Source organism: Brevibacillus sp. AF8 (assembly GCF_021270385.1).
Taxonomy (GTDB): domain Bacteria; phylum Bacillota; class Bacilli; order Brevibacillales; family Brevibacillaceae; genus Brevibacillus.
Genome location: NZ_JAGQDN010000005.1, coordinates 115,344 through 230,686, shown reverse-complemented (window position 1 = coordinate 230,686; position 115,343 = coordinate 115,344). Strand labels below are relative to the sequence as shown.

Sequence of the window (115,343 nt, the reverse complement as noted above, 5' to 3'; positions counted from 1 at the left end):
ATGTTAACTGCTCCGGATTCGCACGCACCCACGCGGAAAATTCAGCGAAATCTTTCCAAGGCGCGTCGGCTTTCACAGCAAAAGCAAGCGTCCCTTTGCCAATCCTGGCTGTATAGACTTGATCCTCGTTTGTAATCGGCGGTGTTTTCATCCCGGCAGCGAGCATCGTCGTATTGGATACATTGACAGCAAGAGCTGTGTAGCCATCGCTTTTGGCTTGCTTTAAAGCATACTCCGCTCCTATCGCCCCACCACCTCCCGCCTTGTTGACGACGACGATGGGCTGCCCCCATTCCTTGCTCAAATAATCTGCTGCCGCTCTTGCCACAAGATCGACTCCGCCCCCGGCAGAATACGGCACGATATACTCCACCTGCTTCGATGGATAGGCCGACTCGGCTGTACCTTGATTTCCACATGCGCTAACGGTTGCCGCCAAAAGCAACGACATCATGACAGCCGCCCATTGTTTATATCCTTTCAAATGACTCTTCCTCCCTACGCAACATCTACTCCCCGGTCTCGCTCTTCTTTTAGCCGTTGCTGTGTCCGGCGGTTCAGCATCATGGAGATGATCAAGAGTGCTCCAGCTACCAGTAAGATGGTCAACGATAGGGGCCGAAACAAAACAATACTGAGATCACCCGCGCCCATCGCCATCGTTTGAATGAAGGATTCTTCCAGAAGAGGTCCCAGAATGAAGCATAAAACCAGCGGAACAACTGGCCATTTATACTTGGAAAAAACATACCCAAGTCCGCCAAACAGAAACGCTACCCACACATCAAACATGCTGTTCCGCACACTGTATGCCCCAATCGTGCAGAACATCAGGATGATTGGAGCCATGATGCCATATGGTACCCTCGTCAATTTGACCCACACCCATACCATCGGGAGGTTCAGCACGAGAAGCATCGCATTCCCCACGAACATCGAGGCGATGACCGTCCAGACAAAGCTCGCATTTTGTTCAAACAAAACAGGGCCTGGCGTCAATCCGTAGATCATCAAGCCTGCCAACAAAATCGCCAGTGGCGGTGAGGATGGAATTCCGAGCGAAAACAGAGGAATGAAGCCAGCACTGCTGGTCGCATTATTCGCTGCTTCTGGTGCCGCTACCCCTTCGATCGTTCCCTGACCGAACTTCTCGGGATGCTTCGATAGCTTTTTTTCCATATCATACGCCAAAAACGACGTGATCGCAGCAGAACAGCCCGGCAGCAATCCAAGAAAAAAACCGACAATTCCGCCCCTCAGCATAGGCCCGGCACTTACCCTCAGGTCTTCCTTTTTCGGGTAGACACTGCCTGGCTTGCCAATCAGAGTAGCTGCGCGTTTTTCATCAATTCCTTTGAGGACTTCTGTAATCGCAAACAACCCGATAATGATGCTAATCATGTCAAAACCGCCTACCAATGCGGGGACGCCGTAATCAAAGCGCGGCATTCCTGAGGATGGTCCCAGCCCAACTAAAGCGAGCGTATAGCCGAGTGCCCCCATCAAAAACGATTTGACCAATGATCCTCCTGATAGACTGACCATCAGCGTGAGAGCCAAAATCATCAGCGCAAAATATTCAGGCGGTCCGAATTTTAATGCTTGATCTGCCAGAATCGGAGCGAAAAAGACGAGACCGATTACCCCCAGTACCCCTGCACCAAACGAAGCCAGTGCAGATATCCCCAATGCCGGTCCACCTCTCCCTTTTTTCGCGAGCGGATAGCCGTCCAGACACGTCGGGACTGACGATAGCTCCCCCGGGATATTGAGCAGAATCGCTGTCGTCGAACCACCGTACATGGCACCGTAATAAATCCCTGCCAGCATGATCATCCCTTGTGTCGGCTCCAGTACGGCTGTCACGGGAAGCAGAATCGCGATGGCAGAAGTGGGACCGAGACCGGGCAATACGCCTACAAAGGTGCCAATAAGAGCGCCGAGTGCTGCCATGAGCAGATGCTCCGGCGTGAGGGCTGAAGCAAAACCAGCCAGTAGTAATTGGAACGTCTCGATGATCAGCACCTCCTTATCATGCTTGCTCTAAAACCAATCGCCTCCAGGCAATGTGATATGCAGCGAGTAGATGAACACCACATACAGTCCCCCTGTCAAAAGGACGGAGTACACGATGGACGTACGCCACCGATAGCTGCCGATCAGTATAAAAAAGGCAAAGGAGACAAAGAGCGTCGCCATTGTGTAGCCGATCGCGCCGAGCAGCCAGACATACAGCAACAGGAATAAAAAGCAAAGCAACAGGCGCAGCCTTTTTCCAGGAAAAAGCGGTCCGGGGTTTGGCGAAGAGGCTTCCTCCGTCACACGGAATGATTGGACCAACAACACACCTCCCAGCAAGAAAAACAATAGGCCGAGAATTGCAGGCAGCGTGTGATCCCCTACGTACCAAGACGTCGAAAATGCCTCCAGACGATAGGCCTCGAATGATAGGACGACTCCAAGAAACATACTTAGGAGGGCACCGATAAAATCTGGCTGATTATCCGGGCGTCTCATGTGTATCACCTCAGCAAAAAAGCTACCACCAGCCTATGGCACATGCGCCCATTGTGTGCGAAAGCATAAAAAAACTACCATAGCCAGTCCGCACGGGACACAGCATATGGTAGACGTTAGATTTCGATTTGGCTGCTTAGACGAATTATGGCATGGGCGACTTTCGCTTCATACGTCTCATTGCTTTCGAACTCGCTCCAGAGCTCTTTGTTATCGTCGTTCGAAACATCGTGGATCATGAGCATTTTCAAAAGCTTCTCCATATTGGCTTGATTGCGGATCAAATGAGGCTCCATCCGCTTAACTACCATCCATAATTTTTGCGAATTGACCATCGTCGTCGTTCCCATCTGCATCCGCTACCTCCACACCAATTATAACTATATATAACTAGTTATAATTAATTATAACGAATTACTCAAGTAAAAATGTTGTCTTCCGACTGTTGTGGCAAGCGGAAGCCCTGTCACAGGGCTTCTGTACAGCTTTGGATTTCATTTTGTACGGATAAGAAATGCCCTCCAATTGGAGGGCATTGATTGTATGGTTCAGTATGTTGCTTATGTTTCTACTATCAGAGAAAAAAGATAATTACCAAGGCTCCGGCCAGCCATATTGTATAATCAGATTAGACTGCTTGGCTGGTTGTTCTACTAAAACTGGCATTGTAATGAAGGCGGTTAACATACACAAAGACAATATCCATTTCTTCATGACCTATACCTCCTGTTTGGATCTATGATTACTTCCATTATACACGTTTACCAATTTATGGAGTATACCAAAAGGAAGATTTTTTTTCTGTGACACATAGAATTCAAAAAGAACACTCAGACTCTTATCCGCCTGTTTTATCTCATTGATTGCGCGATAGTAATTCACGCTCTCCACAAGACTATCGATTCCTAAGTCTGCTTCGTTTTTTTGAATGTAAAAGATGCCCTTCGTTCGGAAATACTGTCCCATTTGATTGTATTGATTCGGAGTAGTTAAATTTTCTGGCAAGATCGATGCTTCTGCCAAAAATAGTTCACGGATTTTCTCGTCTTCTCCTACCTGGATATAAATCTCCAGCAAATCATTCGCGATCACAATTTTGTCATCCTGTGCTTGTTGCGCCAGACACTCTTGTAATACCGGAATGGCTTTATCAAATTTCCCCGTCTTTCCGTATAGTTTCCCCCGAATATGTCTGGCATGTTTATGCACCTCGGGATAATCGAACATTTCGTATCTCTCCAGATAAAAATGTCCCAATGTATAGTCTTCCAGTTCAAAATAGGAAATGATGATCGCAAGGATCGCTGCTGCTTTTTGCTCACTCTGACTATGATCGATCTCAAGTCCTTGTTTACACAGATGAATACAATCTGAATAGAATCCAAGACGCAATGCATGGAAGGAAAATTTATAGTAGGCCAAAATCCGCTCATTGATATGCAGATAGGATGTATAGTGTAATAGCTCCTTGCCTTCTACATAGGTTTGATCTAGCTGACTTAGATTTTCACGTCGAATCATGTATCGTTGGAAAAGCGATCTTGCCAGATACAAAGGAATTCCATTCTCACGCGAGTAGTCACAGATCACGTCATAAAGAGCCAAGCGCAGTTCTTCATTCGCTTCCGTTCCAGCGGTTTGATACAGATAGTCTAAAGAAAGAAATGTATTGCTTTTGGGGCAATTTAACAATTGCAAAGCGACTTTGTTGGTAAGTACCACATTCTTCTCTTGCATCACTGCCTCTAATAGAGTCCGAAGTGTCGCTTCGCGCTTAATTTTATGTAAATAGGGTACGATCGCTGTATATAGTGGAATATCTAGTTCTTTTGCCAGTTTCATAACATGCTGCATGTTTGGTAAAGTAAAGGCATCGGATTCTATCTTACTAATGGTTCCAGAAGCTACACCTGTTCTTTCTGATAACTCAGTCAGTGTTAAGTTTGCTCTATTTCGATATACTCGTAATATGCCCCCAAAGGTCTTTCCCTCTGAAATCACAGCAAATACACCCTCCTGATGATTCCTTTTTATGGATATGATAGCACAATAAACCACGATTGATATAATCGATTTGAATCATTTTTTAAATAGATTACACTTTTTACTGATTCAGTGTTACTACCATTATGCAGACAGCTTTTCTTGGCATTCAAGGGATTGCTTAATCATATCAGGATTTTTGTGTCTATTGGATTTAAAAGTGAAGAAGCGGGAACGGGTAATTGCTTTAATAGTTCTATCAGTAGACTCCCAGGTTCACTTGCAAAAATAAACAAAAGCTACGTAGGAAGAAGTGAATTTCCAGTCCAAGCGCCTCTGGAGCCCGCCCCAGCTCCGGAATAAATGGCGGGGAATTTCAGCTTCACCTATGGATTACCTCATCGAAATATCTACGTTTGAAGCGCTCCCGCCATTTATTTCGGAGCGGACAGTCTTAGCCCCCTAGCAGGGCGTAGGCCGAAGCGTAGACTGGAAATTCGCTTCTTCCCCACACTGCAGCTTCTTTTATAAAAAGAAAGCTGTCGCCCAGCCCATGCTTACGAAAAGCATAACCCGACAACAGCTTCATCTATCCTTCCATTACTCCATCGTCAAAACAACCCGACCGTTGATTTGACCTTTTTCCAAACGCTCTAATACATCGTTGATCTGATCAAGCGGCTGCGTCTCGATGATCGCCCGAACCTTGCCGCGTGCTGCAAAATCAAGCGCTTCTTGCATATCCTTGCGTGTCCCCACGATGGAGCCTTTCACCGTCACACCATTCAACACCGTGTCAAAAATCGGAATCGGCAACTCTGCATTCGGTAAGCCAACAACGACGAGAGAGCCGCCGCGTCGAACGGATTTGTAGGCTTGTTCAAACGCCTTCTTGGTAACTGCCACGCTGATCGCACCGTGGACACCGCCCACCTGCTCTTGAATGGCTTGTACCGGATCAACCTCACTGCCGTTTACTGTCACATCTGCCCCTAGTTCTTTTGCCAAATCCAGCTTTTCGTTGTGAATATCGACCGCTACGACATTGTACCCCATCGCCTTGGCATATTGGAGAGCCACATGACCCAAGCCGCCGATGCCGTAGATCGCCACCCATTCACCCGGCTTCACGTTTGCTACCTTCAATGCTTTGTACGTGGTTACCCCAGCGCACAGGATTGGCGCTGCTTCCACATCGCCCAGCTCGTCAGGAATGCGTGCCACGTAAGCAGCAGGCGCTACGCAATATTCGGCATAAGCACCGTCGGCGGAATAGCCCCCATTTAACTGCTGCAAGCACAGTGTCTCCCACCCTGTCAGGCAGTAGTCGCATTCGCCGCAAGCGGAGAAGAGCCACGGAATGCCTACCCGATCACCAATTTTTAGCGAGGTAACGCCTTCCCCGAGCTTTTCGACAACACCTACGCCCTCATGTCCAGGAATCAAAGGCAGCTTTGGCTTCACAGGCCAATCCCCATGTGCCGCATGCAGGTCCGTATGGCAGACACCACACGTCTTGATTTTTACCAGAACTTCACCGTGTCCGACCTCTGGAATGGCAACTTCCTTTACTTCCAGCTTTTGATGGAACTCGTTGACTACTGCTGCTTTCATCTTGACCTTCCTCCTCTTTTTTCCCCTTCAGGCATGTGCGCAAAGGGCAGGTATTCTTCCCGCCTCCTACTACCTGCAAGCAGTATGCCAAAATGAAAGCGCTTCAAAAATGAGTCATTACGCGGATTCTTTTCTTTCAAGCAGCCGATATTGCGGCACATGAGCCGAAAAAACGGCCCACCTGCCAACCTTTTGGCCGAAAAAGGGTATTCCTCCCTGCCTGCTGTATTACTACGTAGTGGAAAAAGGAGGCGAACGCATGCAAATATCCAAGTTCATGACACCGGAAATTATTTTTGGGAATCACTCTCTCGGACAGGTAGGGGAAAGCTTGCGCCGATTAGGAGCTTCTCGGGTCTTTCTTGTCAGTGATCCTGGTGTCGCAAACGCAGGCTGGGTCGAGCGGATCATCTCTTACTTACAGCAGCAAAAGCTCGATTACCATCTATGGACAAACGTGACAGCCAATCCGAAAGATTACGAGATTCATGCCGGGATTGCTGAATATCGCGCCAAGGAGTGCAATGCCATTCTCGGTGTTGGCGGGGGCAGTGCCATCGATGCAGCCAAGGCAATTGCACTGTTGGCTACCAACGAGGGCAGCATCGTCCAATATGAAGGCGTCGATAATATCCAGCATCCTCTTCCTCCCATGGTAATGGTACCGACGACAGCCGGCTCCGGTTCGGAGGTTTCGCAATTTTCCATTATTGTGGATAGTGCACGCAAAGTGAAAATGACGATTATCTCCAAATCGCTCATACCCGATATCGCTATCATCGACCCGCAAACCTTGATGACCAAGGACAAGCTGCTCACTGCCAATACAGGCATAGATGTGCTGACACATGCTATTGAATCGTATATTTCGCTTGCCGCAACGCCGCTGACCGAAGTGCATTCGCTGCAAGCCATGCGTCTCATCGCCCAGCATTTGCGCCCATCTGTCGCCAGTCAATACAATACAGAGGCCAAGCAAGCGATGGCCATGGCGAGTCTTCAAGCCGGAATCGCTTTTTCCAACGCCATACTCGGTGCTGTGCATGCCATGTCCCATCAGCTCGGGGGATTCCTCGACGCTCCGCATGGCGAGGTGAATGCCATTCTGCTCCCCCACGTACTTGAGTACAACTACATCGCGGCCCCGGAAAAATACAGGCAAATCGCAGAATGTCTCGGTGAAAACACGGTGGGCTTGAGCACACATGCCGCCTCTCGACTCACATTAAAAGCCGTCAAGGAGCTGGTAAGCGATCTGGAGGTGCCCCAATCCTTGTCGGCCATTGGGCTACATCCAGAGCAAATCGACCTGCTCAGTTCTCTCGCTGTACGGGACGTGTGCATGACGACCAATCCCCGCGACATGACCGTCCACGATGTCGCGACGCTGTTTCGCCAAGCCTTGTAGGAGGTCCGTCATGCATACCAAACAAGAGATTTTAGAAAAATTGACCGGGATTCAATCCTCGCGAAAAAGCTATTACAGCGAGCTCGTCTATCTGATCGAGGAGATGAAAAAGAAAAACAAGCAGCTCGCCGTCATTAACCAGCTGACACAAATCCAGATCAACGCCACCTGGCAACAAACGACGAGTTATATCGCTGCACAGCTCTCGCAAATTCTCATATTCGAGCACTTTGCCCTGACCATCGTGAAGGGAGGCATGCTTTCCTCCTATCTCGCCACGTGGAATGACGGGGATTGGCAATGCCATACGCTGACACAGACCGTTGCAGTGGAAGCCCCTGTGCTCACCGGGCAGGTTCATCTTACCCTTGCCGAAGTGCTGCCGGAGCATCATGCCACCTCTGTTCCACTGCGCAGCCAGTTGAATCAGACCTTTGGTTTTCTGACACTCTTACGCCAAACAAAGCAGCCAGTCGATCGGGACGAACCCGAATTAATCCAGCTCATCGCCAGCCATGTCGGTGTCGTCGTAGAAAACAGCCTGCTTTTTCAAGACGTGAATGAAAAGATCAAAATCGAAGCCCAACTGATTCAATCCGCAAAAATGGCGGCGATTGGCGAGATGGCTGCTGGCATTGCCCATGAGCTGAACAGTCCGCTCACAGCCATCCTCGGAAACTCTCAATTACTCATGCGCGAGATGACAGATGCAGATGCACCAGAGGCTCCTTTGATGAAAGACATCTTTCAATGCGGGGTGCGCTGCAAAAAGATCATTCAAAACCTGCTCACCTTCTCGCGGCAGGAAGAGTACTTGTTTTCCACTACCTCTATTGACGAGGTCGTAGAGGATGTACTGGGGCTGATTGGCTACCAGCTGTCTGTTTCCGGATTGACCATAACCCGGGAAATGTCTGTGCCACCCCTGCTGTTTCATGGAAGTCGTCATCAGATCGAGCAAATTGTGATCAATCTCCTGTTAAATGCACGGGACGCTGTGGCAGACAGGGAATCTCCACACATCGCCATTCGTTCCTTCCTCACACAAGAGAACAACAGCTCTTACGTTGGCTTATCCGTTTACGATAACGGCACAGGGATTTGTGCAGAACAGCTTTCGCAGATTTTTCAGCCCTTCTTCTCGACGAAGGAACGGACAAAAGGGACTGGTCTCGGGCTTTCCGTCAGTCTTGGAATTGCAGAAGCACACGGCGGGAAGCTGTTTGCCGAAAGCGTAGAGGGAGAGTACAGCAAGTTTACGATGCTTTTGCCACTGTTAGCTGACGAGGAGGACAACGATGGAGAAAAAACGGATTTTGATCGTGGATGATGAAACAGAAGTGACTACCTTTTTCACCTATTTCCTCAAGAAAAAAGACTGCGATATCGTCGTCGCCAATTCTGGCAAGGACGTGGAACGGCTGCTTCATTCGGATTCTACCGGATTTCACGCTGCACTCGTGGATCTGAAGCTGCCAGATGCCGACGGATTGACGCTACTCAAACAGATCAAGTCCGTATTTCCCGCCTGCGAAGTCTTGATTATGACGGGCTTTAGTACGATTAAATCGGCTGTGACAGCCATGCAATGGGGCGCGCGCGATTACTTGGAGAAGCCGTTCGACGATCTGAACAGTCTGGAGCAGGTCATCGACGCGGTGCTCTCCTCTTCCAGCAAACACAGCGATCACCTATCCCAAGAAGCCGCCCAATATGGTATCGTGTATTCATCTGACAGTCCGATGGCCAATGTGACCGCAATTGCCAAAAAATTAGCAAAAAAGGCGATCCACGTGCTTATAGAGGGCGAAACGGGTACAGGCAAGGAGCTGATGGCCCGTTTTCTCCACGGAGCAAGCAATCGCGCCCAACAGCCTTTTGTCGCTTTTAACTGCGGGGCCGTGCCGGAATCCTTGCTGGAAAGTGAGCTGTTTGGCTATGAAAAGGGCGCTTTTACCGGAGCGCTCAAATCCCGCAAAGGCTTGTTCGAGCAGGCTCATAACGGAACACTGTTTCTTGACGAGATCGGGGAGGCTCCCCCTTCCATCCAAGTGAAGCTCTTGCGGACATTAGAGACGGGAGAGTTCATGCGCGTCGGTGGCGAGCAGATCGGTCAGAGCAATATTCGCTTTATTTCTGCTACGAACCGTGATTTGGAGCATGAAGTCGAAATGAATCGTTTCCGAAGTGACCTGTTGTATCGTCTGGAAGGGATCAAGCTGTCGATTCCACCTCTTCGCGAACGGATTCAGGATATCCCTACAATCGCGCACTACTACTTGCAAAAGCGCAGCGGAGGGCCATGTGAAATCGACCAGGATGCCATTGAGCTCTTGCAGCGCTACGATTGGCCCGGCAATGTCCGCCAACTGATCAACGTACTGAATCAAACCATCGCGTTGCACGAATGCGAACGACTGCGTGCCGAGCATTTGCCAGCGAATTTGCGGAGCCGTACGGTACAAGCGCATCCACCCACTGTCCCCAAACGGATCGAGCAGGTCATCGATCATGAATGCGAGCGCTTTGTCGATACGATCAGTCGCCTTGTCACCTCTGTAGACGGGATCGACTTCGACTATTTGATCAAGCGGGTTAAACAGCTCGAAGGCGAGATCGGGCGAACGATTATCGAACAGGGCTTGACCGAAACAAATGGAAACAGACAGCTTTTAAGCAAAAAATTAAACATCACCAAACGGACGATTCGCTACATTTTGAACGAAAAAGCATAACGTCTGCATTGGCGCATCTAGGAGGCATTTACGTCGTGGTACCCGAAAAACCTTTCTCGACCCTGAAAAAAATCCCTGCTGACTTCTCTCTATCTGCCGTTATTGTTGGACTCATCGCCACGATGGTTTCCTATGCGGGACCATTGCTAATCGTCTTTCAAGCAGCCAAGGGTGCAGGACTCAGTGATGCTGTCCTCGCTTCTTGGATTTGGGCCATCTCGATTGGGAGCGGCTTGACGTGCATTGTGCTAAGCATCTGGTTTCGCACCCCGGTCATCACGGCTTGGTCGACGCCGGGGGCAGTCCTTTTGGTCACCAGTTTGACCGTATACTCCTTCCCCGACGCGATTGGCGCATATATTTTTTCAGCCGTAGTCATTACGCTTGTCGGCGTTTCCGGTTTGTTTTCCGTCTTGATGAAATACGTCCCGCAGTCGATTACGACCGCCATGCTCGCGGGGATTCTCCTGTCTTTTGGCGTAGAAGTCTTTGTTTCCATGCAGCACCTGCCTGCCTTGGCTCTGCCGATGATCTTTTGCTATTTATTCGCAAAACGCTGGTCTCCGCGGTATGCTGTCGTGCTTACACTTTTGGTCGGCTTGGGTGTCGCCTTTCTTTTGGGGCGTTTGCAAATGGACAATGTTCAGATGTCCCTTGTCCAGCCTGTCTTTACGATGCCGACGTTTTCTCTCGATGCGATCATCGGCTTGGGAATTCCATTGTGCATCGTTGCGCTCGCCTCTCAGAACGCCCCAGGAATTAGCGTTTTAAAAGCAGACGGGTACGATACACCTGCTGGACCGCTCGTAACGACTACTGGCATCGCGTCGCTGTTGCTCGCTCCTTTTGGTTCACCGGGAATCAATCTGGCAGCGATTACGGCGGCCATTTGCACAGGAAAAGAAGCTCATCCGGATCATACCAAGCGCTACATTGCCGGGATTGCCTGCGGAGGTTTTTACTTAATCTTCGGGATGTTTGGGGCTACGATGGCTTCGGTATTCGCTGCCTTGCCCAAAGAATTGATCGCCGTCATTGCGGGCTTGGCGCTATTTGCCTCACTCAGTTCCAGCCTCGCACAGGCGATGGCAGAAGCGAAGGAACGGGAATGCGCCTTGGTTACGTTTCTCGTCACGATTTCCGGCATCTCCATTGGCGGAATCGGCGCTGCCTTCTGGGGCTTGATTGCAGGGGTGATCACCCATCTGATTTTGAATGGCAACGTGAAAAGCTGGTTGGGGAAAAAGAATAATAAGCAGCCGTTGGCATAGCTGCCTGAACGTGAGGATAGAGTCCCGTGAGAAGATGGTTGGGTATCATCACTCTTTCAGCTTTCCTTTTAACGATCGGCTCTGCTTGCACGACGAAGGAGTCTACACACTCCTCAATGGCGGGAGATACGATCAAGCTGTACCGCATCGTAGGTTTCAACCTGATAAAGATAAAGAGATCGCTCTGATTGCGGACCATAAGTAGACTGAAATTCCAGAAGGCGAGTATCTTCTGTTTCTCAACGGTGGTTATGATGAAGAAGTTGGTCACGTGAGATGGTTTCCAAATACCCCCAACCAGTTATTTAAGGCGACAGGTGGGGACAGCGACACCGCGTATAAGAACGTGTTTGTGTCAGACAAGATTCCCTCTATTACGGAAGAGGATGTACTGGATGCAATTTAAGAAACGGCTCCTCGAATGAATCTGAGGAGCCGTTTGGTATGTTCCCTGAAACTAGCGGTAAAACCCTTGTTCCTCGGCGTAATTTCCCCAATGCGGGCGACTGCCGTCTCGATCCGTGAAGGGGTACTCGTCCGACAAGCCCCATGTACTGAGCGTTTTCCCTGTTTTTTCTGCGACAGCCGGGTCCGATGCCAGCGCAACCACCGCTCGACCGATATACGCGGGTGTTTCCGACATGAGGAAGTGCTTATCTTGCTTCGCTGCCTCTCTCCACGTCTCTTCTGTCACGCCAAAATGATCGAGCATCGCTTCTGAGCGCAGGAAGCCTGGTGTTAAAGCCAACGCGGTAACCCCGTGTGGGCGCAGGTCCTCTGCCATCGACACCGCTAAATGAATTGCCGAGATTTTTGCCAAGCTGTAGTACAGATTGCCGCGGTACCGATAGTTGATTCCGTCGGTTATCTCGACGATCAACCCTTTTTTCTGCGCCACCATGAGTGGAACCGCATAGTGACTGGTGATCATATGCGTACGAATGGCGCGCTCTTGCATCAATAGGCCGTCTGCCAATGGCTGCTCCCAAAACGGCGTCCCCCAGTGAGTCAACGGATCTCCGCCCCAGATGTCATTGACCAAAAGATCGAGTTGACCATTTTGCTCCGCTTTTACACGCTCAAAGAACGCTTTTACCTCATCTTCCTGCGTATGATCGACTCGAACAGCGATCCCGTTTCCGCCGCTTGCCGTCACGAGTTCTGCTGTCTCTTCAATCGTCTCCTGTCGTGCCATATCAGAGTGTTGACCACGCACCGTGCGTCCCGTCACATATACCGTCGCCCCTGCTTCTCCCAGACTGACCGCAATCACCCGTCCTGCTCCTCTTGTGCCGCCTGCTACCACCGCAACTTTGCCTTGTAATGGTTTCATTCGTCATGCCTCCTCATCGATTCATGCATCAAGGATAACGGAGTAAATATGACAACCGCTGTCATATTCGTTACGATACAATCAAAGTAATGTTGTTCTTACTCTAGGAGGGCTTTTTATGCGGGCAGATCGACTCCTTACGATCCTGTTACTCTTGCAAAACCACGGTCGCATGACATCCAAGCAATTAGCAGCAAGGCTGGAGGTGTCCGAGCGAACTGTTCACCGTGATATGGAAGCTTTGAGTGCGTCAGGTGTTCCCGTCTATGCGCTTCGCGGTGCAGATGGGGGCTGGGCTTTGGCAGAAGGGTATCGCAGTAATTTGACCGGAATGAAAATAGATGAGCTGCAATCACTGCTTGTAGCGTCCCCCGCTGCTTTGTTGAATGATCTCGGGCTGCATGAAAACTATGAAGCTGCATTTCTCAAGCTGCTGTCCGCACTGCCAAAACCTATTCAGCAGGATGCCATCCACGTACGCCAGCTCCTGCATATCGATGGGGCTGGCTGGCACGAATCGACAGAGACGTTTCCTTTCTTGTCAGTGGTTCAAGATGCCGTATGGTTTTCCCGCAAGCTGTTCATTCGTTACATGCGCGAGGATGTGGTCGTAGAGCGAATTGTCTGCCCGCTCGGACTCGTCGCCAAGCGCAGCATTTGGTATTTGGTCGCACAAGTGGACGAGGACATGCGGACGTACCGGATTTCACGACTGTTGGATGCACATCTGTTAGACGATGGCTTCATCCGCCCAAGTGAGTTCGACCTCGCTTCCTATTGGGAACAATCCACCTTGGACTTCAAATCCAGCCTCCCGCGTTATCCTGCGCGGTTACTCGTCAAAAAAGGGACGTTGCCTGCCGTAAAACAGGAGCGTTATATAAAAATAGCTTCCACCCAAGCCGCAACAGACGACTGGATGGAAGCAGAGGTTGAATTTCACACACTTGCGTCAGCATGCTCGCTAGTGCTCAGCTTCGGCCCGCACATTCAAGTGCTGGAGCCGCAAGAGCTGAAACATGAGGTCATAGCGCAGGCGCATGCTATACTTGGCCAGTACGAGGACCAGAATTAGCAAGGACTTTTGTTTCTCGTCCGTACATGAGCAGTACGATTGCTCCCACGATCAGCACCGCGGTAAATACACTAAAAATGAACGTGTAGCTGTAATGATGTGACGAGTAGTAACCGACGAGATACGGCGCGATAATACTGCCGATTCTTCCGACACCGGATGCCATACCAGAACCCGTAGCGCGCAGCGGTGTTGGATAATTTTCCGGCGTGTATGCGTACAAAGCACCCCAAGCCCCCAGATTAAAGAAGGACAAGAAGGCTCCTGTCACCAACAGCTCCATGGTGCCACTGCTTTGTCCAAAAGCGAAGGCCATCACCCCGGTCATGAACAAGAAGGTCGCCAGCGTCCATTTCCGTCCCCATTTTTCCACGAGATAGGCTGCCGCGAAATAGCCTGGCAGTTGGGCCAACGTCATGATCAGTACGTACTGGAAGCTTTTGATCATCGTAAAGCCTTTGTCGACCAAAACAGATGGCATCCATAAAAACATGCCGTAGTACGAGAAAGCAATCGCAAACCAGACGACCCACAGCGTAATCGTCTCTGTGCGATGGGACGTTAACAGCTTTCCAACCGGAATCTTTTCCTCCTGCTTTTGAAACTGCGGAGATTCAGGAATGCTCCTCCGCGCGAACCAGGCGTACACGACGGGCAACGCCCCGATCATGACAGCCACGCGCCAGCCGTAGTCCGGAATGATGAAATACGATATGACGGCTGCCGCGATCCAACCGACCGCCCAAAAGCTCTCCAGCAGCACAACCGTACTTCCTCGCTTCTCCGGTGGCGCAAATTCGTTTACCAGCGTCGAGGCTACCGGCAGCTCGGCACCCAAACCGAGTCCCATCAGGAAGCGGAACAGCAGCATGGTCGCAAAACCAGTTGCGAAAGCGCTCGCAAAGCTCGCCAAGCCAAACAAGATCAAAGTCAGCAAAAACACTGGTTTGCGGCCAATCCGGTCAGCCAAATAACCACCTGCAATCGCCCCAATCGCCATGCCGACGAGATTGCCCGTCCCGAGCAACCCGGCCTCTTCCCCCGTCAAACCCCATTCTTGTCGTAATGCCACCATAATAAAAGATAAAAGTGCAACATCCATGGCATCGAACATCCAGCCAAAACCGGCTGCCCAAAAAACTTTTTTGTAAGGCTTTGACATTCTCGTTCCCTGCTTTCCTTTCTTTTGCGCATGGTATTCACGCCTAGTTATCATTTCGCTTTTCCGTCCAATATCCTGCTCGCGGAAAAAAGTTCGACTATTGTGATAGTAGGCTTTCCCAAGAAGCTCTATTCTAACCAAACCACACTGAAAAGGCAGTCCAAGGGATTCTTGTTCTTATTGAGGAAGCCGCTGAATGAATCTGTTCATGAGCAAAGAAAGAGAGATCAAGATGGGAGGGTCGTCCGGATGAGGCACATGAAGAGTAACTTGCTGATGAGGGACGATCATAGTTGGTGTGACAATGATCGGTTTCTTGGAACGTGTACGCAAGGTCTCGTACGGCAAGAGAAAATCCATCGCCTGCATGCCCCAGGCAACAGACGTCGCCATCAAGTAATACGTGCCTGGCCTGACATTGGTAAAACAAAAATTGCCTAGCGAGGGCAGCAATGTTCCGTATAAAGGAAGACCTTCCGGAATCGGCTTGGCAAACAATCCAATCAAAATGACGCCTTGAAAAGGCTCTGTGGACTCGATTGTCCCTGCAATGGTCATCGGTCGCTCGGGGGCAGGATGTAACCGAGTCCACTCTGTCAACTGCTGCAAGGAACGTAGGCGGTCTTCCGCTAACTGGGCCGTTTCCCGAAATTCGCTAGGCGAAACTCCGACACGCTCCGTAAAACGGGTAGAGAACGTACCTAGACTCTGCTGGCCAATTTCCAGACCAATGTCGCGGACACTCATGTTCGTGCGCAGCAGTAAATCTTTTGCCCGTTGGAGTCGCATGGTCGATACGTAATAAAGAGGTGGGAGACCGATTCTTTCTTTAAAAATCCGCGCAAAATGATACTGACTATACGCAACATGATTCGCCAACCGGGAAAGTGGCAACGGCTCGTCTAAATGCCGATGTATATAAGCGATCACTTCGTCAATTTCAGTATACCTGTCCATCAATCGAACTGCTCCCTCCCTCTTCTGCACAGCAAAATACAGAACATCTGTTCTGAAATAAAATTTACCATATTTTTCTGACCGATGGAAGAAGTAAATTGCAGGAGTTACGCTTTCGTTTTCTGCAAACGGATTTCGTTTAGAAACGCTTGCATCGTGTTCGTTACAAAGGAATCTTTTCGACGAATAAAAACGGTTGTCACCTCATGATAAGGCTCCGGGATGCGATGAATATGAACCGTTCCACTCTCGACCAAGTGATGTACGGCCGACTTCGGCAAAATGGTAATGCCGATCCCCGCTGCTACGCCCCCGATAATGGTCTCAAACGTACCGAACTCCATCACTTTTTTGGGAATCAAGCCCTCAACCTTCATCCAGGTCTCTAACCGCTCTCGATACCCGCACCCCTTTTTGTAGAGCAAAAGAGCTTTTCCTGTGATATCACTGGCAGTGAAGGAACTGTTTTTCGTTACTAACACCAGCTCCTCTTGAAACACTTGCTCCTGCTCGATCAAAGGATGGTTGATCGGCCCACTCACGAACGCTCCATCCAGCGCGAGATCCAATACCTTCTGCAGCAATTGCTCTGTCACGCCTGCCTTCAAGGAAATATCCACATGCGGATACTGGCTGCAATACGAGGATAGCAACCTCGGAAGGGCATTGATCGTCTCGACCATCCCCACCTCCAGCACTCCAGACGGCTCGGAAGCTCGATGGAAGTACTTTTGCATTTCTTCGAATTTGGCAATGATCTCCCGCGAATATTCGAGCAGGCGCTTCCCTTCTGTATTTAAGGTCATGCCTCGCTTGTTGCGATAAAACAAAGGTGTCCCCAGCTCTTTTTCGAGCAGCTTGATCCGTGCTGTCACATTCGACTGAACGTAGCTCAGCTCGGCTGCGGTCTTGCTCACGCTGCCCAATGTGGCGACCATCTGGAATATTTTCAAATCATTGATCTCCACGTTTCTCTCCCTCTTTTCATCTATCACTGAAAATGATACATAAAGTTATTATCAATCATTATACTAACATATTTCCATCCAGTATGATGTGGTAAGTCAACATCTAAGAGGAAGTTCAAAAAAAGGGAGAAATCGCATAATGAACAAGCAACTACTTTTGGGGTCTATTTTCTGCATGGTCGCCAGTATGTCATGGGGGGCGATGTTTCCGGTTGCGCACATCGCACTGCAAGAGATCGATCCATTTTACTTCTCATTTCTTCGCTATTTTTTCGTAACAGTCATTTTGTGCGGTTTGCTCTGGGCAAAAGAAGGCTTGTCTGCTTTTCGTTTTGAGGGCCGCGGGAAGTCTCTGCTGTTTTTTGGAACAATGGCGTTTACCGTCTACAATATGGGAGTATTTCTCGGGCAGGATTTGATGGGAGAGCCGGGCACGATTGCCGCATCCATTATGGAAGTGCTCATGCCGATGATCTCGATTGTACTTTTGTCCATTACCACTAGAAAGCTGCCGCCGTACTATACCTTGGCGACGATTCTGGTTGCTTTGGTCGGCGCTGTCCTTGTAATTACCAATGGCAATCTTACCTTCTTTACTACAGCAAGTGAGCATTTGATCCCGTTGTTCTTCATTTTCATCGGCGTTGTGGGTTGGGTTGTCTACTCGATCGGCGGCGGGCGTTTTAACACGTGGTCTACACTTCGCTACTCCACGTTGACGTGTCTCTTGGGAACAGGAGTGAATTTCGTGATTGTCACGACTTCCTCCCTCTTTCAATGGCTTCCGGTTCCTACTGTCGAAACGGTGATGTCCATCAAATATGAAATGGCGTTCATGGTTCTTTTACCCGGCTTTGTCGCTCTTTTGAGCTGGAATGCAGGCATTAAGCTGCTCTCTCCGCTCAACGGCATTTTGTTTATCAACCTGGTTCCGATCACGACCTTTGCCATGATGGCGTTTCAAGGATACGAGATCAGCCGTTACGAATTGTGCGGCACCTTGCTCGTGATCCTGGCCCTGATCGGGAACAACCACTTCCAAAGAAAGCAACTGCCATACCGTTCAATCGCCAAGCAACAGCCAAGTGGAAGAAAAGTTCCGTCCATGTAGTCTAAAAAAGTAAGGATAGAAATTCAGGAAGCCCTGAATCTCTATCCTTTTTTATATCGATAGTCGCCGCTCCCCTTGCGTGACAAGCATACAATTTTAACAGAAGTGATCCGAATATTGTCCGACTAGTACCTTCGTCGTTTCAATCCAGAGCTTCCGTTGCAAAATCGTCGGACCCAGCCTTCTTTCCATAAACCGCAGCATAGGCTCGTTGTCATGCTCGACAAAACACATGCCAAAGGGAAACGTCGGCTGCGCGTGTTCAATGGTTTTCATCAAAAGCGTAATTCCTCTTGCCTGCTTCTGATACTTCTCCTGGACAAACATCGTTTTGTACAAAAGCAGATTACCGGCCATTCGCTGTACGATCACCCAGCCAATGACTTTCCCTTGATAGCGCAAGCCTGTACTGTATTCGGGATCGAATTTTCCTTCTTCAAAAAACGGAGACAACAGTGACGGGTACCATTGGCCTTCCCCTTGCTCAATTTCCAGTCGCTCTGCTGGCGTCAGGTCTTTCCAGGGAAAAAGGGTAAAACCTTCGGGGAGAGCCAGCCTCTGCACCCACTGGCATTCACCCAACCGCATCGAGCCGAGTGTGTACAAATAGGTTTTCACCTTCGGCAACTGCCAGTCTTCCCTGATCGCAATTTTGGAGAGCCATGGAAAATCTTGCGCTTTGATGAAGCCTGCAAACTGTCCATCGCTGATGCCTTGTTCTCTCATTTTTTGCTCAGCATGCCACAACAACTTCATGCCTATTCCCCGCCGTTGATGCCCCTCTGCTACCACAAGCTCGATGATCTTGGCCTGTCCTTCGTTTACAGCGGATCGCCCCAACACGATGCCCGCAGGCTGATTGTTGTTAGAAGCCCCAAATCCCCAAACAGATGAGCCGTTGATCTGGTCCAGCCACTCCATGTGCTTGGGGTGCACCAACGATTTATACGCCCGTGCAGTGCTAGCAGTCAGTTCCTCTAGTTGCAATGTTCGTACCTCCTCGATGGACTTTGGCTTTCTCATTGCTTGGGTTTTACTGGTGCTGTTGCTGTACCTTGTATGAGGTTCCCGGCCTTATCCCTTATAAAGCCTGGTTCAAAGGAAACCTTGCTCTGTTCCGTGATGAGGGGCCCGAACGTGTTGTAGAACGTATCATTGAACGTTACGCGAATGGTGTTTCCTGACACCTGGAATTTGGCATACCCCGTCACTTCTCTCTTGTCGTCAAAATTCCCGGAAGGTGAGAATAACAACCGCAAATTGGGATTTGGGTCATTGCGAAGTGGCTCTGACGCCGACAATGTATAGGTTGCTCCCTCTTCAGTAACGTCTGGGGACAATTGTGGGTTTGTAGCATCAAACCCGACACCGATCTCTTCTGTATCCAGCAAATCTTGGCCGCGATACAGTTTGAACAATGCATAAGAGTTGTCATCTTCTGTAACCGCTGGTTTGGCCTTAAACGTCACTCCATAGTCTCCATGGGTCATTTCCAGTAAAGACTCGTCGACTTCGACGGTGATGTACTCCTTTTCGTTGATTACAAAACGATCCAACTGCTTGTCATAGTTGTACGAGAGAGGCTGGTTTTTGACAGATACCTCCAGATATTCGCTCAATGCCCTTTTGTCCATTGCCGGCTCCCATTTGTCGCCAATCGTAACTTGACGGTTCTGGGTCGGAGCAATTGGCAGCTCGATCTTTGCATCTGGCAAACGATCTACGCGTGGATTGTTGAACAACATTTGTGCTTTTTCTACATACGACATCCAGTGTGTTTTTTCTGGACCTTCACGCAGAAGCTCGACCTTGGAATAGGCTGCATCAATCATTTCCTGCGTGACCTTAGGCCTTAGTTCGATCATATCATTCGTTGTAAAAAGTCCCTCAACTGCTCGCTTCACTTCCTCCGGGAGATTATTCCCTAGATCAAATAGCTCCTGTGCTTTTTGGATGTCTGCCAACAGCAATACCTTTGCCTCCGAACCATCCTTTAGCTTATCAACTTTTGCCTTCGCTGCATCGATTGTGCTTTGTGTCACTTCCGGTTTTAGCGCATTATGGTTTTCATCGGTGAACAGGTCGCGAACGGCTTTTTTGGCTTCAACTAGCAGCAAGTCGTCATATTGGTCCTGTGCCTTCTCGATATCGGCAAGCAGACCAGGCTTTTCCTGCACGCTATTATCCAGACCTTCGACCAGCTTCTTGGCATCATCGATCTGTTTCTGGGTCGTTCCTTCCCGCAGCTCCTCTTTCTTCCCATCCGTAAACAGCTCTTCGACAGCTCTCTTCGCTTTTAGCAGAGCCGGGATCGGTGGAGGATCGCTTGGGGATGGAATCACAATGACGGGGTCTCTGAAATGGATGGAAAAACTGTCACTTGTGACATCTTTCTGTGCGCGCTTGATGTTTCGCTTGTCGATCGTGAAGCTGACCTCTTTCACAGTGTCCGCGACTGTATGCTTTCTGGCTTGTCCCGTAAACCAAATCGTGAGCTCGTCGTCGCTCTCTTGTTTGACCTCAATATCCAGTCCGTCAGGCAGATTATGTATTTCGATATCATCGGCAGAAAGTTCACCAAGGAACTTGCCATTAGACAGCTTGAGCGTTTGTTTTGCCGTGATGCTGCCATCATTTGCTCCTGCCTCTTCTATCACCGTCTCGCTGACGGAAAGCGCGGGCAAATCAGGCAACTCGGCTCCATCTACGGCGATCTCAAAGACGGCTTCTGCATCGTCCATTTTTGCCGTAATTTCTACCAATCCTTCGTTTTTGGCTGTTACCTTGCCCTCGATGTTGACGAAGGCAATTCGTCTATTGCTAGAGCTCCACAGCAGCTCCCGTCCAGTAACGATGCGATCATTTTCATCGAATGCAACGGCGATTAGCATCAACGATTTATCTGTATGATCTTTGGTAGATAGCTGGGCATCCTCTGCGACCGTTACCAGCTCGATCCGCTCTGCTTTTGTCCCTCTTTCGGCAATGACGAATGGCTCAAATTCCGCTTCTTCACCGTCATACTGCAAGCGCAGGGAAACCGTCTGTTCTTTTTTCGCGGCACGAATCGGTGAAAAACTGAGCAATACAAGCTGCTCTTTCTCTAGCCAAATAAAGTTTTTGATTTTGATCCGTGTAGGATTTCGATCATCTATGGCGGCCGTCAAACGGAAATTCTTTGCAGCAGGTGCCTTGTCTGGAGCATTCTCCAATCGATAGGCAATAAATCCATTCGTCGCTGTGTGCCCCTCTGACTCTAGCAAGGACTCCTTTGACTGGTTATCTTCTTCTACTGCTTCCTCTGAAGCCTCTCGGACTTCCTCATCCATTTGCTCTTCTGTTACTGATGCGCTGGCTGTCCCGATTGTCTGGATTTCTTTAATCGGATAGGAAACTGCTGCATAGGCATTGCCGACAAAAGAAAGCAAAAAACCCGTGGATACAACCGCTGTTAGGATTGTTTTAGCTTTTGGCTGCTGTTTGCCCATATGTAAATACCCCCTCTTTTTCTTTTGTATGACAAAATCATGCAAACTAATGCTATCAGAGGAGGAAATGAAAAAAACCTAACAAAAGTTAGGTTTTTTGACGTTCTTTTTTAGACGAGTAACAGATCGACAAAAGATGCTTGATCCAGCTTTCCGAAAAACTCCTGAAGATTGATGTCGGCGAGTCGCTCACTGATGGACGAGCGATCGTACGGCGTATCTCGCAACACCGCTTCAAGCTCCGCTACATCACGTACACCGAAGAAATCTCCGTATATCTTTACTTCTTTCATTTTGCCTTTTTCAATATCAAGCTGGATCTCCACGGTGCCGATATCGAAACGTTTCGATTGACGGTAATTGCTTTTCGGTGACTTGCCGTAGTTCCACTCCCAAGTCTGGTAACGGGAACGGGAAAGCTCGTGAATGTTCTCCCAATCCTTTTCACTCAGCTTGTATTCTTCGATCTCCCCTTCTCCAAAAATCGAACGGAGAATCGCCAGACGGAACTCTTCAATAGTCATCTTCGTCTCCAAAAACTCCGAGATGTTGGCGACACGGCTGCGAATCGATTTGATCCCTTTGGACTGGATCTTCTCTGCGTTTACCTTCAGCGCAGATACGACATTTTCCATCTCCGAATCAAAAAGGAGCGTGCCGTGGCTGAACATGCGTCCTTTGGTCGAATACTGCGCGTTGCCAGAAATTTTCCGTTCCCCGACCTGTATGTCATTTCGTCCTGTCAGCTCTGCTTCTACCCCTAATGTTTTCAAGGCTTGTACCACAGGCGCCGTGAATTTGCGGAAATTGTGGAAGGACTCACCGTCATCATTCGTAATAAAGCTGAAGTTGAGATTGCCCAGATCGTGATAAACAGCGCCGCCTCCAGACAGTCTCCGAACGACATGAATATGATTTTCCTCTACATAAGTTGCATTAATCTCCTCAATAGTGTTTTGGTTTTTTCCGATAATAATAGAAGGTTCATTGATATAAAACAGCAAGTAGTCGTCACTATTGGGCAAATGCTTCAGGGCGTACTCCTCAATCGCCAAATTGATGCGGGGATCTGTAATCCCTTGATTATCGATGAATTTCATGAGATAGCCTCCATCCGTAAACGTTCTATCTTCCTAATCATACCATTTCCTGCTTGTCTGTACTGTTTTCGAATCTGCTCATGTTAAGAAGCATTGTTTCCTAATCTAATATTTTTTGTTGATTTACTGAAAATCCTCTATAAATACGTTTCCATATTGTCGATAATTGACGTAATCTAGGGGCAATCATCTTGGTGTTTTCTTTTTTAGATAAAATACTATGGATCAACGAGGTGTTCTTTATGAAAACAGCCAAGTTCTCCCGTTCAAGATCTCTTCGAACCAAGCTCGTCCTGCTATGTCTCCTGCTATTGGCGCTTCCTTGCCTTAACATCGGAATTCAGGGCTATTATTCTGCGAGCTACAGCTTGGACGACTTGGGCAGCCGCATCTTAAAAAACAACGTGAACTTGACGATTGAAATGATTGATGTTCTCCAGAAACAGGTCGAAGCTGGAAAAATCAGCAAAGAAGATGCACAAGAGCAAGTAAAACTTCACATCCTCGGCCCCAAGCAGTCGGATGGAACCCGCTCGATTAACAAAAATGTCGATTCCGGTGCCAGTGGATACATGTTCGTTCTGGATGAGAAAGGTGTCATGCTCGCCTCTCCTACCATTGAGGGGAAGAATCAGTGGGATGCAAAAGATCCTGACGGTATCTTTTTTACCCAAGAAATGATTAAGCGCGGTCAGGAAGGTGGCGGCTTTACATACTATCAGTGGTCGAAGCCAGCGGAGCCAGATGTTCTCTATCCGAAAATCGCCTATTCCAAGCTAGACCCTCACTGGGGATGGATCGTTAGCGCAAGCAGCTACATGGAAGACTTCAATGCCGCTGCTGAAAGTGTACTGTCTGATTTAATGATCGTGCTGGGAATCTCCTTGATCGTCGGATTCGTCGTCTCGTGGTATGCCTCCGGGTTCATTTCCAGACCTATTGCCCTGGTTGCCGAGCGCGTGAAAGAAATTGCCGGTGGTGATCTGTCCGGGAAAGACATCGTCGTAAAAAACCGTGATGAAATCGGACAATTGGTCCATGACGTGACCCATATGACAGAGAATTTGCGCGAGCTCATCTCTCGTGTCCGCACCAGCTCTCTGCATGTCGCTTCTACCTCTGAGGAGTTGACGGCGAGTGCAGAACAGACGAGTAAGGCAACCGAGCAAATTGCCGTCACGATGCAAGAGATCGCCGTTGGAGCAGAAGATCAGTCCAAAACGATCGATGGAACGGTCAAGACGATCAACGACATGTCCTCGAGTTTGCAACAAATTGCGTCCAGTTCCGAACAAGTCTCTTTGACAGTCGATACAACGAACATGCTGGTCTCAAACGGCAATGAAGCAATTGTCGGTGCCATCGCTCAAATGAATTCCATCAACACAACTGTCCAAGAGCTGGCAGAATCAATCAAAATGCTTGGTCACCGCTCTTCGGAGATCAGCAATATTGTCGAGGTCATCACCTCGATTGCCGAACAAACGAACCTGTTGGCGCTAAATGCTGCAATCGAAGCGGCCCGTGCTGGAGAGCATGGACGTGGATTTGCTGTCGTCGCCAATGAAGTACGTATCTTGGCTGAGCAATCAGCAAAATCTACCCAGCAGATTAAAGACCTCATTAGCGCGATTCAGGTCGATACAAACAAAGCCGTATACGTAATGCAGACGACGACTTCTGAGGTTTCGGCTGGAATCGAAGTCGTACATGAAGCCAGCAAGGCCTTCCAGGAAATTTTGTCTGGAACGACAGAAGTAGCACGTCAGATTCAGCAAGTTACCACTGCTACTCATCACATGACAACCGGAGCAGAACAAGCCGTCCATTCCATTGAAGCGATTGCCACGACTGCGGAGACAACGGCTTTCGGAACACAGAACATTTCCGCTGCCGCTGAACAGCAATTAGCCTCTATGGAGGAAATTTCGTCCTCTGCTGCTTCCTTGTCAAAAATGGCGGACGAGCTGCATGAATCGATTCAACAGTTTAAGGTGTAACCATAAACACTCAAACGAAAAAAGGCTGCGTTTGCTAGTCACCTTTGACCTCGCAAACGCAGCCTTTTCCTCTCCCTATCAGCCTATTTAAACTCGAGGCGGTTGCTCTGCTTCCCACGTAATCGAAATCGTCGTCCCCTGCCCGACAGCTGTTTTCACTTCGATTGAACCACCAAACGCTTCCACCAATGCTTTTGTAATGACCATCCCAAGTCCAGAGCCTTCCGTCCGAGACTCGGTGTCTGTGCCACGATAATACCTCTCGAAAAGCCGATCTGCTGTTTCTTCATCCATCCCGCTACCATTGTCGCTAAAAATGAGCAAAGCTGTAGCTGGCTCGAGTGCCTGTACGCTGATGGACACAATCGTACCGCTCTCGTTATGAATCAAGGCATTGGCAACCAGATTATCCACGATACGCTGAAACCAAGGCTTGTAGACGAGCATGTAAACAGGTTCGACAGAGGGGGTAAACCGGATGCAGCCTTCCGGGTACAATGGATGTTTTGCTGCTTCCGTAATGGCATTAGCTGTGCAAACATTCAAGTCAACGAGCTCGACTGTAGGGGCACCTTGTCCGTTCCGCAATCGATACGTCAGCGCCAAATCGTTAATCAAGTCTTCCATATACGCTGACTTGTCCAAAATAATGTTGGCGAAAGCATGTACTTCTTCTGTCGTCCACGTATACTCGGCATTTCCTAACAGATGCGCGTACCCTTTGACAGAGGAAAGCGGCGTTTTCAGATCATGGGAAACGCCTGCGATCCACTCATTTCTCAATTGCTCCGTTTCTTGGCGAAGCTTTTCGTTGCGGTAAAGCGTTTGCGACAAGGAGTCCATCGAATCGATTACATCTTGGTAGATACGGTATTTTCGCTTTCTCTTCCCTCGCTTGTCTTGGCTGAGCGGAACACCTTCCGCATTGGCAGGCTCCTCGTACTTTCCTCCACGCAAAAAGGTCAGCCACCTTAATACGTGAACAATCGGTGCACCAAATCGCTGTCCGAACAAGTAGGACACAATCCCGAAGACGAGCATCGCCGACAAGAGCAACATGCCCATCCCGATAAAAAGGGCCTTACTTTCCGGTGTCAAAAGCGGCTCTTCCCCAGGAGTCGTTCCTGGCAACGGATAACTGAGTACCCATGTTTGGCCGCTTTTTTGATCATAATGCGATACGATTGTTGCTCCGTAGCGATCCGGGTATACCGAGCGCAGCGCCAGTTCTTCCACGGTGAAATCCTTGATCGCTTTTGCAGGCTTATTAAAGGAAGCCAGCTCTGCTCCTTTCGGGTCCAGGAGCTGCACCCAACCCGCTTTACTCTTCAATTGATTTTGGATACTTGGCGGAAGCATGATCTCGCTATTTTTATGATCAGCCTCCTTAATCACCTGTTGCAAGAAATCGTGATCGCGGTTCGTCATGCCATACAACAAGGTGTGTACCACGCCATCTTTTTCCTGTATCCATAACGATAGCTGATAGGGAAACGGGCTTTTACGGAGCCAATAAGCCGTTAATTGGCCAGGACCGTAGTAGCTGGGTACGTCAGGCGGGGTAAAGAAAGAGTCGGTGACATAGCCCTTTTCATCAATCCGCTGAAGCCACCCACCGCTATCTCGCACCTCCTCCAGCAGCTCCGGGTCAAAGCGGACATCCTCTCCCTCTACTTCTATGGTCTGGATCAGCCGCTGCAAGCCGACACTCTCAAATTGACGTGAGGACTGCACTTTTGACATTTCTTCAAGTGTCCAATATAACGTAAACCCGGCTAGCACAAAGAGAATGAGGCCAACCAGCACCAACCACATAACCAGATGGAGGGCGATTCTGCTCTTAATATTCATAAGGAAGGCCCTTTTTCACCAATTTGTACCCGAGTCCCCTGACGTTCACCAAGAACTCTGGCTGCGCTGGATCAGGCTCGATGCGCTCCCGAATCCGGTGGATATGTACCATGATAGTGTTGTCGTCACGTAAGCTATTCACACCCCATACTCGTTCGTACAGCTCGCTTTTCGAAAATATTCGATTCGGATTTTTGCACAAAAATAGCAAGAGTTGAAAAACAAGGGACGGACAAGGAACGGCTTTTCCCTCCACATAGAGCTCCCCTGCAGCTTCATAGACTTGAAAACGTCCAAAATCATAGACCCCTTGAACGGGTGCAATCGGGACAACCGAGTCCGGTTTACGCGTACGACGGAGCAACGCCTTGATGCGCGCGACGATTTCCATCGGGTTAAACGGCTTCGTCACGTAATCATCCCCGCCAACGGCAAATCCGGTTAGCTTGTCAAAATCGGTATCTCTCGCACTCAAGAATAAAATCGGCGCATCCGTCAGACGGCGGATGAATGGACAAGCTTCTGTGCCGCTCATGTTCGGAAGCGTTACGTCCAGGACGATCAGGTCATAGCTTTTGCGTTCGCATGCACAGAGCGCCTCCTCCGATGTTTTCACCTTGTCGATCGAGTGGAATCCTTCTTTGTGCAGTACGGTCTCAAGCAATTGGAGAATAGCTTGCTCATCGTCCACGAGAAGGATAGTTGCATCTTTCACGATCACTTCGCTCCTTTTGCGCTTTTGCGTTATCCTCCATTTTATCATGCGTAGTGTCGGCACGCGTCCGCAACAACCTTAACGGAATCATAATTTTGCCGCGACAGATTTAAGTATCCTGTAAGCCAGCGTTTCATATCTGATAAGAGTGGCTTTCTATAATGAAACTAGCGCGAAGAACAGGATAGGAGTGGCGACATGAAAAAAGTTTGGATTTCACTCGGTGTAGGAGCGATTCTTTTGACAGGATGTGCTGCGCAATCAGAAGCAACCGCAATCCCCTCTACTACTGAATCCCCTACAAAGAAAGAAGAAGGTGGAAAGACGATGACGGTTCAAGCGGAATCTATTGTGCAAGCTCTCCTTCACGGAAAAATAGAGGAGGTCTATGAGCAAACAAGCCCGTCATTCAAACAGCAGGTTTCAAAAGCGCAGTTTGTAGAAGGGTATACTGCTTTTAGCGCGGGGTTGAAGTCGTGGAATCACCATTCCCACACGTCCGTAAACGGCAGCTATTATGGCACCTGGGTGGATCAGGACGCCAAACGGGGCCTTGTCCTTACGATGGATGAAAAAGGGATCATCACAGGCGTTTTATTAAAGCCGCTGCAAAGCTACCCCGACACCGACAATGCTTTGACAAAGCTGGCGTACAGTGCACCGTTTACAGGTGAGTGGTATGTGTTCTGGGGAGGTCAGAATGTCCTTTCGAATTATCACTACGAGGTAGAGAGCCAACGCTATGCATACGATCTGATTCAGGTCAAAGACGGACTATCCTACAAGGGCGATCCTGTGAAAAACGAAAGCTACTTCGCATTCGGGCAAGAAATACACGCCCCCCAGGCTGGAACCGTCGTGCATGTCGTCCATGATATCAAGGATAATGTCCCTGTCGGAGCAATGAACGCACAGCAGCCCGCTGGCAACGTCGTCATTCTCGATCATGGTAACGGAGAATACAGCTACTTCGCCCATCTGAAGGAAGGCTCCGCCAAGGTAAAGGTTGGCGATCGTTTGGAGAAAGGGGATTTGCTTGGGCTATGCGGCAACTCTGGCAATTCCAGCGAGCCTCATCTGCATTATCAGGTCTCTGACGGCAAGGATTTGTTCCATAGCAAATCCATTCGCGTGCAGTGGGAGAACGGATTGAATCCGCGTCAAGGTGACAGCATTCCTGCGAAATAAATAGTGTAGCTGTTAAACAGCGGTAGTCCATCCTTTTGTCTTGTATCCAAAGAGATGGACTGCCGCTTCCTTTTAGAGGACAATATCATATTCCATTATCTTGGCAGTTTGTTCTGCTACTTCCGCACCTACAAATCTTTTGATGATGTGAAAGGACATATTGATACCCGCTGAGATTCCAGCAGATGTCACGATATTTCCTTCATCCACGAATTTTACTCCTTTTTGCACAACGACTTCTGGAAATTCCTTTTCCATTCGCTCGAGACTGGTCTAATGAGTCGTTGCCCTTTTGCCTGTTAATAAGCCTGCTTTTGCAAGTAAAAAGACTCCTGTGCAGACAGAGGCCATCAGCTCCACCTGCTGCATTTGCTCACGAATCCATTGGATCACCTGCTCATTATGGACTTCTCGTTCCCTCGCACCTATCCCACCTGGAATGATGAGAATATCAAAAGCAGGCATATTGGTCATTTTCCATAGATGTTACCGAGAATACTTCAAACGGACCTGCAAAATCCAACACCTCCACATCGTCAAACAAAAAAATTCCTACTCGCCATTGCTTGGTTTCCATATGGATCTCCCCCATTTCATGTTTGGATATATTTTACAACGCGTTATTGGGAACATCTTTAGTTTTTTTAGCTGTAAGATTCTGCTAGAGTCATTAATAGAAGGTACAAAATGCTGGAGGAGGTCCGCTATCTGATGAGTACCAGCCCGAATATTATAGAGGTCGCGTCCCTCATAGGAGAGCCATCCCGCGTCTCCATCCTGATCAGCCTGATGAACGGCAAGGCACTCCCCGCCAGTGAACTCGCACGAAACGCAAAAGTCACCCCCCAAACGGCAAGCACGCATTTGGCAAAGCTGGTGGAAGGAGGTCTGTTGATCAGCGAGTCACACGGCCGACATCGTTACTATCGCCTAGCCAGCCCTGATGTCGCCCATGCCCTGGAATCATTAATGACGATCGCTGCACCTAAGCCAGTTCGTTCCTTGCGCGAGTCTGACCAATTGCGAGCTATCCGCTATGCTCGTACCTGCTACGACCATCTCGCAGGAGAAGTGGGCGTTGCCCTGACACAGAAAATGCTAGAAATGCAGTTGATTGAGGCATCCGATCAAGACTACGTGCTCAGTGAAGCGGGAAAAACCAAGCTGCAATCACTCGGCGTAGACCTTGTGGCCAAACCAAAGAGCAGACGTCGCTTTGCCCGTCCCTGTTTGGACTGGAGCGAGCGTCGCCATCACTTGGCAGGTAGCCTAGGAGCCTCACTCACCAACCGATTTTTTGAGCTTGGCTGGATCGAGCGAGTGCCAGGGGGGAGGGCAGTCCGGGTGACGCCGTTAGGCAGCTCTGGTTTTATGACCGAGTTCGGATTGCATGTAGATGAATGCAAAAAGCACAGCTAGCTACTCTGCCAGCTGTGCTTTTTCACTGACTTGCCTGCGTGGGGCAAACGTCCAGTTCACCAGGAAAATCCCTGCGAAAATCAACAATCCTCCCACATACACATGCCATTGCACTACCTCCCCCAGCAACACCCAACCCGACAAAACACCGAAGAACGGAGCGAGGAACAAAAAAGCACTCGTCCTGCCCGGATCGCCGTGATTCAGCAAGTAAAACCACGTCGCAAACTGCACAATGGAAGCCATGATCGCGAGCCAGAGGACGACGAACACAGCGGTCGGTGTCACAATGAGCTTCGGCGTTTCCAACGTGAACCCCATCACGAGGAGAAGAATTCCTCCGAACAGCATCTGATAGGCTGTCATCACCCACACATTGAAGCGGACTCCCCACTTTTTAACGAGAATCGTAGCCATTGACCACGCAAATGCGGACCCGATACCAAACAGCGTTCCCGTCTCCCATTGCAGATGGAAGCCAAGTGTGATGAACACCCCAGCCAGTCCAATCAGAACCCCCATCCATTGCGTCAGCCGATAGGATATTCCTAGAAACACCGTTCCCCATATGACCACGAGCAGTGGGTTCATAAACGTCAGGATCGAGGATTCACCCGCTGTGATCGTACGCAGACTCAAAAAGATACACCCCATGACAGCAGCCGTCTGCAAAAATCCGATCAAACACAGCTTCCCCCAGTCACCCGCCGACTTCGGGAGCGGCTTTTTCCATACCCACGCTCCCATGATCAGTCCTGCCAGCGTAAAACGCAGTCCTACCAGCAGCAATGGTGAAAAATAGGCCAATCCAATCTTTCCTACCGCAAAAGACGAGCCCATCAATGATGTCGTCAAGACGACAAGTATCCCGAACAAAATTTGATTCATCGCATTGTTCCCCCCGTTTCAGGCAAGCTACTTGTTTCTTCTTACATGTAGTGTACCTGACGGTTAGTTCGATGAGGGTCGAAGTGTGCATATGGTTTACAGCCGGTACTTTTCCACCATCTTAATCCCGATTTGATTCAGCAAGGCGGCGAGCACCTTCCAGACCGCCTGACGATAAAACGGCAAATGTTTGACATACACCGCTGTAAATTCTGGTTCTCCCTCCGCTCCCCTGTCCGCTTTGAATGCGCCTACGCCCGCACTTTGATGGAGCAGGATGCCTTTGCTCTGTGCTTCTAGCACCAAGAGGCACGACAGCATCCGATACAGCCCGGTCTCTTTGGGAAGCGTCGTATCATAGCCGAATAGCGGTGTCGTCATCACACCATTTCGTTCAAAATAGCCAAGAATGCCGTCCAGCCGTCCGTCTTTTTCCAAGCCGATGAGGGTCAATGTCCTCTTTTGCATCGCCAGTCGGACGAACTCCATCGAAAACTGCGGATTATGCTGGGAGTATTTATCCAGATACAGCGCGTTATATAAAGCAACGATTCTCTCGACATGCTGTTCTCCCAGTTCCTCATGACGCAGGATGCGATAGCCGGATTTGGCAAGCATTTTTCGATCACGATTGAGTGTATTGCGGACCCGCCACTTTCCCTGTGCTGGCCAATCGGGGTGAAAAAGGTAGACGTACCGACTGGGAACCATGAGATAGCCCTTCTCGATGAGCCCCTTGTGGAAATCCGGATACAGCCTGCGACAAACAGATCGAAACGCGATGATATGACCAGGGAACTTTTGAATGCAGCTTTCCGTGATGTCCTTTACTTCATCTGCACGCACATCATGGTACAGATTCGTTGATAGCATCCAGTTGTTGACGATGACCATTTGGTTGCATTGGCTTTTTTTCATCCAGCGTCCAAGGCCTGTGAGTACGGTCGACAATGCCCGCCTCAACACCGCAGAATCGAGCATGCCTAGCTCTTCCTTCGCATACGTCACGTAATGGGTAAACACCGAACTGACATACGAATTGTCGTACTCGGTATCGTTCACCGTTACGGGCATGATCCGATCGCCTACACGGAGTGCATGCATCTGTGTCTGGACATTTTGCACATAGCGGGATGGCTGTTCCGTCATCATGGGCAGCAAGTAGCTTTTGACGTAGTCTGCATCCTGCGCCTGTTCCCAAGGGATTTGCCCCGCTGAGTTCCCTTCATACCATTCAATCAATGGCCTACTCACCTGGAACAAACATCCTCTCTACCCGCCGCAATTTTTTCGTACCCAGATTCAACCCGTACGGCACAAACACAATCGCAGGCACTTTTCCTTGTTGATCGGCAATGGCTCGCTCAAGACTTTGGCGTACTCGTTCCTGCTCTTGCGTCGACGGTCCTTCCCCATCCTTCATGAGCAGTGCTACCTCAACTTGCTCGTAGCTTAGCTGCCGTACTGTATACTCTTCTATCGCATCAGACGAGGTAATGACAGCCCGACGGATGAAATCAGGAAAGACCGATATCCTTCGCGCTTCGTGTTCATGGCGAAAAACAAACAGATCATCTGCCCTGCCCTCAATCGATTCCAGTGCCATAAACACCGATCCGCATGGACAAGGCGTACGCTTTTCCGTCAAAATGTCGTTCAATCGATAACGGATAATCGGCTGTGTCGTCCGGGAAAAGTCTGTGATGATCGGAAAGAATCGCTCCTTTTGCTCATCGAGATATTCCTTTTCCACCACCACGAGGTCTTCATTGACATGCAACGTCCCGTGTGAGCAGCTGACCGCAAGCAGCCCTTCTGTGCATTGATAAATTTGATGCACGATCTGCCCGAACACTTCTGCGATGTACGCTTGATCCAACGGGTCCAGCACTTCAGCCACCGAGATCACCTTGATCGGAGATATCCGCAGCTTCCCTTGACGCTGGGCGGTCGCGAGCATTCTCAACATCGAGGCTGGCGCAACCAACACCGTCGGCTGATACTGATTCAGGTGATCAAGATGCTGATCGAGCGGTATTTGCAGATCAAAGAACGAAAACTGAATGCGACGCCTGTTGACCGCCGTATACAGATTGCTATTCGCTCGCAAGAAAAAAGCAATCCGATGTGTCGACCATAGCTGGCCAGGCAATGCTTTCGCCAAAATCACACCTGCCCATTTCGCCTGCTCCTGCGGTCCCACGAGAAAAAGCCCGCGATTGCCAGATGTCCCAGAAGATAAGCCCACGGTCACGCCGTTTAATTGGGGAGTGAAATCGCGTGTCGTTTCTGCTTTCAGTGCAATCGCAAATGCTTCTTCTTTCTTGACCCCGCACGTATTCAGCTCGTCAAAATGGTCCATCATGCGCTTTTTATCAATCGGCTCCATCTGTCTCCATTGTTCTGGCATTCCCAATCTCTTTCGGTAAAAAGGAGAGGTTGGCAAAATGCGTGACAGCATCGCTCTGACCTGCGCGTCTTGCCATTTCACCAGCTGCTCGCGCGAGGAAAACCGACGGGCAAGCAGCTTCGTTTTTACATACTGCTTCAAGAGCGTCATGATCTCCATGTGAATGCTCCTCTGCTGGCCTGCCAGACTTCCCCGCAGTGAGTCGGCATGATTTTTATGTCGGGACATTGGCGGGATAGTACATGCAGCTTGTGCAAATGCTCGCGATACGCCTGTCGATCCGCCATGATAAACATAGCCAACAGATGAGGCAAAAGGTTGCCGCGGTAGGCTTCACTCGACCAAGCCGCATCCGCGCACAAAAATACATCCCCATGATCCCAATCGCGCAGGAACACACCAAACTGCCCGATTGCATGTCCGTTCAGATCGACGATGTACAGACTCTGATCGGCGAACAAATCGTAGCCTTCGGTGTAAGGCGCGTAAGCTTCAGGCAATGCCACCAGCGCTCCTCGATCAATGAAAGTCACCCGTTCTTCAAAATCGTCCGGCATCAAATCAGGCAAATACGCCTCCCGCAGCGCAGCCCAACCCGTCTTTCCCTTTACGTGGTTGTAGGCACTCTCGAAGCAGTATAGTCGCGCATGCGGAAAATCACGCAAACCGCCGATATGGTCGGCATGAAAATGGGAAATGAGAATACCCGCAATGTCTGTCGTTTTGATTCCGCGTGCCGCGAGCTGCTCAGCAATACTCTCATGTGCTTCTGAGAATACGGGCGTTATTTTGCCGTACAGCGAATAAGGAAGCTTGCTCGTGGCTTCAAAAAAGCGCTGTGAATAGCCCGTATCAAAGAGGAGCAAGCCGTGGACGGGATGCTCGATAAGCCCTGCGATGGCGTGAAACGGAATATTTTTCATCCGACCGCCCTTTCGTGAAAACATCTCGAGCTGCTGGCAGTAGCCTGTGTCCATCAGCGTCAGTTTAACGTCCTTCATGCGTTCTCCACCAATCTGTAAACGTCTCGATGCCCTCGGCAATGCTCACCCGGGGTTCATAGCCCAGATCGCGCTTCGCCTTTGAGATATCCAAGGTTTGTGATTTGGCGAGCACACCGACCGAGTAACGCGTCAAAATCGGCTCGCGATAGCCCAAAACGGTCTTGGAGAGTGCCTCAAGCACCCATGCTGCCGCATACGCCTTCCAATATGGCAACTCGCGCGTTTTCAGAGTAACTCCCAAGCGACGAAACACATCTGACAACACCTCGATCATCGTCACTGGCTCCCCATTTGTAATGTTGTAAGCCTGCCCCAATGTGTGCGCTTGAGAATCCATGCACAAGATCAGCGCATCCACGACATTTTCCACATACGTCAAATCAATGATCGCCTTGCCTCCATTGATCAGCGGAACGAACTTCTTTTCATTGGCGCGGATCAATCTGGGAAGGATTGCATTGTCCCCAGGACCAAACAAGGCACGAGGACGAATCGTAATCGTCGGAAGCCCTGCAAGATACGCCTTGTCGACCTCCAGCTCCGCCTGGTATTTGGTCTGTGCGTATGTATTGGCAAACCGTACGGGCATCGGCTCATCTTCGCGGATTCCCAGCTTGTCTTCAAAAGCAAAATAAATACTCGGCGTCGATACATGGATCAGACGCCGGATACCGTGCTGCTTGCAACCCTCGATGACATGAATGGTTCCTGTCACATTCGTCTCGTACATGTCATGGTACGTCCCCCACGGGGATGAAAAAGCAGCCGCGTGATGCACGATATCCTGATGGCGGCAAGCCTTCACCATGGCTTCTCTGTCTCTTAGGTCTGCCCGAAGGAATCGAATGCCTCGATCCTGCAATTGTCGGCCGACTCGCTCATCTCGTCCTTGCGCTGTTACGTCACAGCCCATTTCATGCAGTCGTGTAGCCAGCTTCTGTCCGAGAAACCCCGTCGCCCCTGTTACTAGAACCCGCTTGTTCATTTCTTCCTCACTTCCTTACGCCTCTTCTCCGTTCCATTCGATATCGCTCGTACTGCAAGCGATCATGCTCTTTCCCGTTCGAAAACTCTGCCAAGCCAAATCAGCCAGCATGGAAAACTGATCAAAAAAAGGCCGTGGATCCTCCCATCTAAACAGAACATCCCTTGCAGAAAGCAAGTCGCTCACCCAACGCTTTGCCTTCATTCCATTCTTCATGCCAAGAAGGCCGTATGTCAGCATCGCCATCCCTAGCATGCTCGCTTGTTTTCCAGCAGGAACAATGGTTTTTCCCCGATCAGACAAATAGGCAGTAGCAGCTTCCTCCTGTCCTGCAAACAAATGCACACCGCTTGTCAGGCGTGGATTGCACTCGAGCACGTACAGCTCTCCCTGCTCATTCTCAATGAAATCAAATGCGATTTGTCCGCTAAACGCATGCCGTTGCACGAAACGACTAACAAAATCTCTTACTTGTGGATGATCTGAATAGGCGAAGTAAATCGAGGCACCCTGTCCTGCTGTATGTGTTGTTTCGTAATCGGCGTACAAGGTGAGCTGTCCCTCCCGAGCAACCGCGTAGCTGCACACCTGTTTCCCTTTTATAAACTGTTGGACTAGCCATGGTTCCCTGACTGTCGGCTCGGACAGCATGGACTGCCCTGCCGCTGATGATGGGTCTGCGACGATTTTTACATGAGCGGCGAAACGAGAATAGACGGGCTTCAGCACCACAGGTCCCCTTGCTTGCAGCATGGCCTCCCGCAACTGAGCCGAAGAGTGTACCCGAACTGTCTGTGGGACCAGTGCTCCCACCTCGCGCGCCATTTCGGCAAAAAGCCATTTGTCATGCAGCGAACGCAGTACCTCGATTCCTTCCACGAGCACTTCACCATGGTCAAGCAATTGATCCCGCCCCCGCGATACGTAAAAGATCTCCTCGCAAGTCGGGATCAACAAATCGATGCGCTCATGATGCATGATTTCACACAGCTTTTCGATATAAGCACCGGACTGCTGTCGGGGAGAAGGTACTTGGTAGGAGAGCTCTACATAACGAGAGTGCTGGCATAAATGTCGCCGCGCACTCTCCGCTACAATGACTCGATGTCCCGCAGAACCCAGCAAGCGCGCCAACTCCAACGTAGCTGGCGCTCGTCCTCCTGTCAGCAAGACTGATTGTTTAGTATTCAAGCACAATTCCTCCGAGAGACAAGCCAGCAGATGTGCCAAGCAGCATCAGGTAGTCGCCTCGCTGTACCCGCTTTTGCCCAATCGCTTCATGCAGCGCCATCGGGATCGAAGCTGCGATGACATTGCCGTGCTCTGCCAAAATGTTCACCATTTGCTGGTCACTAAACCCGAGCTTGCCTGCCATGATCCGCATCGCCATCCCACTGGCCTGATGAGGAATGACTGTACGGATTTGCTCTTTGGTTACGGAGGCAGAGGACAGCAAACGATCCACAAATCCGGTAATCAACTGCGAGGTCAGGCGAAAAATTTTCCGTCCGTCCATATCAAATGCAAAGTCTGCTTCTCTTCCTTGCGCAAATTGGCTTGGGTGGATCAGCGTACCGCCACCCCTTATTTCGGAATAGTGCGCGCCTTCACTGTATGTTTTCATGCTTGAACCCAAGATACGGGAGCTTTCTGTTTCTGGCGTCCTGCCGATGACAACAGCCGCAGCCCCATCTCCGAACAGCACGCAGCTTTCTTTCTGCTCCCAATTCAAACCTGCCGAGGATATCTCTGATGAAATGATCAAGACTCGCTCGTAAATACCAACTGCCATTTGGCACGACATCACATCCAGCGCAGTGACAAAGCTTAGGCATGTCGCATTTATATCAAAGCAGGGAATGCCTGATTTGCTTAGTTGAAGCTCTTCTTGTATCAAAGCAGCCGTGCATGGGATTTCCTGCTGGGCCGTCCCGCTTGCACATACGATACAATCGATATCGTGAAGGGACAGTCCCGCCGCTTCCAAGGCACGCCTAGCAGCGATGGCTCCCATCTGTGCTGCCGTTTCGTTCGTCACAAAATGCCTGACGCTAACCCCGGACTTTTTCTCTACCCATCCTGCCGCAAGTCCCAGCTTTTCTTCCAGTTCTGCCGCTGTCACTTGCCGAGTGGGCAAGTATTTCCCTGTTCCGAGGATTTTGATTTTTCTCTCCATAATCTGTGTCTCCCTTAGCTCGCTCGCATTACTCACACACTTTTCGACATCTGCCATTTATTTTACCTAAGTTTGTCGATTTATGGTAAACAGAATAAACACTTGGTACGAAATACCCAAGTGTTTATGTATGCCGCATTTCTTCTGTTCGTTTCCATCTGCTATAGTAAAAAGCGATAACCGACACCCCACACCGTCTCGATGTATTGCGGCTTAGCCGGATCACTTTCTATTTTTTCCCGCAGCTTGCTGATATGCACGGTCACCGTCGCGATATCCCCGTACGAATCGAGACCCCAAATTTTTTCAAACAGCTCAGTTTTACTAAATACCCAGTTGGGATGGGTCACCAAAAAGAGCAGGAGGTCGTATTCCTTGGAAGTGAACGCCACTTCGTTTCCGTTGATATAAACTCTCCTCGCCAGCTTGTCGATGCGAATCCCACGAAGCCTGATCTCCTCTTTTGCCGTATGCGGTTTGGAATCGGAGACAAGACGGTCGTAACGGGCCAAATGGGCTTTGACCCTCGCTACCAGTTCTCCCAAACTAAAAGGCTTGCTTATATGATCATCGGCGCCCAGACCCAGTCCACGGATCTTGTCGATGTCTTCCTTTTTCGCGGAGACGAGCAGGATCGGAATATTTTTGGCTTTCCGTACTTGCTTGCAGATTTCGAAGCCATCCACGATCGGGAGCATCAGGTCAAGAATCAGGAGGTCATACTCCTCTTGCAGCGCCTTTTCCAAGCCCATATCGCCGGAAGTAGCAACATCGACCGAGTAGCCGTTTGCCTCTAAGTAATCCTTTTGCACCTCTGCAATCACCGTGTCATCTTCAATGATTAAAATGTGCTTCATTTCGTGTCACCCCCGACTCTCTTCAAATCTGGCAAGGTAAAACAAATGCGGGTCCCGCGTCCGCTCTCACTCTCCGCCCATACACGACCACCGTGCCCCTCCACAATTTGTTTGACGATGGCGAGTCCGAGACCGGTGCCGCCCATGGCCGAATTACGTGAAGGGTCCGCCCGATAAAAGCGGTCAAAAATATGGGGAATTGCTTCTTTTTCAATCCCGGTCCCATTGTCGGAGATCGCCACGATCACTTCACCGTCGGCTTTCTCCACCTCCAATCGGATCAGCTTCTCGTCCTTGTTCAAGTACTTCAGGCTATTGTCTACCATATTCATGAGCACGCGATGGAGTTTTTCCTGATCAGCCATGACTGGAATCGGACTCGTATTCTCCTCGTCATAGCGAATAGAAACGTCGTTCATCCGCGGGTCTAGCCGCAGCTCATCGGCAAACTGAGCCATATATGCTCGCACATCGACTTCTTCAAAGTGAAAGGGAAGCTTGTTCAAATCCAGTCTCGAGAATAAAAACAGCTCATCAATCAGGCGGTCCATCTGCTCTGATTTGATGGCAATCATCTTCATATATTTTTCCCGCTTCGCTTCCGTATCGGCAATCCCTTCCTGCACCGCTTCCACACATGCTTTGATTCCTGTTATGGGTGTTTTTAGATCATGCGAAATACTGGAAATCAGTTGTTTACGATTTTCCTCATACTGTAGCTGCAAGTGAATAGAAGCATGCAATCTGCCGCGCATTTCTTCAAATGCTTCTCCCAGCTCCCCCAGCTCATCCTTGCGATGGAGTTGAACAGGACGCTCCAGATTGCCTTCTTTGATTTCGTTCGCTGCCTGCTTTAAAGCGTACAAAGGTCGAATGATACTGCGTGAAACAAGAAACGTTAATACACCGTTCGTCAGCGCCACAATCGTTAGAAGACTGAGAATTAATGCGATGAAAAAATAAATGCCAGTCTGCATAAAGGGGAAAGAATTCGCAAGGAAGTAAAGCATTCCTTTACTTTGATCAGCAAAAGTGAACTCGTACGTATCAAACGTGTAGCCGTCTTGTTTAAACTGCTTCCAGCTATGCATGCGCCCCTGATCCGGTTGTTCCTGCAAATAATCAGGCACGTCAGCGCTATCAATCGACGGGGAAACAAATAGCACATGATCGCCCTTTGTCAGAATCAATGCTCCGCCAACTGCTTGTAGCTGCTCATCCGTCTCTGTCAGCATCTTCTGGTTCGTCAATTCGTTGGGAGCGTATTTGGCCATAAATGAGACACCAGCAAACAACTCGTCTCGTTTATTGAGCGTATCGCGAATGAATGGTTTGCCTGCCTCCCGTTCCTCCCAAAAGTAATTCGCCAATCCCGATGCCACCAATCCAAACAAAACAAGGGGGATGATAATCATGGCAATATAGGAGAGCAAAAGTCTTGTTTTGATCGACATGGTTCATTACCCCCTTGCAGTCATGGTTTACTCGGAATCGGAATGCTTCATCCAGCCTTTTCTCCATTTGTTCTTCATGTCCTCACGGGAAACCTTCTCGACTTGCTTGCCAGTAAGTTCGATGCGGTCAGGTGTGGTCGTACCCAAATCAGACAGGCGGATATCCAAAGAAAGCTGGAGCTTGTGCTCTTTTCCAGACGCATCCGTTCCCGAGAGGTGTATCACAGCGGTTTGCTGTTCGATTTGATTTTTTTCGTTGATCTCGGCGTTCAGTAATACTTGGTCCACTTGAAAATCCTCTTGCAAACGTGGAAGCTTGACAGCTAGATCGCTTTCAGAGGAAGACGCTTCTTGACTATGCTCAGCAAGCTTATCGTAGAAAATAGGCCCCGCTGCCTGAATAAATGCCGGAATTTGCTCTTTGGAGAGCTGAAGCGACGTACGCTTGCCTCCATCCGGTAGATTTTCAACGGTCGCGTTTTTTCCGAGATCGCCGAATACCGTAGCAAACAGCTTGTGCATCATGGCCCCGCGTTTGTTATCGGCATTATTTTCTGGTTGTTGTCTACTATCCATTTTTTCCATGACCCGATAAACGTTACTATCCCCTTTTTTAACCACAACTTTATCCTTTTCCAAAAAGGCTTGCATGCTTTTCTCGCCCAGCGAGTCTGTAAAAGTCGCATTCACATTTCCGATGTGCTGGTTGTGATCGATCTTTGCGACTCCCTCGAATGTGAGCAGCTTCGCTCCGTTGTCTGTGAGCGCTAGCTGCGCGTGGGCCGTCATGCTCTTCGCTTCCTTCGTTTGATGCAGGGCTGATTCATACACGTCCATCGTCGTGCTATCCGCACTCGCTGAAGCCCCGTATCCCCATATCAATGCCCCTGTGATTCCAACCGACAAGCCGATACCCAGCCATTTTTTTCGCATGATGATCCCTCCTATTTCATCGAAAGCAACTGTCATCGCTTTCTATACTCGTGATGATAAAGAGAGGGTCTAAACACGCTCTAAATCAATTCTAAAAAAAGTGTAAAAACGATTCCATATGCTATATTGAAAGGAAGAAAAATCAGTCTGAACCTGAAGTGGAGGCATTATCGATGAGTATGCAAGAAGGCTATATTGACGTTCCTGGTGGAAGAGTATGGTACAGTCGCGTCGGCGAGGGGGAGAAAACGCCTCTGATCGTCCTTCACGGCGGACCTGGCAATACGCATGACCCGCTCAAATCAACGCTCCATGTCTTAGGCAACGACAGACCCGTCATTTTCTACGATCAGCTGGGTTCAGGAAATTCCGATCGCCCGACTGATCTGACTCTTTGGAAAACCGAACGCTTTGTGGAGGAGCTCGCTTGCATCAGACAAGCCCTTGACTTAAAAGAGGTTCACATTCTGGGGCATTCGTGGGGTACGATGCTGGCAGCAGCTTATTTGGTGGATGCCAAGCCGGAAGGGGTACAAAGTATCATCTTCTCCAGCCCATGCCTGAGCGCAGAGCGTTGGAAACAGGACGCAGATCGTTTAATCGAGCAATTGCCAGTGGGTGTGCAACAAACCATCGCCACACACGAGGAGCAGGGTACAACTGATTCACAAGAATATCAGGATGCCATGAAGAAATACTACAAGCGCCATGTGTGCCGCCTTGATCCAATGCCAACAGTCATGACAGAAAGCCGTCCAAAAGCGAACAAAGAAGTGTACATGACGATGTGGGGACCGTCTGAGTTTTGTCCAACAGGGAATCTGAAAACATTCGACTACACACCCCAGCTGCATCAAATCAACATCCCTTCCCTGTTCGTTTGCGGCCGTTATGATGAAGCGACACCTGAATCGACAGGTTATTATCAGTCTCTGGTGCCAAACGCCGAGCTCCATGTCTTTGAAAACAGCTCGCATGTCGGCTATTTGGAAGAGACAGACGAATACGTGCAAGTCATCCGCCGCTTTTTGCAAAAAGCAGATACAAAATAAAAAAACGGAAAAACTTCGTATCGCCGACGATGCGAGTTTTTCCGAACCCTCATTCTTTTTTTAAGTAAAGAAGGAAATTAAGGATGTTTAACCCTACAATGATTAAAAACATATAGGTAGACATAGCGTCTCCACCTAGGTTCAATTCATCAGCTATATAACCCATCATCATAAGATTCGTTCCAGAAACGGTTACGGAAATTGCTGAAATCATGCTCAGTGTGAATCCATTGACAAGATTACCTTGTTTCTTTTGAAGCAATAAAGCAACCGAAATAACTGCTAAACTTATGATAAAAGTAATCAAAACGAATCTTAATAAATCGTTTATCTCCACCCCGGCCATAATCATCCCCCTAGTCTGTCAAATGGAAAAACGCAGCTGTCCGAAGTAGATCCTCGGCAGAATCACTTCGAACAGCCTATTTTTCTCCCTATCTATCCTGTTATTTCAATCCAATATACTTGTCATACACATCGTACACGGAACGTGAGATGATCGCAGCCGATCTTCCCCCATAACCACCCTCTGGAACGATTACGGCTACTGCCAGGACCGGATTGTCGACAGGCGCATACGAAATGCTGACACCATTCGTAATGCGGGCATGCATTTTCCACTTTGTCTTTTTCTGTCCTGTTTTCTCATCTGTCACCGTTACCGGTACATAAATGTCTTGCTCAGATGTACCCGTTTTTGCAGCTACCTGAAACGGCATTCCCGCATACGCGCGGACTGCTGTTCCCCCTGGCTTCGCCACCATCACCATGCCTTGCTCCAAAATGTCCCAATATTTATCTGGGTGAGGAAAGGTACTCATCGTTTTTGGCGTGTGCGTTTTCACCAGTTTTCCTTTTGCATCTGTAATCTTGTCTACCATCTGCGGCTGCAAACGTACCCCTTTATTTGCAAGTGTCGCTGCATACTGAGCCAATTGCATCGTCGTCGCCCGAACTTGCTGCCCGAAGGAAGCCTGCACCATCGCGGCTAATGGTCCGTAGTTTTCATCCATCACCAAATAGTCTTCTTTGCCTTTGTTTTCATTCGGCAAATCCACACCAGTCTGAACGCCTAATCCGAACGCATGATAGTACGATTGCAGTACAGACGCTGACTCTTTTCCTTTTCGACGGGACAGCTCCTCCCCGATTCTCGCCATGTACGTATTCGATGATTTTTGCAGGGAAATCGGAGGGGTAATGATGCCATGCGCTTTGGAATTGTCGTTCTTAATCCGATCTGTACCACGTCCATAGTGATACACACCTCCATCATTCCAACGGTCGGAGGGAGTAATGATGCCTTCCTGCAAACCGAGCAAAACTGTAATCGGCTTGAGGACAGACCCTGATGGCACGATTGAGCCCGGGTGCTTGTAGCCCTCCTGGATGGCCGACTCGCCATTTAATGGCCGCGTGTCGTAAGGGGCTTCCCGAATCGTCCCATTCGTCACCGCCAGCTTGATCTGGTCATACATTTTTTGATCGGGTCCCTCAATCCATACGTTTGGATCGTATTCAGGATAGCTGACCATCGCGACGACCTTGCCTGTCTTAACCTCGACCGCCACGACGTATGCTCCCTTTGCCCCCCTCGCCTCAGGGATGGTTGCACGCATCTTCGGAAGAAACTCTCGGATCGAATCCCGGATACCTAGCTGTACCCGTTGATCAATGGTGAGATACACATGATTGCCCGGAATAGATGGAACTTCCTCCACTTGCTTCACTACCGTTTGATCTGCTGCGACCTCATACATCCGGTAACCGTTACTCCCGCGAAGCTCTTTTTCGTAAGACAATTCAATTCCATCCAGCCCGACTAACTGGTTCGGTAAATACTGCGTACTCTCATCCTTATAGGAGGCGAGCTTCACATTTTCAGCAATGTGAAAGGGCCGGACATACCCAACCGCCTGTACAGCGATTTGCTTCGGATCATATTTTCTGATCGGTTTTGTCACGACTTCAATCCCCGGCAAATCGCCGCGATGCTCACCCAATACCGCGATTTCTTTATTCGTCAAATCCACCTTCAGCTCTTTCTCTAAATAGCGCGGCAATTGTCGCGCCGCTTCCACATACTTGCCTTTCTCGTAGGCATAGCCGACATCCATCTTTTTTAACAGCGTGGCCTTGTCGAGGCTCAGTATTTTCTCCAGCTTTTCCACCAGGTCAACGTACGCTTTCTGCTCCATGATCTCTTGTTCACGGAAGACGGCGAGATGGGAAGGCCGACTTTCGGCAATGACATATCCGTTGCGGTCATAAATGTTTCCACGCATAGCGGGAATGTAATCTTTTTTATACGATCTGTCTGCCAGCTCATTTGCATAACTGCTCCCTTGCTGGATTTGGATTTGCGCCAATCTCAAAATGATAACCACAAACATCAGAAATACGACGATATAGACGATTTGCAGCCGTTTCACACGATTGTTTTTTTCTTCCTTCATACTTGCTCTCCCTAATTTTTCAGTACCTTCGTGAAAATCCGTTTGATACGTGCATCGAGTACATGACTGCCACCCCGACCACGGACATCTTCTATCATCATGGTAACCAGCAAACGCGGATCATCTACATTAAAAACGGCGTACCAACCGTTTTCCAGCCCAAGCTCGCCTTTTTTCTGCTTTAGTTCAGCTGTTCCAGTCTTGCCCGCCATGCGAATACCAGGCACGCGTGCTCCTCGTCCTGTGCCGCGCGGATCTTCCATAACCTGTATCAAATGCTGCTTCACCGTACTCGCCACATCTGCAGGTATGACATTCGTCTTCCAATACCCGTCTTTTTTGTCTTCCTGCAACAGTGATGGATGAACGATATTCCCGTCATTTGCAAAAGCGCTGTACACCAACGCGAGGTGAAGCGGCGTCATCGTTACCTCGCCCTGACCGTAACCGGAGTCTGCCAATTGAATTTCGTTTTTGAAACCATCGTTATACAGCTTCGACTTTTCCAGTGGATATGGAATCGGGAGAGCTTCATGGAATCCAAGCAGCTCGCTCTTTTTCACAAATTGCCCCTCCCCCATGGAGAGCGCCGCTTTCGCGAAATAAATATTGTCGGAGTACACCAATGCTTTTTCCAAATTGACAGGTCCCCCGTAATCGCTGACCCGCGTTACCTCGTATCCACCCCAGGACGCATCCTTTTGCCAATGCAGTCCGCGGACGTGGATACTGTCCGAAGAGGTAATTGCACCTGACTCAAGGCCAATCGCTGCCGTAATCGGCTTGAAGGTGGAGCCCGGCGCAAACCCGCGCACGAATCGATTCAGAAACGGCTTTTGCGGGTTTTCATTCAGTTGCTTCCACTCTGTAGCCGACATCCCAAGCACAAACGCATTCGGATCAAAGGAAGGAGAATTGACGAGCGCCAGTATTTCCCCGGTCTTTGGTGAGATGGCCGCAGCCGTGCCTGCTTCGTTTTTCAGCTCCTGGTAAATCGTTTTCTGCACTTCAGCATCTATAGTTAATGCCAGTGGCTGTCCATGCTTGGCAAAGCGTTCCGCCACGGTCTTTTTTTCCGTTCCATCTGCATCCGTGATGATAATGCGCCCACCTGTACTCCCTCTTAGCTTCTCCTCAAAAATCTGTTCCAGTCCTGATTTTCCAATCACATCGGACGTTTTATAGCCCTGATTCTTTCGCTTCTCGTACTCTTCCTGATTGATCGCTCCTACATAGCCAACCAGATGGGCCGTCGCGTCCTGATAGGGATAGTAACGGACCTTCTTTTTGTGCAATTTGAGCCCTTCTGTTTTTTCTAATTGTTTGAGGCGTTCATCGTCCTGTGGCAGCGTGGCGATCCGGATAAACTTTGCCGACTTGCTTGTCGTAGCTTGTACCTTCGAGGTGAGGTCATCCAACGGAATTTGCAAAAGCTTGCTGACCGCCATTTTCCCGGTCTGTGACGTCTGGCTCCATTCTCCCGGATTTATCCCGATATCTACCACGATACGCTCTGTTGCCAATGGCCGCCCTGCCCGATCCGTGATTTCACCTCGTCTGGGATACACCGTATTGGCTCTTACTTTGTCCCCTTCTTTCATTTCTGGAAAAATAAAAGAAGGATTCCAATGAATGTACCAATCCTCCAAGTCGTTCTGCGTTTCTTTGACTAGCGTCGCTTTTCCCGTAAAGGAAATCGGTTCAATGAAAGTTTCCATCGTCAGCCGGTAATGAAAGTTGATCTGCCCATCCTCACCTGGCAAAACGTCGCCATTGTACATCGGCTCGACCACAATCGCTTTGGCCTCGATTCCTCCGTAAATGTTTTGATAACGTGAAACGAATTCTTCTTTGTTGATGGTCCTTTTTGTATGTAAAGAAAGCTGCTCGTACATGTCAGAGAATTTCTGTTCTCCCCATTTTGTCGTATACGCGGTGAATGCGGCCTTTGCTCTCTCGCCTTCCGACTGCGTAGTGTCCTTCCAAAAGTCCCAGAAAAGATAGAAAAAACCTGAAAGAACAACGACAAAAACCGTCCAAAATACTATCCATGTCTTTTTCACTAGTCATTCACCTTCCCTATCACACGATATTACAGTCGGATACCATAATATATGGAAAAAAGATGATGACATGATGAGACTATTCTCATAGTACGATGATAAGTGTCAGATAGTTACATCAAATGCAAAAAAACACAGGAAATTTATCCTGTGTCTGTCGTACTGCCTACTATTCTTCCCACATGTAACCAAAGCGCGGGATCGTGGTGACATTCTCGCCATATCTGCCCAGCCGCTTACGCAAGCGATAAACGAGAGCGTTGATCTCGGCTCGTCCAACATCGGGAACACTGCTCTCAGCATTCAGCAACCGCTCCGGCCAGACGAGTACCATGATTTCCTCATAGCTAACCGCCTGATTCGCACGTTGGTACAAAAGCATGAGCAAGTCCATATCTTTTCCGGTCAAATGGATTCTCGCACCATCGAGACGGATTTCTCTGCGTTCCAGATTGATGACCAAGCCGGAAGTAGAGGTAGTTTCTTTTGGATACGTCAAAGGGAATGAGAACTCCCGTGTCACATCCATCTCGCTACCCTCTGCGAAAAATATCATTTCTACCACGCCTTTGGCCAGCGTAATATGATCACCATGATAAAGAAAATGGGGTGCCTGCTGTATCGGCATTCCGTTCACTTCTGTCCCATGCTTGCTTTGCAAATCAGAAATCGTATATTGGTTATTGATTTTCCGTATCACTGCATGCCTTCTGGATATATACGGACTGGAAAAAGCAATGTCTGGTTGTAATTGATTGCCCCGTCTCCCAATCGTACACTCTTCCTTATGTAGAAACTGACGCTTTTGAAGCTGTTCGGGGTCTCCCTTTTTGATCAATACATATATGCCGTCGTCCAACATTCATCACCTCGAAAAGAGTTGGAGCTATCAGTATTTATTACAGTACAAATTACGTATAAGTCAACACTTTTTTGAACATATATTAATAGCAAAAAAGCCGCCAATTGTCCAGCCAACGAAAGTGACCGGTCGATTGACAGCTCTATATCATCGCTATCCACAAACGAATAGCGCTTGATTTTCTATGTTGATCGTCTTAGGAGCAGCGCTTGAGAGCAGCGAATTTTTTCGGTTCAATCGCCAGTAGATGACAATCGCCGTTCGGAATAAACAGTTTATAGGAAACTCCCTTTGGCACAACGATAAACTCTCCGGCTTCGACCCATATATTACGCTCGTGGTACATCAGCAGCAGTCTGCCTTTGACGACAAACAGCAGTTCATCTTTCTGGTCATTTTGTTGCCAAGGATACTCACCTTGCAGCTTCTCTAGCTTAATAGACGTATCATTCATCTCTCCGACAACCAGAGAGCCCCAGGAATCTTGCAAGCGTGATAAATGTTGTGCGACGTTCACCTTTTCCATGATGATCCTCTCCCCTTTGCCTTCTACGATAATATAATTCGCAGGAGAGAGACATAGCAGCGAAATGATAAATCATCTCATAAGACGATGATAAGATACTGAAATTTCTGATACGGGAAACAAAAACAGGCAGTTACCTTGAAGGCCTGCCCGTTAAATAGTCTATTTCTCTTTATCGTCTTACTACTCTGTCGTGCCAAACCGTTTGGCGTTTCTCGCGCGAGCACGCTCGATCTCGACTTCTCGATTGCGTGGCTCTGCATTCGTCACGAGCGAATCCAGGAGGTTTTTCGCAACAACGGAGACCTCTTGGACCGCGCGGTTAAAAGCCTCTTCATTGGCCTTCGAAGGCGTGTTGAAGCCCGAGAGTTTGCGCACGAATTGCAGGGCTGCTGCTTGAACCTCATCTTCTGTCGCAGGTGGGTCGAAGTTGAATAAGGTTTTGATGTTTCTGCACATCGCTTACACCTTCTGTTCCCTTTTTTGTATCATTCTACTATACATGAACGATGAATCGCTAGGGTTGCTGATTGCGCACGAAAGGGCCGTTTAGCACAGCATTCATGTATAATGATTTTTAGATATTGATATATTGTCATTGGGGAACAGGTGGTGTGAACGAAGGTGGCAGACACCAAAAGAACGATAGTAATTTGCAATGATGTGGGTCTTTATTTTGACGCTCTGACACGTGGTAAGCATTACGAAGTTTTAGCTGAGGACGAAGCAAAAGAACAGATAAGGGTTGTTGGTGACAATAACCGAGCAAGATGGTTTAGAAAGTATTATTTCGTACCTGACGGGAATAGTGTACCAGTATTAGTTAACTGGACATTTGACGATACGATTCAAGATTCAAGTGAAGAATCTTTAGAACATATTGAGGTCACAGTCACCTTTAGTGAAGGTGACAAGAGATGGTGTTCCCTTTGCACTAAGGCTGGATTGTTGGGTTACATTGAGCGGAACATGGACGATAATGTTTTCTTAATAGAGAATCAGGTAATTGTGAAAAACTTTTCAAAAGAAGTAGTCACTGACGCATTAAAGCGATTAGACCAACAAAATCAACTACTAAGTTCAACCAAACCGTTTACTAAGGAGGTCAACCAGTAAAAACTGGCTAACCTCCTAATACGAAAGGGCAGTAGTACGAAGATTCGCCACAGAGAACCTATTTAAAAATACGATCAATTTCGTTGATTTCTTCTTCTGTCAGGTGGACGTCTACTGTTTTTAAATTATCCAGCACTTGCTCTGCTCTTTGTGCTCCGGGAATGACAACATCAATTGAATGATGTGTGAAATACCAAGCAAGGACTATATGAGCAACTTCGGCATTTTTTTTATTTGAAATTTTACGGAGCTGCTCTACCTTTTCTAGATTTCTTATAAAGTTATCGCCCTGGAAGTGAGGCATATCTTTGCGTAGATCATTGAATGTCATATCCTTATTGTATTTACCGGCAAGCAAGCCTGATGCTAGTGGAAAGTATGGAATAAACGAGATATTATTCTCTGTCGTATATGGAAAGAATTCTTGTTCCGCTTCACGCTGCAGCAAATTGTAGTTTCCCTGTACTACATCGACATAACCATCCTTATTTGCTTCTTTCAATTGTTCCAGTGAAAAGTTAGAAACGCCAATTGCTCTAATTTTACCTTCGTCCTTTAGCTGTTTTAAGACTCCAACCGCCTCATCTTTTGGTGTATCCTGATCTGGAGCATGAATATAAAATAAATCTATGTAATCTGTTTGTAGCCTTTTCAAACTATCTTCAACGGTTTGTTTTAAATAAGCAGGCGAATTATCCATGGTAACATCATTGCCGACAAGTGTAAGGCCACCTTTTGTTGCAAGGATGAGTTCATGACGCTTTCCTGCTTCTTTTATCACTTCACCTATTAGCTCCTCTGAACGTCCTGTTCCATAAAAAAACGCTGTATCTAAAAAATTCACTCCATGGTTAATCGCAGCCCGCACCAAATCTTTCCCTACTTCTTCATTTAAATCAGGATAAATATTGTGGCCACCTACAGCGCTTGTTCCAAGTCCGATTGGATTGACAACTAAATCTGTTTTACCAATTCGTGTTTGTTTCGTCATTCTCTTCAACTCCCTCTCATTTTAAGCTTAGCGTACGTTTTTCGCGTGAGGTTTTTACCGGGATCTACATCATAATTCATTACGTTACGTAAGTTTCAAGTGCAAAATGGATTTTTTTGAATATTCGCATGAAAATATTGTTTTTCTTTAGGGACCTGGAGCCTAATGGCATGTTGCCGCTCGCCCTATGCCGAGGATGAGAATAACCTCTTGTCCGAACAACCGCTCTGCTATAAACGATATATCTGTGGAAGACGTATAACACGGTCTGATGGCTTGTAAAACTAGCAAAACCTCCCCCGCTTCACTTCGGAAGGATTGAGTCCATACTGCTTGCGAAACGCCTCGGAGAAATGACTGAAGTTAGAGAATCCCACGATGAGCGCAACCTCACTGACATTCAGATTGCCTTCCTGTAGTAGTCCAAGTGCTTTTTCCAAACGCCTTTCCCGCAAATAGGCAAATGCACTGGTCCCGAACTCTTCTTTGAAGCCGATCTTCAGCTTGTATTCATTGAGCTGCGCCAAACGCGCCAGTTCGATCAGAGAAGGGGGAGACTCCATATTTTCGAGTAAAATGTCACGAGCGTTGTGTATCTTTTCCCGATCACTCCGAGATAACTGTGATCTCGGTCGATTCACTTCCCGCTCGTACAAAAACGCATCCAGCGCCGACGACACAATCTCAAGAATCTTGCTTTCTGTATACAATCTCCGCAGCTTCTGATGGGAGGATGTAAAATCGTTCAACTGCTGGAGCATCCGAGCCATATATGGTTGCAACGGCATACGAAACAGACGATAGGCTTGATTGCCTAGCAGCCCTTGAAAAGAATAGGCTGCTCCCACATCGCTCTCGGCCACCCAATCATTAAATTGCTCCACGGATATACCGATGCCGACAGATTGATGAGAACCATCCGCCCGGTACATAAAATGCGCATGAAAGTCGTTCATCAATTGAAGAGAACAGCTCCCAGGCAAAAACTCGTGCTGACTTCCCGAAACGACGAACTCCCCGCTCCCCTCCAAACAAAAGCTAAGCTCCACCATGGCTGCCTGCGACTGTATATCCATGACGCGGTTTTCCTGGAGGGAATAGTTGGATTCAACCAGCTCCAATCCCGGTCGGGGAATCACTCTCCGAAAGTAGCCGTCATTATTCGTCCGTGTATACCGATTCGCTTCGGACACAATGCAATCACTCTTCGTAGAAGGCAATGCATTAATGTAGCTATCGTATATGGAATGTACAGATGCTTGCTCCATGACCTTCTCCCTGCCTAATCATATGTAGGATAATTTTGCAAATGATTCTTATTCTCATAATAGTTACACAGGCGACGATCTGCAACTACAAAAGCTGCCCCTCAGAGCATTGGGCAGCTTCCATTTTCACGATACGATACTATTTATACTCATAAAAACAAGGATAAGAATAGGCGAGAAATTCAAAGCCTTTTTTCTCCAAGATCGGTCGACTCATCGGGCTCGCATCCACCATCAATAACGGATACCCGCGTTCCTGTGCTGCTTGTACCCGCACTGCCACGAGAGCCGTATAATAGCCTTTATTTCGAAATTCAGGTAAAGTAGAGCCTCCCCACAGACTGCCAAAGGACGTATCCTCATGCAAGTACATCCAAGCTGCACTCACTGCCTGATCGCCACTGTACGCAGCGTACACGAGCAGGTGTTCAGGATCTTCCGCCAAATCCCGTTTTAATCTCGCAGCAAGCTCAGCACTCACACTCCCCCATAGATGCTCCTTCAACTGCATGATATCATCAATGCCCGCCGCGTCTGTGATTTGCCGTATCTCTGGCGGAATGACAAGGCTTCGCAACTCCTTTGCCTGCGCCACCTCCAACACAAGCGTCGCTTCCTCCTCATCAACCGTAAAACCATGAGCTTTCAGCCTCTCAAGCAAATGAGCGGGTTGGTCATAGTCAAACAGCTTCCACTCAAAGGATTGCTGAAGACTTGAGAAATACTCAAGTTCCTGCTTGATAACTTCCTCTGCATTTTCTTCAGACAGCCTGGAATACAAAACGACTCCTGAATCATCCGAGGTGGGTGAGACGTGGCGAACGAGGTGTTCTGTCTCCTCCCGCCGGAGTGGCGGATAGGTGATTTTCACCCTCATCTCCTTGTCAAAAAGCCGCAATACTTCTGCCTTGTTCAAGTTATCTTCCTCCCTTGTCTACATCAGGACTAGTGCAAAATGTTCAGCAAAAACGTTAATGTACCTATACTGATCACCGTCGTAACCAACACGCTGCTGGAGACGAATTGTGGTCGCATGTTGAATTGGATCGCATAGATCGCAGTCGTTGCAGCAGAAGGCATGGCTGCCAGAACGACCAGCACCTTTTGCAGCAGCGGATCAATCGGGAATAACAGGCAGATGAGGTACGCCAAAAGTGGTGACGCCACGAGTCGAATGACACTCGCAGCACTGAGTCCCTGCCACTCTAGCGCTTTGGTAGATACATTGGCGAGCTGCATGCCCAAGATGAGCATCACGACTGGAATCGCCGCCTGTGCAACGAGATCAATTGCCTGGTAGTAGCTTTGCGGGATGACGATTTGCAGCTGTTGCAGCAAAATCGCGAGAACCACTGCGTAATTCGATGGCTGCTTGAAAATCGCCTTGATGGCCGTCCCCATCCCATTCCCGCCTCGGGAGGCAAAATACACGCCGAATACGCCCATCATGATCGAGTGGAAAACCATGATTTGCACCGCATACGTAAAGCCAGCGTCTCCAAAGGCAAACAAGATAATCGGCGTCCCGTAGTTGCCACTGTTCATGAAGGCGGTCGCGAGCATCAGTGCGCTTTCCTGTTGCTTGTCGTATTTGAACATGCGTGCCGTCAACTGCGTGATCACAACGAGAGCTGCCAGCAAAAGCAGAGAAATCACCACGATATAAAATAATTGCAAGTCGAGCTGTGTTTTGTAAAAGGTACGAAAGACGAGCGCCGTCGACAAGATGTAAATCGCCAGGGAAGAAATCGGCTTCAAATCCATTTTGAAAATGCGCTGCAAAATGTAGCCGCTGAGAAAAATGAGCAGGACAGGCAGGATGACTTCCACAAAAATCATGACTCTTCCCTCCTACCGTGCTGCTTCCATGAAGCTTTTGACCTCAGACAGTGTAGGCATGGCGGGAATGGCACCAGATCTTGTTGTCGCGAGTGCACCTGCGGCATTCGCAAAACGCACCATGTCCTCTAACGTGGCTTGTGAGATATCCAGCATACTTTCCCCCACCTCAAGAAGCTGATAGAGCAGCGCGCCCACAAACGCGTCTCCCGCACCAGTCGTATCAATCGCGGTTACTGGAAATCCACCGACTGTACCGAACTGATTTCGTGTGCGGTAAAAACACCCTTTTTCCCCCAAGGTGACAAAAACAGCCTGCAGCTCATATTGCGCAAGCATCCACGCTGTCGCTTCCACGACATCCTCGCTCCCAATGAGAAAAGCCAGCTCTTCTTCGGACAGCTTGACGATATCGGCCTGCGTCATTCCTTGGAGAGCCAAAGCCTTTGCTTCCTCCAGATCCCCCCATAAGGACGCTCGAATATTCGGGTCAAATGAAAGGAGCCGCTGATGCTTTTTCGCGTACTGGACGGCTGTCCAGGTTGCTGATCGGGCTGGCTCATGCGTCAAGGACAGCGTACCGAAATGAAAAATCGCTGCCTGTGCAATCAGCTCCTCGTTCACGTCCTGCTCCCGCAGCATAATGTCTGCACCCGGATTGCGGTAAAAGTGAAAAGCACGATCGCCTGTCTCATCGAGATGGACAAAAGCCAACGTTGTAGGTGCTTCCTCCGTGAATACAAGTCCTTCTGTGCCAATATTCTGTCTGATCAAGGTTTGCTGCAAAAAACGCCCAAACATATCGTTTCCCACCGCACCGATAAAGGAAGTCCGCTTCCCAAAGCGCGACAGGGCGGCAAGCACATTGGCAGGCGCTCCTCCAGGGTTTTGCTCAAATGCAATGCTGCCCGGCTTTTCCTTTTGCTGTACAGGTGTAAAATCAATCAATAGCTCACCACATGCAACCACATCTATCATGTTGATTTCCTCCGATGACCGTGATAGCTCCAGTATGTCACAGGTTCTTTTTTTTGCCAATGAAAGCCAGCGGCTGTACGAGTATTCGTCAAAAATGTTAAAATAAGGAAATTAATTAGCGTAGTTTATCAAAAAGGGGGAGTTATTCCATGCAGGAAAAAAACTCTTTATCCACTGGTCCTTATAACACACTATCGACATCTGCTTATCAACAGTTGAACAATCTAGCTAGCAAGGCAGACGGATTTGATTGGGAGCAATTATTAAAAGATGTTTGGCATGATGTTTACAATGGACAAATCACGCGAGATTACCTTCAGCTCGCAACAGACAATAATATCGATTATCGTGCCTTAGTCACAACTATATTAAGCTATGCTTCTTCTTACATACCTTTTGTAGGGTCTGTAATAGGCTTCTTTATTCCTATTATTGATTTAATTTGGCCCCCCTCACAACCCGATTTATTTGATATTTTGCGGCAGCAGATTCAAGATTTAATTAACCAAGCGTTAACAACAGACACATTGAACAAATTACAGGCACTGCTGCAAGGTTGGAAAAATGAACTTGATGTTTTAGCCACAGAAGTTAAGAATTTAACCGATCCGAAGACCTCGACTATAGGAAGCACAGTTAATACGATTCACCTCCAATTTGTTCATGATATACCCCAATTTACACTAAAAGACTATGCAGCCTATGCACTTCCTCTATATGTTCAAGCAGCAACCATGCATCTGGGCCTTTTAAAGGAGGCTATTTCTAAACAAACAGATTGGGGAATTAGTGATTCAGATAAAACGAACTTTCTGACTTATCTAAAACAGTGGATCGTAAAGCATAGTGAGAATGTTTATACTCTTTTTGTAACAGGGTTACAAAACATACAGGACGATGAATCTAGTCAAATTAGCTCCGCCGACTTTATCTACACGTCAACATTATACGGGTTTGATATTGCTGCATTATGGCCTACTTTTGATAAATGGCCTACTAATGACAGTCCAGAAGTTTATCCGACACAAACAGATATAGAACAAACGAGATTCTTATTTTCTGATCTAGTAGGAAGGGTTGACTGGCGAGGCTATCCATCCGCTGGTGATCCAAGCACGTACCTGTATGGGAATTTCCCTGGTGAACTGACGCAAATTTCAACGAGAACATGGGATCGAGTGGATCAGATTCAACAAGTATTAGATAGAGGATACAATCAATCACAAACATATACTTACGGGGATTCCGGTGGAGCTGCAAATGACCCTATCAACATTTCAAGAGACAATCCGTTAATTGGAGTAACACCACGGGTTATGAGCCCGTATGTTGGAATCATGATGGATTTTGCAGATGGGACTAGTATTACCAATGGAGGAAATTATGGCTATGACAAGAGAGTTGTAGCACCTGATAACCATAAAGTTCATTTTGTCTTTCCATGGACAGACGAGCTGGGTGGCCAAGATGCAGTGATAAATGCATTTGTTTTCAAAAATCTACATCCCGAAAATGTAATAGGCCAATCAGATCCAACAACAGGAGTATTTACGATTAAAGGAATTCCAGCTGAAAAAGGTTATATTGAGGATGGCAGTCCACTTAAAGTTGTACAGGAAAGATTGAACGGGACCAACGCGGTTCAACTCCCACTCGGACCTTCCCTCGTTGTACCTATTACCAATAAACTTGCTGGTCAGTATCACATTCGTGTACGTTATGCGAACCCTTCAGATTCAAGCATCGATATTTGGCAATCAGTCAATGCAGGAAAGCAGACTCTTCAAGGCGGTAATTTTACATTTCCAAGCACCAAAAACGTTCAAGATCAAGGATACGTGCCAGGACAAAATGGAAACTATAGATTGCTTACAATCTCTCTTCCTGATCCTATCTCCCTACCTTTAGGAGAAATCGATGTACGTCTCGGACAATACACCAGTCAAACGCAGGGTAATCTGTTTATTGATCGGATTGAGTTTGTTCCGGTTCAAACTCTATTTTCAGGCCCATACTACCTATATGCTCCGGAAGGTTATCCTTTTTCAAAAACCCTTTGGAAAGGGAATACAATTAACCGGCCTATTTCTATAGTAGGAACCGCAAATTTTTCTAGTGAACCAGCCGTACTCCAATTTTATCAAGATTCAGCTTTGCGAAAAGAAATTTCTATACCTGGTTCAGGTCAAAATTACAATTATCCTAATACATCCATTCCAAATGGTTTTAATAAAATTGTACTTCACACAAACCAAAGTGCTGGTAAAGGAATAAGAGGAACAATGACAATTTCCTTGAGTAATTAGTTGTTTATAAATGAATCAAGGTACAATGGACAAAAAGAAATGGCTAAAGATCCAGACATGATCTCTAGCCATTTCTTTTTAATAGATCGTCAAATCCCACGCATTTGCCATATGCTTGAGCAGTGCTACCCCTGCCACACTGTTTCCGTACTGGTCAATCGCAGGGCCATACACACCGATTCCACAGCCGCCAGCAAAAGGCAGCTCACCAAAACGCCCACGCGGAGGGACGGCAGCCATAATGCCTCCTGAAACGCCGCTTTTCGCTGGTACGCCCACAAAAGCGGCAAAATTGCCGGAAGCGTTGTACATGCCGCATGTGACCATCAGTGCTTTGGTTACACGAGCCAGCTCTTTGCCGAAAAGCTGTTCCTTGCGTATCGGATCATAGCCATCATGCGCCAGGATCAAGCCGATTTTTGCAATGTCCTCCGCCGTTACCTCCAGTGAGCATTGGCGGATGTACACATCCAAAGCATCCTCTACCGGACAAGCCAAAAAGCCAGTAGCTGCGAGATAGTAGGCGAGGGAACGATTCCGGTTGGCCGTTTGCCACTCAGAGCGATACACTTCCTCGTTGATCTGATGCTTGCGTCCTGTCATGCGCTCAACCATGTCTTGAAAGGAGCGAAATTTTTCCTGGACTCCGTTCCCCTGCAACAGGGAAGAAACCGTAATGGCTCCTGCATTGATCATCGGATTAAACGGCCTGCCCGGCTTATGCATTTCCAGCCGAACCATTGAATCAAATGCGTCTCCTGTAGGCTCTACATCCACCTGCTCCAATACATTCGAAATCCCGTGGTGCGTACAAGCTGCGAGAAAGCTGATGACTTTGGAAATGCTTTGCAGGGTGAAAGGAGCATCGTAGTTGCCTGCCCTGCTGATTTGTCCATCTGGTCCCATCACACAAATCCCTAGCTGTGTTGGGTCAGCCTCTTTCAAAGCGGGGATATAAGCAGCGCATTTGCCCTTGCCGGACTCCCCGCGATATTGCTCGATCCATTTTTCCAAGCAGTCTGTTTCAATCGTTCTTGTTTGCTGCGCCACTTGACTAACCAACTTCCTTTTCACCGTCGATTTACGCTTTTTGAGGTGGTTGAACATCATCCGGAATGAGCGAGAAATATTCTTCTCCTTCCAAACGTTCCTGCAATTCGGCTTTTGCCTGTTCGATCAGCGCCGGGTTTTCCATCGCCTCAATCGCTGTAGCAGCCATGACTTTACCTGCCTGCAACATCCCCTTGTGTGCGATTGGCATGGCCCCTTGCGAGACGACCTGCCACGTATGGAAAGGCGTACCCAGTGCCCAGCACGTCGTCATGCATTGCATCGTTGGAACTTGCCAGCTGACATCTCCTACATCTGTAGACCCGGCAAGCGTAAACTCGTGCGTAGGAAGTGGCCCGATCACATCCGCAATCGCCTTGTCCTTTAGTTGCTTCGCCGTTTCACGATCCAACCCGAACAATGATGCTCTCATATCCTCAGCTGATAACGTTGCCTGAATTTGTTTGGCATATTGTTGATCTGCTTCATCGTACGTTGGCACGCCGACTTCAACCAGATTTTTGTGCATGAGCTTTGCTAATATCGTATTCGGCACGAGATCAGAAGCTGTACCCTCAAACACCGCATCCATAGTGGTTCCCGTCATCAAGGCGGCTCCCCTTGCGATGTCGTAGACTCTTCCATACAGCTCCTTCACTTGCTGCTTTTTCGGAGCGCGAATCAAGTATACGACCTCCGCAAACGGCTGGACGACGTTTGGCGAAATTCCACCTGTATTCGTAATCGCGTAGTGAACCCGTGCTTCCGGAATCATATGCTCTCGCATGTAGTTCACGCCTACGTTCATGAGTTCCACGGCATCCAAGGCACTGCGTCCCAAATGCGGAGCGGCGGCTGCATGCGCGCTTTTTCCGTGAAACTGAAAACGAACGGAGTAATTCGCAAGCGAGCTGATGTTCATGATGCTTGGCGCTGTCGCAGGATGCCAGGAGAGCGCAAAATCTACGTCAGCAAATACGCCGGCTCTTGCCAAATACGCTTTTCCCGAGCCCGCTTCTTCTGCTGGGCACCCATAGTAGCGAACTGTACCTTGTAAGCCGGTTTGCTCCATGTAATCCTTGATGCCAACCGCTGCTGCCAACGCTCCAGCTCCGAGGAGATTATGTCCGCACCCATGCCCATGACCGTCAGTGACAATTGGATCATGATTGATGGCGCCTTTTTTCTGGCTCAAACCTGCCAGCGCATCATACTCGCCCAGAATGGCTACGACAGGCTTGCCGCTTCCGAAGCTGGCAACAAAGCCAGTATTCAGTCCAGCGATTCCTTTCTCCACTTCAAAGCCTTCTGCTGCCAGCGCTTGACACAAGTACTCGGCAGAACGATGCTCCTCGAAGTAAATCTCTGGTGTTTCCCAAATTTTATCGCTAACGCGAATAAACGCGTCTCTTTTTTGTTCAATTAACGCAGAAATGATCTCGGTTCTGTTCATTTCATACGCTCCTTTCTCTCGATGTTCAGGCGGATGCACTGTCGGCGTTTTGCTTTAACAGCTCGCCTTTTTCATAGTTCAACGATAATAGTGCGCCAATGCAGATGACCGCGAAGCCGATCAGCATCCAGAACGCTGCATCAAATGAACCGTTAAACGCTTCGACGATAAAACCAATCGCCATCGGCGTGATAAAACCAGCCAGCTGTCCACCTGTATTCACGATGCCCATCCCTGTTCCCGCTACGGCAGCCGGAAGATTTTTCAGGACAACAGACGGCAACAGAATGATCACAAAGGAAAGGAACAGCGACACAATGGCTTGATACGTAATAAACATCGTCACGCTCGATGCAGTAAACATGAAGTACAAGAGGACCGCCACTACCACACAGGAGAAACTACCAATGATTTTTTCGCGACCTTTAGGCAGCTTGTCCAGTACATAGCCGCTCACATAAATACCGACCAACGTAGCAAAGCCTGGGATCGTTTGCAGCCAGCCGAGTGAAATCATGTCCAGTCCGCGTACCTTGCTCAAGTAGGTTGGCATCCAGGTTACGAGGCCCCAGTTTACTGCATAAATGCTGAAGTAAGCGATTAACAGACTCCAAAGCAGCGGTGTTTTAAACAGCATAGCCACTGAGGTTTTTGATTGCTCGGAGCCAGTTGTATTCGTTGCAGATTCTGCTTGTGGAAGTTTAATATAGCGCCAGAACAGGAAAGCAATGATAGCGCCAATAGCTCCAATGACGAGGAACATGGTTCGCCAGCCCATGGTTTGAATCATCCAAACGGATAAAATCGGAGAGAAAAGTCCAACAATGGCACTAGAGGAGAGCATCACGGACATGGCTCGCGAGCGTTCCTTGATAGGAAATATGGTAGCGATAATCTTCGAGCTGGCTGGTTGGAAACCACCTTCGCCGATCCCGAACAGAAAACGGATGAGAATCATCGAAGCCATAGACCAAGCAGCTCCGGTCAGCCCCGTAAAAATAGACCACATGACAACAGAAGCAATGAGTACTTTTCTGGCACCAAATCGGTCTGCCAGCCAACCTCCAGGCATTTGCATGAGTGCATAACCAGCAAAAAAGCTACTGAGCAATAATCCCGTGGAAGAAGCACCAAGCTGCAAGTCTTCTGTGATCGACAAAATGGCATAGTTCATGACGTATCGATCCAGGTTCCCTAATGCCCAGCCTAAAAAGAGTAGCGCTAAAATCCAGTTTCTCGTTCGTGCTGATACCATATGTGTGGATACCTCCTTCTAGTTGCGTTACTAAGCTAGTCTTTCATTTTGGCGAAAGCGCATTCATCTCGTTCGATGACCGACAATCCGCGCCAATATGGTCCAGCCCTCTTATTTACCGCATATATTGCGACATGTCGTTATATATACTCTACGAAATGTTGAGACTATTGGCAACGTTTTTTTTTAACATTTCGATTTCTCGGCAATGAAAAAAGCACCCGTAACGGGTGCTTACAAAAGTCGGTATCGTTTGGTGGGCCTTCCTCGGGTTGATTGCGATTCCTCCCCCGAGCTCTCCGCCAGCTCAACGGCACACAAATCCGCGACGATTCGCTGTGCATTTCGCTCGCTCATTTGCAAATATTTGGCCAGGTCCTTTGTCGTGAAATCGGTCCAACCCATTTTTTGCAGCAAGGCATCGAGCTTTTTATAGCTTTTGACGCTGATGTTCCCCTTTTTTAGCTTTTCCAAAACCTCATCATCGTCGGCACGATACGAGTAGACGAGCTCCTCTTCCTGCCCGACCCACTCCACGATCGTTCCATCATCCTGAATCATGACAATATCTCGCGCTGCTTTTTCCTTCGATTGGCGCAGGGCGCGATGGGCATTCATCTCTGCTGCAAAAGCCGTCTCTCCAAAACCGATTCCGACAGCGACCGTCGTATCTGCTTCCTTCGCCAAAAACTCCACTGTGTTTTGCAAGGTAGGGATCTCTCTGTGAATCGTCCCACGGGTACTGTAGATAACGTATCGGCCATTCCCCTGCTCCAGAAGTGATCCATCCACCTGCTCGCACAGCTTGATCAGCGCTTGCTTTATTCGCAGCTCCAAATATTGCAAATGATACGGGGTCTTTGCGCTTTCCTTGATTCTGTCAAATTGCTCGACCTCAATCATCTCGATCCCGATTTGTGTATCCTTGAAATACGACGTCCGCACTTTCTCCACAAACACGCGTATCGTTTGCTGGATCTCCATATGGCTAGGCGAGATCCAATAGGCTGGGATACCTGCTTCTACTAGCGTTTGATAGACTGTCGGATAGCAGGTCATGGCAGCGTCTGTCTTTTTCTCCTTCCATAGCGCAAGATGAAAATCCAGCAGTTCCTGCGGATCGATCGTAGCTTCGAACGTCTTCATATACATATCGCTCACAGAGATGTTGATGTTGTGAAGGGAATCTTCCATGAATTTTGTGGATAAAAGCATATCAATGCTGACGCGATCAATTAATTTCCGATGAGTGTAGACCATTTCCAAAAAGCCTTTATAGATGCTGGACTCCGTCGGGTAAATATGTTCCATCCGCTTGTCATCATCCAATGCTTGCCTGGCAATCAAGTACGGAATCGGTCCGGAAAAAAGCCAGTGATCCACATACTGGTCATTTTCCAAGACAATTTTTTCTGTCTCTTTTGTCTCTGTATACGGATACGGAACAAAATTCATTCCTTCCTCAAATTCCTTTGCAACCGCAAGAATTCTTTCTACCGATTGCTTGGGACCAACCACGCCGATTTTAAACATCCATCTATCAACCTCTGCGTTTCTGTATTATTCGAGCCTTGCTTACGACCATTCTATACGTATTCACGCAAACAAATCCACCCTTCGCCACACAAAATGGGCAGGACTACGCGAAACGAAAGAGAAATGTTGGGGAAATACTACGGGTTTCCATACCGAAAGGAGTCGTACAATGAATTTTAATCTGAAGCAAGCGATTGAGGTTCTGGAGCGTACACCGCAAACATTGGAGTATTTTTTAGTGGGCTTATCGGATGGATGGTTGCAAGACAACGAAGGGAATGCAACCTGGAATGCCACCGAAGTAATCGAGCACTTGACCCAGGCTGAGAAAACGAATTGGCTCCCACGGCTCGAAATGATTCTTCAGGATGGGGAAAGCAAACCCTTTCCTCCTTTTGACCGTTTCTCTCACTTACACGAGACTTCAGAAAGGTCGTTTGCACAAAAGCTCCAGGAATTCAAAACACTTCGAACAGAAAATCTCGTAAAACTACAAGCACTCGTAGATCTGGAAAAGAATCTCGAATTAACAGGGATACACCCTGCATTTGGCGTAGTCAAGGCAAGAGAGCTGCTCTCTACATGGGTGGTTCACGATTTAACCCACATGGCGCAGATCGTACGAGTCTTGGCCAAGCGGTACACGGCGGATGTTGGACCTTGGCGCGAATATTTAGGTATCTTGAATAAGTAACGCTTGGTTCTCCATATTGCCATATTGCTGACTTAAGAAAAAAGTGATACGATTTATGGTATAAGATTTTATAAAAGAGCTCTCGGAACTCCCCGGAGCCTGATTATTGATGAAGGGCGACCCTCGTGAATAATCAGGCTCCTTTATGTTTGTAATAGGGCTGCTCATCTGCCCTATTAACGAAAAGGGAGTGACGAGAGTGAACGAGATTTTTCGCATTCGCAATTTTCGCAAGCTGTTTCTTTCCAATTTGTTTTCAGGCTTTGGCCAGGGGATGACCATGATCGGGATATCTTGGTATTTGGTAGAATCCACAGGCTCAGCCAGCCTACTTGGTTCCACCATGCTTCTCTCCTCGATAATGACACTGCTCCTCGGACCTTATTTTGGTACATTGATTGACCGCTTTTCCCGCAAGACCATTCTACAGCTGGAACAGCTAGGAGGCTTCTCGGTCCTCGCTCTTGTAACAGCTTGGGGATTTTGGGGGACTTATCAAGAGTGGATGATGGTTCTCGTTTTTTTGGCGTCGATGTTCATGTTTCAGATTCACGAACCTACACAGTCAGCCTTCATACAGGAAACCTTTGAGCAAAAGGACTACAATGTGATCAATTCTACCATGGAAATTCAAGTCCAGACCGCTTTGGTCCTCGCAGGAGCTTTCGCAGGTTTTCTATTGGGGAAATACGGACTACATATCGTGCTGATCCTTAACACTTTGACCTATCTGATCGCTTTTCTCTCCTTAACCGGAATCGACTATGTGTTTACACAAGAAAAACAAGTAGAAAAATACCTCCGAACATCCTGGCTGTCACAATTTCAGCAAAGCTGGGTCTATATCAAAGAAAAACGAGGGTTTATCGTATTCGGAATTGCTGCGCTGATACCATTCCTCGCCGTTATGCTGACGAACCTGCTTAACCCTATCTTTGTTAGCCAAGTTTTGGGGGAGGATGTGGCGATCTATTCCATGGGAGAGGTTACGTATTCCATCGGTGCAGTGCTGGCGGGATTTCTTCTTACCTGGTTTCGTGGAAAAATCGGTGCTTTTCCTTATATGGTAGGGAACTTCATCTTGATGGCGATTGCTCTTGTAATGACCGTTGTGATCCCAATGGGCTCGGTTTTTGTGTTGCTCTCTGCGTTTATGGGCTGGTGCAATGTATCAACCAGACTGATCCGACAGACCATCTATATGGAACTGCTACCTAATCGTTTTATGGGCAGGGTCCTGAGCTTTTTTCGGTCGATTGGTACATGCATGCGGCTGTTATTGCTCGCTCTATTTACGCTCATGTTAGATTCAACAGGCGCATCAGTCGGTTACCTTGTATTGGCAGGTCTTCTGGTAACGGCCACACTGGGAATCGTCTTTTCCATGCGTATGCTGATGCAGCAGGTAGACACCACCGATGTTGTGACTGACCAAGGCACTGTAAAGCACTAAGTCTGTCAGCTTTCCTCTAAAAAGACAGCGGTAGCTATGGACGTGAAAGTACATCCTGGACTACCGCTGCCTGCTACGTTATTTGGATGGCAAAAACAAATGCGGAACGGTATACAGCGCTGGGGCACCACCCGTATGCAGGAACAGCACGTGATCGTTCCGATTAAAACGCCCTTCGCGAATCAAGCCGATCAAGCCTGCCATTGCCTTACCCGTATAGACCGGATCTAACAAAATCCCCTCTGTCCGAGCGACCAACTGAACAGCTTCGATCATGCCATCAGTCGGAATCGCATAGCCTGGCCCGACAAATCTGTCGTCGCAGAGCACAGCTTCTGCTCGTATGTCCCCTTGCAAATCAATCAATGCAGCTGTACTGCGCAGCAACCCCATCACCTTTGCTTCTTGTGCAGCCCGATCGCGGCTGACATTGATCCCGATTACGTTTGTGTTGGACTGACGCGCCATAAAGCCGGCAAGCAGACCGGCTTGCGTACCGCCACTTCCCGTTGCCGTCACGACATAATCGTACGGAGTCATCGCTTCCCAAGCCTGCTGCTCAATTTCTTCCGCGCACGCCATATACCCCAAGGAGCCGACTTCATTGGAGCCTCCTACAGGGATCAGGTATGGTTTTCTCCCTTGTTTTCGCAAACTTTCAGCGAGTTCATCCATAGCTGCAAGCAAATCTGCCTCTGCGGGAATGACCTCGATTTTTTCTGCTCCGAGCAAGTGGAACAACAGATGATTGCCACTCGCCTGCGGTTGGTAGTCGCCCGTCTCAGGCGCGGACAGCACGAGTTGGCAGTGCAGACCTTCTCGAACAGCCGCCGCCAGAGTCAACCGGCAGTGATTGGATTGGACAGCTCCGCATGTTATTAACGTATCTGCCCCTTGCTCGATTGCCTCCGCCACCAAATACTCCAGCTTTCGCGTCTTGTTTCCTCCTGCTGTCAAGCCAAGCATGTCGTCTCGCTTGATAGAAATGCTCGGTCCGCCTAACTCCTTGGACAAACGCTCCAGCCTTTCGATTGGTGTATGACCCTGCGAGTATTTTCTGCGATGGTAACGGATTTGGTTCATGCTTTTCTCCCCTTCTGCTTTGCGTTATGTGACTTTGTTACATGCAACCAAAAAGTACTCCGGTACAATAAGTCTCATCAATCACAAACACCATAACCGGAGGGATAAGAATGAAAAACGTCGGTCGTTTTGATCAAATGCTTCGTATCGTTGCTGGATTAGCCTTTCTGTCCTTGTTCTTCTTTCTGGACGGAGGCTATCAATACCTTTCGTTGATGGGCATTCCGCTCCTGTATACAGCCTTGACCAAACAGTGCTTCTTCTATCGTATCTTTGGGATTAACTCTTGCCAACTTCCTTCGCAAAAATCTTAATTTTTGCATTTGACCTTACCTCTTTGATTATATACCATTATCTGGTATCGATATCATTACGATCAGAGAGGTAAGAAAACACGAATGAATGTCCAAACAGAAGCAAATGTAAATAAGCCAAAAGGATTGGGCGGCTGGTTAATCTGGCCGACCATTATTGTCGTTCTGAGCCCACTTTCCTTGCTTGTATCCGTTATCGGCATTTTTCAGGATTATACTGAAGCAATTGAAGGGCTCGCACCGTTTATGGAGCAAAGTCTGTCATTCACTTTGTATTACTACGGCAACATTTTGTTAGAGATAGGACTACTCGTATTTTCGCTGTTCCTTCTCGTTTTCTATTTCCAGAAAAAGAAACGTGCTCCGCATTTATTTGTTGGTCTGATTCTTTTTTATATCACCTTGAACATGATCGATTTGTTCGCTTGGACGAGCTTTAACAATCTTTTCGGAGACACAAGTCAGTTTGTCAAGCAATCGGGACTAAGCTTGCTTCATACTTGCATCACCGCAATGATCTGGATTCCCTATTTCCGCTTGTCCAAACGAGTGAAGAATACATTTGTGAATGAATGAGGGGCAAGCGCTTCCCTCAATCGCTCCCGATGCACCCATAACGGCTTACGCAGTCCCGCCTTCTTCACGATGCCTTCTACTGTTAGCTCATGGAGTGTCTCTGTTACTGTTTCACGAATACACCCCATCATCGTCGCCAGCTCCTGATGCGTCAGGATCACTGCCAGCTCGATCCAATCTGGTGCGTCAGCCTGGCGCTCTCCTCCGTATTTCTCGCACAGCCTGCCGAGCAAATATACTAAACGCTGTCGCACACTTCCATACGCCATGAGCTCCATCATTTCTTCTACCTCTTGCAAGCGATTCGAGACAATCTCGATAAAATGCAAGGCAAGCCTCGGCTTCTCTAGCATCAGCTCTTCAAATTGCCCTTTATCAATCGAACAAATCACCGAATCTTCCCACGCTTCGGCGTACATATTGGTTGAACTAATCGTAAACGAGCCGATCTCGCCAAACACATGGCCCGTGCCGAGCAAATCAATCGTCAGCTCTTTGCCGTCAGCCGAAAGCTTGTATAGACGAACCTTCCCAGCCTTGATCAAAAACAGCCTTTTTAGCTCCAGGTGAGGAGAGGAAATTATCGTTCCTTTTTTGACTACTTCCATAGGAGTCGCCGGTTCCAATTGGGCTAGCTCTGCTTCACTTAACGACTGAAACAAATTGATACGGGATAAAAACTTCTCCTTTTCGACCACCGTGTACTTCCTCCTGCTCATTGTAGGCTGGACTACATATTGTATGGATCACTCCCATTATACTCCTCGTTAGGCAATGGATTTCGAATGAACAAAGGAGTGTAAATCGTTGAACACATTCATCATGATTCTTTCACTGATTTTGGCTTTGATGTTTTCCATCTCTGTGTTAATGAAATTTTTACGCGCAAACTCTATGCTTCAGCACTGGAAGGAATATGGGTACCCCCTTTGGTTTATGGACGTGATTGCCTCACTTGAGCTGGTCGGAGTCATCGGAGTAGTTAGCTCCTTTTGGATTCCTGGAGTATTAACATTCGCTTGTATCCTGTTCGCCATCCTCATGCTCGGTGCTATCCATGCCCATCTTTTTCGGGCAAAGCATAAACCAGTCATGGCGATAAATGCAGGAATTATGCTTATTTGTTCGTTGCTTCTCCTTTGGCTTTAATCGTTTCCGGGCGCTTTCCAGTACGTTTTTTGTCCGTTACTGATCAAGATTGCTTGTCTCGGAACTTGCTTCATCACCAGGAAAAGATTCAGCATATCGACCGAAGAAGCGATTGCGTTTATCAAAATCATAAATTTTAATACAGTAGTGAACAGCCCCAAAAAACCTAGAAGAACAGGCAACATAATCGAAATGAGAATGAATGGAGCGATGGTAATCAGAATGTATCTTGCTTTTGGAATCTTTTCTTCCGTTGCTACAAACCCGCCAAACAACGTTAGCCCCATCCATGTTTTTTCTGATCTCAAGAAATTCGGGATAAAAATCAAATGCAAGCATTCATGAATAATGACCAAGGCGAGTAGAGAGAATATCGCACCGAAGTCAATGGATATGGATAGCGAATCAGATGTCAGCCCCAATTCCTCCAAGGTTATTGGCGAAAAAATATGGATGATCCCAAAAACGATGAGTGCGTTAATCAGCATGAAAGGAATCGATAAAAGAGTTGCCGTGCCCAAACTCTGTGGTTCATTCAGTGGAACCCATTCATTTTTCATCAATTCAACATGTACATTTTCATGATACTGTGGCAATTTGGTTGTGATTCTCATAAAAAAACCTCCCCTTTCTAGTAAGACGTTCACCCTATGTAATCAGTTTCTTTAATGGGGAGATAAATAAAAAAAGGCTATCTCCTGAGCTTCCTTGGAGACTAGCCTTTTTCTCATGATCATTATGCTTGCTTAAGCAAAAACTGCTTGCCATATTCCCCGTGATCCAGAATCGTCGGGTGCTCGATCTGAATCGTCGAATGGTCAATTCCGTACTTCGTTTGCAAAATGTGATTAATCGCCAGAATGACACAATACGGCTGGATGCCTTCACGAACGAACACATGCGCTGTCAGGGAGTAATGTTCCGTGGATACTGCCCACAGGTGCAGCTCATGAACATCCTCCACGCCCTCTACTTCACCAAGGTCCTGACGAATTTGATCAAGATCAAACTGCTCTGGAACAGATTCCATCAACACGAGTAGCGACTCACGAATGATTTTGGCACCACCTGTAAAAATAATGCCCCCAATCACCAAGCTAATCAACGGGTCGAACAAGTAGTAGCCGGTCATGTAAATGAGAATCGCCGACGTAATCACACCGACGGAGCTGAGCAAGTCCCCAATAAAGTGCCATAACGCGCTCTTTACATTGAGGTTGTCTTCTTCCTTCATACTGCGGGAAAGTACGATGGTCAGCACGATGTTTACAACCAAACCGATGGATGCAATAGTCAGCATCAACTGCAAATCAACGTCTTGCGGATTGATCATCCGTTTGATCCCTTCAATGACAATCCCGATCGAAATCACGGCAAGAGCCAAGCCATTCAAAAACGAAGCAATAATTTCAAAACGGAGAAATCCAAACGTATACTTCTTAGTCGGCTTACGTGTCGCCATATAAATAGCGGTCATACTCAACCCTAAAGCAAAGACGTCAGAAATCATATGGGCGGAGTCAGACAGGAGCGCGAGTGAATTGGACATCAAGCCCCCCACAACCTCCACGATCGTAAAAAACAACGTCAATAGGAGCGTAATCCACAATGTTTTCTTCGATGTTTGCTGTTCTTTCACATGATCAAGATGGTGAAAATCACCCTTTTTCATACCTATCACCTCTGTCCATTCAAATTATAAAAATTATAATGTAAGAATTAATGTAATCATATCCTCTTTTTCGTCAATATTCAAATGAACATTTTATGGATCATACAAGTGATTTTCATTACCAGTCATGTCGTACCAAGACAAAAAAAGCCTCATCCAAAAGGATTAGGCTGGTCATTCCTGAGTGTGATTCGCTTCCAAAATTCGCCGGATATTGCCCTTGTACTGGGTGAGCAAGCGGCTTGCGTCCTCTGCTTGCAGCCCTGTCTTTTGCATCACGATTGCCAGTTTGGCGTCACCGTCTGCCTTGTGCAACAGTACCTCTGCCTCATCGGTAGAGATGTTGGTCGCTTCTGCCACGATTTGTTTTGCCCGTTCCTTCAGTTTCTCATTGGTTACCTGCACATTGACCATCAAATTTTTGTACACTTTCCCCAACCGTACCATGCATCCGGTCGTAATCATATTGAGAACCATCTTCTGCGCCGTCGCTGCTTTTAAGCGGGTAGATCCGGTCACTACCTCTGGCCCTACTACCACATTAATCGCCACATCCACACCTTGGCTGATCTGCGCCGCCTGGTTGCAGGACAACGAAATGATTTTTGCCTGTTGCCTTCTTGCTTCCGCCAATGCTCCGATGACATAGGGTGTCCGACCACTCGCTGCAATTCCCACCACGGCATCCCCTGCCTTTACGCCATAGGCAATCACATCTTCCCTGCCGTTCTGCTCCACGTCTTCGGCTCCTTCGACAGCTCTGACGATAGCTTTTTCCCCGCCTGCTATAACTCCCTGCACCAATGTGGGGTCCGTCCCAAAGGTCGGGGGGCATTCAGCAGCATCGAGCAAGCCCAATCTCCCGCTCGTTCCCGCTCCAAAATAAAAGAGTCTTCCGCCGTTTTCCAGACATTCTGCGATCAAATCAACGGCCGCTGCAATCGAAGCCAGCTCCTTTTCAACGGCAAACGCAACTGTTTTATCCTCTTCATTCATAATCTGGACAATTTCCATCGTAGAGAATTTATCCAGCTCTTCCGTATTTCGATTTCTTGTTTCTGTCGTTAAATCACGAAGGTGAAACTTCATCCAGTTACCTCCCACCCATTTGCACTCATCTTCTCTTTCTACCCCACACCATGCTGCTTTTTCTCCGACGGAAACAGGCTGACCGGAAGATGTCCAACGGCCTTTCGTTCCCCGAACAAAATGTCTGCCACAAGCTCTATGGCATGATACGTATGGTCGTAAACGGCGAGATACGCATCGACCTCTGGCATTGCCAAGAGATCATACGGGTTTCGCAGGGCGACAGCTACGACCTTTTTCCCCTGTTGAACTAGCCGATTCACCAGCAGCGATTGGCCTTTAAAGATATGGGCATTGTACGTAAAAACGACGATTTGCTCCGTGGCTGACATCACGTTTGCCACCATCTCCACTTCATCCTCTGTCGGGTTGAGCGTCGACATCATATGGTATTCAACTTCACGGTATTTTCTCAATGGTTCGACCAAATCACCAGAAGCTGCTTGCCCATCCTCTGCCAAAGTAAGGTTGGAAATCCCCGGAAAAATCGCGCCTAGCGGTTGCGTGCCTCTCTGTAAAGGAAGCAGCTGATGTTCATTTTTCACCAAGGTTATGGCTTGGGCGAGCGCACTTCTCGCCATGTCTGCATGCAGGAGACGGTCAAAGGAAGGGCCTTTTGTTCGCAAGCAATGCTCCCAGGACAGAAATCGTTTCTTTAATTGAAGCACGCGATTTACGGCTTCGTTGACCCGTTCTTCTGACAGCTCCCCCGAATGAATGGCCTCAACGAGTCGTTCGTACGTTTTTTGCTGAACTTCATGCGTGTGGGAAACCAGAACAAGATCGATCCCAGCCTGCACACAACGCACCGCCGCTTCCGCAACCCCGATGGTATCCGCAATGGCAGCCATCTCCATGCAATCCGTAATCGCAACCCCATCAAAGCCGAGGGACTCACGCAATATTCCCGTCACGATTTCCTTGGAATACGTAGCAGGAGAGCCTGACTCATCCATACTGGGCAAACTGATATGTCCAACCATCACCATGGGGACACCTGCCGCAATACTGCGCTGGAATGGAACCAGCTCGACCTGATCCAGTCTCGTCCGATCATGTCCAAGCATAGGAATGGCTTCATGAGAATCGGTGCTCGTATCACCATGACCGGGGAAGTGCTTGATAGAGGGAATGACACCACTCTCAAGCAAGCCTTGAATGGCGGCCTCACCAAACCGCGCTACCTGCTCTGGCGCTTCTCCAAAAGACCGCACCCCAATGACTGGATTGTCCGCATTGTTGTTCACATCGACCGTCGGAGCGAAATTGACTGAAATCCCTGCTGCACGCAGCTCCTCACCTGTTGCCTGGTAGATGCGCTTGGCTTGATCGAGATTGCCTGCGGCGCCCAAAGCCATCGCTCCGGGAAAGCGCGTCGCCCCTTTTTGCAGACGGGAAACCACGCCATTCTCCTGATCAGTCCCGACCAACAGCGGATAGGGATGCCAAGACTCATACGCCCAGCTCTGGAGTTTCTGTACACGTTGATAAGTCTCTTCCGGTGTCCCGATATTGCGGCTAAAAAGAATCACGTTGCCAATCTGTTTTTGTTTGATCCACACTTCCATTTCTTCGGGAATGTCCAGCGTAGGGTAACCGATCATCAGCAGTTGCCCGACCTTCTGTTCCACCGTCATATGTTCGGCTTGCATGGAATCCTCCTCCCTACCGAATTGCTCTTGTTAAGAGAATGCTTTGCCGTACTTCGCATACTGCTTCCAGCTGTGATACCCGAGCCTCCCATAGAAATCGACCAGCGTCGTCCAATCGATGACAATGTTTGAAATACCGCGATTCCGCAAAGCCACAATGCCCGCTTCCACAATCGCCAGTCCCAAACCCCGTCCTCTATATTCTGCATCTACGCCCAACGGACCGATGCCGCCAAGCCCATCTGCAAACAAAGGTGCCCAGTAGACGTTTTGAGCAATAAACGGAGAATCGGCATCATTGATCCGGCAAAAACCGACGATCTCTCCGTGCAGCTCCACCACGACGAATTCGCGTCCGGTTCCTCCCCGCTTAAAATAGTGAATGGCTTCATACTCCCAGCGTCCGGGAAAGCATCGATGCAAGAAGGCCAAAAAGGCAGCTTGGTCCGCCTTCGTCAACAGTCGAAAGCGACCATCTGGTACCTCTGGCAATTCCAGCTCGGCTGGTTCGAGATACCGGCCTAACAGATCGTTTTCCAACCGATCCTCCGAGTGATACCCTTGTCGCTCAAACCACGCTTTTACATCCGTAGATTCATCGGGTATGCCTGGGAAATAATGATACGGATCGCGTCCCAGCAAGACCTTTTCCACCCCTTGCTCTCGCAACGCATTCTCTGCCCTTGCCAGCAATTCACGCCCGACCCCCTGCCCGCGATGTGCGCTAGCCACGAGCAAGACCTGTATCCAGCCAATGTCTTTTCCCAACTGAATGTCGAGCCTTTCCTGCCAGCATTTGGCCACCACAAAGCCGACGGGACGCTGCGTCACAGCATCGATCGCAATCCACGACCCGGCTTTGACTACATTCTGATCCTCGAAGCTGTTTTGCCGCATGAGCTCCGTCCGCATGGGAAAGCGATCACCCAACTCCTGATTCCACAGCTCGCACAGAGCGTCCGCATATTGATCGTCCCAAGGTACGTATTGCATCGGATGCTTCCCCCCTTACGTCCTATTTCAATCCGGAAGTTTTGGAGCCTTCCACAAAATATTTCTCCGCAAACAAAAACACGATCAAAATCGGGATCAAGCTGATCAATGCCCCTGCTACTAGCAGTTGATCCTCTGTCTTGTACTGACCGCTCAAAGACAAAATCCCGATCGGCAGCGTAAAGTTCTCGTCCGAAATGAGATAAATGACTGGCGCCAAAATCTCATTCCACTTCCCCATAAACGTAAAGACCGCCAGTGTTGCCAAGGAAGGCTTGCACATCGGCAAAAACACCCGCCAATAAATTTGAAACGGATTGCAGCCATCCAGCTTTGCCGCTTCCTCGTAATCCTTCGGGATATTTAAAAATGCTTGCCTCATTAAAAAAATGGCAAACGGCTGTCCGAGCCACTCCAAAATCCAAAGTGGAGCCAACGTGTCTAGCAGTCCCAAATTTTTAAAGATAATAAACTGCGGGACTATCGTGACGATCCCCGGGATCATCATCGTTCCGAGCACAATCATGAACAGCGTGTCGCGAAATGGAAAACGCAGCCTGGCAAAAGCAAAGGCAATCATCGAGCTGGACAATAAGGCCCCGATAACCGAAAGAATCGCGACAATCAGACTGTTGATCGTATAGCTGCTAAAATTCGCCTGTTCCCACACGGTTGTATAATTGCTCCACTGTGCAGGATTGGGCAGCCATTCCGGCGGAAATTGCATGTACTGCTTGTAGGTTTTCAGCGAGTTAAACACAGTCGTCAAAAACGGCACCAGCATAATCAACGCACTGGCTATGACAAACAGGTATCCGACGATTTTATTGAGAGGAAAACGCTTTTGCATGGCTACCTCCTTGCCTCTTAATCATAATGAACCCATTTCTTTTGCAGCTTGAATTGGATGAGCGTAATGGCAAGCAGGATGAGGAACAACACCCACGCGATAGCAGAGGCATAGCCCATTTTGAAAAAGCTGAATGCTTGGCGGAACATGAACAGCATCAGGACGAGGCTGGCGTTGTTCGCACCACCTGTCGAGCCTGCTTCCGTAGATCCCCCGGTCATGACAAAAATCTGCTCGAAGTTTTGGAAGGAGTAAATCGTATTCAAGATGATGACCAGAAACGTCGTGCCGGAAATCATCGGGACCGTCACCCGCCAAAACTTTTGCCAAGCGTTCGCTCCATCAATCGAGGCTGCCTCGTACATGTCAGAAGAAATTCCTTGCAGCCCGGCGAGAAAAATAATCATCATGTAGCCGACTGATTTCCAGATGGCGATGAGAACCAAGACCGGGATGACCCAAAATTCATCAATCAGCCAGTTTTGCGGGGCGATGCCCAGTTTGGACAGAAAAGCATTGGCAAAACCGATCCGCTGGTTAAATACCGCATCCGCTACATACGCGATCACCGTCCACGAGGAGATGACCGGCAAAAAGTGAACCATCCTGAAAAATTTCAGGCCCTTCAGCTTTTGATTCAGGGCAACGGCTAACAGCAACGCCAAAAATGTTTTGGCCGGGACGTACAGGATCGTAAAATAGGCCGTATTCCATAACGAGCGATAAAACAGCGGGTCTTCAAACAGCTTTTCATAGTTGTCCAAGCCCGTCCATTTAGGCGGATTTAAAATATCGTAGTCCGAAAAGCTGAAGTACAATGACGCGACCGATGTTCCCACGACGAATACGAGAAAGTGGATGAGATAAGGGGAGACCAGGAGCAGTCCCCATCTCCCCTCGCTATCCAACCATTTTCTCTTTTTCACAGCAGGCTTCGCCTGTTGCTTGGTTTGCAGCTCTAGCATGGTTGGCACACATCCTCACTGATAGATGACTACTGCTTCTTGAAGAAATCATCCAGAACTTTTTGAATGCCTTGGTCTGTTTTCGTAATGAATTCATCTGTTCCGTATTTATCCATGAACAGCTCCGCCAGATTATCCGTGAACACCTTCACCCACTCGGTAAAGACAGCGTTGGTATCAATCGTGCCTGCGAACTCCAGGGTGTCGAGGAACACTTTTTTGTTTTCCGGTTTCGTGGCTGGGTTTAGGAACATTTCGGAATTCGCCACTGATTTTTTCACCGGAATCGCTTCCCCTACTTCTGTCCATTCCTTTTGTGCTTCATCAGATGTCGTCCAGTAGGTGATCCATTCTTTAGCAGCCTTGACTTTCTGTTCCTCTGCTTTTTTGTTGATGACCCATGAGTTGGCGATGACGGGTGCGAAGCGTTTTCCGTCCGGTCCTTTTGGCATAGGAGCGACATCGTAATTCAACCCTGCACCATTCATCGAGGTTGTTGCTGCATAAATATCGATTTGCATCGCCACAGCCCCGCTCAAAAATGCTTTGAAGTTGCTTTGGAACGCCTTTAGATCAGCCGGATTCGGGAATAGCTTGCGCTGCATACCGTCGACCATCCACTCGACCGCTTTTTTGTTCTCAGGGCTGTTGATAATCGATTTTGTCAAGGTCGGGTCCAATACCCCGCCACCATACGCTTTCAAGATGTTAAACGCCCCGCGTGAGCTACCGAAAAACGCGAAGCCGTACTGCTTCACTGATTTTTTGTCAAAGGCAGGATCGTCTGCATTTTTCCCGTTGGCATCGAGGGTCAGCTTGACGGAAGCCGCCTTCAAATCATCCCAGGTCCAGTCAGCCGTTGGGTATGGCACGCCCGCTTTGTCGAACAAATCCTTGTTGTAGAAAAGGGCTCCGACTTGAATGCCCTGTGGTACGCCCCAATACTTCCCGTCTGAGTCTTTGTTGAACTCCAGACCGTTGAGCTCCTCTTTGTTGATTTCTTTTGTGACGTAGTCGGTGATGTCGAGAATCGCGCCACGTTGGGCGTAACCAAATACTTTTGTCCCGTCGCTCTGCCATAAATCAGGCGCATTCCCGGCCGCGATCTGAGTCGTCAGCTTTTGATAAAAGTCATCATAAGGTGCTGTCATCGTTTTGATTTTGATATGAGGATGCGATTGTTCGAATTTTGCAATAATTTCTTCCATCTTTTTCTTCGTGGGTGGATCAGAGCTGTAGCCCATATACAATTCGACTTTGTCCCCCTGCTGTGTGGAGGACTGGCTGCTACATCCAGAAATAAGCAATGCCGCTGCTAAGCCAATCATACCGAGTACTGAGAGAAACCTTCTCTTTTTCATGGAAAACCTCCCAATTGCAATAAGTGGAAAACTTGCACAGCTAACGATATCTCTAAAAGCCTCACGTACATCTAGCTCCATGTAGATACTTTGAAGATAGGGACTCTTTATTGACTGATAAGGATAAAAGGATAAAGGCAGGAGTTTGTGTAGTCTAAGGAGGATTTGCTTATTTGTATTGCTCTCGAACAGCTTTACGCGTCTGGCGCAAGTACGCAGCAGAGACGTCGTAATTTTTGGCAGCAACACCTCTAAACAAGATGTCGATCACATTGAGTTGTGCGATCCGTGAGGAAGTGGCGGCACTGCGTTCATCCGCTTCTGTTGAAAACGTGGTTAAGTGAATATCCACGCATTCCGCCAAGGAGTTTGTGCCGTATTTGGTCATGCCAATGGTCACAGCTCCCGATTTGCGGGCTTGTTTCATCGTGGTTATAATCTGCGAGGTTTCCCCAGAATTCGAGATGCCGACTGCCACATCTCCAGCCGTCAAGGTGACTGCCGAAGTAAGCTGCAAGTGGGAATCCGAATGGGCCGTGCACATTTTATTGATGCGCAAAAATTTATGCTGGGCATCCTGGGCAACCAATTGCGAAGCACCCACCCCGTAAAAATCAATCCGGGTGGCTCGGAACAGCTCACCAATCGCCCGCTCTACTGTTTCTGTATCCAAAATTTTAATCGTTTCCCGCAAGGAGAGGATGTTGTTGAGCGAAACGGATTCAATCAAGGTATACATATCAGCATCGGGAAGAATCTCTTTGTATTCATCCTGAGCGGTAGACGATTGCAAATCACCCGCTATTCTGATCTTCAACTCCTGAAAACCATCCACACCGATACTTTTGCACATGCGTATGATGGCAGCTTGGCTGGATTCGCTTCTTTCCGCGAGTTCCTTGATGGAAAGACGAATCACCTCATCCGGATTGGCTAAAATGTAATGCGCTGCGTTTTGTTCAGAACGCTTGATATTGTGCAACGATTCGCGGATGCGCAGCAACCCGCCATTCAACACGATACCACCCCTTTAGTCCATAAAGTTATTAAGCGCTTACATTCTAGTGTGACTTTGGTAATTGATTACATATTTTGTATTATAGACACTTGAAATAAAATATCAAGCTTAATTGTCAGATTTGAAATAAAATTTCAAAACTATTTTTCGACACTTTCTCCTTTTCTTCGTTCTGTTATAAATTTTTCACAATTTTTACCGTTACTAATACGAATCTCTTTTCGTATTAATCCATGTACACCCGACTGACAAATAATGGGGATGATCAAAATGACCAAGCGTAAGGCACTCGCATTCACCCTGATAACGGCACTCCTTTTGCCAATCACACCTGTTCTGTTAAACGAAGCCGCAGCAGCCTCTTCCTACAAAGCGAAAGCAACTGTAACTGCGACCAAGTTGGAGGAGCTTTCCATAAACGATCTGAATAAAAAAACAAAAGCGACTCTGAATCACGTCAAAGAAGTCATCCCAGACCTGAAGAACTATCCCATCACCTCCATCGTAAAGGAGAATGTCGACACCACTTCTGGTCCGATCGAACGTCTGGAAGTGATCTTGTCGAGCACACCAGAGGGTACTACCCCAGACTTTGGAGTTGTCCATGTAAACGCAAGTACAGGAGAGCTGATCAGCATCGACATTCAAAACAGACTCTCGTCTTCGAAAGAAGTGTTAGGTGATGAGGAAGCGATCAAAAAAGGCAAGGAGTTTCTCAAACTTCTGTTTGGAAAGCAAGCAGAAAAATACAAGTTCTCACAAATTAACTCCTCTACTGTTCAGGATAACAAGACACAGATTCTCGTGATTTACACTTCCCCGGATCATTCCATCAACGTGACCCTGGATCGTGTCGGAAAATTAAAGGCTGTCAAAAAAGACATCTACCCCAAAGCAGCGGGCAAAAGAAAATAGCATGAACCTTTGGTCCAATGAAAAAGAGACGGTTCTGCCGTCTCTTATTTGATGCTGCGAAACCAACCTTACAACCCTGTAATATTTCGTAAGGTAAATCAATTTCCCATTTTTCTCTTATCGTTTACGATTCTCCTGTTACATGTAAAGGAGGATCACCAAAAATGAATGGCATGGAAATCAACATTCACTATTTTCGCTTGATTAATGACTTGGGAAAAGAGTATCCGGCTCTCAATCCCGTATCTTTTTACGTAGCGGAATATACGGTGTTTATTTTGGCTTTGAGTGCTTTGGTGTATTGGTTTACGAGAAAACATGAGAATCGCATCATGGTCATTTGTGCGACGTTTACGTTTGCCATCGCTGAGCTTTTCGGGAAAGTAGCTGGAAGCCTTCATGCGAATAATCAGCCATTCGCTGAGCTTGCGAACGTCAATCAATTGGTACAAAAAGCAGTCGACAATTCATTTCCCAGCGACCATACGATCCTGTTTTTTTCCTTTTGCATGACCTACTGGCTTTTTAGAAAGACGACGGGGCCACTCTGGATGCTGCTTGCTGCTTGTGTCGGGCTTTCTCGCATTTTAGTAGGCGTTCATTATCCGGCAGATGTCATTGTAGGTGCCCTGATCAGCATTGGGTCTGCCTTGGCCGTCTATATAATCGTGCCGAGATTGAATTTTGTCCATACTCTACTTGCTCTCTATGAAAAAGGAGAGCAAGCGATCTTGCCTACGAAATCGAAAACGAGAAACTTTTGATTACCGCTACGTCTCTGTCATCGTTCCACCATTGACATGCAATACCTGGCCCGTGACATATCCCGAATCATCCGAGGCCAGGTAAACATAGGTCGGAGCCAGCTCGAACGGCTGTCCTGCACGACGCATCGGCGTGTCGACACCCAAAGTCGTGATGTATTCTGCCGAATAGCTGGATACTTGCAGCGGTGTCCAGATTGGTCCAGGAGCCACTGCATTCACCCTGATGCCTTGCTTGACCAATTGAAGGGACAAGGAGCGGGTAAAGGAGACGATGGCTCCTTTGGTTGCTGAATAATCAACCAATTGCGGATGACCAGCATAGGCAGTAACCGATGCCGTACTAATGATGGAACTGCCTGGCTGCAAATACGGCAACGCCTCTTGTGTGATGTAAAATAAGGGGAAAAGGTTGGTCCGAAACGTGTCTTCCAGTTGCTCGCGGCTTATCTGGAGGATGCTTTCTTGTGGAAACTGTACGCCTTGATTCAAAACGAGTACATCTAACTTGCCAAAACAGCCAATCGTTTGGCGTACAACCTCCCGACACCAAGCCTCGTCACGCAAGTCTCCCGGCAGCAGCAAACATTGCCCTCCGTAATACTCAACAACTTGCTTGGTCTCCTCGGCGTCGATGTGCTCATCCAAATAAGGAATCGCTACAGATGCCCCCTCCTTCGCAAAAGCAACCGCTACAGCACGGCCAATCCCGCTGTCTCCACCTGTTATAATCGCTACCTTTCCCCGAAGCTTGCCGCTTCCTATATAGTCAGGATTATCGAAAATCGGTCGCGGGACCATCAAGTATTCCATCCCCGGTTGTCGATCCTGATGCTGTGGCGGAAACGTAAGGGGCGTCTCTTCGCAAGTAGTCTTGTAACTGTAATATGGGTATCTCGGATACATGGAAAATACCTCCTGTACAGATTCAGTCGATATCGCCATGATATTCGCCTACCCTTCTTGGTGTGCGCTGTGTACGCCATCAAGGGCACAGCATAGAAGGAAAATGACATGTATGTATGACATGACCTTTTCCCAAGGTGGAAGCTACCATTTATGAGGTAATCATCTTGATGAACTGAAGAATAAGAGGAACTCCTTGTACAGGAATGTCACTCAGAATCAAAACTCCCGGCTGGACAGCGTATACATTTGGAGGTTGTAGCATTCCATTAATGAATAAATTGACAATAGAAACTTCATTCGGGTCCAGAATCCCTGAAGTACTGAATAGCATGACAGCATCACTGTTGGTATACATGTTTTTGACTCCATCTGAAATTGCTGTATACTGATAGGTTTCTGTTCGTATTAAACCAGGCGTACATGGGCATGGGGGGCAGGGCGGCACGATTTGCAGACTCTGTCTCCTCACTGTGTATGACTGTGTGACATAGTGCCTCATGAAATCACTCGTCCTTTCTCGAAATGCTTCGACCGTTCACTCTCATTTACACATATGAGTAACCCCAGACACATTTCATCCACCTGGGGCCACCATCCTATTCATCTTAGTTAACGACAAACTCTACAACTATGGGTGTACCACCGTTTTCGGCATCTCCATCTGGAATCGTGATCGCTGTCGTTGTGATTGTGGAAGTATTACCTGCCTGAAGCACCCCATTGATGTAGAGATTGTAAAAAGCAAACGAACCAGGAAATGCTGTCGCAGCAGCACCAGCGTCAGTGGTAAATGCAGTTGCCGCAATGGCAAACGTTGCACCAGTACCAGTTCCAGCACCCATGGTGGACGTAAATCTCAATGAGGTTAGATACGGTTTAATAATCGGCACTTCGAATCTCCTCCTCTAATGAATCCCTACTAGTAAATGATTGGATTCATCCGATTGAAACCGACAAATGACAGGAGAAGCACGCACATTTTCCCTCAAAAGAAGCTATTTGGAAAATAAAATCACCCCCCTACTTTTACCAGTAGGAGGGCTACATGATTTCTAATCTTGAAACAGTACTCGCAACTGCTCTTTCTCTGCGTCACTCAATACGTATTCTGCCATCGGGAACAGTACACTCTCTTCTTTAAAGAAATGTTCCATGAGTATTTCGATTGATTTCAGCAAATGGGTGTGGACAGCTTCTACTTCAACAGGTTCAGATTTTTCCTTTTCTACGATTCGCATGAACGACATCAGACTTTCATGAATAAGATCATGCTCTTCCTCCATGACAGCAATCGGTCCCATTTCCCGTTCGATATAGTTAGCCATCAGGGGATACAGGTCTTCTTCCTCGCGTCTGGAGTGTTTCTCCAGTTCCGCCCGAAACGAGGACGCCAGCTCATGAAGCTTTGTTAAGCCTTTCTTTCTTTTCGTAGGTTCGGCAGTAGATTTCAGGTTATTTGCTAGATGTACGAGCTCATTCATCTGCTCAGCTAATGATAGGTGTTCTTCTTTCAGTTTTTCCAGAGCCGGACACAGCTTCCTTCTCCCTTCAAACTCCTGCATCATCCCCATACATCCTATAGGCGGTGGTCCCATTACAATCCCTCCATCTACTAGTGGGAGTCAGTTACCAAAAGAAATATGATATGCTAGCTGTCCCCGGTTGTCCCTAGCAACCATTCGAATACAGTCACCGTCTTGCGAAAAAACAACCGGTCCATTCTGGATGGGAATCGCTACAAACTGACAAGGATTAAAATAGAGTCGCAGATGCTCCTCATCCTCCGTGATCTCCCATTTTGCCAGCTGCCTTTCCAAGAGAGCCGGACTGTGTGGTTCGGCATCATCCGCCAAATCTTGAATGAGTATCCCCATTTTTTTATCCACTAAGGCAGGCAGCTCCTGGTGAAGCTCGGCAATCGTTCGCTTACTAGGATTCATCGCAACTGATCACACTTCCTTCCCCGGATTATTTCCCTTGTTCTCTTCGGTCTCGCTGATCTTTTCTCAATACCATCCATGCCAGTGGGAACAACACTACCGTTGCACCGCTGAGCAAAAGCACCTCCATATATCGCTGGGCGAAATACATATTGACTGTGTACTGGGTGCAAACAATGCTGGCGAACAAGATCAATGCTAATAGGATGACACCTCTATAGCTGCTCTTCATAACTCTTCACCCCTACAGCGTATACGGCTCCATCTTTCTCTTGAAGCACAATTTCCGGAAGTGGTCTTCTTGGGGGACCAGCGAGCGGCTTACCTGTAGCGATATCAAATTTCCCATGATGGCAAGGACATAGCAGCTCTTTCTCATCTCGATCCCAAAATACCGGACAACGCAGATGGGTACACGCATTTTGATACGCCTTGTATTCCTTTTCCTTCACATATACGAACAACGCGCTGTCATGCTCTCCTGGATAAGCAAACTCGATCGCATCTCCGGGTTTTATATCGCTGAGATTCGCAATTTTTTGTGTGGGATACGACTTGCTGGATGAACTCATCAGCTCTTTGGCAGCTAATGCCCCCCATGGCAGAGTAGATGCCGCGAAAAGACCTGCTGCTCCTACCATTGTTTTCATAAAACTCCGTCGATCCAGACTGCGCTCATTGGAACGATTGATGTTATGGGTATAATTGTCATCCTTCAACGGAATGGGGCGGGTTTTCTCGTTCTCCATAAGGTATATCTCCCCTCTAGAATAGCTTCTGTTTGCCCTGCAGAATGCCAGGCAGGCTAATTTTCACATTGGTTTCGCCTTCGAGCACATCCGGGTCGTGGCTGGCAGTCCATTTGCCATTAGCCAAAGGAATCTGTGCCCGTTTTTCTTCCAGCTCTGCTTCCTCAATCCACTGCAAGGTGTTTGTCGGGCAAACCGAAGCACACATCGGCGGGATTCCCTCTTTCGTACGGTCGTAGCATAGATCGCATTTGTACATGAGATTCTGTTCTTCATCAAATTTAGGAATCCCATAGGGGCAAGCAATCGTGCAATTTTGACAACCGATGCATTTTTCTACCAAGGCTGACAATACGGCCCCATTATCTGCGATTTGAATCGCTTGAGCAGGACAGCTGCGGGCGCAAGCAGGATTGACACAATGGAAGCACATCAGCGGAATCGTTTGTCTGCTGATAAACGGGTCCACATCCAGTACGTAGTTTCGGTTTCGGTTGTCATGACCTCCACACTGTGTACACGCCGCCAAGCAGCTTCGACAACCGATGCAATTATCCATTTCGATGTATAAGACTTGTTTACCCATGGCGAACTCCTCCATGTTTGTGCTTGATGATTTTCGCGGCGCACGCTTTAAACTCAGGCATTTTGCTGTAAGGGTCCAATGCCGGGTTGGTCAACAGATTGATAGACTGCTCTTTTCCCCAGTGGTATGGAACAAACACCGTATCCTCTCGAATCGCCTCGATAACTTTCACACGGTACTGCGCCTCGCCTCTTCTCGTTTTCAGAGTGACCAGCTCATCGTGTTCAATACCGTAACGTGTCGCTGTTTTTGGGTGAACCTCTAGCAGAGGATCAGGATACATGTCCTTCAAAAACGGGATTCGTCTTGTCTGGTTCCCGGACAAATAATGGAACACAACTCGTCCCGTCGTTAACCGCAAAGGATATTCTTCATCCGGCTCCTCCGCTGGCGGGCGGTAAGGCAGCGCACATATTTTGGCTTTTCCATCCGGGTGATAAAATTTTTTATCCAGGAATAAATGCGGCTGCCCCTCGTCGACTTCCTCGCGGCACGGCCAGAAAACACCATTGTTTTGATCAATTTTCTCGTAGGTGACCCCATAATAGTCAGCTATTCCGCCTTTGGAAACCTGACGTATTTCATTGAAAATATCCTGGGGAGACTTCAAGTGAGTAAAGAATTGTCCGCGCCCCATTCTATTGGCGATTTCTATCTGAATCCACCAGTCAGGCTTGGATTCGGCAAACCATTCCTGTGCCTGACGGTGACGAATGATGCGTCCTTCGAGATTGGTTGTCGTTCCATCGTCCTCTGCCCAAGTCGTAACGGGAAGAACGACATCGGCGTATTCAGCCGATTCGGACAAGTAAAAGTCGCAGCAAACCATAAAATCCAGACTTTTCAGGGACTCCCGGACATGGTTTAGATTTGGCGCACTTACAACCGGATTGGAGCAGAGTAAGTATAAGCTGCGAATGGTTTTATCCTTCATGAGCTGGAACATCTCGTAGGCAGAGACGCCTTTCTGCGGCATCTCTTCCACGGGAATGCCCCAGGCACACGCTATTTCACGTACATGTTCAGGATTGTCGAGCTTGCGGTAGCCAGGCAATTGATCGGCTTTTTGCCCGTGTTCCCGCCCCCCCTGACCGTTTCCTTGACCAGTAAGGGTTGCCACACCTGATTTTGGTCGGCCAATCTTGCCTGTGACGAGCGACATGTTGGTATAGGCCGATACGTTGTCTGTCCCTTTCGACTGCTGTTCCACACCACGGCAGAACATCACAATCGCATTGGGTGCCCTACCGAAAATGTCGGCAGCCCGCACAATCTTCTCCACCGAAACCCCTGTTATTTCGCTGACATACTCCGGTGTGAAGGTAGCAACCACTTCTTTTGTTTCTTCAAAACCATTCGTATGATTTCGAATAAAGTCTTCATCGATATGCCCGTTCTTGATCAGGAGATGAACGATTCCGTTTGCCAGCGCCAAATCTGTACCGGGCCGCAGATCCAGATGGATATCAGCGCGACGTGCCAAAGGTGTTTCCCTTGGATCGGCTACGATCAGATAGCCGCCTCGATTTTGCACTTCCCAAATACGAAACATGCTGGTTGGGTGACACTCAGCCGCGTTTGATCCGGCCAAGAACAAGCAGTCTGTTTGGTGAATGTCCGTCCAGGGAATGGTAGAACCTCGGTCAATCCCCAAGCTTCGATTCAATCCTGCCGCAGCCGAGGACATGCAGAAGCGGCCATTGTAGTCGATATAGCGGGTTTGCAAGGCGACCCGCGCAAACTTACCCGTGAGGTAGCATTTTTCGTTCGTCATGGAAACGCCAGAGTAAACAGACAAGGTATCTTTGCCATAGTTGTGCTGCAACTCCTTGAACTTGGAAACGATCAAGTCAAGTGCTTCCTCCCATGACGCTTCCCGAAAACCTTCCGCCGTGCCTTTTAATGAAGCATCTGTTCGAATCAACGGCCGCTGTATCCGATCCGGATGATTCACTTGCTGATAAGCCGTTACCCCTTTTGGGCACATCTTCCCCAGATTGACAGGGAAATCGTACCGTGGCTCCACTCCGATAATCTTGTTCGTCGTTGTATCTACACGCAGGTTCATCCCGCATTGCATACCGCAGTAGCTGCAGTGTGTGCTGACCAATTTCTCATTGGGATGTACCTTGTTTTCAATTACTTTAAAAAATTTATCCTTTGGCATGTTGATTTGCCTCCCTGGCATTGATCTCGTGCGTAGGAACTCCTGTGAAGCGGAACATCCGGTATTTTCTGCGGCACGGCAAGCAAAGTTCAGCCAAGTGGAAACCTTCTTCCATTTGAAAAGCCATTTCGTTTTTACCCAGCACGTTGATTACATCTGCCGACTGTTCCGCAGAAACAAACTCTTTGCTGCACACTTTGCACTTTTTCATTTCCTGCTCGCCATAGTGCTCGCGATAATTGCGAGCGAACACACTCATGGGACGGAACGGTATGTGAGCCAGTTTTCCGAATGGCAGATAAATCAATGTCACAATCACTGCAAATTGATGAGTGACGGATATGACCGGGTGCCCAAAGCCCCCTAAGAACATGTTGCTTGCAGTTAGCATCAAGCCTGTCACGCTGATAAACAGCAGCAGATATAATGGCAAAAAGTCGTAGACAAAGGATTGTTCAGCCCGTGCCTGCATATTCTTAAATCTGCGATACAATGCCATGACTGCTCCACCGATGACCATAAAAGCCGTAATGTTCAACGCGTTGTAAAAGAGAAAGGCAACCCAGCCATCCGCTTGTACGGTAAGAACATCCACACCCATGAACACGACCTGATAGTAGCCATTGTCTGTCATCGTGAAATACATCCAGCCAAACACTAACGGAAAGGTGACAAACGCGGCCAAGATGCATCCCCATCCCAGCAAAATGTGCTGTGTCCAGCGATACCATCCCCGATTCCAAATAAAGCGATAGATGGCCAGATGATCCACGGCTGTATTCGCCGTGCTTTTACGAAAGAGAAGACGCAGCCCCTTTTTCAAAATGACATTCGTTGGCGGGCGGTCTGCCCACGCAGAAAATCGATAAAGGAAACCTCCGATAAAGACAAGAGTCCCCACCATATACCCGTAAAGCGCCAAATCAATATGCGTGAAAAAACGTGTTCCCACGTAACTTAGGACGAACAAGCAAGCAATGATGATAAAAGCACGCTTCGCCACTTTGGAAGCAAATAGATAGTTCATACAACACCCTCCCTGCTGCTGCTCATTTTTTCCTTTCGCTCGAGACCATTGTAGCAACGGCTCGTAACCCGGGTTGTGATTTACCTCACACCCTTGCCACAATCAGGACGATTTTCCTACCCCCAACCATCGATTTCGGATGATATAATGAGTTACCTATGTATCCTTGGTTTAGGGGGGACCACATGACCGGAAATGGCACAACCTTTGTCGAGCAGATTTCTTCCGATTTTGTGAATAGCCTTGAAACGTTTTCTGTTCGGAAAAGCTTTGTTCCCGGAGCCGTTCTGTTTATGGATGGCGAAAGAGCCGATCAGCTATTCTTAATTTCGTCTGGCCAAATCAAGCTCACAAAAAACACAAACGATGGAAAAGAATTAACACTGCAAGTATTTGGTGCAGGAGAGCTCGTCGGCGTCTCCGGTCTCTTCGAACAGGAATTGACGTACACCTCCACAGGCACCATGTTGATGGAGGGTGAGATATGGATCATCCCGCGACAAGCGTTGGAAAAAATGCTCATCAAAAACGGTCAATTTTGTGTAGACTTCCTGCGTTGGATGGGATTGATGAACAGGCGGATGCAGTCCAAATTTCGCGATTTGTTACTCAATGGCAAAATCGGCGCCTTGTATTCAACGCTCATCCGCATGAGTAACACGTACGGCAAGCCACACCCCGACGGAATCCTCATCGACCTTTCCCTTACCAATCGTGACTTGGCACAATTCATTGGTCTGACACGAGAAAGTGTCAACCGAATGCTTTCCGATCTAAAAAAACAGGATTCCATCGATTTGCTTCCGCACGGGCATATCTTGATTAAAGACCTTGCCTATTTAAAAGAGGCGATTTATTGTGATGACTGCCCTCCAGATATTTGCCAAATGTGAGCAAAGTCTTCATACCTCCTGTATAAAAAAAGTCCTGGACTTGTCCGTCCAAGACTTTTTTTCATGAGTGATTCAAGCTTCTTTATCCATGTCTTTGCTCTGCGAGCTCGCTGAACATGCCAGCATAGTACTCGACGTCTCCTGCATCGTCCAGTATCGCACTGATCGTTAGCCATTGGAGATACTGATCTCCATTCTTCCGGCGATTCCAGATCTCTCCTTGCCAATAGCCATTCTTCTTGATCGAATCCCACATCTTTTGATAGAAATCGGCATTCTGCCTGCCAGATTTTAAAATATTGGGAGACTTGCCAATCACTTCATTCATTTCATAACCGGTCACTTTCGTAAAAGCATGGTTCGCACTTTTAATGACTCCACGTGTATCGGTAATCAGTATCGCCTCTCCCGTCTTTTCCATAATGGTTGCGGCGAGCTGCAGCTTCTCTTGATAAAACATCCACATTACCAAGACCAAGCTTACCAGCGCAAACTGAGATAACGCCATGAAACCAATCGCGTAATGCCCGGTCAGATTAAACAGCATCGTTAAGATCAACGGCGGGAAAAATCCTCCTAATCCCCCCATGGCAGATACGATTCCGTTCACAATCCCCGCTTGTCGTGAGAAATACATCGGCACTAATTTAAACACAGCACCGTTACCAATTCCGGCACATAGCGCTACCAACAAGCATCCTACCGTATACATCAAGATCGATGGCGAAAACGATAAGACAATACCAGACAAGGCGAGCCCGGCAAACACAATCATCAATGCCTTGAAGGGGTTCCACTTATCACCTAGCCAACCTCCCACTGGTCTCGCAAGTGTCGCCAAAAGAATGAACCCTGCCGTTCTCATACCTGCATCTACTTTATCCAGTTGGAAATGGCTCACTAAAAAATTCGGGAGATACACGGTGAAAGCGACGAAGCAACCAAACGTAATAAAGTAGAACAAGCTGATTAACCATAGCTTTTCGTTTTTGTAGACACTCTTTATCTGCTGACCGAGAGGAGTCACTACCTTAGGTTCGTTTTTATCCCCCATCAAGAAGGTTAGAACGGCGAATCCCACAAGCAATAACATGAACATCTGTACAGTAGTTGCCCATCCAAACGATTTAGCCAGAACTGGCGCTGAAAAAGTGGTGATCGCTGTACCAATATTCCCCATACCGTAGATTCCGTTTACAGAACCATGCTTTTCTTTCGGATAGTATTTAGGTAGAGACGTAACACCAACAGAAAACACCGCTCCGCCTATCCCTATAAATAACCCGCCGATTAACAAATCTGTATAAGTGGTCGCCTGGCTAATATAAAAAACAGGAGCCAGCAGCAAGAGAAAGCTTATGCTAAATAATATCCTCGCCCCAAATCGGTTACTCCAATATCCAACAGGGATTCTCAGCAACGATCCTAAAAGAACAGGAATCGCTGTCACCCACGCCACTTCGCTTGCACTCATGGGTACGGTTTCTTTGATAAAAGGCATAAGCGATGACAGAATGACCCATACCATGAAACCGACCGTAAGACTTAACGTCTGTAATGGCAACTGCCATTTTCGTACCATAAACAACACCCCTCACTTGGGAAATCTTCTTCATCCACTATGATAAGAGGCAAAGTTTGGTTTCGTTGTGATTTTAATCACAGCTCCTTCCAGGCAATCCGCTTATAATCAAAGCGAAATCTTGAATCGAAGGAGTGAATTATACATGTTTTGTTATCAATGTGAACAGACTCCATCAGGTGGTTGTAAGGTCATCGGCGTTTGCGGAAAGAATGAAGATCTTGCGAGTATTCAGGATACAATTATTTTTGCTTTAAAAGGAATTGCAGCTTATGCCACACATGCTCGACAACTGGGATATATCGATCCTGAAGTGGATGGGATTACACAGGAAGCTCTTTATTTTACATTGACGAATGTGAATTTTAACTTGAATGAACATTTGCAAATGGCTATGAAAGTAGGGAAAGCCGCGATAAAAGTCATGGAGCTTTTGGATCGGGCCCATACAGATCATTTCGGAGTGCCACAGCCAATCACCGTCTCGCAAAATAAAATAGAAGGAAAATGCATCGTTGTTACGGGACACAATCTGTTTGCTCTCGAAGAGCTGTTAAAACAGACAGAGGGCAAAGGAATCAATGTGTATACACATTCCGAAATGCTGCCTGCACATGGCTATCCCGCACTGAAGAAATATCCTCATTTGAAAGGGAACATCGGGAAAGCATGGTACGATCAACGCCAGTTGTTTGAGAAATTTCCAGGCGCCATCCTGGCTACAACAAACTGTGTGATGCCTATTCGAGGCAGCTACGCTGATCGTTTCTTTTCGTATGATATAACCGGTTTGGAAAATGTGACGAAAATTGTAGAAAACGATTTTGCACCGCTCATTGAAAAAGCATTGTCTCTTCCTGAGGTTTCCATCGAATCGGAACTGACATTGACGACCGGGTATCATCACAAAACGGTCCTCGGTATTGCCCCTGAAATTATTCAGGCAGTCAAGGAAGGAAAGATCAAACGCTTCTTCGTCATCGCTGGTTGTGACGCTCCTGGCAAGGGAGGCGAGTATTACCGTGAATTGGCTACGTCCTTACCGCCAGAAACAGTCATTCTTACGACCTCCTGCGGAAAATTCCGTTTTAACGATGTAGATTTCGGCACCGTGCCAGGTACCGACATCCCACGATATATCGATTTGGGACAGTGCAATAACTCGGTTTCTACCATTACGATTGCGGCTGCATTAGCCGATGCCTTCGAGTGTGAAGTGAACGAGTTGCCGGTAAGTATCGTTCTTTCCTGGTTTGAACAAAAAGCGGTTGCCATTCTGCTTGGTCTGTTTAGCCTGGGGATACAGGATATACGGATCGGTCCAAAATTGCCTGAGTTCATTCAACCGGGTGTTCTGCAAGTATTGCAAGACTTGTTCCATATTCAGTTGATTGGCGATGCCCAAGAAGATATGAAGCAAATGCTCGGAATCACGCAATAAGCTATCACCTGTGGCCACAAATCACAAAAGGAGGCACCTTCTTCTAACAGGAAGGTGCCTCACTCTTATGGAATTTAAAAAAAGGCCCTATCCATCGGTAGATAAGACCCTCCTATTTCCTTACAGCGGCAAATTCGTAACAGCCGTCCATGTTCCCACTTCTCCTGCCCGCACAGATGGGGGCTTCATTCGAACCGTTCCTCGTAATACATAATGTCGCAACCCAAGTGTTGGCTCGTCTTTGTAAGCAAAGGTGCCAACAAAATTGGCATAAGGTGATTCAATCGTGATTTGCCTGGACCTCTCATCCCAACTTCCTTGTATGGGAATCGGAGTACCACGGAAATTAACGGTTCCACTGACCCTGCCATTTACGACATTGGAAATCATCAATGTGCCCAACGTAGTGGGTCTTCCACCGAAGCTCGCTTGAATTTCCCATGTTGAGGGGTACGGCAAACTGACCCGAGTCGTCTGTCCAATTGCCACGGTCGACCTCTCCTTTCGATTGACTTAAGCGCGAAGTCAAAATAGTACGTTACAGTATACGTAGCCATGATGAATCTTCCCGTAGGCGGAAGCACAACTTTATTTTTGACGAAAAAAGAGACGGTTCCCCGCCTCTTCTCTATTACTTCCATTCTGTTTCCGTTTTGTGTTCAATTATGGGTATGATTTTTTGTTCACTGCTTTTTATCATTTGTTTCAGTAATTCATCGCTGATCGTTACTTTATTTTTTCCGTCTTGAAGTTGTCCTTCAGCCATTGTTCTTCCAATCACATCGATCACTTGTTGTCTCGAGACATTTTTAGATGCTGCAATCTCAACAACAGTTTTCCCTTTGGCTAGTTCTTCTTTTAACTCTGTCGCGCTCATTTTTAGTAAAGCAAGCAGTTTTTCATCGTTTAAAATGGAATCAGCGCTATAATCAGGCTTACCATTCAAAGAGAAAAAGCCCTCTACTTTATTGTTTGATGGTTCAAAATCTACTCGAGCAAGACTAATTGTATTCCCCTGAACAAATACTTGGTAACCCTCTCCCTCTGATCCCTTCTTGGTGTAATTCAAAATAAATGTTTTTTCATCTGGATTCTCCATTTGCTCCATGGCAACCTCGTAATCTTTGATGTTGCCGTACAATTTATCAATAAGCTGATCTACCTTCCCCTTGATTTCCTGATCGGGTAAAGTAATGAGCGGTTTCTCCTTAGGCTCCCAATTCTCTTGCGTCAGGTCTTGAATCTCATCCGTAATACCGTTTGTATGGAGGGTAATCTTTTTGCCAGTTCCGCCTTTTTCCTGAAGGACGATGCTTAGTTGGACCTTTTTGGTTGAATCATTGGGGTCTCCAAGGTAGCTTGCTTTCATAATCTCAAACGATTTCGTTTCGGGAATGGCCAGATACAGCTTCTCAAGTGTCGCTTTTCCAGCCTCATCCAGCTTGACTTGTTCAGAAGTCATTGGTGCTCGAGTAAGCATGTCAATTACAACAGGGGCCGCAAATGCTGCGGTTGGAATCAAAATCGCAGCAGCAACAATTCCACCAATCAAGCGTTTTTTCATCGTTATTTCACTCCTTTTTCGTTGCAAATAGTGAGAATAGGATTGTTCGATTCGTTTGGAAATGGCCGGCGGGCACTCCATCGTTTCTGCCTCTTCGTGCAGATGTTCACGGATTTTGCGTTCAATAGTCATTGATCTTTTCCATCCTTTCCAGGGGGAGATTCCCTAAGTATTTTCGAAGCGCCTGGAGGCCAGCATGATATCTGGACTTGACTGTACCTAGCGGAATATCGAGCAAAGTCGCAATTTCCTCAAGAGTATAGTCGTGATAAAAGCGAAAGATAATCACTGCCCGCTGTTTGTCGGTCAGCTTTCGTATGGACTGGGATATCATTTGGTTTGTGGCATCCATCAACGCGGTATGTTCATCCCAATAAGACTCTTCGTGGGAGAAGGCACGGATGCGTTCAAATATGCGGAATCTCCTCCAGCTCTTGACCCGAAATCTCTGTACTTGACGGATTACCAGGCCATGCAGCCAGAACTGGAAAGGGCGGTTCGTATCGTAATTTGGAAGTGAGGTCCACATTTGCATATAAATTTCATTCATGACATCTTCCCGATCCTGCTTGTGATCCACCAGAAAGGAGACGGTCCGGTACACGTCCTGAAAAGTGGCATCATACATCGTATGAAACGCCTGTTGATCACCCTCTTTCATTTGTATAAGTAATTGGTACATCTCTTCATTTTTCATTCAGAGGGCCCTCCTGAGTAAGCAGCTTACACCCTATATTGTCTCTCGATCGGAAAAAGGTTCGGTTTTCTTACTATTTTTTTTGCAAAAGGCAACGACCTGTATGGCGAAGCACGAAAAAGAGGCGGTAGTTTCCGCCTCTTAATCATTTAATCCCTTTCCCTCGAGAATTTGCTGCATACATTTTTCAACCCTTGCCTCGCGCGTTTTGGCTTGTTTGGGTGCTGAAAAATAGAGAAGGTAGGCTCTTTGCCGTCCCGGAGTCAATGCTTCAAAAGCAGTTTTCAAGGCAGGCATTTCATCCAATTTATTTTGAAATTCTTCAGGAATGCTGTATTCTTCATGCTTTTTAAAGTTCACTTCCAAACCGGCTTTTTCAACTTCAACGGCTTCTTGAATATAGGCCTTCAAAATAGATTCCATTTCCATGATTTCTTCCACATTGGTGAACCGGATCTGGCGGGCAGCCTGTACATTCTCCGTTTGTTGAATGAGAATCCCGTGTGGATCTTTTAACAAGGCACCTTTTTGAAACAGTAGTGCACAATATTCTTTAAATCCATGTATTAAAACGATGTTTTTTTTCTCAAACGTGTAACAGGGATGCATCCACTTAAAATCTTCGGTCAGCTCACAGTCAAGCACAATACTTCTCAACTTCTCGTATTCTGCCTTCCACTTTTTTGCCTTGCTTAAAAATTCATCAACCTTCGGATTCGTTTTACTTGTTGTCATCAGGAACACCCCTCATCTAGTTGGTGTCATGTCAATTTTTAGTTTTGACATTATGGTATTTGAATTATTCGATCATCAAGTATACAAGTTCCTTCTTCCTATAGAAAAAGCATATAGCGAAAGGACAAGAACCGTTTTGCGCCGAGTCATTGATTATGGTTGAGTAATTTTATTGCGGGAGAGGGAAAACTAACGGGAAATGGCAGATAGGGGAATACACATGATCTCAGAATTCAAGCGATTTTTACTCGGTAGACCTATGAAATCAAGTGAACTTGCTGCAGAAAAGTTAAATAAAGTAAAAGCTTTGGCGGTTCTTTCATCTGATGCTCTATCTTCTGTCGCTTACGGAACAGAACAGATTCTCCTCGTGTTAATTACTCTGGGTGCAGTAGCAATGTGGTACTCAATTCCCATTTCCATTGCGGTTGTTGGTCTGTTAACCATCCTCATTATGTCTTACCGCCAAACCATCTTTGCTTATACAACTGGTGGTGGAGCATACATTGTCGCAAAGGACAATTTAGGAACCACTACGGGACTGGTTGCTGGTGGCTCGTTGCTCGTGGACTACATTCTAACGGTTGCTGTTAGTACTTCTGCTTCTACAGACGCTATTACTTCGGCATTCCCAGTCCTACATGAACATCGCGTTCTTATTGCTCTGTTCATGATTGCTATCGTAACGGTATTAAATTTACGTGGAATCACAGAATCGGCAACGATTTTAATGTATCCGGTTTATTTGTTTGTTGTCGCAATTCTCGTCTTAATTATTAGCGGCGGATATCAATGGATGGTGGGAAATGTTCAAGCTCATCCCCCAGAATATGGGGCGGTTGTTCCAGGAATAACTTTATTCCTTCTATTGAGAGCATTTAGTTCAGGGTGTTCGGCATTAACAGGGGTAGAAGCCGTATCCAATGCCATTCCCAACTTTCGGGACCCCGCACCGAAAAATGCTGCATTAACGCTTATCATGATGGGACTTATCCTCGGAGTTATGTTCATGGGCATTAGCCTTTTGGCTTATTTGTATGGTATTTCACCGACTCCAAAGGAAACAGTAGTATCTCAAATTGCTTCTACAGTTTTTGGACGAGGAATTATGTATTACGCGATTCAGGCTGTTACAGCGCTTATTTTATTCCTGGCGGCTAATACCGCTTTTGCAGCCTTTCCTTTACTCGCCTTTATGTTAGCCAAGGACAGATTCATGCCAAATATGTTCATGGTTCGAGGAGATCGTCTTGGGTTTTCAAACGGGATTATTTTCTTGGCCATTCTTTCAGCACTATTAGTGATTGCGTTTAAAGGAGAAACGGAAAACTTAATCCCTTTATATGCGCTTGGTGTTTTTATCCCGTTTACCTTGTCACAAGCAGGAATGATGAAACGCTGGATTTCCAAAAAGCCCCGTGGATGGTTCACACCTTTTGTTATTAATACGTTAGGAATGCTAACGACCCTTACGATTTGCCTGATCTTTTTCATTACAAAACTCTCGCAGGTATGGCCGATTTTTGTGTTCCTTCCTATCGTCATTTTCATTTTTAGGAAGATAAATCAGCATTATAGAGATTTGGCAAATGAGCTACGACTTGATATGGAAACAGACAAACCCGAACCCAAAGGGAGTGTCATCGTTATTCCTGTGGCGGGGATTTCGCAGGTGGTGAAAAACACCATTAGTTATGCGCAATCCTTGTCAGACGACATTGTCGCAGTCTACATCGGGTTCAATGATGAAGACATGAAAAAAATGGAGGAAAAATGGGAGATCTGGAATCCCGGAGTACGTTTGATTGTCTTGCGTTCCCATTATCGCAGTATTATAAGACCTTTGTTTAAGTTTATAGACACGGTTGAGTGGAAAAAAGCAGAAACGGATCATGTTACCGTCATGATACCGCAGTTTATTACCAAGCGCTGGTGGCATAACTTACTTCATAACCAAACGAGTTTATTAATCCGGGCATATTTATTCGCCCGCCAAGATGTAAAAATTGCTACGGTTCCATACCGATTAAAGAAATGAAGCAGGATCCAGTAAGCCATAAACAACGAAGAAAACCCGTCCCTTTGTAAGGAGACGGGTTCCATCATTTTTTACCTTGATCATCACGACTGTTATTTAGATCCAGTATGAGCCTAAAATTAGATTGAATGACTACCCAATCATACACTTTTTTTACGCGAATGATTTCTGGCTGAATACTATTCGAGACTCCAGAAGTGACGGTAACCACAAAGCTGCAAGAGGCCGTATTTCCTGACTGATCCCTTGCTGTACAGGTGAGCATCGTCATCCCTACAGGAAAGTCCATGGTAAAAGTGGCAACTGCAATTGGGGCAGGAGGGGAAAAAGGCCGTGTCATCCCATGGCAAGTAATTGAGGTTACCCCACAAGTATCAGTGGCAGTGACTTCATAGGTAACAGTAGCGGAGGTTTGCCCAGGTAAAACAGGGACTGTGATATCCTCAGGGCAAGTGATGGTTGGAGGTTCGTCAATCACCGTGATGGTAAAGGAACATGCTTCCGTATTCCCAAATATATCTTGTGCCGTACAGGTGACAACAGTATCTCCCACTGGAAAAAGCGAGCCAGAAGGCGGAGAACAGGTAACAGTGACTCCGGGGCAGGTCGCAACAGGTGTTGGATAGTTTACAATAGGGCAAGGTACTACCATGTCAGGTGGGCAGGTTGGTGGCTGCACGCAGCCATTGAGCAAAACAGAAACATTGCTCGAATCCTCGTTTGCAGTAGCGATGTCAATTCTTCCGTCTTCGTTAAAATCAGCTACTGTAATGCTGAGCGGACCTGCTCCTGTAGGGAACTGAAAGGGAGTCGAGAACCCTCCTGACCCGTTGTTTATGAGAATAGAAACGTTATCAGAACCTGCATTTGGGGTAGCCAAATCAATGACTCCATCACAATTAAAGTCAGCTGCTGTTATATCAAAAGGAAACGCATCAGTACCCAAGGAAAAGGGACTTCCTGCTGCTTCTGTAAAAGAACCTAATCCATTGTTTAGAAAAACGGTTACATTACTCGTTGCGTTATTTGCGACAGCAATATCAATAAACCCATCACCATTTAAGTCAGCAGATACAAGGCTACTGGGGGATGAGCCGCCGGGAAGTACAGAGAAACTCACTCCAGGAGTTTGAAACGTACCGTTTCCATTCCCTCTAAAAACTGTTACATCATTGGTGTCTCGATTGGCAGTGGCCAGATCAAGGTTGCCATCTCCATTAAAGTCAGCCGCTACAATATCAGTTGGGGCCAATCCTGGGTTTGTGTCAAAAGGACTCCCTGGAGCCATACTAAATACACCTGATCCATCATTCAACAAGACAGTAATAAAACTAGTTCCTGCAAGTTGGCCCCTATTTGCTATAGCCAAGTCCAAACCGTTCACACCATCAAAGTCACCTACAGCAATCGCAAAAGATTCGGAAACAGCAGGAAATACACCGGTACTATAGGCTACAGGTGCAGCAAAAGTGCCGTCCCCCATATTTAAAAGGATAAAAACCCGGTTATTGGAGGATTGATCTGTAACAGCCAAATCGATAGAACCATCTCCATTTAAATCAGCTGCTACAATTTGACCTAGTAAAGACCCGGGAAACAAAGTACTGAAGGGGATCGTTTGTGACACGGAAAATACGCCGGACCCATTGTTCAGAAGAATAGAAACATCATTGGACCCACTGTCCACTACGGCCAAATCGATGCGACCGTCTTTGTTAAAATCGGCAGAAGTAATGCTGGAAGGAGATGTTCCTCCCGTATTATATTCGACTGCGGGCTGAAAAAACGGGCAGGCCAAATTGGATTCACCCTTTCTTACAGGAATACAGGCAGTCATTCCTGATCGAAATGCTTCACTCAAAACATAAATACAGGTTAAAAAATGCATGTGATGTATACATTGCAAATGTCTTTGATCATGATATGGCTGCTTAGGTGTGAATGTGAATCTGCTCTTCTTGTATGGTCAATCCCAAGCAAACCCGTTCCCTTAAAACAGGGACGGGTTTGCTATTTTTTGAACATGTAATGAATTTTTTAACCGATTATTCCTTTGATTTGAATTTATTCCTTTTACTGTTTTGCTCAATTTAACGAACTGTAATATATTTCTATGTGAAATTATCCATATTTAACAGTTCAAGGAGGTTTTTATGAATTTTGTAAAAAGAAGATGGAAAGGTACTCGAAATGTTTTAGCACTGGTTTTAATGTTAGGCATTATTTTTTCTGGTCATAGTTTCGTACAAGCGGCAGATGATGAGTATACAGATAACGTAATTCCCGTTATGACTGGGGAAACTACACCTTCTGGTCATGCTTCTTCTACCTCCAAACTTTGGGATGCTTTTTATCCATGGAAAGCCTTTGACGGTAATCCTAATACAGCTTGGTATGCTACTGTACTTCCTGGAGCACTAGAATATGAGTTTCCAACTCCCCAAAAAATCGAAAAGTACTCCATTACTTATTGGAATGAGAATACTGCGCCAGCAAATTGGACTTTTGAGGGCTGGGATGGTACAGATTGGGTTCAACTCGATAAGCAAGTAAACATCAAAAATTGGTATACTATCCCATCCAAAAAGCAAGAATTCTCATTTAGTAACGATAACTCCTATATTAAGTACCGCCTCAACATTACAGCATCTGTATTTGCCCAAGGTAACGCTAGCATTATTGCTGAACTGGAGATGTTTGAGAAGAACAATTCTGGTACTGATCCAGGTACTGATCCAGGTACTGATCCAGATCCAGAACCAACTGGGGACAATGCACTTCTTGTTATTAAAATGATCAGTGGACTTGAGAAAGAATTTGATTTAACTGCATCCGAAGTAAAGGACTTCATCGACTGGTATAATGGCCGTGCAGACGGACGTGGCAAAGAAACATATATGTTCGATAAGGATTTTAACAAGGGGCCATTTACTTCTAGAAAAGATTATGTAGCATTTAGCAAGATTCAATCCTTTGAAGTGATGGAATATACTAAATAACGCGATGAGGCCCCCCTAAAAATAAGGAGGCCTCTCCACTTTTTACCCAATCAATCCCAAGCAAACCTCTGCTCTTTCTACGGGGCACCGTGCATATACTTGTGTAACCATTAAGTGATTATTAAACAATCAAACCCGTCTCCTTAAAACAGGGACTGGTTTTTACTTTTGAACTCTATAAGAACATCTTAGCTTACTGTTCCTTTATTCCTTTTACTATTTTGCCCAAATCATCTAATTGTATATATATCACCAAGTTGAATTATCCATTTTTTAACAGTTCAAGGAGGATCTTATGATTTTTGTAAAGACGTGCAGTAAGCTTATTGTATGTATGGGTCTAATCACTGCCATTTTATTTGCTGGTCAAAGCATTGGTCATGCGGAAGATCATTATACCAATGATTTAGTTCCTAAGATGACGAGTAATAATTCACCAAGCGGTGTAGTACGTTCAAGTAGTATATGGAGCGTGAACAACCACCAACCTTTTAATGTTTTTAATGATTCAGATGCAGACTATGGTTGGTCTAGTGCTCAAAGTACGCTTTATGGATGGGTTTCATATGAGTTCTCTGCTCCAACTAAGATTCAAAAGTATACGATAAAGCCTCGGGTTAATAATACTGATAACCTATTGGAACTCCCTACAGATTGGACTTTCGAGGGTAGGAATGGCACAGATTGGATAATTTTAGATACACGTTCTAACATTAAAGATTGGGTAATGGGTCAAAAAAAGGAATTCACTTTTGATAACGACACTGAGTATCTCGAATATCGCATAAACGTAACAAAGAACAACGGTTCCTCCAAATTTGTCACAATTGGAGAAATGGAAATGATGGCAAAAATTAGTGAATCACCAGAACCAGAGCCCAATCCTGAGCCTAACCCTGAACCTAATCCAACCGGCGACAAAGCTCTACTAGTTATTAAAATGATCAGTGGTCTCGAGAAAGAATTTGAGCTAACTGCACCCGAAGTACAGGACTTCATCGACTGGTACAATGGCCGTGCAGACGGACGTGGCAAAGAAACATATATGTTCGATAAGGACTTTAACAAGGGGCCATTTACTTCTAGAAAAGATTATGTCGCTTTCAGCAAGATTCAATCCTTTGAAGTTATGGAATATATCAAATAATACGCCGAGGCACCTCCTGTAAAACAGGAAGGTGCCTCGCAATTTTATGACGCTTGTTGATGCTGATGGAAAACGAGATAGTGGCTTGAATCCTCCGTGGCAACGGGTTTCCACTATCTCAGCCGGGGGTGCCCTGAGTGAATAGGGGGACGTTCACGGGTCTCCCTTCGGCCGCGAAGAAAATTAAAAAAGCGGACGCCCGTAGAATTCAGACGTCCGCTATCTGCCTAAAGGCCAATGTCTACCTAATTGGGGTCTTATCCAAAAAAAGGATGGGTTATTTTGTAGCCAGCTAAAATAACCCCTTGTTTCACGAAGGATTATACACTTCACACTTTATGGTTTCGTTTCAATGATATCATTGGTGCATTTTCCTAAGCGAATCGATGGCTTGATGTAACATTATTAGAGCCAATACAATATAGGAAAATACTTCCTTTTGATTCTTATATTTTTTAAAAATTAATAATGATACAAGCAATAAAAACACCAAGGTGCATAGGACAAATATGATGGCTACCATATTGACTCACCATCCTTTTTTAAGTATTAGCCTTTATCCTTCCTAAAATAATTATAATCTAAGAACGTGACGCAGAAAAACTACTTAACTGCGGATCGTTTAACTTTGAATTAATTAGTGATTTCAACCCGTAAGGAGTAAATATTTTCCTCCCCATTACCAAATCCTACACTTCCATTTACCGATTATTTTTTACTCACTGAAAGCACCGAAAGTGGTGTCACGAAGTGTAAGCTCAATGCAACCTCTGCTCTTTCCATGAATCACCGTACATATCTTTGTGAAACGATTAAGAAGTTAGTAACCAAGAAAACCCGTCTCCTTAAAATAGGTTTCCTAAAAGGGTGTTTGTACGGTTCGGGAAGAAAACATTACGCATTAAATAAAAAGTGTAAGGTTTTTCCTTACATTACCATTTTTTAGGAGTTGGTTGAATGCCGATTACCAAACCATTTATGACGTCGCTCAGGTTCACTTCGACGATGGGGGCTGGAACAGGGACTGGAGCAACATTTGCCATTGCGGCAACATCATTTACGAATGATGCAGGTGCTGCTGCTACAGCATTCCCTGGTTCGTTTGCTTTTTACAATCTCTACATCAATGGGGTACTTCAGTCAGGGAACACTTCCACTGTCACAACAACGGCGATTACAATTCCCGACGGTGATGTCGAAAACGGCGGAACACCATTGATCGTAGAATTCGTCATCAACTGACAACCAGAAAGTAAATAAGAATTTCCCCAGGAGAGGATACACGCCTGGGGAATATTCCATAAAAGAGTAACATGTCAAGAACATGTTGTAGCCTCAGATTCTTGTACATCTTCATTACTATGAGAAAGGGCTGGAGACCATGCAGCAAAAAACCAGTAAAAGAATAGTAGTGACTCGATCTAATAATCTGAGCACCTGTTACCCAGTAATGCCGCCACTCGGGTGCCCTGATATTTTTCCCGGGCAACCTTGCCCGACCTGTCCACCCTGTCTTCCCTGCCCGCCGTGCCCCTGTACGCCTGGACTGCTAACGACAGTAATTTCTCAATACACAACTTTTTCAGATGGTCAAAAAAATGTATATACAAATGCCGACGCCTCCCTACAATTTAGTACTTCCGGAATTCTCGACCCCGGTACCGTATCGATTATCAATCTTTTTATCAACGGCATACTCCAGCCTTCAAATACGTATGTAGTCCAGCCGGGCGTCTTGATGCTTAGTGATGTCCCGTTCCAAGGTGTACCTATAATCCTTCAATTTATTCAAATCTCCAATTCCTAATAAACGTGTCTTACATACGGGTAAGGGACTACGAGTACGCTTGGAAGCCTTTCATCTGAGGGGATGGACGGTATCATTTTTCCTTTTAATTGGGACGAAACAAAATATTCCGAGTAGTTACAAGAATCACTTATGTAACTATTTATAGATTATTAATTAAACAAACCCGTCTCCTCAAAATAGGGACGGGTTGTTGATTTTGGTTACTTCTGTGGATTTCGTTCTCTATTTCTTCCCCTCAAACCAAAAAGACCAGCTAATCCAAGCAACCCTATCCATTCCCAGTCTGAATCAGTGTCTACTGCTGTCGTTCTGTACGTGTTGTTATTAATACCCGTGTTAGCGGGTGCCCCATTTCCTGTAACGCCTACACCTGTATTTGGGGTGTTTGTTCCTCCTGTGTTCCCTGCACCTGTACCACCAGTCTCAGCAAATGCAGTTAAACTCATTGTTACAGTTAACATTAAAGCTAACATAATTACTCTCAACTTTTTCACTTGAAGAACCCCCTTGCTGTATTGTCAATCTGAGAATAATTTTTCAGACCGTCGCATTTTTGTTTGCAGGCCTGAAGTGGAACCATGATGTTACTTTGCTCTTAATACGATAATCTTATCCAAAGCAACACTATGCAGACGGAATGAAATCTACAGCTACTTCCTGAAGATAATCGGAAGTAGTAAAATCGCTTGTTACCATGGATTTCTCCACGGGGGAAGGCTATGTTAATTTTGTAATCTTGAAATTGATTTATTGTCCTAAAACTTGAATGGGTATGATTTTGCGCTTTTGCCGAAGTGTAAACTTGTGTCGCTAAGACTAAGCCCATGAAAACAAAAAAGAGGCGGATAATCACCGCCTCTTTTCCCCAATCAATCCCAAGCAAACCTCTGCTCTTTCCAAGGATCTCCATACATATTATACCCATTCTTCTCCCAAAACCCTTGCTTGTCTTTCTCCATAAACTCAATCCCACGCACCCACTTGGCGCTTTTCCAGAAGTAGAGATGCGGGATAACAAAACGCAGCGGCCAGCCGTGCTCTGGGGTCAAATCCTCGCCGTTATGTTTCGTAGCGAACAGGTTGCCGCTTTTCATGAAGTCAACAAGCGGAATGTTCACCGTCCATCCGTGCTCGGCGTGCAGCATGACGTACTTCGCTTCCGGCTTCACCTTAACCAGCTTCAGAACTTCCTCGACCGGAATACCTTCCCATTCATTATCCAGCTTGCTCCAGCCTGTAACGCAATGAATATCGTTGGTCGTGCCGCCTTTTGGCAAAGCCATCATTTGTTCGTAGGTCAGTGTTACTTCTTCTTCGACGAGACCGAAAAGACGAAAGCTCCACTCGGTGGACAGGTCTGTATATTCAGGAACCTCCCCGTAGTGCAGGACAGGAAAACCTGTCGTCTGCTTCTGATTAGGGGGAATACGGTCGCGTTTGGTGTCTGATGATGGATTAATAAACATGTTGTTTCCACTCCCCTCGCTGATCAGTGTTCTCGATTATTTCCCAACCCGCAGCAAGGCGTGATCTACCTTGATGCACATGTCCTGCACAACCTCAATGCCTTGATCGGCAACCAATTTAGCCGCTTCTTCGTTGGCAATGCCTTGTTGCATCCAGAACACTTTTGGCTTGTTCTGCATTTTCAATGCATCCTCGGCAACAGGCATCATGTCTTCGCTGCGACGGAACACATCGACGATGTCGACTGGCTGATCGATTTCAGACAGGCTGGCAACCACTTTTTCACCCAAAACCGTTTCACCCGCGATGACAGGATTGACCGGAATGATCTTGTAGCCCGCGTTCTGCATGGCTTGCGATACCATATAGCTGGTGCGGTCCGGCTTGTTGGACAGACCTACTACTGCGATCGTTTTTGCATCCTCCAGCAGTTGACGGCGTACTTCATTGCTTGGATTTTGTGCCATGTGAAAACACTCCTCTTTTATATTGAAATGAAATATTGAACTACCTTTTATTCACTACGGCTGGAAACAAACTCAACAACGGTGCGGGTCATCGCTCCGGTACCGCCAGCTGGTTGCATGTCGCCAGCACTTGCTGTGTACGCCGTACCCGCGATGTCCAGATGTACCCATGGTGTGTCGCCAACGAATTCTTGCAGGAAAACACCGCCGATGATGCCGTGGCCATAACGTCCACCAGAGTTTTTCAAATCGGCAAAACGGCTCTTGTTCAGGCTGCGGTACTCATCGAAGGTCGGGAGTTGCCACAAACGCTCACCCGCCACGTCTGCTGCGTTCATCAGCTCATCCAACAGTGCTTTGTCGTTGGTCATGGCGCCAGAGCAGAAATGACCGAGTGCGACCACGATACCACCTGTCAAGGTAGCAGCATCCACCAGGCAAGACACTCCTTGCTCTTTTGCATAGGTGATGCAATCAGCCAGTACGAGACGACCTTCTGCATCTGTCGTAATGATCTCTACCGTTTTGCCGCTCATGGTTGTGATGACATCGCCCGGACGGAATGCCGTTCCGGATGGCATGTTTTCCACGGTACCGACGACAGCCAGTACGTTTACTTTTGGTTTAATCTGTCCCAGTGCCTCCAATGCGCCGATCATCGTTGCCGCTCCACCCATGTCCGACTTCATGTCTTCCATGCCTGCTACTGGTTTGATGGAGATCCCACCTGTATCAAATGTCACGCCTTTACCGACCAAGCCAATGACATCGTCCCACGTGTCTCTTCCTTGATATTTGACTGCGACTACATAAGGCTCAAGCTCGCTGCCTTTTGCTACAGAGAGCACTCCGCCCATCCCCAGCTCTTCCAGCTTCGCTTTCTCCATTACTTCCACAGTCATGCCATGTCGCTCTGCTACCTCGACCATCGCATCCTTCAAAGCGCGTGGAGTCAAGTAGTTGGCTGGTTCATTGACGAGTGTACGAGCCAGATTCGTCCCGGATACGAGCGCTGAACCACGTGCAACACCTGCCTGTACCAATGAAGCATCGGCATCTGCTGCCAAAATTTGCACCGTCGCAATTGGGTCAAACTCACGCTTTGCCTTTTGACGGTAGCCCTCGTAGTTGTATTCGGCAAGGCCAAAGGCTTCTGTCACTGCCTGTGCCAAACGATCAGCACTCAGATGCTCTGTTGTAGGCAAATCAATCACCACTGTTTTGCCGTTGCCTTTTCCCACAACCGTTTTGGCTGCACGTCCCCATGCATTTCGGGCTGCGACGAAATCAAATTTTCCTGGTTCACCCATCCCGACGATCACCAGTTTTTTTGCAGCTACGCTGTTCATTCCGTGGACAACCGTAATTTCCTTCGCCTCACCTGTTACTTCTTTGTCCTGCTGCAAGCCACTCAGACTGCCACCAAAAGCTTCGTCCAATTCCGGGTATACTTGCGAAATTTCCTCGCCCTTCCATAGCGGGACAATCAGCTCATCACATGAGATATTCACAAGCTGTATGCGTTTTTCTACTGCTACTTTCATATACTCTTCCCTCTTTCTGTGTGGTAGGATACAATATGGGCACATTTGTTTAACACGATGTGTCGACATATAAGCGCAAGGGTGGAAACGTCATGGCTTTTGCCTCTGTGTAAGAAATGACATCCTTTTCCGGCAACAATTTCTCGCATTCATCTATGTAGCGAAGAACTCTTGTTACGTCTAGTCCCCAATGAACTGGCTGGTAACGAGTCAAATACTTTCGTGCATTGCCTAACATCCAGCGAGCACCTTTTATATTGCCGTACTCTTGGTGATACAGTCCGACTGACAATTGCAGCAATCCTTGCAAAAACTTGTCTGACTTGTCTTCCATCCAGATGTCTTCCAACAGATCGTGGCATTCGTAGTATTCTCCATCATTGAATTTTTCAATGAACTGTAAATACTGCTCGGGATACCCCATGGATGCATGCCTCCGTTTCGAACCTTCCGTCTTCATGGTAACACAGATTGGCAGTGACTTTACATCCAAACAAAAACTTCACGGATTAAGACAACGCCCTTCTGTTACAATAATCCTAGAGATAAGCGCACAGTAGAAAGGAATGGATTTTCCGTGGCGGATTTTTTTGAAAACTTCCCCTTATGGGCAGCACTGCTTGCCATAGGGATCGCCCAATTTATTAAAATTCCCCTCCATTTTTTCGCAACGAAAACGTGGCAATGGTCACTGCTCATGAGTACAGGCGGTATGCCCAGCTCTCACTCTTCTGCCGTGACAGCATTATCGACAGCCGTGGGACTGCGTGAGGGCTTTGGCAGCAACATGTTCGCTATTTCCGCCATTCTCGGTGTGATTGTGATGTTTGATGCCGCAGGTGTCCGCCGCCATGCCGGTATGCAAGCCGTTGTCTTAAATAAGCTGGTCGATGAATTCAACCATCTGTTAGAAGGAATGAAATCATTAAAAGTACGTCCTAGCCAGGAAAAAGCGAAAAAATTGAAAGAACTGCTCGGTCATCAACCAATCGAGGTATTAATCGGCGGTTGGTTAGGCGTCATGATTGCGTTATTGCTCCATCCGTTTTTTTAAAGGAGGGCTCCCATGCGCATTGTTTCCATCTGTCCCAGCAATACCGAAATCCTGTATTATTTAGGCCTGCATGAGCATGTCGTCGGATTGGATGATCACTCTGACTGGCCGCAGGAGTGGCAGCATCTCCCCCGGGTTGGACCCGATTTGACAATCGATATGGACCGGGTCGCTGCCCTCCAGCCGGATCTGGTCGTAGCGTCGCTCTCTGTTCCTGGCATGGAGAATAATATAGAAGCTCTGCGCAACAGAGATATTCCTCATATCATCCTGAATCCTTCCCGGATCGGGGAAATCGCTCATGATATCCGACTCGTCGGTGAGGCGACAGGAACACAGAGGCAAGCCGAGCAGCTTGCGATCCAATTTGACGAAACCATTGAAAGCATCCGACAAAAGGCAGCGACATACACTCAACGCCCCAAACTGTACTGGGAATGGTGGCCGAATCCCATTTACACACCCGGTCAGGAAAACTGGTTGACGGATGTCAGTGAAATTGCGGGTGCCGTCAATATTTTTGCAGACTATCCTGTCGCAAACGTCAAGGCTACGCGGGAAATGGTCATGGAACGTAATCCGGATCATATTTGCGTCGTCTGGTGCGGAATTGAATTGAAGCGAATCAAGTCTGGCATGATCACAAACCGCCCAGAGTGGATCAACATGACCGCGATTCGAAACAATCAGGTCCACTTGTTGGAGGAAGGCCTCTATTGCCGCCCTTCTCCTCGCATTTTGGAAGGACTGGAGAAGCTGGTTGATTTGATTCATACAAAATGACACAAAAAACGTTCAAAGCCTGTGCCTTGAACGTTTTTTCTTTTTTTCTTCCATGCCACCTATGCGGCATCCATTCGTTTTCGTTACTTGCTATTCAATTTGTTGTTGACCGCTGACGGGTTCCGCCATGGCTGCGATTCCTTTTTCATTCAAGCTATTCAGAAAAGCTTCCGTTACTTTGCCTTCACCTTTTTTTACGATATACACATCCACCGATTTTTTCCCCCATTGCGAGAATACGTCCTGCTTGGTCTCGAAATACAGGTCAATCTTGTGGCCGCGAATCGCTCCACCCTTGTCAGCTACGACGCCATATCCGTAACCTGGGATGTACAAAATGGTCCCCAGCGGGAAAACGCGCAAATCAGCTGCAATCGTGGAATAGTCGTCTCTCCGTACTTTCACACCTGAATAGGTAATGCCATAGGACGGGTGAGATGGATTTTTGCCCGTCGACTCGTATCCTGCATAGTAGCCTGTCGCTACTACACGTACTTTTGGATATTGTTCGTGAAATACATCCGCTTTATCAATCACTTGAGTAAGAGAACTGGCAGATACCGTCCGTTTTTTGACGACACGTTGCCCCTCTTTCGTTTCCTTGATTCCAAAAGTGGATGAGACACCGTAGTCTCCCACAACATTATAGCTGTATCCATCGCTTGCGAAGGCCGTCAAGACCAGGATGAACAGCGCGATGATACTTACGAACTGCTTTCCATTCATTTCTTGGTAAACCTCCTCTCGTTTCTAGTCATGTCCCGACGAGGAGGAAAGTATACACAAATTTTGGTTGATTACAGAAATATTCAGTTAGTTGCCCATTTTTCCAATCAAATGCCAAAAGAAAAACAGGCCCGAAACAAAGGCCTGCTTGTACTTGTTTTAAAACATCCGATATCCTTTTTTGCGAAGCGTTTGAATGGTCCAGCCACTCGCCACTGTACCTGCCATGCCGCAGCCGAGAATGAGTGAATCCCAAATTCCCGGAACGATTTGTTGATAGACAAGTGCACCTACGACTACACCAACCCCGATCACAACTGGAAACCATGTTGTTTTCAAAATCATGTTTAAAATAAACCCAATGCCAAACCCTAGCACGGAGAACAGAACAATGGATACCATAAATTGCATCAAGTTCATCGACGAAAAAGACCTCCTGCCACCTTCTCCACCTTTTGCCACCTTTTCAGCAAATACAGGAAAGACGGGCTATTTTCGGTATTAAGTGTAGCAAAAAGGCGAGGGATCGGTCAATACGAGAAGCCTAGCCTATGTGTTGCATGCCTGACAGAAAAAACCGCCGATGCATTTGCTTCGACGGTTTTCTATGCGAGGTTAGTTACTCATATGGATGAGAAGAAACAGCTTCCTTCTGAGCGTCCTGTATACCAGCTCCGTCACAGTTAGGGCAATTCTCCGAGCCCCCCAGGAGCAGTTGGAAATACCCTTGGCCATGGCAGTACGGGCACTGTTCTTGTTTTTGTCTCATGTTGAGCTCCCCTTTCGGCATACATGCGTGAAAATTAATTGCATGTATATTCAGATTATTTAGATGTATCTAACTATATCAGAATCTCCCCTTGGTTCACAATGCAGTTCATTGCGAAAAAACATAAAAAAACCGCAATGTAAGCGGAAACATTGTGGTTTATCTAGCTTATTCGCAGGATTACTTAAAGATTTTATAGGAAGTGTATTGAAAAACGGGATCGATAGCAAATGATTGACCTGTCATTCCCTGCTCCCGTTTGATATAGTCCGGCAATATGATTTTCAAATAAGTCGAAGACAGCGGATCACGAAGCAGTTCTTGTATCGGCATAAATTTCGCCTCCGCAATCTCACCTTCCTGCGGACGTGGTTCTCCCCCTATGTAATCCATCCAAAAAACGACCATGTTGTCGCTAATGGACTCACGAATGACGCCCGAACGAATTCCCGCTACTTGTCGCACGACCGCCTCGATACCCGTTTCTTCCATCACCTCACGCACTGCTGCTTCATCTACAGTCTCGCCCTCCTGCACGAATCCTGCTGGAAACGACCATTGTCCTTTTAGTCCGCTGTACGTTTTTTTGACAACCAATGCTTCTTGCCCGCGAATAACAATCCCGCAAGCGCCTAGCCAAACCTTTCCTTCGCGCATCCAACTCTCTCCTTCCACATCTAGCTAAACGAAACCCCCGGCTCTACTTCGCCGGGGGTACCTATCAATCATCCTCGTCATCTAGGAGCCCATTATCGATCATGTATCGCAGATTTTCCCGATCCCTCTCGCGGCCCTTTTCCTTGAGCCGTTCGATGGCAGGCAGGATGAGAATATCTACTTCACGCTGTACATGCCATGCCAAATCGTGTCGCCCCTGCTCCTCCAGATAAAGGCCCACTTCCATCAAGGCATTGTACCGATCCATCTCTTCGCGGACCATGAGCCCCCGGACTTGAATGCTCGCGTGTCGCATCGTTTTACAGCTTTACTTTCTTCAGTGCGAGACCGACGCCGCCAATTTTGTACAAGTAGCGCAGGTCGCTCGCTTTTTTCATCATGGCTGCTGTGCTGCCGAACAGCTTTTTCGAACCGACTTGCCCGATACCCTCGCCTTTTCCAAGAGAGGCCAATGTCCCTTGCAGATGCGGAATGAATTTTTGTGGAAGATCGCCACGGACCAAGGCAGCGAGATTCTCACCCAGCGTCTCGCCTTCCTGGACCGCGATTTGCGCAGTTGGCGGGTACGGACGTCCTTCTTCGTTGAAAATCAAGGCACAATCTCCTACGACAAAAACATTCTCGTGACCAGGCGCACGCAGGTATTCGTCTACCTTGACGCGACCGCGCATGACTTCGAAGCCTGCTTTTTCCACGATGCTGTTGCCGCGGACACCTGCTGCCCAGATAACGGTCTTTGATTTGATTTCTTCTCCAGTGTTCAACAGTACGCCATCCGGGGTGCACTGCTTGATGGGTGTTCCAATTTTGAACTCGATGCCTTTTCTCTCCAATACATCTATTGCGTATTGGATCAGCTCTGGGTCAAAGCCAGGCAATGCAGTGGGTGCTGCTTCAATGCAGTAGACTTTCACCAGTTCTGGATCGACATCAAATTCCCGGCACAGCTCTGGCAGACGGTCGCCAAGCTCTCCGCAAAACTCAATGCCTGTAAAGCCAGCTCCACCCACAACAAATGTGAGGTAGTCCGTACGATCCGGCTCATTTTTAAATTTGGAGAACATGTATTCAATATGCTCGCGAATATTGCGGACCGCATTGATGCTGCGAATGCTAAACGCATGCTCCTTGAGTCCCTCAATTCCGAACGTTTCCGGCTCGCTGCCCAATCCGATGACGAGATAGTCGTACGACAGCACCTCGCCGTTTTCGAGCGTGACGGTCTGCTCCTCTGGCTGAATGGCTTGCACCGTTCCTTTGACAAAGTTGACTTTGTCCTTGTTCAAAATGCTATCCAAACTGACGCGGGCGTGATCCGCTGGTGCGGTGCCTGCAGCCGGCTCATGCAGCCAAGTCGTGATGTAATGATAGTTGTGCTTGTTGACCAAGGTGATTTCTGCCTCATTGTAGTTGAGCTTTTTCTGAAGCTGCAACGTTGTGAGCAAACCACCGTATCCAGCGCCAAGAATCAGGATTTTGGGTGTACCCATCAGTATCCCTTCCAATCATGTATGATTTCATTGTTCATGGTAACTTAAGGAAGATTGTGCGATTTTTCACGTGGTCTGGTACAAATTAAGATGCCCCAATTCATGATCCGGGTAGTATCGGAATTATTGCCCTGTGATGCCATCCGAACCACTCTGTGAAAAAATGCACAAAGTCAGCCATAGAAAAATGTGACAATTTCTTTACAGTCATCCTCATCTTATCGACAACCGATTGGATTTGCAAGGTTTTTTTGCCTATCATCTTTCGAATTTTTCTCCTGTTTTTCCACTTGTATGGGTTATAATGGTTGAGGAGTTCGCTTACGATTAATTCGGAGGTGCTTTGGATTGAATTTTCTGCAAAAGGACGAGCAAATCTACGACATTACGATCATTGGTGGAGGCCCTGCCGGGTTATTTACCGCTTTTTACGGCGGGATGAGGCAGGCCAGTGTAAAAATCATTGAGAGCATGCCCCAGTTAGGCGGGCAATTATCCGCTCTTTATCCGGAGAAGTACATATATGATGTAGCCGGATTTCCGAAGGTTTTAGCACAAGATTTGATCAATAATCTGAAAGATCAGATTTCCCGCTTTCAGCAGACCGTTTGCCTGGAAGAAAAAGTGGAAAATGTCGTAAAAAAAGTAGACGATGTGTTTGAAATTACAACGGACAAAGGCACTCACTACTCCAAATCCGTTATCATCACTGCTGGGGTAGGAGCGTTCGAACCTCGCAGGCTGGAACACCCAGATGCCGTCAAATATGAAAAATCCAATCTGCACTATTTTGTTACCGATCTGAACTCCTTCAAGGGACAGCGTGTAGCTGTTATTGGCGGCGGTGATTCCGCTCTGGACTGGTCCCTCATGCTAGAACCTATCGCAAAAGAAGTACACCTCATCCACCGCAGAGACAAGTTCCGCGCACATGAACACAGCGTAGAAATGCTCATGTCCTCCAAAGTAAACGTCACGACACCTTACGAAATTTCAGCTTTGCACGGCGAGGAGCGCATCGAAAAGCTCACACTGGCCAATTGCACGACAAAAGAAGAAATCGATCTGGAAGTCGATGCAGTCATTGTCAACTTCGGCTTCATCTCCTCTCTCGGTCCGATCAAGAACTGGGGGCTGGAACTCGAAAAAGGCTCTATCGTAGTCGATACACGCATGGAATCAAACATCCCGGGTATTTTTGCAGCAGGCGATATCGCAACCTACCCCGGTAAGGTCAAGCTGATCGCTGTCGGATTTGGTGAGGCCCCTACCGCTGTAAACAACGCAGTTTCCTACTTTAATCCGGATGCAAAACTGCAGCCTGGTCATTCTTCTAGCATGGACAACTTCAAATCGTAAAAATGTTTCGTCCCTGTTGTTGCCTCCGATGGCTGCGACAGGGATTTTTAATTCCTTGCATAACGGCTTTTGTTGGCGCGCACAGTAGAAGCAACGAGGAGGCGATACGCTTTGAATCATCTCTGTCCAGTCTGCAATGGCTTTACGCCGCTCCAACAAGCGTGTTCAACGTGCGGTCAAGCTATGCAAGATGCAGGCCGACTTTATGACTTTTATGGGAGCTACAGCCCGTACCGGGAGATAGACGATGCCAAGATGGACAACGGTTACCTAGATTGGAAGCGCCACCAATGCATTCATACAGGCTGGTGTCCCTCCTGCCAATCCGAAGAGATGGTCTTTCTGGATGAATGGACCCCCGTTATGCTTGTAACCGATATGGAAAAGGACGCGTACCAGTAAGTTGGTCACGTCCTTTTTTGTTCGAAACGTTATTTTTTCTTCATGGCCAGCTTTTCCGCCATGCGAGAATTGTTTGCTTGCATTTGCTCCAGCATTTGTTGAAGTGACTCCTTAATCTTGGCTGTATCACCAGATTCAATCGCAGAGTCAAAAGCTTCGTGTGTTTTTTTCATTTGCTCGATCCGAGCTTTTCGGGCGTCACGCTCTTCTTTTGGCCCCATGTTTTTGTCTTTCCATTCCTTGAACTGCTTTTCCATCTGTTCGTTGGTGATTTCGCCCTTTTTGACTTTTTCATTCAGCTTATTGATCAGTTGCTTCCGTTCTTCACGCTTCGCCTGCCACTTCGGGTCATCACTCAACGTCTCGAACTCGCTCATTAAACGATCTCGTTCTTTAAACGCTGCCTGCCATTTCCCCACGCTATCCGGTGCATATTTTTCCGCTAGCAAGAGCATGTACATTTTTTGATGAACGCCTCTGTTTGAGCTGTGTCGCACCTTCATGTGCTTCTCCCCATGCTCATCATGGCTGTGAGTCGGCTTGATCACCTGGGCAACTGTTTCAGTCACATCTTGGGCCAACGCGACACCCGGCATGGTGAGACCCATTAGCAACGCTGTTGTCATCATTCCTTGCTTCCACATCTTCATCCTATTCACTCCTTCTAGTAGATAACGTCTAACATCTATGATTGATCCGTTAAAAAGGACGCAACTCTTCTCTATCCAGCCCCAATAGCTTTACGAGGCCCATTTGCTCCAGATCACTTTTCGTTTTTTCGGTGCCATACTGATAAATAAGCTGGTAGATGGCCCGCAGGTTGTCATCGTATTCGTCGTTGTCCCGATCCGGCATGTCAGACCATAGCGTATGCCCATGCATCCACATCATGAAATCGCCGTGAACACAGTTATTGAACAGATCGCGCATCATGCCCACTTGTACGTCGGTCGCTTCGATCTCAAAATCGTACGTGGCGGAGCCTTTTTCATCGCGGATTTCTGCCACGGTCGTTCCCGCTTGCAAGGTCACGTAGTAGTGTTTCTTATCCAGTGTCACTCATCTCCTTTTTGGATCGTATCACCGACTTGAAAACTTTTCCTCCTTACCATGTGCAAAAATCGCAAAAACATGTATTTAACAAGCAAAAAAGCCCTCCATCAGGGGAGGACTCTTTCCTGCTTTCAATTTCGCCTGTACGTTATGATCGATCTTCTTTCCGCAAATTATGCCCGGTGTTCTCTCCTGTTTTCGGAGGAGTGCTGCGTGAGCCGGCGGATGCTTCCGTTGGGCGCTTGTCTTTGTTGTTGTGCTTGGACATGTAGTTCCCTCCCTTACTCGATGAGTAGCTGCCCATGTAGTATGTCCCCACCCGTGAAATGAAAAAACACCTTGACCCGCTAAGCAGGCCAAAGTGCTTGTTTGTTGATCTATGCCAATAAGAAAATCGAATTATTTCACGACTAATTTTGCTACCATCTTGGCATGATCTGGTCCACAGATCACGTTGCAAAAGATGGTGTACTCGCCAGCTGTATCGATTTTCATCGTTTTGCTGCCATCTTTTTGGAGGTCTACATCCAGCCCTTGGATACCAATACCGTGAAAGCCTTCTGTCGACTTGAAGTTGATCGTGAACTCTTCGCCTGCTTTTACTTCATAGGTTTCTTGATTGAATTTCCAGTTACTAGCTTCGATATTCACTTGTGTGCCTGTAGTCGCTGCAGTAGTCGCTGCACCCGTGCTAGCAGCTTCCTTGTCTCCGCCGCATGCTGTCATCAACATTGCAGACAATGCAACTGAAGAAATCAATAGACCCCACTTCTTGTTCACTTTTGACCCCTTCTTTCTTCTTTTTCTACACTTCCATCTTACTCGATGAGATCAATCCAAAATCTGACATCTTGTGAACGAACAGTGACGAATTGGGGAACGATTGTTGAACATGAGCGTTCATGTTGGATTGATCATGTATACCGTGATCTCTGGAAAGCAATTCAGCCGGATTGGCAGCCTGGAAGTACCTAGTCCGCGACTGATACCAAATACACCAACGGATTGATCCTCTTTTTGCCCGACATGAAAATGCTTGTAGGCGCCAACAGTCCGATTGAACAAGCGAATTTGTCCACCATGGGTATGTCCGCTCAAGAGAAGATCAGCCTTCAAATCCTCGTTGTGAATCAATGAGATTATATTGGGGGAATGGGCCAAAAATATCGTCATGTTCGCCTGCTGGATCTCTTGTTCCGGACGCTGTTCATTGCCGTAAATCGAATTATCGAAGCCATATATCCAAATGCGACGGCCGCCCTTTTCTATCACGGTACTCTCGTTTTCCAACACCTTCATTACCTGCTCCCAGGCCTCTTTTTGCGAATGGTAGGCAGCATCGGAATAGACCTTTTTGTGAAGTCTCCCCGCTTCTCTCTCGTAATTGCCAGGAACGAAGAATATTCCATCCCTGCTCTTTACTTTCGCTAGCTCGCTCAACACACGCGTCAACTGCCCGCTGTGCTGTGTCAAATCTCCCGTGACCATCACCAAATCGGGATCGTGGACATTCACCAGCTTGTGCAGCTCTCCATTCCAAAATCGTATTCGTCCATGAGGATCGGAAAGATGGACCAATGTAAGTGGAGGGACAGAAGGAATTGTCAGCTTCACTGTCGATGTTTTGACGTAAGTCGTATGGTAGGCGAGAAAGATTATTCCCACCAGGATACACATAATTGTCGTTGTCATCATTTTCGGAACAATCCTCGCTTTCTTCCGTCTTATGGTTTAGAGGAGTGGATCAGTGATGATTTTGAGGAACACTCAAGGTATTCTTACCGTTTTCTCGTTCATGCTTCTCTTCACCTTTTTCGTCCAACCTTTTCCTGCGTCTGCCTGTAGTTGTGCCAGACCTCCTGACCCTTTAACAGCAAAAGATCAGTCTGCTGCTGTATTTACAGGCAAGGTGCTCCAGGTAAATGAGCGAACAGACTGGCTTCGTTGGCTCCCCTTTTGGGATAAACCAGAGCGGGGAGGCTTTGATGTTATTTTCGAGGTGCAGTCCACGTGGAAAGGAGTAGATCAGACACAAGTTCAGATCGTCACCAGCGGCCTTGGAGGTGCATGCGGCATTCCTTTTCAACCGGGTCAAGAATATCTTGTCTATGCCTCTTATTGGGAGCTAAATGAGCTAGAAACCAATATCTGTACACGAACAGCCCTCAAAGCGGATGCAGGAGAAGACTTGCAAGCATTGGGGTCTGGTACAGTGCCTGTCCGTTCAGCAAATCTCGATTGGAATAATTATTTATCCACTGGAATTGTCATCATCATCGCAGGAGGAATCTTGTTCTATCTCTTTTTGTTTCAAACAAAACGGAGACGATAACTCCATCGTCTCCGTCCTCTAAATTCATTTCAGATAAGCTTTTGCCCGGTACTCCGAGAGATTAAAGGATTGCCAGGTATTGTCCTCATACAAAATCTCTTTCCGCTCTTGCAGCATCTCTATAAACCTTTCTTCTACCTTTCTATCCCGAACAAGCTCCATAACTGCTGGTATGGCATCATAAGACAGCTCGCTCAAATACTCGATGTCGATATGTCCAGTAGCATGATAGCGCTGTACATTGTTTTTGGCGATAATGACGTCCATATTCATGTAATTCAGAATAACGTAACTCACGAGTGTCACAATCGCGTAATACTTGATCAAGGAGAAACCGTCTCTCCAAATTTTCAAAAGAGCAATGATAAACAACACAAACAGAAAGATCATGAAAACGTGAGCTAACAGCCGCGTATGCGTATACCCGTAAGCATCCTCATACAGCGAGAGGCGAAAATAGGCGGACACAAGCATGAAGCCCGTACAAATCGTCAGCATACTCAGCAGAATTTGAATGATCTGGTAGAGCATTGGCTTTGCCCGTGATGCAAAGTGCATCGTACATAGGAGAATCAAGAAATTAATGACAGTGACGGTCACCAGCTCATTGAATCCATTTCTAGCATACTCGGCGTACGTCAATTCATCTGGTAAAACTCGCTTCGCCCCGATGAACAAATACGATATCTGAATGTATGTAAACGCTGTATACACAATATTGATGATCGCCAGAATCGTTACAAGGATAACTCCGTCCCAGACGATCTTTTTGTCATCTTCGGGTACCGGCAGTTCCACTACTTCTTCTCGTTTCCCGAAAAGAGAATACATGTAAGCAAACACAAGGATCGTAATGAGCCCGATTAGCATCATTCGAAAGATTGCTTCAAGTGAATCGACATCAATCACCCTTCGCGGGATTTGCCCCAGAAAATGTCCAAACACACTATCCGCATTCGAAAGCAAGGAGAGTACAATCACCAGAAGAGGCACCGAAATGGCGATTCCGATGAAAACCTTCTTCATTACGCCAT

The 115,343-nt window shown here is 47.4% G+C and carries 117 protein-coding genes and 1 pseudogene (2 of these 118 cut by a window edge); 33 read left to right on the top strand and 85 right to left on the bottom strand.

Annotated elements, in window-relative coordinates:
- The 7 genes from KB186_RS10435 to adhP all read right to left on the bottom strand — a co-directional run.
- A protein-coding gene (locus tag KB186_RS10435; RefSeq protein WP_232773562.1) for a tripartite tricarboxylate transporter substrate binding protein crosses the window boundary here: on the bottom strand, positions 1–484 show its 5' end (the start). The gene continues 515 nt to the left of window position 1, outside the view; 484 of the gene's 999 nt are visible here — the first part of the coding sequence; its start codon is at positions 482–484; its stop codon lies beyond the left edge, outside the window.
- A gap of 14 nt (positions 485–498) precedes the next feature.
- Positions 499–2,025 carry a tripartite tricarboxylate transporter permease gene (locus tag KB186_RS10430; protein WP_173610167.1) on the bottom strand — a complete coding sequence of 509 codons (1,527 nt, stop codon included), beginning with the start codon at positions 2,023–2,025 and terminating at the stop codon, positions 499–501.
- Positions 2,026–2,043: 18 nt separating this feature from the next.
- Entirely contained in the window at positions 2,044–2,517 is a 474-nt protein-coding gene (locus tag KB186_RS10425; protein WP_232773561.1) for a tripartite tricarboxylate transporter TctB family protein, read from the bottom strand.
- Between the two features lie 116 nt (positions 2,518–2,633).
- Positions 2,634–2,873, bottom strand: coding sequence for an HD domain-containing protein (locus KB186_RS10420; RefSeq protein WP_173610165.1), 240 nt, complete (start codon positions 2,871–2,873; stop codon positions 2,634–2,636).
- Between the two features lie 235 nt (positions 2,874–3,108).
- Positions 3,109–3,231 carry a hypothetical protein gene (locus tag KB186_RS28275; RefSeq protein WP_016742160.1) on the bottom strand — a complete coding sequence of 41 codons (123 nt, stop codon included), beginning with the start codon at positions 3,229–3,231 and terminating at the stop codon, positions 3,109–3,111.
- 3 nt (positions 3,232–3,234) lie between these two features.
- Positions 3,235–4,518: a helix-turn-helix domain-containing protein gene (locus KB186_RS10415; RefSeq protein WP_173610164.1), complete on the bottom strand. Its 1,284-nt coding sequence runs from the start codon at positions 4,516–4,518 to the stop codon at positions 3,235–3,237.
- A 582-nt stretch (positions 4,519–5,100) separates the two neighbouring features.
- A complete protein-coding gene (gene adhP, locus KB186_RS10410) occupies positions 5,101–6,114 on the bottom strand; it encodes an alcohol dehydrogenase AdhP (protein ID WP_173610163.1) in 1,014 nt (337 codons plus the stop codon).
- A gap of 259 nt (positions 6,115–6,373) precedes the next feature.
- On the opposite strand from adhP, the gene KB186_RS10405 reads away from it, so the two are divergent.
- The 6 genes from KB186_RS10405 to KB186_RS28270 all read left to right on the top strand — a co-directional run bounded on the left by KB186_RS10405 (position 6,374) and on the right by KB186_RS28270 (position 11,934).
- Complete coding sequence (locus KB186_RS10405; RefSeq protein WP_173610162.1) at positions 6,374–7,522, top strand: iron-containing alcohol dehydrogenase; 1,149 nt, start codon at positions 6,374–6,376, stop codon at positions 7,520–7,522.
- Between the two features lie 10 nt (positions 7,523–7,532).
- Complete coding sequence (locus KB186_RS10400) at positions 7,533–8,852, top strand: sensor histidine kinase (protein ID WP_232773560.1); 1,320 nt, start codon at positions 7,533–7,535, stop codon at positions 8,850–8,852.
- Positions 8,821–10,257 (top strand): sigma-54-dependent transcriptional regulator, encoded by a 1,437-nt coding sequence (locus KB186_RS10395; protein WP_232773559.1) that lies wholly within the window; start codon positions 8,821–8,823, stop codon positions 10,255–10,257. The genes KB186_RS10400 and KB186_RS10395 overlap by 32 nt, the downstream gene beginning before the upstream one ends.
- A 35-nt stretch (positions 10,258–10,292) precedes the next feature.
- A complete protein-coding gene (locus KB186_RS10390; RefSeq protein WP_173610159.1) occupies positions 10,293–11,528 on the top strand; it encodes a benzoate/H(+) symporter BenE family transporter in 1,236 nt (411 codons plus the stop codon).
- 26 nt (positions 11,529–11,554) lie between these two features.
- Complete coding sequence (locus tag KB186_RS10385; RefSeq protein WP_217367107.1) at positions 11,555–11,716, top strand: hypothetical protein; 162 nt, start codon at positions 11,555–11,557, stop codon at positions 11,714–11,716.
- An 83-nt stretch (positions 11,717–11,799) separates the two neighbouring features.
- The gene (locus tag KB186_RS28270; protein WP_255675942.1) at positions 11,800–11,934 is read left to right on the top strand and encodes a hypothetical protein; all 135 of its coding nucleotides are present in this window, start codon (positions 11,800–11,802) and stop codon (positions 11,932–11,934) included.
- A gap of 51 nt (positions 11,935–11,985) precedes the next feature.
- On the opposite strand, the gene KB186_RS10380 is transcribed toward KB186_RS28270, so the two are convergent.
- Positions 11,986–12,861 (bottom strand): SDR family oxidoreductase, encoded by an 876-nt coding sequence (locus KB186_RS10380; protein ID WP_232773558.1) that lies wholly within the window; start codon positions 12,859–12,861, stop codon positions 11,986–11,988.
- A 118-nt stretch (positions 12,862–12,979) separates the two neighbouring features.
- On the opposite strand from KB186_RS10380, the gene KB186_RS10375 reads away from it, so the two are divergent.
- Complete coding sequence (locus KB186_RS10375) at positions 12,980–13,936, top strand: helix-turn-helix transcriptional regulator (protein ID WP_232773557.1); 957 nt, start codon at positions 12,980–12,982, stop codon at positions 13,934–13,936.
- Here the strand turns inward: KB186_RS10375 and KB186_RS10370 are convergent.
- The 3 genes from KB186_RS10370 to KB186_RS10360 form a co-directional block, all read right to left on the bottom strand.
- The gene (locus KB186_RS10370; protein WP_232773556.1) at positions 13,905–15,098 is read right to left on the bottom strand and encodes an MFS transporter; all 1,194 of its coding nucleotides are present in this window, start codon (positions 15,096–15,098) and stop codon (positions 13,905–13,907) included. The genes KB186_RS10375 and KB186_RS10370 overlap by 32 nt on opposite strands.
- 177 nt (positions 15,099–15,275) lie before the next feature.
- On the bottom strand, positions 15,276–16,055 hold the full coding sequence (locus KB186_RS10365; RefSeq protein ID WP_232773555.1) for a helix-turn-helix domain-containing protein: 780 nt from the start codon (positions 16,053–16,055) through the stop codon (positions 15,276–15,278).
- A 107-nt stretch (positions 16,056–16,162) separates the two neighbouring features.
- Complete coding sequence (locus tag KB186_RS10360; RefSeq protein WP_232773554.1) at positions 16,163–17,023, bottom strand: LysR family transcriptional regulator; 861 nt, start codon at positions 17,021–17,023, stop codon at positions 16,163–16,165.
- Between the two features lie 139 nt (positions 17,024–17,162).
- On the opposite strand from KB186_RS10360, the gene KB186_RS10355 reads away from it, so the two are divergent.
- A complete protein-coding gene (locus KB186_RS10355) occupies positions 17,163–18,134 on the top strand; it encodes a DMT family transporter (protein ID WP_232773553.1) in 972 nt (323 codons plus the stop codon).
- Positions 18,135–18,230: 96 nt separating this feature from the next.
- On the opposite strand, the gene KB186_RS10350 is transcribed toward KB186_RS10355, so the two are convergent.
- From KB186_RS10350 to lplA, 3 genes are all read right to left on the bottom strand, one after another.
- Positions 18,231–19,121, bottom strand: a complete 891-nt coding sequence (locus KB186_RS10350; protein WP_221867953.1) for a GNAT family N-acetyltransferase — start codon at positions 19,119–19,121, stop codon at positions 18,231–18,233.
- Positions 19,122–19,153: 32 nt separating this feature from the next.
- Complete coding sequence (locus KB186_RS10345; protein ID WP_232773552.1) at positions 19,154–21,622, bottom strand: toxin Cry1Ac domain D-VI-related protein; 2,469 nt, start codon at positions 21,620–21,622, stop codon at positions 19,154–19,156.
- A 110-nt stretch (positions 21,623–21,732) separates the two neighbouring features.
- The gene (gene lplA / locus KB186_RS10340) at positions 21,733–22,722 is read right to left on the bottom strand and encodes a lipoate--protein ligase (protein WP_173610150.1); all 990 of its coding nucleotides are present in this window, start codon (positions 22,720–22,722) and stop codon (positions 21,733–21,735) included.
- Positions 22,723–22,964: 242 nt separating this feature from the next.
- On the opposite strand from lplA, the gene KB186_RS10335 reads away from it, so the two are divergent.
- Positions 22,965–24,722 carry a methyl-accepting chemotaxis protein gene (locus tag KB186_RS10335; RefSeq protein WP_173610149.1) on the top strand — a complete coding sequence of 586 codons (1,758 nt, stop codon included), beginning with the start codon at positions 22,965–22,967 and terminating at the stop codon, positions 24,720–24,722.
- Between the two features lie 87 nt (positions 24,723–24,809).
- On the opposite strand, the gene KB186_RS10330 is transcribed toward KB186_RS10335, so the two are convergent.
- Positions 24,810–26,573 carry a sensor histidine kinase gene (locus KB186_RS10330; RefSeq protein ID WP_173610148.1) on the bottom strand — a complete coding sequence of 588 codons (1,764 nt, stop codon included), beginning with the start codon at positions 26,571–26,573 and terminating at the stop codon, positions 24,810–24,812.
- The gene (locus KB186_RS10325) at positions 26,563–27,288 is read right to left on the bottom strand and encodes a response regulator transcription factor (protein WP_232773551.1); all 726 of its coding nucleotides are present in this window, start codon (positions 27,286–27,288) and stop codon (positions 26,563–26,565) included. Before KB186_RS10325 ends, KB186_RS10330 begins: the two co-directional genes overlap by 11 nt.
- 198 nt (positions 27,289–27,486) lie before the next feature.
- Here KB186_RS10325 and KB186_RS10320 point away from each other — a divergent pair, with 198 nt between their 5' ends.
- Positions 27,487–28,476, top strand: coding sequence for a M23 family metallopeptidase (locus KB186_RS10320; RefSeq protein WP_232773550.1), 990 nt, complete (start codon positions 27,487–27,489; stop codon positions 28,474–28,476).
- Between the two features lie 72 nt (positions 28,477–28,548).
- On the opposite strand, the pseudogene KB186_RS10315 reads toward KB186_RS10320, so the two are convergent.
- Positions 28,549–29,053: pseudogene (locus KB186_RS10315) on the bottom strand (DJ-1/PfpI family protein).
- Between the two features lie 134 nt (positions 29,054–29,187).
- Between KB186_RS10315 and KB186_RS10310 the strand changes: the two are divergent.
- Entirely contained in the window at positions 29,188–29,895 is a 708-nt protein-coding gene (locus tag KB186_RS10310; RefSeq protein WP_221867947.1) for an ArsR/SmtB family transcription factor, read from the top strand.
- On the opposite strand, the gene KB186_RS10305 is transcribed toward KB186_RS10310, so the two are convergent.
- The 10 genes from KB186_RS10305 to KB186_RS10260 all read right to left on the bottom strand — a co-directional run bounded on the left by KB186_RS10305 (position 29,896) and on the right by KB186_RS10260 (position 40,602).
- Positions 29,896–30,783, bottom strand: a complete 888-nt coding sequence (locus KB186_RS10305; RefSeq protein ID WP_221867946.1) for a DMT family transporter — start codon at positions 30,781–30,783, stop codon at positions 29,896–29,898.
- Positions 30,784–30,879: 96 nt separating this feature from the next.
- Positions 30,880–32,025 carry a GNAT family N-acetyltransferase gene (locus tag KB186_RS10300; protein ID WP_221868019.1) on the bottom strand — a complete coding sequence of 382 codons (1,146 nt, stop codon included), beginning with the start codon at positions 32,023–32,025 and terminating at the stop codon, positions 30,880–30,882.
- A gap of 4 nt (positions 32,026–32,029) precedes the next feature.
- Positions 32,030–33,352: a F390 synthetase-related protein gene (locus KB186_RS10295; protein ID WP_221867945.1), complete on the bottom strand. Its 1,323-nt coding sequence runs from the start codon at positions 33,350–33,352 to the stop codon at positions 32,030–32,032.
- Entirely contained in the window at positions 33,340–34,194 is an 855-nt protein-coding gene (locus tag KB186_RS10290; protein WP_221867944.1) for an MBL fold metallo-hydrolase, read from the bottom strand. Before KB186_RS10290 ends, KB186_RS10295 begins: the two co-directional genes overlap by 13 nt.
- Entirely contained in the window at positions 34,181–35,182 is a 1,002-nt protein-coding gene (locus KB186_RS10285; RefSeq protein ID WP_232773548.1) for an NAD-dependent epimerase/dehydratase family protein, read from the bottom strand. The genes KB186_RS10290 and KB186_RS10285 overlap by 14 nt, the downstream gene beginning before the upstream one ends.
- Before the next feature lie 15 nt (positions 35,183–35,197).
- Positions 35,198–36,373, bottom strand: a complete 1,176-nt coding sequence (locus tag KB186_RS10280; protein ID WP_232773547.1) for an ATP-grasp domain-containing protein — start codon at positions 36,371–36,373, stop codon at positions 35,198–35,200.
- Entirely contained in the window at positions 36,363–37,358 is a 996-nt protein-coding gene (locus tag KB186_RS10275) for a beta-ketoacyl-ACP synthase III (protein ID WP_232773546.1), read from the bottom strand. Before KB186_RS10275 ends, KB186_RS10280 begins: the two co-directional genes overlap by 11 nt.
- Positions 37,359–37,519: 161 nt before the next feature.
- Positions 37,520–38,215: a response regulator transcription factor gene (locus tag KB186_RS10270; protein ID WP_221867941.1), complete on the bottom strand. Its 696-nt coding sequence runs from the start codon at positions 38,213–38,215 to the stop codon at positions 37,520–37,522.
- A complete protein-coding gene (locus KB186_RS10265; RefSeq protein WP_232773545.1) occupies positions 38,212–39,669 on the bottom strand; it encodes a sensor histidine kinase in 1,458 nt (485 codons plus the stop codon). Before KB186_RS10265 ends, KB186_RS10270 begins: the two co-directional genes overlap by 4 nt.
- Positions 39,670–39,696: 27 nt before the next feature.
- Entirely contained in the window at positions 39,697–40,602 is a 906-nt protein-coding gene (locus KB186_RS10260; RefSeq protein WP_232773544.1) for a hypothetical protein, read from the bottom strand.
- Between the two features lie 173 nt (positions 40,603–40,775).
- Here KB186_RS10260 and KB186_RS10255 point away from each other — a divergent pair, with 173 nt between their 5' ends.
- On the top strand, positions 40,776–41,654 hold the full coding sequence (locus tag KB186_RS10255) for a proline iminopeptidase-family hydrolase (protein WP_232773543.1): 879 nt from the start codon (positions 40,776–40,778) through the stop codon (positions 41,652–41,654).
- 49 nt (positions 41,655–41,703) lie between these two features.
- On the opposite strand, the gene KB186_RS10250 is transcribed toward KB186_RS10255, so the two are convergent.
- The 6 genes from KB186_RS10250 to KB186_RS10225 all read right to left on the bottom strand — a co-directional run bounded on the left by KB186_RS10250 (position 41,704) and on the right by KB186_RS10225 (position 48,020).
- Positions 41,704–42,000 (bottom strand): hypothetical protein, encoded by a 297-nt coding sequence (locus KB186_RS10250; protein ID WP_173610134.1) that lies wholly within the window; start codon positions 41,998–42,000, stop codon positions 41,704–41,706.
- Between the two features lie 100 nt (positions 42,001–42,100).
- A complete protein-coding gene (locus KB186_RS10245; protein WP_232773542.1) occupies positions 42,101–44,110 on the bottom strand; it encodes a peptidoglycan D,D-transpeptidase FtsI family protein in 2,010 nt (669 codons plus the stop codon).
- Between the two features lie 11 nt (positions 44,111–44,121).
- On the bottom strand, positions 44,122–46,173 hold the full coding sequence (locus tag KB186_RS10240) for a penicillin-binding transpeptidase domain-containing protein (protein ID WP_232773541.1): 2,052 nt from the start codon (positions 46,171–46,173) through the stop codon (positions 44,122–44,124).
- A gap of 169 nt (positions 46,174–46,342) precedes the next feature.
- Positions 46,343–47,035 (bottom strand): FHA domain-containing protein, encoded by a 693-nt coding sequence (locus KB186_RS10235; protein ID WP_232773540.1) that lies wholly within the window; start codon positions 47,033–47,035, stop codon positions 46,343–46,345.
- 196 nt (positions 47,036–47,231) lie between these two features.
- Entirely contained in the window at positions 47,232–47,561 is a 330-nt protein-coding gene (locus KB186_RS10230; RefSeq protein ID WP_017251270.1) for a cupin domain-containing protein, read from the bottom strand.
- A 183-nt stretch (positions 47,562–47,744) separates the two neighbouring features.
- A complete protein-coding gene (locus KB186_RS10225) occupies positions 47,745–48,020 on the bottom strand; it encodes a DUF2277 domain-containing protein (RefSeq protein ID WP_232773539.1) in 276 nt (91 codons plus the stop codon).
- Positions 48,021–48,185: 165 nt separating this feature from the next.
- Here KB186_RS10225 and KB186_RS10220 point away from each other — a divergent pair, with 165 nt between their 5' ends.
- Positions 48,186–48,677 carry a hypothetical protein gene (locus KB186_RS10220; protein WP_232773538.1) on the top strand — a complete coding sequence of 164 codons (492 nt, stop codon included), beginning with the start codon at positions 48,186–48,188 and terminating at the stop codon, positions 48,675–48,677.
- A 58-nt stretch (positions 48,678–48,735) separates the two neighbouring features.
- On the opposite strand, the gene KB186_RS10215 is transcribed toward KB186_RS10220, so the two are convergent.
- The 5 genes from KB186_RS10215 to KB186_RS10195 all read right to left on the bottom strand — a co-directional run bounded on the left by KB186_RS10215 (position 48,736) and on the right by KB186_RS10195 (position 53,753).
- Positions 48,736–49,668, bottom strand: coding sequence for an aldo/keto reductase (locus KB186_RS10215; RefSeq protein WP_173610128.1), 933 nt, complete (start codon positions 49,666–49,668; stop codon positions 48,736–48,738).
- A gap of 284 nt (positions 49,669–49,952) precedes the next feature.
- Positions 49,953–50,936, bottom strand: coding sequence for a helix-turn-helix domain-containing protein (locus tag KB186_RS10210; protein WP_232773537.1), 984 nt, complete (start codon positions 50,934–50,936; stop codon positions 49,953–49,955).
- A gap of 139 nt (positions 50,937–51,075) precedes the next feature.
- Positions 51,076–51,852, bottom strand: coding sequence for a GNAT family N-acetyltransferase (locus tag KB186_RS10205; RefSeq protein WP_173610126.1), 777 nt, complete (start codon positions 51,850–51,852; stop codon positions 51,076–51,078).
- 29 nt (positions 51,853–51,881) lie between these two features.
- Positions 51,882–52,775 carry an AEC family transporter gene (locus KB186_RS10200; RefSeq protein WP_173610125.1) on the bottom strand — a complete coding sequence of 298 codons (894 nt, stop codon included), beginning with the start codon at positions 52,773–52,775 and terminating at the stop codon, positions 51,882–51,884.
- A 12-nt stretch (positions 52,776–52,787) separates the two neighbouring features.
- Entirely contained in the window at positions 52,788–53,753 is a 966-nt protein-coding gene (locus KB186_RS10195) for a PfkB family carbohydrate kinase (protein ID WP_221867932.1), read from the bottom strand.
- A 149-nt stretch (positions 53,754–53,902) separates the two neighbouring features.
- On the opposite strand from KB186_RS10195, the gene KB186_RS10190 reads away from it, so the two are divergent.
- The gene (locus tag KB186_RS10190) at positions 53,903–56,059 is read left to right on the top strand and encodes an insecticidal delta-endotoxin Cry8Ea1 family protein (protein ID WP_221867931.1); all 2,157 of its coding nucleotides are present in this window, start codon (positions 53,903–53,905) and stop codon (positions 56,057–56,059) included.
- A gap of 78 nt (positions 56,060–56,137) precedes the next feature.
- Here KB186_RS10190 and KB186_RS10185 read toward each other — a convergent pair whose 3' ends face one another.
- The 4 genes from KB186_RS10185 to KB186_RS10170 all read right to left on the bottom strand — a co-directional run bounded on the left by KB186_RS10185 (position 56,138) and on the right by KB186_RS10170 (position 61,350).
- Positions 56,138–57,121 (bottom strand): glutaminase, encoded by a 984-nt coding sequence (locus KB186_RS10185; protein ID WP_370646666.1) that lies wholly within the window; start codon positions 57,119–57,121, stop codon positions 56,138–56,140.
- Positions 57,122–57,140: 19 nt separating this feature from the next.
- Complete coding sequence (locus KB186_RS10180; protein WP_232773536.1) at positions 57,141–58,562, bottom strand: M20 family metallopeptidase; 1,422 nt, start codon at positions 58,560–58,562, stop codon at positions 57,141–57,143.
- Between the two features lie 25 nt (positions 58,563–58,587).
- Positions 58,588–59,817, bottom strand: coding sequence for an MFS transporter (locus KB186_RS10175; protein ID WP_221867928.1), 1,230 nt, complete (start codon positions 59,815–59,817; stop codon positions 58,588–58,590).
- 234 nt (positions 59,818–60,051) lie between these two features.
- Entirely contained in the window at positions 60,052–61,350 is a 1,299-nt protein-coding gene (locus KB186_RS10170; protein ID WP_173610254.1) for a hypothetical protein, read from the bottom strand.
- A 172-nt stretch (positions 61,351–61,522) separates the two neighbouring features.
- Between KB186_RS10170 and KB186_RS10165 the strand changes: the two genes are divergently transcribed.
- Entirely contained in the window at positions 61,523–62,047 is a 525-nt protein-coding gene (locus KB186_RS10165; RefSeq protein WP_232773535.1) for a DinB family protein, read from the top strand.
- A 199-nt stretch (positions 62,048–62,246) separates the two neighbouring features.
- A complete protein-coding gene (locus KB186_RS10160) occupies positions 62,247–63,500 on the top strand; it encodes an MFS transporter (RefSeq protein ID WP_232773534.1) in 1,254 nt (417 codons plus the stop codon).
- 78 nt (positions 63,501–63,578) lie between these two features.
- On the opposite strand, the gene cuyA is transcribed toward KB186_RS10160, so the two are convergent.
- Positions 63,579–64,583, bottom strand: a complete 1,005-nt coding sequence (gene cuyA, locus KB186_RS10155) for a D-cysteate sulfo-lyase (RefSeq protein ID WP_232773533.1) — start codon at positions 64,581–64,583, stop codon at positions 63,579–63,581.
- Between the two features lie 110 nt (positions 64,584–64,693).
- Between cuyA and KB186_RS10150 the strand changes: the two genes are divergently transcribed.
- Both KB186_RS10150 and KB186_RS10145 read left to right on the top strand, forming a co-directional pair.
- Positions 64,694–64,897: a YgaP family membrane protein gene (locus tag KB186_RS10150; RefSeq protein ID WP_232773532.1), complete on the top strand. Its 204-nt coding sequence runs from the start codon at positions 64,694–64,696 to the stop codon at positions 64,895–64,897.
- 84 nt (positions 64,898–64,981) lie between these two features.
- On the top strand, positions 64,982–65,473 hold the full coding sequence (locus KB186_RS10145; protein ID WP_232773531.1) for a DUF2569 domain-containing protein: 492 nt from the start codon (positions 64,982–64,984) through the stop codon (positions 65,471–65,473).
- Here KB186_RS10145 and KB186_RS10140 read toward each other — a convergent pair.
- Positions 65,425–66,171 (bottom strand): Crp/Fnr family transcriptional regulator, encoded by a 747-nt coding sequence (locus KB186_RS10140; protein ID WP_232773530.1) that lies wholly within the window; start codon positions 66,169–66,171, stop codon positions 65,425–65,427. The genes KB186_RS10145 and KB186_RS10140 overlap by 49 nt on opposite strands.
- A 109-nt stretch (positions 66,172–66,280) precedes the next feature.
- Between KB186_RS10140 and KB186_RS10135 the strand changes: the two genes are divergently transcribed.
- Positions 66,281–66,622: a DoxX family protein gene (locus tag KB186_RS10135; RefSeq protein WP_173610112.1), complete on the top strand. Its 342-nt coding sequence runs from the start codon at positions 66,281–66,283 to the stop codon at positions 66,620–66,622.
- On the opposite strand, the gene KB186_RS10130 is transcribed toward KB186_RS10135, so the two are convergent.
- The 9 genes from KB186_RS10130 to KB186_RS10090 all read right to left on the bottom strand — a co-directional run bounded on the left by KB186_RS10130 (position 66,619) and on the right by KB186_RS10090 (position 76,219).
- Positions 66,619–67,236, bottom strand: coding sequence for a DUF3267 domain-containing protein (locus tag KB186_RS10130; RefSeq protein ID WP_232773529.1), 618 nt, complete (start codon positions 67,234–67,236; stop codon positions 66,619–66,621). The two genes, KB186_RS10135 and KB186_RS10130, sit on opposite strands and share 4 nt — an antisense overlap.
- A gap of 122 nt (positions 67,237–67,358) precedes the next feature.
- Complete coding sequence (locus tag KB186_RS10125) at positions 67,359–68,294, bottom strand: cation diffusion facilitator family transporter (protein ID WP_173610110.1); 936 nt, start codon at positions 68,292–68,294, stop codon at positions 67,359–67,361.
- Positions 68,295–68,468: 174 nt separating this feature from the next.
- Positions 68,469–69,383: an N-acetylmuramic acid 6-phosphate etherase gene (gene murQ, locus KB186_RS10120; protein WP_232773528.1), complete on the bottom strand. Its 915-nt coding sequence runs from the start codon at positions 69,381–69,383 to the stop codon at positions 68,469–68,471.
- A gap of 38 nt (positions 69,384–69,421) precedes the next feature.
- The gene (locus KB186_RS10115) at positions 69,422–71,035 is read right to left on the bottom strand and encodes a glycoside hydrolase family 3 protein (protein ID WP_232773527.1); all 1,614 of its coding nucleotides are present in this window, start codon (positions 71,033–71,035) and stop codon (positions 69,422–69,424) included.
- 30 nt (positions 71,036–71,065) lie between these two features.
- Positions 71,066–72,028, bottom strand: coding sequence for a GNAT family N-acetyltransferase (locus KB186_RS10110; RefSeq protein ID WP_232773526.1), 963 nt, complete (start codon positions 72,026–72,028; stop codon positions 71,066–71,068).
- Between the two features lie 22 nt (positions 72,029–72,050).
- Positions 72,051–72,878 carry a carbohydrate ABC transporter permease gene (locus tag KB186_RS10105; RefSeq protein WP_048034482.1) on the bottom strand — a complete coding sequence of 276 codons (828 nt, stop codon included), beginning with the start codon at positions 72,876–72,878 and terminating at the stop codon, positions 72,051–72,053.
- Between the two features lie 17 nt (positions 72,879–72,895).
- Positions 72,896–73,843, bottom strand: coding sequence for a carbohydrate ABC transporter permease (locus tag KB186_RS10100; protein WP_232773525.1), 948 nt, complete (start codon positions 73,841–73,843; stop codon positions 72,896–72,898).
- A 29-nt stretch (positions 73,844–73,872) separates the two neighbouring features.
- Complete coding sequence (locus KB186_RS10095) at positions 73,873–75,204, bottom strand: ABC transporter substrate-binding protein (protein ID WP_173610105.1); 1,332 nt, start codon at positions 75,202–75,204, stop codon at positions 73,873–73,875.
- 169 nt (positions 75,205–75,373) lie between these two features.
- A complete protein-coding gene (locus KB186_RS10090) occupies positions 75,374–76,219 on the bottom strand; it encodes a MurR/RpiR family transcriptional regulator (RefSeq protein ID WP_173610253.1) in 846 nt (281 codons plus the stop codon).
- 273 nt (positions 76,220–76,492) lie between these two features.
- Between KB186_RS10090 and KB186_RS10085 the strand changes: the two genes are divergently transcribed.
- Together KB186_RS10085 and KB186_RS10080 are read left to right on the top strand one after the other, a co-directional pair.
- The gene (locus KB186_RS10085; RefSeq protein ID WP_232773524.1) at positions 76,493–77,137 is read left to right on the top strand and encodes a hypothetical protein; all 645 of its coding nucleotides are present in this window, start codon (positions 76,493–76,495) and stop codon (positions 77,135–77,137) included.
- 164 nt (positions 77,138–77,301) lie between these two features.
- Positions 77,302–77,901 carry an undecaprenyl-diphosphatase gene (locus KB186_RS10080; RefSeq protein ID WP_232773523.1) on the top strand — a complete coding sequence of 200 codons (600 nt, stop codon included), beginning with the start codon at positions 77,302–77,304 and terminating at the stop codon, positions 77,899–77,901.
- A gap of 6 nt (positions 77,902–77,907) precedes the next feature.
- Here the strand turns inward: KB186_RS10080 and KB186_RS10075 are convergent, their stop codons facing one another.
- The 10 genes from KB186_RS10075 to KB186_RS10030 all read right to left on the bottom strand — a co-directional run bounded on the left by KB186_RS10075 (position 77,908) and on the right by KB186_RS10030 (position 85,279).
- Positions 77,908–78,807, bottom strand: coding sequence for an SDR family oxidoreductase (locus KB186_RS10075; RefSeq protein ID WP_173610102.1), 900 nt, complete (start codon positions 78,805–78,807; stop codon positions 77,908–77,910).
- Positions 78,808–78,958: 151 nt separating this feature from the next.
- Entirely contained in the window at positions 78,959–79,309 is a 351-nt protein-coding gene (locus tag KB186_RS28260; RefSeq protein ID WP_173610101.1) for a DUF4183 domain-containing protein, read from the bottom strand.
- A gap of 106 nt (positions 79,310–79,415) precedes the next feature.
- Entirely contained in the window at positions 79,416–79,700 is a 285-nt protein-coding gene (locus KB186_RS10065; RefSeq protein WP_221867914.1) for a DUF4183 domain-containing protein, read from the bottom strand.
- Between the two features lie 162 nt (positions 79,701–79,862).
- Complete coding sequence (locus KB186_RS10060) at positions 79,863–80,375, bottom strand: hemerythrin domain-containing protein (protein WP_229088150.1); 513 nt, start codon at positions 80,373–80,375, stop codon at positions 79,863–79,865.
- Between the two features lie 57 nt (positions 80,376–80,432).
- A complete protein-coding gene (locus KB186_RS10055) occupies positions 80,433–80,750 on the bottom strand; it encodes a hypothetical protein (protein WP_232773522.1) in 318 nt (105 codons plus the stop codon).
- A 28-nt stretch (positions 80,751–80,778) separates the two neighbouring features.
- A complete protein-coding gene (locus KB186_RS10050) occupies positions 80,779–80,982 on the bottom strand; it encodes a hypothetical protein (protein WP_048034491.1) in 204 nt (67 codons plus the stop codon).
- Positions 80,966–81,499, bottom strand: coding sequence for a Rieske (2Fe-2S) protein (locus KB186_RS10045; RefSeq protein ID WP_173610097.1), 534 nt, complete (start codon positions 81,497–81,499; stop codon positions 80,966–80,968). The genes KB186_RS10050 and KB186_RS10045 overlap by 17 nt, the downstream gene beginning before the upstream one ends.
- Before the next feature lie 16 nt (positions 81,500–81,515).
- Positions 81,516–82,085, bottom strand: a complete 570-nt coding sequence (locus tag KB186_RS10040) for a 4Fe-4S dicluster domain-containing protein (RefSeq protein ID WP_088909171.1) — start codon at positions 82,083–82,085, stop codon at positions 81,516–81,518.
- Positions 82,078–84,252, bottom strand: a complete 2,175-nt coding sequence (locus KB186_RS10035) for a molybdopterin oxidoreductase family protein (RefSeq protein ID WP_232773521.1) — start codon at positions 84,250–84,252, stop codon at positions 82,078–82,080. The genes KB186_RS10040 and KB186_RS10035 overlap by 8 nt, the downstream gene beginning before the upstream one ends.
- Positions 84,239–85,279 carry a hypothetical protein gene (locus KB186_RS10030; protein WP_173610095.1) on the bottom strand — a complete coding sequence of 347 codons (1,041 nt, stop codon included), beginning with the start codon at positions 85,277–85,279 and terminating at the stop codon, positions 84,239–84,241. The genes KB186_RS10035 and KB186_RS10030 overlap by 14 nt, the downstream gene beginning before the upstream one ends.
- Positions 85,280–85,464: 185 nt before the next feature.
- Between KB186_RS10030 and KB186_RS10025 the strand changes: the two genes are divergently transcribed.
- On the top strand, positions 85,465–86,172 hold the full coding sequence (locus KB186_RS10025; protein ID WP_232773520.1) for a Crp/Fnr family transcriptional regulator: 708 nt from the start codon (positions 85,465–85,467) through the stop codon (positions 86,170–86,172).
- A gap of 82 nt (positions 86,173–86,254) precedes the next feature.
- On the opposite strand, the gene KB186_RS10020 is transcribed toward KB186_RS10025, so the two are convergent.
- Positions 86,255–87,754, bottom strand: coding sequence for a nitrate/nitrite transporter (locus KB186_RS10020; protein WP_173610093.1), 1,500 nt, complete (start codon positions 87,752–87,754; stop codon positions 86,255–86,257).
- Between the two features lie 145 nt (positions 87,755–87,899).
- On the opposite strand from KB186_RS10020, the gene hcp reads away from it, so the two are divergent.
- Entirely contained in the window at positions 87,900–89,195 is a 1,296-nt protein-coding gene (gene hcp / locus KB186_RS10015; RefSeq protein ID WP_232773519.1) for a hydroxylamine reductase, read from the top strand.
- Between the two features lie 120 nt (positions 89,196–89,315).
- Here hcp and KB186_RS10010 read toward each other — a convergent pair whose 3' ends face one another.
- The 4 genes from KB186_RS10010 to KB186_RS09995 all read right to left on the bottom strand — a co-directional run bounded on the left by KB186_RS10010 (position 89,316) and on the right by KB186_RS09995 (position 92,191).
- Positions 89,316–89,684 (bottom strand): hypothetical protein, encoded by a 369-nt coding sequence (locus KB186_RS10010; protein ID WP_173610091.1) that lies wholly within the window; start codon positions 89,682–89,684, stop codon positions 89,316–89,318.
- A 142-nt stretch (positions 89,685–89,826) separates the two neighbouring features.
- A complete protein-coding gene (locus KB186_RS10005) occupies positions 89,827–90,891 on the bottom strand; it encodes a hypothetical protein (protein WP_232773518.1) in 1,065 nt (354 codons plus the stop codon).
- Positions 90,881–91,456, bottom strand: coding sequence for a sigma-70 family RNA polymerase sigma factor (locus KB186_RS10000; protein WP_173610089.1), 576 nt, complete (start codon positions 91,454–91,456; stop codon positions 90,881–90,883). Before KB186_RS10000 ends, KB186_RS10005 begins: the two co-directional genes overlap by 11 nt.
- Positions 91,457–91,597: 141 nt before the next feature.
- A complete protein-coding gene (locus tag KB186_RS09995) occupies positions 91,598–92,191 on the bottom strand; it encodes a YdeI/OmpD-associated family protein (RefSeq protein WP_232773517.1) in 594 nt (197 codons plus the stop codon).
- Positions 92,192–92,411: 220 nt separating this feature from the next.
- Here KB186_RS09995 and KB186_RS09990 point away from each other — a divergent pair, with 220 nt between their 5' ends.
- Positions 92,412–94,229: an APC family permease gene (locus KB186_RS09990; protein ID WP_232773516.1), complete on the top strand. Its 1,818-nt coding sequence runs from the start codon at positions 92,412–92,414 to the stop codon at positions 94,227–94,229.
- A 64-nt stretch (positions 94,230–94,293) separates the two neighbouring features.
- On the opposite strand, the gene KB186_RS09985 is transcribed toward KB186_RS09990, so the two are convergent.
- Complete coding sequence (locus tag KB186_RS09985) at positions 94,294–96,117, bottom strand: FG-GAP-like repeat-containing protein (RefSeq protein ID WP_232773515.1); 1,824 nt, start codon at positions 96,115–96,117, stop codon at positions 94,294–94,296.
- 265 nt (positions 96,118–96,382) lie between these two features.
- Between KB186_RS09985 and KB186_RS09980 the strand changes: the two genes are divergently transcribed.
- From KB186_RS09980 to KB186_RS09965, 4 genes are all read left to right on the top strand, one after another.
- Positions 96,383–97,228 carry a discoidin domain-containing protein gene (locus KB186_RS09980; protein ID WP_232773514.1) on the top strand — a complete coding sequence of 282 codons (846 nt, stop codon included), beginning with the start codon at positions 96,383–96,385 and terminating at the stop codon, positions 97,226–97,228.
- A 295-nt stretch (positions 97,229–97,523) separates the two neighbouring features.
- Positions 97,524–98,375: a discoidin domain-containing protein gene (locus KB186_RS09975; RefSeq protein ID WP_229088154.1), complete on the top strand. Its 852-nt coding sequence runs from the start codon at positions 97,524–97,526 to the stop codon at positions 98,373–98,375.
- A gap of 957 nt (positions 98,376–99,332) precedes the next feature.
- Positions 99,333–99,617 (top strand): DUF4183 domain-containing protein, encoded by a 285-nt coding sequence (locus KB186_RS09970; RefSeq protein WP_221867906.1) that lies wholly within the window; start codon positions 99,333–99,335, stop codon positions 99,615–99,617.
- Between the two features lie 139 nt (positions 99,618–99,756).
- Complete coding sequence (locus KB186_RS09965) at positions 99,757–100,182, top strand: DUF4183 domain-containing protein (RefSeq protein ID WP_370646664.1); 426 nt, start codon at positions 99,757–99,759, stop codon at positions 100,180–100,182.
- Between the two features lie 203 nt (positions 100,183–100,385).
- Here KB186_RS09965 and KB186_RS09960 read toward each other — a convergent pair whose 3' ends face one another.
- The 5 genes from KB186_RS09960 to KB186_RS09940 all read right to left on the bottom strand — a co-directional run bounded on the left by KB186_RS09960 (position 100,386) and on the right by KB186_RS09940 (position 104,087).
- Entirely contained in the window at positions 100,386–100,679 is a 294-nt protein-coding gene (locus tag KB186_RS09960) for a WGxxGxxG family protein (protein WP_173610084.1), read from the bottom strand.
- A 375-nt stretch (positions 100,680–101,054) separates the two neighbouring features.
- Positions 101,055–101,651, bottom strand: coding sequence for a sulfite oxidase-like oxidoreductase (locus KB186_RS09955; protein WP_047074928.1), 597 nt, complete (start codon positions 101,649–101,651; stop codon positions 101,055–101,057).
- Between the two features lie 36 nt (positions 101,652–101,687).
- Positions 101,688–102,119: a CoA-binding protein gene (locus tag KB186_RS09950; protein ID WP_173610083.1), complete on the bottom strand. Its 432-nt coding sequence runs from the start codon at positions 102,117–102,119 to the stop codon at positions 101,688–101,690.
- Between the two features lie 47 nt (positions 102,120–102,166).
- Positions 102,167–103,663 (bottom strand): leucyl aminopeptidase, encoded by a 1,497-nt coding sequence (locus tag KB186_RS09945; RefSeq protein WP_173610082.1) that lies wholly within the window; start codon positions 103,661–103,663, stop codon positions 102,167–102,169.
- Between the two features lie 49 nt (positions 103,664–103,712).
- Positions 103,713–104,087, bottom strand: a complete 375-nt coding sequence (locus KB186_RS09940; protein WP_017251328.1) for a DUF309 domain-containing protein — start codon at positions 104,085–104,087, stop codon at positions 103,713–103,715.
- Positions 104,088–104,240: 153 nt separating this feature from the next.
- On the opposite strand from KB186_RS09940, the gene KB186_RS09935 reads away from it, so the two are divergent.
- Positions 104,241–104,717, top strand: a complete 477-nt coding sequence (locus tag KB186_RS09935; protein WP_015892987.1) for a divergent PAP2 family protein — start codon at positions 104,241–104,243, stop codon at positions 104,715–104,717.
- A gap of 12 nt (positions 104,718–104,729) precedes the next feature.
- Positions 104,730–105,500 carry a cobalamin-binding protein gene (locus KB186_RS09930; RefSeq protein ID WP_232773513.1) on the top strand — a complete coding sequence of 257 codons (771 nt, stop codon included), beginning with the start codon at positions 104,730–104,732 and terminating at the stop codon, positions 105,498–105,500.
- 90 nt (positions 105,501–105,590) lie between these two features.
- On the opposite strand, the gene KB186_RS09925 is transcribed toward KB186_RS09930, so the two are convergent.
- The 6 genes from KB186_RS09925 to KB186_RS09900 form a co-directional block, all read right to left on the bottom strand.
- Complete coding sequence (locus KB186_RS09925; protein WP_173610080.1) at positions 105,591–106,226, bottom strand: 3D domain-containing protein; 636 nt, start codon at positions 106,224–106,226, stop codon at positions 105,591–105,593.
- A 159-nt stretch (positions 106,227–106,385) separates the two neighbouring features.
- Positions 106,386–106,646 (bottom strand): YuiB family protein, encoded by a 261-nt coding sequence (locus KB186_RS09920; RefSeq protein ID WP_017251331.1) that lies wholly within the window; start codon positions 106,644–106,646, stop codon positions 106,386–106,388.
- A 199-nt stretch (positions 106,647–106,845) separates the two neighbouring features.
- Positions 106,846–107,016 (bottom strand): YuiA family protein, encoded by a 171-nt coding sequence (locus KB186_RS09915; RefSeq protein WP_173610079.1) that lies wholly within the window; start codon positions 107,014–107,016, stop codon positions 106,846–106,848.
- Positions 107,017–107,175: 159 nt separating this feature from the next.
- On the bottom strand, positions 107,176–107,652 hold the full coding sequence (locus tag KB186_RS09910; RefSeq protein WP_173610078.1) for an NUDIX domain-containing protein: 477 nt from the start codon (positions 107,650–107,652) through the stop codon (positions 107,176–107,178).
- A 64-nt stretch (positions 107,653–107,716) separates the two neighbouring features.
- Complete coding sequence (locus tag KB186_RS09905; RefSeq protein ID WP_173610077.1) at positions 107,717–107,968, bottom strand: hypothetical protein; 252 nt, start codon at positions 107,966–107,968, stop codon at positions 107,717–107,719.
- A 4-nt stretch (positions 107,969–107,972) separates the two neighbouring features.
- Positions 107,973–109,163 (bottom strand): NAD(P)/FAD-dependent oxidoreductase, encoded by a 1,191-nt coding sequence (locus KB186_RS09900; RefSeq protein ID WP_173610076.1) that lies wholly within the window; start codon positions 109,161–109,163, stop codon positions 107,973–107,975.
- Between the two features lie 348 nt (positions 109,164–109,511).
- Here KB186_RS09900 and KB186_RS09895 point away from each other — a divergent pair, with 348 nt between their 5' ends.
- Together KB186_RS09895 and KB186_RS09890 are read left to right on the top strand one after the other, a co-directional pair.
- Positions 109,512–110,522, top strand: a complete 1,011-nt coding sequence (locus KB186_RS09895; RefSeq protein ID WP_106783852.1) for an NAD(P)/FAD-dependent oxidoreductase — start codon at positions 109,512–109,514, stop codon at positions 110,520–110,522.
- Between the two features lie 111 nt (positions 110,523–110,633).
- On the top strand, positions 110,634–110,924 hold the full coding sequence (locus KB186_RS09890) for a hypothetical protein (RefSeq protein WP_232773512.1): 291 nt from the start codon (positions 110,634–110,636) through the stop codon (positions 110,922–110,924).
- A 29-nt stretch (positions 110,925–110,953) separates the two neighbouring features.
- On the opposite strand, the gene KB186_RS09885 is transcribed toward KB186_RS09890, so the two are convergent.
- The 4 genes from KB186_RS09885 to KB186_RS09870 all read right to left on the bottom strand — a co-directional run bounded on the left by KB186_RS09885 (position 110,954) and on the right by KB186_RS09870 (position 113,672).
- The gene (locus KB186_RS09885) at positions 110,954–111,574 is read right to left on the bottom strand and encodes a hypothetical protein (protein WP_232773511.1); all 621 of its coding nucleotides are present in this window, start codon (positions 111,572–111,574) and stop codon (positions 110,954–110,956) included.
- 49 nt (positions 111,575–111,623) lie between these two features.
- Positions 111,624–111,983 (bottom strand): hypothetical protein, encoded by a 360-nt coding sequence (locus KB186_RS09880; RefSeq protein WP_007716752.1) that lies wholly within the window; start codon positions 111,981–111,983, stop codon positions 111,624–111,626.
- A gap of 393 nt (positions 111,984–112,376) precedes the next feature.
- Entirely contained in the window at positions 112,377–112,757 is a 381-nt protein-coding gene (locus KB186_RS09875) for a cupredoxin domain-containing protein (RefSeq protein ID WP_173610072.1), read from the bottom strand.
- 120 nt (positions 112,758–112,877) lie between these two features.
- The gene (locus tag KB186_RS09870) at positions 112,878–113,672 is read right to left on the bottom strand and encodes a metallophosphoesterase (protein ID WP_173610071.1); all 795 of its coding nucleotides are present in this window, start codon (positions 113,670–113,672) and stop codon (positions 112,878–112,880) included.
- Between the two features lie 55 nt (positions 113,673–113,727).
- Here KB186_RS09870 and KB186_RS09865 point away from each other — a divergent pair, with 55 nt between their 5' ends.
- Positions 113,728–114,309: a hypothetical protein gene (locus tag KB186_RS09865; protein WP_217367104.1), complete on the top strand. Its 582-nt coding sequence runs from the start codon at positions 113,728–113,730 to the stop codon at positions 114,307–114,309.
- A 24-nt stretch (positions 114,310–114,333) separates the two neighbouring features.
- Here the strand turns inward: KB186_RS09865 and KB186_RS09860 are convergent, their stop codons facing one another.
- A protein-coding gene (locus tag KB186_RS09860) for a DUF4153 domain-containing protein (RefSeq protein WP_221867900.1) crosses the window boundary here: on the bottom strand, positions 114,334–115,343 show its 3' portion. It continues 472 nt past the right edge of the window; only the last 1,010 of its 1,482 coding nucleotides appear in the window; its start codon lies off the right edge, out of view; it ends in the stop codon at positions 114,334–114,336.

What these genes read in the sequence shown, in the direction of transcription:
- KB186_RS10425 (WP_232773561.1), bottom strand. Translation starts at nt 2,517, where the DNA reads ATGAGACGCCCGGATAATCAGCCAGATTTTATCGGTGCCCTCCTAAGT.
- KB186_RS10420 (WP_173610165.1), bottom strand. Translation starts at nt 2,873, where the DNA reads ATGCAGATGGGAACGACGACGATGGTCAATTCGCAAAAATTATGGATG.
- KB186_RS28275 (WP_016742160.1), bottom strand. Translation starts at nt 3,231, where the DNA reads ATGAAGAAATGGATATTGTCTTTGTGTATGTTAACCGCCTTCATTACA.
- adhP (WP_173610163.1), bottom strand. Translation starts at nt 6,114, where the DNA reads ATGAAAGCAGCAGTAGTCAACGAGTTCCATCAAAAGCTGGAAGTAAAG.
- KB186_RS10405 (WP_173610162.1), top strand. Translation starts at nt 6,374, where the DNA reads ATGCAAATATCCAAGTTCATGACACCGGAAATTATTTTTGGGAATCAC.
- KB186_RS10400 (WP_232773560.1), top strand. Translation starts at nt 7,533, where the DNA reads ATGCATACCAAACAAGAGATTTTAGAAAAATTGACCGGGATTCAATCC.
- KB186_RS10395 (WP_232773559.1), top strand. Translation starts at nt 8,821, where the DNA reads ATGGAGAAAAAACGGATTTTGATCGTGGATGATGAAACAGAAGTGACT.
- KB186_RS10380 (WP_232773558.1), bottom strand. Translation starts at nt 12,861, where the DNA reads ATGAAACCATTACAAGGCAAAGTTGCGGTGGTAGCAGGCGGCACAAGA.
- KB186_RS10375 (WP_232773557.1), top strand. Translation starts at nt 12,980, where the DNA reads ATGCGGGCAGATCGACTCCTTACGATCCTGTTACTCTTGCAAAACCAC.
- KB186_RS10370 (WP_232773556.1), bottom strand. Translation starts at nt 15,098, where the DNA reads ATGTCAAAGCCTTACAAAAAAGTTTTTTGGGCAGCCGGTTTTGGCTGG.
- KB186_RS10365 (WP_232773555.1), bottom strand. Translation starts at nt 16,055, where the DNA reads ATGGACAGGTATACTGAAATTGACGAAGTGATCGCTTATATACATCGG.
- KB186_RS10355 (WP_232773553.1), top strand. Translation starts at nt 17,163, where the DNA reads ATGAACAAGCAACTACTTTTGGGGTCTATTTTCTGCATGGTCGCCAGT.
- KB186_RS10345 (WP_232773552.1), bottom strand. Translation starts at nt 21,622, where the DNA reads ATGGGCAAACAGCAGCCAAAAGCTAAAACAATCCTAACAGCGGTTGTA.
- lplA (WP_173610150.1), bottom strand. Translation starts at nt 22,722, where the DNA reads ATGAAATTCATCGATAATCAAGGGATTACAGATCCCCGCATCAATTTG.
- KB186_RS10335 (WP_173610149.1), top strand. Translation starts at nt 22,965, where the DNA reads ATGAAAACAGCCAAGTTCTCCCGTTCAAGATCTCTTCGAACCAAGCTC.
- KB186_RS10330 (WP_173610148.1), bottom strand. Translation starts at nt 26,573, where the DNA reads ATGAATATTAAGAGCAGAATCGCCCTCCATCTGGTTATGTGGTTGGTG.
- KB186_RS10320 (WP_232773550.1), top strand. Translation starts at nt 27,487, where the DNA reads ATGAAAAAAGTTTGGATTTCACTCGGTGTAGGAGCGATTCTTTTGACA.
- KB186_RS10310 (WP_221867947.1), top strand. Translation starts at nt 29,188, where the DNA reads ATGAGTACCAGCCCGAATATTATAGAGGTCGCGTCCCTCATAGGAGAG.
- KB186_RS10305 (WP_221867946.1), bottom strand. Translation starts at nt 30,783, where the DNA reads ATGAATCAAATTTTGTTCGGGATACTTGTCGTCTTGACGACATCATTG.
- KB186_RS10295 (WP_221867945.1), bottom strand. Translation starts at nt 33,352, where the DNA reads ATGGAGATCATGACGCTCTTGAAGCAGTATGTAAAAACGAAGCTGCTT.
- KB186_RS10290 (WP_221867944.1), bottom strand. Translation starts at nt 34,194, where the DNA reads ATGAAGGACGTTAAACTGACGCTGATGGACACAGGCTACTGCCAGCAG.
- KB186_RS10285 (WP_232773548.1), bottom strand. Translation starts at nt 35,182, where the DNA reads ATGAACAAGCGGGTTCTAGTAACAGGGGCGACGGGGTTTCTCGGACAG.
- KB186_RS10275 (WP_232773546.1), bottom strand. Translation starts at nt 37,358, where the DNA reads ATGGAGAGAAAAATCAAAATCCTCGGAACAGGGAAATACTTGCCCACT.
- KB186_RS10270 (WP_221867941.1), bottom strand. Translation starts at nt 38,215, where the DNA reads ATGAAGCACATTTTAATCATTGAAGATGACACGGTGATTGCAGAGGTG.
- KB186_RS10265 (WP_232773545.1), bottom strand. Translation starts at nt 39,669, where the DNA reads ATGTCGATCAAAACAAGACTTTTGCTCTCCTATATTGCCATGATTATC.
- KB186_RS10260 (WP_232773544.1), bottom strand. Translation starts at nt 40,602, where the DNA reads ATGCGAAAAAAATGGCTGGGTATCGGCTTGTCGGTTGGAATCACAGGG.
- KB186_RS10255 (WP_232773543.1), top strand. Translation starts at nt 40,776, where the DNA reads ATGAGTATGCAAGAAGGCTATATTGACGTTCCTGGTGGAAGAGTATGG.
- KB186_RS10250 (WP_173610134.1), bottom strand. Translation starts at nt 42,000, where the DNA reads ATGGCCGGGGTGGAGATAAACGATTTATTAAGATTCGTTTTGATTACT.
- KB186_RS10245 (WP_232773542.1), bottom strand. Translation starts at nt 44,110, where the DNA reads ATGAAGGAAGAAAAAAACAATCGTGTGAAACGGCTGCAAATCGTCTAT.
- KB186_RS10235 (WP_232773540.1), bottom strand. Translation starts at nt 47,035, where the DNA reads ATGTTGGACGACGGCATATATGTATTGATCAAAAAGGGAGACCCCGAA.
- KB186_RS10230 (WP_017251270.1), bottom strand. Translation starts at nt 47,561, where the DNA reads ATGGAAAAGGTGAACGTCGCACAACATTTATCACGCTTGCAAGATTCC.
- KB186_RS10225 (WP_232773539.1), bottom strand. Translation starts at nt 48,020, where the DNA reads ATGTGCAGAAACATCAAAACCTTATTCAACTTCGACCCACCTGCGACA.
- KB186_RS10215 (WP_173610128.1), bottom strand. Translation starts at nt 49,668, where the DNA reads ATGACGAAACAAACACGAATTGGTAAAACAGATTTAGTTGTCAATCCA.
- KB186_RS10210 (WP_232773537.1), bottom strand. Translation starts at nt 50,936, where the DNA reads ATGGAGCAAGCATCTGTACATTCCATATACGATAGCTACATTAATGCA.
- KB186_RS10200 (WP_173610125.1), bottom strand. Translation starts at nt 52,775, where the DNA reads ATGATTTTTGTGGAAGTCATCCTGCCTGTCCTGCTCATTTTTCTCAGC.
- KB186_RS10195 (WP_221867932.1), bottom strand. Translation starts at nt 53,753, where the DNA reads ATGATAGATGTGGTTGCATGTGGTGAGCTATTGATTGATTTTACACCT.
- KB186_RS10190 (WP_221867931.1), top strand. Translation starts at nt 53,903, where the DNA reads ATGCAGGAAAAAAACTCTTTATCCACTGGTCCTTATAACACACTATCG.
- KB186_RS10180 (WP_232773536.1), bottom strand. Translation starts at nt 58,562, where the DNA reads ATGAACAGAACCGAGATCATTTCTGCGTTAATTGAACAAAAAAGAGAC.
- KB186_RS10175 (WP_221867928.1), bottom strand. Translation starts at nt 59,817, where the DNA reads ATGGTATCAGCACGAACGAGAAACTGGATTTTAGCGCTACTCTTTTTA.
- KB186_RS10170 (WP_173610254.1), bottom strand. Translation starts at nt 61,350, where the DNA reads ATGTTTAAAATCGGCGTGGTTGGTCCCAAGCAATCGGTAGAAAGAATT.
- KB186_RS10165 (WP_232773535.1), top strand. Translation starts at nt 61,523, where the DNA reads ATGAATTTTAATCTGAAGCAAGCGATTGAGGTTCTGGAGCGTACACCG.
- cuyA (WP_232773533.1), bottom strand. Translation starts at nt 64,583, where the DNA reads ATGAACCAAATCCGTTACCATCGCAGAAAATACTCGCAGGGTCATACA.
- KB186_RS10150 (WP_232773532.1), top strand. Translation starts at nt 64,694, where the DNA reads ATGAAAAACGTCGGTCGTTTTGATCAAATGCTTCGTATCGTTGCTGGA.
- KB186_RS10145 (WP_232773531.1), top strand. Translation starts at nt 64,982, where the DNA reads ATGAATGTCCAAACAGAAGCAAATGTAAATAAGCCAAAAGGATTGGGC.
- KB186_RS10130 (WP_232773529.1), bottom strand. Translation starts at nt 67,236, where the DNA reads ATGAGAATCACAACCAAATTGCCACAGTATCATGAAAATGTACATGTT.
- KB186_RS10125 (WP_173610110.1), bottom strand. Translation starts at nt 68,294, where the DNA reads ATGAAAAAGGGTGATTTTCACCATCTTGATCATGTGAAAGAACAGCAA.
- murQ (WP_232773528.1), bottom strand. Translation starts at nt 69,383, where the DNA reads ATGAAGTTTCACCTTCGTGATTTAACGACAGAAACAAGAAATCGAAAT.
- KB186_RS10115 (WP_232773527.1), bottom strand. Translation starts at nt 71,035, where the DNA reads ATGCAAGCCGAACATATGACGGTGGAACAGAAGGTCGGGCAACTGCTG.
- KB186_RS10110 (WP_232773526.1), bottom strand. Translation starts at nt 72,028, where the DNA reads ATGCAATACGTACCTTGGGACGATCAATATGCGGACGCTCTGTGCGAG.
- KB186_RS10105 (WP_048034482.1), bottom strand. Translation starts at nt 72,878, where the DNA reads ATGCAAAAGCGTTTTCCTCTCAATAAAATCGTCGGATACCTGTTTGTC.
- KB186_RS10100 (WP_232773525.1), bottom strand. Translation starts at nt 73,843, where the DNA reads ATGCTAGAGCTGCAAACCAAGCAACAGGCGAAGCCTGCTGTGAAAAAG.
- KB186_RS10095 (WP_173610105.1), bottom strand. Translation starts at nt 75,204, where the DNA reads ATGAAAAAGAGAAGGTTTCTCTCAGTACTCGGTATGATTGGCTTAGCA.
- KB186_RS10085 (WP_232773524.1), top strand. Translation starts at nt 76,493, where the DNA reads ATGACCAAGCGTAAGGCACTCGCATTCACCCTGATAACGGCACTCCTT.
- KB186_RS10080 (WP_232773523.1), top strand. Translation starts at nt 77,302, where the DNA reads ATGAATGGCATGGAAATCAACATTCACTATTTTCGCTTGATTAATGAC.
- KB186_RS10075 (WP_173610102.1), bottom strand. Translation starts at nt 78,807, where the DNA reads ATGTATCCGAGATACCCATATTACAGTTACAAGACTACTTGCGAAGAG.
- KB186_RS28260 (WP_173610101.1), bottom strand. Translation starts at nt 79,309, where the DNA reads ATGAGGCACTATGTCACACAGTCATACACAGTGAGGAGACAGAGTCTG.
- KB186_RS10060 (WP_229088150.1), bottom strand. Translation starts at nt 80,375, where the DNA reads ATGATGCAGGAGTTTGAAGGGAGAAGGAAGCTGTGTCCGGCTCTGGAA.
- KB186_RS10055 (WP_232773522.1), bottom strand. Translation starts at nt 80,750, where the DNA reads ATGAATCCTAGTAAGCGAACGATTGCCGAGCTTCACCAGGAGCTGCCT.
- KB186_RS10050 (WP_048034491.1), bottom strand. Translation starts at nt 80,982, where the DNA reads ATGAAGAGCAGCTATAGAGGTGTCATCCTATTAGCATTGATCTTGTTC.
- KB186_RS10045 (WP_173610097.1), bottom strand. Translation starts at nt 81,499, where the DNA reads ATGGAGAACGAGAAAACCCGCCCCATTCCGTTGAAGGATGACAATTAT.
- KB186_RS10040 (WP_088909171.1), bottom strand. Translation starts at nt 82,085, where the DNA reads ATGGGTAAACAAGTCTTATACATCGAAATGGATAATTGCATCGGTTGT.
- KB186_RS10035 (WP_232773521.1), bottom strand. Translation starts at nt 84,252, where the DNA reads ATGCCAAAGGATAAATTTTTTAAAGTAATTGAAAACAAGGTACATCCC.
- KB186_RS10030 (WP_173610095.1), bottom strand. Translation starts at nt 85,279, where the DNA reads ATGAACTATCTATTTGCTTCCAAAGTGGCGAAGCGTGCTTTTATCATC.
- KB186_RS10025 (WP_232773520.1), top strand. Translation starts at nt 85,465, where the DNA reads ATGACCGGAAATGGCACAACCTTTGTCGAGCAGATTTCTTCCGATTTT.
- KB186_RS10020 (WP_173610093.1), bottom strand. Translation starts at nt 87,754, where the DNA reads ATGGTACGAAAATGGCAGTTGCCATTACAGACGTTAAGTCTTACGGTC.
- hcp (WP_232773519.1), top strand. Translation starts at nt 87,900, where the DNA reads ATGTTTTGTTATCAATGTGAACAGACTCCATCAGGTGGTTGTAAGGTC.
- KB186_RS10005 (WP_232773518.1), bottom strand. Translation starts at nt 90,891, where the DNA reads ATGACTATTGAACGCAAAATCCGTGAACATCTGCACGAAGAGGCAGAA.
- KB186_RS10000 (WP_173610089.1), bottom strand. Translation starts at nt 91,456, where the DNA reads ATGAAAAATGAAGAGATGTACCAATTACTTATACAAATGAAAGAGGGT.
- KB186_RS09995 (WP_232773517.1), bottom strand. Translation starts at nt 92,191, where the DNA reads ATGACAACAAGTAAAACGAATCCGAAGGTTGATGAATTTTTAAGCAAG.
- KB186_RS09990 (WP_232773516.1), top strand. Translation starts at nt 92,412, where the DNA reads ATGATCTCAGAATTCAAGCGATTTTTACTCGGTAGACCTATGAAATCA.
- KB186_RS09985 (WP_232773515.1), bottom strand. Translation starts at nt 96,117, where the DNA reads ATGCATTTTTTAACCTGTATTTATGTTTTGAGTGAAGCATTTCGATCA.
- KB186_RS09980 (WP_232773514.1), top strand. Translation starts at nt 96,383, where the DNA reads ATGAATTTTGTAAAAAGAAGATGGAAAGGTACTCGAAATGTTTTAGCA.
- KB186_RS09975 (WP_229088154.1), top strand. Translation starts at nt 97,524, where the DNA reads ATGATTTTTGTAAAGACGTGCAGTAAGCTTATTGTATGTATGGGTCTA.
- KB186_RS09970 (WP_221867906.1), top strand. Translation starts at nt 99,333, where the DNA reads ATGCCGATTACCAAACCATTTATGACGTCGCTCAGGTTCACTTCGACG.
- KB186_RS09965 (WP_370646664.1), top strand. Translation starts at nt 99,757, where the DNA reads ATGCAGCAAAAAACCAGTAAAAGAATAGTAGTGACTCGATCTAATAAT.
- KB186_RS09955 (WP_047074928.1), bottom strand. Translation starts at nt 101,651, where the DNA reads ATGTTTATTAATCCATCATCAGACACCAAACGCGACCGTATTCCCCCT.
- KB186_RS09950 (WP_173610083.1), bottom strand. Translation starts at nt 102,119, where the DNA reads ATGGCACAAAATCCAAGCAATGAAGTACGCCGTCAACTGCTGGAGGAT.
- KB186_RS09945 (WP_173610082.1), bottom strand. Translation starts at nt 103,663, where the DNA reads ATGAAAGTAGCAGTAGAAAAACGCATACAGCTTGTGAATATCTCATGT.
- KB186_RS09940 (WP_017251328.1), bottom strand. Translation starts at nt 104,087, where the DNA reads ATGGGGTATCCCGAGCAGTATTTACAGTTCATTGAAAAATTCAATGAT.
- KB186_RS09930 (WP_232773513.1), top strand. Translation starts at nt 104,730, where the DNA reads ATGCGCATTGTTTCCATCTGTCCCAGCAATACCGAAATCCTGTATTAT.
- KB186_RS09925 (WP_173610080.1), bottom strand. Translation starts at nt 106,226, where the DNA reads ATGAATGGAAAGCAGTTCGTAAGTATCATCGCGCTGTTCATCCTGGTC.
- KB186_RS09920 (WP_017251331.1), bottom strand. Translation starts at nt 106,646, where the DNA reads ATGAACTTGATGCAATTTATGGTATCCATTGTTCTGTTCTCCGTGCTA.
- KB186_RS09915 (WP_173610079.1), bottom strand. Translation starts at nt 107,016, where the DNA reads ATGCCGAAAGGGGAGCTCAACATGAGACAAAAACAAGAACAGTGCCCG.
- KB186_RS09910 (WP_173610078.1), bottom strand. Translation starts at nt 107,652, where the DNA reads ATGCGCGAAGGAAAGGTTTGGCTAGGCGCTTGCGGGATTGTTATTCGC.
- KB186_RS09905 (WP_173610077.1), bottom strand. Translation starts at nt 107,968, where the DNA reads ATGCGACACGCGAGCATTCAAGTCCGGGGGCTCATGGTCCGCGAAGAG.
- KB186_RS09900 (WP_173610076.1), bottom strand. Translation starts at nt 109,163, where the DNA reads ATGGGTACACCCAAAATCCTGATTCTTGGCGCTGGATACGGTGGTTTG.
- KB186_RS09885 (WP_232773511.1), bottom strand. Translation starts at nt 111,574, where the DNA reads ATGAAGATGTGGAAGCAAGGAATGATGACAACAGCGTTGCTAATGGGT.
- KB186_RS09870 (WP_173610071.1), bottom strand. Translation starts at nt 113,672, where the DNA reads ATGATGACAACGACAATTATGTGTATCCTGGTGGGAATAATCTTTCTC.
- KB186_RS09865 (WP_217367104.1), top strand. Translation starts at nt 113,728, where the DNA reads ATGATTTTGAGGAACACTCAAGGTATTCTTACCGTTTTCTCGTTCATG.